Origin of the sequence: Psychrobacter sp. MF31, from assembly GCF_012847335.1 — a bacterium.
Taxonomy (GTDB): Bacteria; Pseudomonadota; Gammaproteobacteria; order Pseudomonadales; family Moraxellaceae; genus Psychrobacter.
On the sequence record NZ_JABBDX010000002.1, the window covers coordinates 1 to 115,343 of the forward strand.

A 115,343-nucleotide genomic window follows, 5' to 3' on the forward strand; every position below is an offset into this window, starting at 1 on the left:
CTGATGGCTTCTAATTTGAATTCTCGGGTATATTGATTGCGTTTGGTGGTCATACTATTTTCCTTCTTTGGGTTAGTATAAACCTCTTATGCGCTGTCCAAGTTTATTATGCCACTACAAACGATAACTTCATCACCGCATAGGTGACTTAGAAAAAGTCGCTGTTGGCGCGAGGCAAGTATTTTTCCTTCATCACCGCATAGGTGACTTAGAAATACTATATCTTTAACTTTCAGCGCATCAGTTACTTCATCACCGCATAGGTGACTTAGAAATTGATATTGGGTCGATGATTGAGCGCATTAACCTTCATCACCGCATAGGTGACTTAGAAAAATCGAAGCTGTGAAACAAGCTGGTTGGAATCCTTCATCACCGCATAGGTGACTTAGAAAGTCAAAGCTTGCTAAGGCTTGGACGTTGGTTACTTCATCACCGCATAGGTGACTTAGAAAACCTAATGGCTATGGTTGTCTGTGTTGGGTTACTTCATCACCGCATAGGTGACTTAGAAATCCAGCGGTCACTAGCGCAATATTTGTACCGACTTCATCACCGCATAGGTGACTTAGAAAGCTACAAAAGCGGATCAGAACGGTCAAAATCGCTTCATCACCGCATAGGTGACTTAGAAATACAACGTTTGAAGCTTGGAGCTGAATTGGTGCTTCATCACCGCATAGGTGACTTAGAAATTATCGCTTAATATGATACCCACTTCGTCTTTCTTCATCACCGCATAGGTGACTTAGAAATTCGATGTTTCGCAATCGCTGTGAAGTTAAGTCTTCATCACCGCATAGGTGACTTAGAAAATGATAGACTGTTTGCGTCAGTGCTATAGACTCTTCATCACCGCATAGGTGACTTAGAAAATAAATTTCAGCCATTTCTTTTGCCATCTTGCCTTCATCACCGCATAGGTGACTTAGAAAAACAAAGCCATGGTTGATAGCGACTTCCGCAACTTCATCACCGCATAGGTGACTTAGAAAAAGCAAATGGTTGATAGAACGCCTGAGCTTAACTTCATCACCGCATAGGTGACTTAGAAATTAATATTCATGTCTGGCAAACACGCAAACCACTTCATCACCGCATAGGTGACTTAGAAATGATTTTTTGGTAATGAACAGCGATGGCAGCTTCTTCATCACCGCATAGGTGACTTAGAAAAAGATTGCCACCCGCGAAATTGAGCGTATTTTCTTCATCACCGCATAGGTGACTTAGAAAGATTGCCGCCGGATTTTTTGCCTCATTCAGCAACTTCATCACCGCATAGGTGACTTAGAAATTACATTACTTAAACGTGATTTAGGTAATAGGCTTCATCACCGCATAGGTGACTTAGAAAAGAATCATTATTGCCATGCTTTAGTAGTCACACTTCATCACCGCATAGGTGACTTAGAAAGAAAGTGGATAGATCAGCGCTTTTGTTAACATCTTCATCACCGCATAGGTGACTTAGAAATCTACAGTTGGGTCAATATTAGAACCTAACGACTTCATCACCGCATAGGTGACTTAGAAATATAAGAGCGACACTTTTGGAGTGAAAGGCGCCTTCATCACCGCATAGGTGACTTAGAAATGATATGCCGCAGCCATTGATGTCTCCTGCATCTTCATCACCGCATAGGTGACTTAGAAATCTCTAAGCATCATAAATGCTGCTAAACCGTCCTTCATCATCGCATTTATTTAATTGCCATGCGACAACTGTTGACGTTTATCTCTGTCTACAACTAAAAACGACTTCCATAAAGCTGATTAAAATCGTAAGGTATAGCTTGAGTGGAGGTTAACTAATTCAAGGGGAATGCCGAATATGGAAAGTATCACTATTGCTCAATTACAAAAAAAGTCCGTGGGAATTTTTAATGATGTGATTGGTCTATTTAATATTTATATCCAGCTCATTCGTCCCCGTATCAGCCTTTCAGAAAATTTTCCAATTTATCAAAGGCTGGTTCTAGCTAAACCTACGGTAGTTATAAAAACTGATGAAAAAATACAGCTAATAAATAGTTTTGAAATCTTTTATTTGTTAGGAGAATTAAATTCAAACAACAAATTATCTAAAGAAAAAATATTATGGGGTCAAATTATAGAAGCCGATTTTTGCATCCGTTACGCATTTTATGAACTAATTGATATTATCGTAAGATACAGTAAAAGTTTAAATATTGAACTGATTTATAAGCATATTAATGCCTTTTTGACGCAAGAAATGAAGCAGCAATTATTTAATAAAAAGAGTCTTTCGATCGCTACTTTTTGTGAGGAGCTTAATATTCATGAGCAGACTTATTATAAACGTCGTGAAAAGGGCTTGACCGATGTCAACTGCTAGATTTGTCAGATCCCATTACCAATTACGCGAAGAAATTGATATTCAAAAAATTAAAAAAACGATTAATAAATTAAATGAAAATGAAGATTTTCATAGGCGTGAGAAATCAGTAATAGCTATCTGTGACATCGTAACCGCTGTTCATAAATGCTATCGTAATGTCGCTCTTCAAAATCAACTGATTGATAATTTGGTAGCAATTCTGAGTGATAAACCTGTTTCTATGCATGATAGGCAGATTGGCAAATCTGCGCTCAGTAAAAAACCGCTTATTATGCAAGTTCTAATTTTAATGCAATATGTTGCACTAAGACCTAAAAGTTTGCGCTTTCAGAAAAAACTATACTGGCTGGCTATTGCGCTACACACTGCGGTTTTGCTTATGCATTATAATAAGAAAATGCATACGTACAATATTCTAATGCAATTTAAACTGGCTCAATTCTCAAAATCGGCAACTCGAACATGGATTTGGCGTGAGCTGCTCGATAAGCCAAATATGAATCCAGCTGACATACTGTCATCATTGGAAAATATTTTAGAGCCTAAGGACGACGATTCCACTCAAAAAAAATCCTTATCTGACCCTGCAAGAAGACAAATTAGTAAAATTATTGCAGCCTATCAAGAAGCCCACTATCTTAAAAAAAACATAAAAATAATACCCATCACAGATGTAAGACCGATCAATATTGCAACTCAATCAGCAGATATAGTAATAAATCACGACCAAGAAGAATGGGAACCAAATAATGGCAGGTTTGAAGGTAATGACTTAGCAACTGCGTCTCAGTTTTATACTCCAATGACAGAAAGCTATGAAGATTTAACGACAAGCTTTGAAGAAACGATAGATCATTATGGTTCGCCCTTTATTAGTTATGAAGTTAATACGGACTTACCAAAAGGGTTCTCTGTTCCTCTTCAAACTATAGATTTATCACTACAGCAAAATCATATATCCCAACAAGATTTAGCTCTTAACTCAAACGTTCGCGTACTTCCAAAAAGCAGTTATCAGCTGCTATTTTCCGTGCTTTATCAAGATGCTCAAGCGACAGATAATTTTGATAATCGTACTTGTGCACAAGTTTTATTGTTGTCTATGATTACAGCTTTGCCTGTTAAATCCTTAATTATCCCAGGATATATCGGTCATTCAAGCATTTTTAAGATTGGTTTAAACCGCATTTATATTCAACACTCGCTTGGTATTACTAAACGGTCAGAAGAGTTCGATAGCAACAAATATGAAAATAAATTTGATGTTGTTAAAATTCCTTTACCACCGTGGCTGATTAATCAAATTTTAGATCAAGAACTACCATCACAAGAGCAAATCCAAAGCTACATCGCCGGTCTGCGCACCAAAATTTGCCTACCCTACTTATCGATAAATCGTATTGAAACAGCATTGCAAGTTATGTTGTCTCGCTATACAGAAAATAGCAACTCTCATATTGCCGACCTGATTTGTCGATCTCCGGCTTCTCAAGCTCCAGCGATGTATTATAGCAGCCATTTAAGTGAAGAGGTTTTTTCTCATTATAAATCTGCGTTAACTGTACTTGGTAAAGACAGTCATTTTGACACGTCATACATTACGTCTTGGCACAAATATACGTTAGGTTCAGGGTTTGCGCTCACAATGGATTATGTTCGTAGCATCATTGTGAAGCTTCAAACATGGACGACTGATAGCACTGACGATAATACTCATTTTAATCGTGTCAGTATCTTAGTATGGTTTGCATTTTGCTTATTGACAGGGGTTCGACCAAATAACGGTATTGGACGTATAAGTGATATTGATTTAGAAACAGGCTGGCTCATGATTGATGACAAACCAAATCGAAGAGTAAAAAGTCATCGGCTTATACCGCTTTGCACGACATTAATACGCTTACTCAAAGAGTATAAAAATTATTTAAATGACTATCAAATGAGTAACTTAACAAAGGAAAAAATAAGAGAATGCGTTCAAGCAATACAACGAGAAGACGACTCGGCACTGCTGCGATTATTATCAGAAAGTTTTGATACGCTTACTATCATCAAACGTGGTGACGCCTATCATATGGTCAAAGACATCATCGATGCCAACCCTTACTGGACACGTCACTTTGTGCGTACTCAGCTTGAAAAACGGGGCGTTGATATGGTGCTTATCAATGCAGTAATCGGTCATGAAAAAGCCAGACAAGAAGCGTTGGGTCGCTTTTCTTCCCTAAGTAAATCTCAGATTAAAAAAGTCAGCTTTGAATTTGAAGACATCGCAAATGAGTTAGGATTAAACGCTATAAATATTCAAAGTTATCGTTATGAGCAAAATTTATCATGATAATAAATGATATTAAGCCTTCTAAAATTATTGATGAGTTAGCAAAATTTGATGGCAGAAAAAAAGCATATATACCTGATCCTAAAGTTATGGAAAATGCCAATGAAACCAAGCGGCTTGAAATCACCCTACTGGCTCAGTTTCAAACCGAATGGGAGCGGTTGCGGCAGCTCTATCCTGATGATATTAATAAGTTAAAACCCACCAAAAAACATTTTCAAAAAGCCAGTATTATACCGGTATCTTTAGAAGGATTTGCGAAATTCCAAAGCTACGTTCATCGAACTGTCAAGCAGATATGTCAAACAGAGAGGCGAATCAAACAAGGCTATCGAGCTGTCAATCGCTTTATTGACTATCAAAATGAGCATTTTATGCTTTTTAATCATCATTACCTTAATATTAATATCATACTACCCAAAAAGCTTAATTCACTTGTAATAAACAACAATTGGGTTACTAAAGGCAAGCAGATTAATAAAATCGTACAAGCTGTACGCAGTCACTGGGAACAAACAAGCGATTATGACCTTAATGAGATACTAGGATGGCTACTTTACTCCGCAGTCATTTACGGCGGCATCAACGATAAATATATGCTACAAGGCTGGTTTGAAGCCATTCTAAATGGTCAATACCAGCCATTTATCAACAAACGCATAATCATATCCGCGCGATTTGCTCAAAAGAGTTATGGCAATGAGCGCGATGATCAGCAAAATCAGCTCTATAACACTCAGCAGATTATTGTTGATTTAGTTAGTCAATGCTGGTTGATACGATATCAAAAGCAAAAATGTGAGATTAATGTCAATGAAATGCTTGAAAAAGGTGCTGAACATTACGTAATGGGCGTTCTAAAATCAATTCTTGAAGCTGAAGACTTACAGGCTATCACATTTAAAAATCTTTTGTCTTGTGCAAGTTACCATTGGGAGATGCTAGATGGCGCTGACATTGATCAAGCTTCAGTAACAGTGCTTACTGGTAAACAAAATACATCAGGGCTAACTGAAACAAATTTTAAACATTTTTTGGAAGATAAATATAAAAAATCGACTATTACATATGACTTAGATGATATTTTAAAGCTGAATATTAAGACTTCAAAGAATAGCTTAAAAGAAATAGATAACCAAAGCTTGCATGGCAAAAAAATACGGCAATCAGATCTAATCTCTGACCTTGTTAATGACTTTAAAACAGCAGCAAGACTAAAAGACAAAAAAACGAACCACAAACCTCCTACTTTAGTTGAGAGGATAGAAAAGCGACGTAAGCAGTATAGCGCAGTTAGTGAAAAAATATTTATAAGCTGGATTTTAGCTTTTCTAGCAGATGATTCATCAAAGAGAATTAAAGATGCATCGTTGCTACAATACATTAAAAGTATTGGCTACGAATGGCTATATTTTACAGCAAATCAGTCTATTGAAAGTTGGGACGAAGACGACTTTGAAATACTTTATGAAGATATTTTAGAGTACAAAGCCACAGCTCGCGGTCATCTTGACATATCTTATTACGCCAAGCTGTTACAGCGCCTTCATAACTTTGCCCATGCAGAATATAATTTGCCGCGTGTTATTATTTCCTATGAAAAAGGCGGTCGTCGTGTTCGTGCTGAGCTGATTTCACCTCGTATGTACCATGCAATCATCGCGCAAATTTTGCATAGCGTGGACATTTTAGAAAAAGAGATGTTCGCATTGATGTTTATTCTTGTTTACCGAACAGGAATGCGAAAAAAAGAGCTGCTTGGACTTCGGTATATTGATATAGAGGGACTAGCTACAAAGGAGCCATCACTTGTTGTTCGCAGTAATTCGTACCGTGGATTAAAAACAGCGGGCAGTAATCGAAGACTTCCTATTTTTGCCCTGCTTCAGCCCAATGAATTGGCGTTATTTATAAGGTATGTACAAAGTAATGCCGGTCTTAATCCTAATAATTTTATATTTACATTATCAACCGAAAAAAACCCTATTGATGACCATGTGCCACTGCAATTGCTAAAGCGCATTTTAAAAGATGTCTCAAAGGGTCAAGATGATACTCTTAATCAAACTTTTCATGCATTTCGGCACACTGCTGTAAGCAACCTATCACTTGTACTATGCGGCGATATTGAGCTTGCTCAGGCATTGACCGACTATAACGAAGAAGATATTAACCGTATCAAATATGGTATTCTAGGTGAACATATTAACGCTCAAGATCGCTGGTATGCTTTATCTGGAATAATGGGACATTTATCGCCGCAGCGCAGTTTTGAATATTATAATCATGTTGCTGTTTTGATGGCAACTTATGCGCTGAGTGCGGCTAATATTGAGCTTCCTGTTAAAACCATTTCTAATATCACCGGTTTTGATAGGAAGCGACTTAAAGAGAATGGCGCCATCATTGAGCATAACAATATCAGCTTAGTTAGCGTCCGTAACTTATTATTCCGCCGTCTTAGTCAACATAAATCTAAATCGCTTCAGTTAAGCATTAACAATACGACAGATTTAGTCAGTCCGCAAAATAGCGTCGAAACGTTATTTATGCGATATGGCATCAATAGTCTTTGGCTACTCTTACAGCAAATTAAATTAGGTGCTTCTTTAGAACAAGCTGCTATAACTGCTAATATTCCTCTAAGGGATGCACAGACCATCATAAATCGAGCACAGCGCGTAGCCAATGTTTTCTCAAAACGCGGTAATCCCAGATTCGTTGGCGCAGATGGTCTTCCAAAACATATTGAACATAAAAGCGACTATCGGCTGCTGTCCTCATTGCAAAACCGCGCTCAAGAATTACGAGATCAATCATTAGGTGACTGGCAATGGTTTATAGCCATATGCCAAGAGCGCCTATCTTATAATAAAGCTTTTGTACCTTTTTCAATAAAAGAAAACAAAGAGTTCCAACGTTTTATTAAGATTGCTAAACGGCTCCTTCCTGAGAAAAACTGGCTAGTTGGTTATCTTACGGATTTTCAAAATAATCGTAACTTTGCTGACGTTAAAGGCTTACGAGCTATTAATAAAGATAATATTAATACACTCAATATTGGAATAGCCTTGATCGATAATAGATCCTCTACAAATAATAAATGGCAATTTTCTCCTCTGCTACGGTTTTTTGTCTATATGGTATTGATAACTGACGAAGAGGTAGCAATTTTGGATAATAAATCATAGGTTATTTAAGCTTGCTTCGATGTTCGATAGCGACACCTAAAACTTCAAAATCGGTAAATCTACTATCAATGGTGGGGTAGTCAGGGTTAAGCGCGATGAGCTGAAAGTAGTCCTTTCCTGTCGCTTCATCATAGCCACAAGGTCGCCACTTTCTGATTACAACATCTTTTGAGCTATTAAGTGCCAATACATAATCACCTGGCTCAGGTTTTTGACTAGGACTTATTAGTATTAAATCATTTGACTGAAATTTAGGTTTCATGCTGCTATTTGTCAAACTTATCCAAAAAACTTCGTCGTCATAATCAGTAATAACAATTGGTAAGTAGTTATTTATGGAAGTTTGTTTTAAGTCTTGACTAACGCTAATTTCAAAATCATCCAACACTGGAGCAAAAAAAATATCATGATCCAAAAGAAAGTTTTCTGTTTCATCGCCTTTTGTTAAATACTCAATACTGCATCCAAAAAAACTTGCCAAAAGCTGCAAGTATTCAAGTTTAGGCAAGTTTTCGTTGTCCTCCCAATTTTTTATAGCTGTTTTAGAGACGCCTATCTTCTCACCTAACGCATCTCGAGCAAGATTTTTTTTCTTTCTAAGCCTGTATAGTCGCTGACCAAGAGTTTGCATAATTTCTCCTATGTATAAGAGTAATCTTATCAGTTGAGAAGGTAAGTTTTATGTGATTTAATAGGTAATTAAACTTACCTTATATTTTGGAGGGTTCTATGCATTCATTATCCAAAAAACAGCTTGCATACTCACGCAATATTCAAGCTCAAATACTGCAAAGCGCCGCAAAGCAAAAGCATCGTTTTCTTGCAGAATGTGTAGGGGTCAACACTACGACAATTGGGCGGTGGCTGGATACGAGCAATAAAGACAGCCGCTTGACGCAATTTGCTTTGATACTAGCCATTTTTGATTTAAAAGTAGTTCCTAGCGACATGCAGTGCTATGACCGCCATAAGATTGACCTCTTATTTCAGTTAGCTAAAGACACTTTTGAGCGGCTTGATAGCGCTGATGACTTTTTCATAACACCGACTTATCAAGGAGAGGGTCATGAGTAAATCAGACGATGTTAGCATTTGGCTACCGATTTATATTGGTGAGATGCTCGCGATGACCACGCGCTTGAACACCGAGCAAATAGGAGCTTTATATCTTTTAATGATGGACTATTGGAAAAACGGCGCCATCCCTTACGATTATAAAATCATCTCAGCAATCATTGGCTTATCGCTCAATAAAACTAAAACTTTTATTGCCCTCATTTTAGATCTAGGCATTTTTGAGAAGTCAAACGATAGGCTAATCAGTAGCTATTTAGATGAGAAAAAACAAACGGCAACCACAAATAAAAAAGTGAAATCAGAACGCGCTCGTAAAGGTGCTTTGGCACGCTGGAATAAAAATGAGCAAGATGAGGATAGCTTAAGCAATGCTCAAGCATCTGATTATGAATGCTCAAGCAATGCTAACGACATGCTTGAGGAATGCCCGTCATCGTTATCGTCATCTAATAACTCTACTCTCTCTCAAGCGCCTTTAAAAATTGAGCCGATAAAATACTGGAAAGCGCCATCTCTCATCAAAATTAATGAGTTATTAAAAAAGTCTTCAGCTAGCTTTAGTTTAGATTTGAAGGCCTATGAGGCTCACCTATCCAAATTCAAAAATTATTATTCAGAACAAGAGCAGCTGAACCGGCCGATTGTGACAGAGGAGCGCCGTCAAGACGTTCTCACCAATTGGATTATTAACGATCGTCAGTATCAATCAAAATCAAATAAAAAAGGAGCAAGCGATGCAAAAGCTCACACAACCAAAGCCCGTCAGTCAAATGCCTTTGATCAAGCTTCAAGCTATGTCGAGCAAACGCAGCAAGATGTCGATCGCTTCTTCGACCACGTGCCATGCACCGCCTAATGCTGACGATCAGAAACTTAGGAATCTGACCAAAGATATTGTTAAACTGTTTGGCGAGTGGCAGTTAAATTTTGGCAGAAAGGCTTGCGCCAAAGACTATCCGGTTCAAAAGGCGATACTTTGGGCAAGGGTAGTGATGCATCTTAATCCTACCGCTGAAGAGTGGCAAGTCGCAAAAGCGCGGTCGATCTTTGAGGAGTGGCCGCCAAGCTCGGCGCGTGATTTGCTGGCATTAGCTTCAGTCAGGTCTGATTATCCGGATTTGCGCGACGCTTATAAAGCGGCAACTCAAGGCTTGTACGCGCATGATGTCGTTTTTGAGACGGCTCGGCGCCTAGGATTTTGGGATTTGAAAAGTAAAGCCGAAAGCATCACGTATCCTATTTGGCAATCGCTTTACCCAAAAGTCTGCCGCGAACATGCCAGTGGTGCTGAATTTAAAACACCAAAATCAAGGCAGCTGACTTATGAGCATATGCCCATGTCAGCTGACAGTCCAATGGCTGAAAAAGTTGATACGTTTTTAAATGAGTTTAAGAGAAAATGGTCGTGATTTGATTTTGGTTCGCGAGCTTTGGAATAACGAGTATCTTATAGTTTAGTGAGCAAATCAATACGATAATGGTTCTTTTAGACTGTTATAAGTAGTTTCATTATAGCAGTCTAATTTAGGTGGTTCTAATGATTAGTTTGGCGCCGGATTTAGCGGTTCTATTGGGGTATGCATTTTTCAGACCGATATATAGATAAGGAAATAGATAAGATCAAATGCAATTTATTTTATTTACCCTGTTCAAGATCTTCTAATATGGCGCACTCTGCGTTTTCATCACCTGAGCAATGATCAGCAGAAAACTGTAATAAGCTCACCATATCTTGCAACTGAGCTATTTTTTGGTTTAAGGTTTCTATATGTGTCAGTGTCAATTTTTTAACATCAGCACTCTGCCGATCTGTATTTTTCCGCAAATCAAGCAACTCTTTCATCTGTTTGGAGGAAAAACCTAAATCACGAGCCTGTCTCAAAAAGCATAAGTCTTTTATATCTTGTTCAGAATACATTCGATACCCTGAATTCGAACGTTTTGCGGCATCAAGCAACCCGATCTGCTCATAATAGCGGATCATTTTGGGGGAGATTCCTGATTGCTCTGACGCTTGACCGATATTCATAACTTTCCTCCTGATATAAAAAGGGTTAAAGCCAAATGACTACTTTGAATCGCGACTTTAACCCTATCCTAATACAATCTATGCTTTAATCGTTGGCACCTGAAAATACTTTAAGCGTAAGGCATTACCTAGCACAAAAACAGAGGATAGCGCCATTGCTCCTGCAGCAAAAATAGGTGACAACAAAATTCCAAACGCTGGATATAAAACCCCTGCGGCAATTGGAATTAAAGCAACATTATAGAAAAATGCCCAAAATAGATTTTGTCGAATATTTTTGATAGTCGCTTTACTTAAAGCAATCGCATTAGGAACCCCTTGTAAACTACCTGACATCAACACTACATCCGCAGCTTCAATTGCCACATCTGTTCCTGTGCCAATTGCCAGACCGACATCCGCTTGAGCAAGAGCAGGGGCATCATTAATCCCATCACCAACAAAAGCCATGCGACCATACTGTTGTTGTAATTGACGTAGTGCATCCACTTTTCCATCTGGTAACACTTCTGCGACCACTTGATCAATATGTAATTTTGCTGCAATTGCTTGAGCGGTATGGCGATTGTCGCCTGTGATCATGGCCACTTTTAAGCCCAATTGATGTAAACCTGCAATAGCGGCATAAGTGGTGTCTTTAATAGGATCCGCAACGGCAATAATGGCTGCTAGCTTTTGGTCAATCGCGACATAAAGTGGGGTTTTACCTTCTTGTCCTAAGCGTGCAGCCTCGTTTTCAAAAGGTGTAACATCAAGCTCTAATTGCTTCATATAACGATCAGCACCAATATGAATGGTTTGACCTGCCACTTCCGCTTTGATTCCAAATCCCGTCACAGACTCAAAGTTGGTAATCGGTAATAAGCTGATATTTTGTTGTTCTGCAGCCTGAACAATGGCTACGGCAATGGGATGTTCAGATTTTGCCTCAACCGATGCCACGATACGCAAGACTTGCTCATGTTGAAACCCTTTTTGGACATAAAAATCCGTTAAGGTTGGTTTACCTTCAGTTAATGTGCCGGTTTTATCGACCGCAATGACTTGAACGTCTTGTAACGCTTGTAATGCTTCACCTTTGCGGAATAACACGCCCATTTCTGCACCGCGACCTGTACCAACCATAATAGAGGTAGGGGTTGCCAATCCCATTGCACAGGGACAAGCAATGATTAGGACGGCAACGGCGTTGACAAGACTAAATGTCAAAGCAGGTTCAGGACCAAAAATAAACCAGACTATAAAAGTCAGAGCGGCTAAGAGCATGACCATGGGAACAAACCACATAGTGACTTTATCAACCAACGCCTGAATCGGTAATTTAGACCCTTGAGCCTGTTCAACCATACGAATGATTTGCGCCAATACCGAAGAGTCGCCAATGGCAGTCGCCCGAAAATTCAAGGTCCCATTCTGATTGACGGTGCCTCCTACCACTTGATCACCGACTTGTTTTTTGACAGGAACGGGTTCACCTGTGATCATAGATTCATCAATGTAGCTTTGGCCTTCAATAACTTCACCGTCAACAGGAACACGCTCACCGGGTCGAATCTCAACGATCGTTTCTGTGGTCACTTCTGCAATCGGCACTTCAGTCACTTGTCCGTTATGATGGATACGCGCTGTTTTTGCTTGCATTCCAACCAAATGCTGAATGGCTTGAGAGGTACGACCTTTGGCTTTTGCCTCGAAATAACGTCCTAATAAAATTAAGCTCACAATCACAGCGGCCGCTTCGTAATAAACATTCACGGTGCCTTCAGGTAGAACTTGTGGAATAAATGTTGCGACTAGCGAAAAACTATAAGCCGCCAGTGTTCCAACCGCGACCAATGAATTCATATCTGGGGCAAAACGCCATAATGCCGGAATACCTTTTTGATAAAAACGTCTTCCCGGAAAGATAAGAACCAGCGTCGTCAAAACAAATTGAATCAGCCAGCTTTGTTGGGTGCCGATATTGTCCACGACCCACATATGAAAAGCTGGAATCATATGTGACCCCATTTCTAGAATAAAAACCGGAACGGCCAAAATCAAAGAGATCATTAAATCTCGTTTCAGCTGTTGCTGTTCCGTGGCTTTTTTATCCTGTTGAACACTCACACTTTGCTCAATCTGCTTAGCTGTGTATCCCGCTTTTTTAACGGCTTGAATCAAATCGCTGCTCTGTACTTGAGCGTTGCCTTGTACCCATGCGCGTTCAGTAGCAAGGTTGACGTTTGCTTGTTGTACGCCCTCAACTTTTTTTAATGCTTTTTCTACCCGTCCAACACAGGAAGCACAAGTCATACCTTCTATCGACAGCTCAATCGGCTGAGATGCCAAGATCTTATAACCGGCTCGTTCTACGGCTTTGGTTACTGCGATAAGGTCTAAAGGTTGAGATGAGGAAATCATGGCTTTTTCAGTCGCAAGATTCACCTCAGCATTTTCAACACCTTCAACTTTTTTTAATGCTTTTTCTACTCGTCCCACACATGAAGCACAAGTCATACCCTCAATGGGCAATGTCTCACTATAAAGATAAGACTTACTATTTTCTGAATTCATAACAGCCTCTATCATGTTCAATCTATTATCAACAGCATATAGGTTGACATCATGGTAAGGTCAAGTATATTTTTTCAAAAATGTGTTTGACCTTACCATTATGACAAGGCTTAAGCTTAGTGATGAAATAAAACTTATTTGGAGAAAGGGTATGAAACTATTGATTGCAAATATGAACTGTGGCGGTTGTGCCCGTGGTGTGTCAGCAGCTATTCAGAATATCGACTCAAAGGCCAAGGTTAAGATTGATTTAGCAGCCAAAGTGGTCAGTATCGAAACCATCGCCAGTATTGAGCAGATGACAGCTGCTTTAGCAAAAGGCGGTTTCCCTGCACAAGCGCAATGAATCAGCCTTATAAACGCGCAGCCTATCTGTTTGACAGAAAGGACGATGGGCTGAATCACATCTGAAAATATTGACCAGTTGAAAAAAATCTGACATGGGCAACTGCATCTTAGTGATGCGTTTGCCCCGCGCCTTTGGTTATAGGTCTACTTTTAATGATAAAAAGTGGACAGTGTTATCAAAATGAATACTTTATCTATGACACGAGTTATCGGCAAGCGCATGCAATATTCCGCAGGATTCAGCTAGCGCTTCACTTGCGCATTTTTGCCGCAACGCTAGTAGATGTTGCTTTAATTGTATCAGCTCTTCCATACGTGTCTCTACCGCATCGATATGCTCATCCAATAGCACATTGACCTCACCGCAGTTTTCATCAGGTTTATCTCTATATTGAAGCAGGGTTCGTACTTCATCCAAAGTCATATCGAGTGTACGGCAGTGCAGGATAAATTGTAGACGCTCAAAATGCGCTTCATTATACAAACGATAGTTGCCTTGGCTACGCGCAGGTTTTGGTAATAACCTCTCTTTCTCATAATAGCGAATGGTTTCGACCGTCGCACCGGTGCGCGTGGCAAGCTCACCAATTTTGATTAGCATGTGTATCTCCTTAAATAGTATTTTCTATTATCTAAACAATAAAGTAACTATAAGGTTTGCTGATAAAAAATCAAACCTCTTTATCGTTAAAAGTCTTGACCCTAAAGTTACTATAGGGTTCATACTGCCTTTAACAAGAGGAGAAGTGATTATGCAATATCATATTGAAGGTATGGACTGTGCCAGTTGTGTTGGTAAAATCGAGCGGGCGTTAATGCGAATACCTGGTGTCTCTGAGGTTCAGTTAAACTTTGCGACTCAAAAGCTAGAGCTAACCTTGGCGCCTGATACGAATACTGGCGTTAAAGATATCGAGAAAACCATTAAAAGCCTAGGGTTTGGTGTGTCAGCGTTAACGGGTCAACAAAATGAGAGGGGCAATGATGGTAATCAATCAGCGGTGGACAATCAGCGCTGGTGGCAAACCATAAAAGGCAAACAGGTCATTGGTACGGGGCTTTTGATGGGTGCCGCATATGTATTGTCTTTAATTTTCCCTGAATATGGCGCATGGGCTTTTATTGCCGCTGTGGCTATCGGTGTCCTACCATTTGCTCGCAAAGCTTCTGCACTGGCGTTAGCAGGATCGCCTTTTTCAATTGAAATGCTCATGTCTGTTGCGGCTATTGGCGCGCTTATCATAGGTGAAGCTGAAGAAGCGGCTGCCGTGGTCTTTTTATTCTCGGTTGGGGAGCTATTAGAGAGTGTCGCAGCTAATCGTGCGCGCGCAGGAATCAGAGCATTATCGTCGCTTGTGCCAAAGACAGCTATTTTACTGGACGCGCAAGGACAACAACGTCAGGTGGCAGCGACTTCACTACAAGTGAATGATAAGGTGCTTGTGCGTCCTGGTGATAGAGTCTCTGCTGATGGCGTGATTGTTCAAGGTACGTCTAGCCTTGATGAGTCACCTGTGACGGGAGAATCTGTTCCTGTTGCCAAAACCATAGGCGATGAGGTCTTTGCTGGATCTATCAACGTTGATGGGGTACTACAAATACGCGTAGAAAAAACAGCGGCAGATAATACAATTGCTCGTATTATTGAGCTTGTGGAGCGGGCACAAGCGTCCAAAGCACCGACTGCACGCTTTATTGAAGCCTTTAGCCGCTACTATACGCCTATCGTTATGGCGATTGCGGCTTTAGTGATTATTATCCCACCTCTACTGATGGGAGCAGAATGGGGAGTATGGCTATACCGTGGTTTAGCGCTATTACTGATCGCCTGTCCTTGTGCTCTTGTGCTGTCAACACCTGCCGCTATTGCCTCAGGTTTGGCTGTCGGCACGCGCCATGGACTGCTTATCAAAGGAGGTAATGTCATGGAGTTGGTGGGTCAGGTCAACACTGTCGCTTTTGATAAAACGGGTACTTTGACCGAGGGCAAACCTCGAGTAACCGATATCATTGATTTTAAAACAGTACATGGCGATGCTGAGGGTCGCGATAAACTACTGTCACTGTTTGCAAGTGTCGATGCTACCTCCAGTCATCCGCTTGCTATCGCTATTGTGGATCATGCCAAAGCCGCTAAGGTAGTCATACCTGGATCCTCCAACGCCTTTGCGACCGCAGGTAAAGCGGTTCATGCAACGGTTGCTGGACGCTCTTTGGCCATCGGCTCACCAGTCTACGTCGCTGAGAAAGTGATGTTGCCAGCTGAGCAGCAGATTCAAATTGAGATGCTACAAAATGATGGTAAAACGGTTTCTATTTTGTTTGATGAGCAAACGAGGGAGGCGCTCGGATTGGTCGCTCTACGTGATGAGTTACGAGAGGATGCAAAGCAGGCCATTGCCCAGCTTAACAAGATGAACGTGCGCTCCGTCATGCTCACAGGTGACAACAGTCGTACGGCAAAAGCGCTTGCCAGTCAGTTAGATATAGAGTGGAAAGCTGAGCTGTTACCTGAAGACAAGCTACGTCTACTCAGTGAGATGCAAAGCAATAGTAAAATAGCGATGATTGGTGATGGTATCAATGATGCACCCGCTTTGGCAGCGGCAGACATTGGCATTGCGATGGGCAGTGGCACGGATGTGGCTATCGAAACGGCTGATATTGCCCTATTAAAAAGCCGCGTGATAGACGTTGCTAACCTTATTGCCTTATCCCGCGCCACCATGAGAAATATCCATCAAAATGTCATATTTGCACTTGGGTTAAAGGGCATATTTCTGATAACCACTGTGCTCGGCGTGACAGGGCTTTGGATTGCTGTGCTAGCGGATACTGGTGCTACAGTACTGGTGACGCTGAATGCATTGCGTTTACTGCGTTTTAAAACAAGATCTTCCGATTAATTATCATTAAAGGATAAGGCGGTCGCAACTACATTGGGACCGTTTTATTAAACCTATCTCCTGCCTACAAGCAGTCAATGCACCTACCTTTAATCCAGAAATCGCCTAAACCTATCACTCTTCATCCAGAGTAAATCTGCGCCGATATTCGCTAGGGGTCAAACCAACAATGCGCTTAAATATTTTACGAAATGCACTAACATCACTATAACCCACCTTCCACGCTATTTGCTCAACAGGCATTAAAGAGAACTGTAGAAAGTCTTTTGCACTACCAATGCGTAATCGCTGACAGTATTCTGTTGATGTCATGCCCGTCGCCTTATGGAAACGGCGCAGAAAAGTGCGCTCCTCTAACTGCGCACAACTGGCTAGGGTGGATAAATCAATAACCCGTGCTTCTGTTTTTTGTAGCCAATGCTGCACCTTTAGTATGGCGGCATCACCATGAGTGAGGTTGGGAGAAAACGCACTGTAATAGCATTGTTCACGCCTTGAGGGGTCAATTAACAATGCACGAGCGGCCTCATTCATGACCTGTGAGCCAAGAAAGCGGTCAACCATCCTAAGCCCCAAGTCCGTCCAAGCCATCGCGCCACCAGCGGTCACAATATCACCGTCTTCGATAATAATGCGATCGACATCCAGATCGACATCAGGGAAGCGCTGTTCAAACTCTTCTACATAACCCCAATGCGTCGTTGCTTTGCGTTTGGATAGGAGTCCCGTCTCGCCCAGTAAAAAAGCACCGGCGCAGACGGATGACAGTATCACACCTGTGGAATGCTGATCTCTTAGCCATTCCAGCCATGGTGCCGCTGCTTGCTTTGCAATTGGCGTCTCTAACGTGGGTGGAATGATGATAGCTGCTAACCTTCCTGAGCCATCAGGATTGCTCGAAAAATTGCAGGTAGGACGCAGATTAGAACCCTTAATCTCCCAGTGACTGACCTGTAAAGACATCTCAGTTGTATCTTGAAGTTTGGCAGCAATCTTACTGGCCACTATCAGTAGGTCGGTCAGCCCAAGAACAGCGGCCATTTGTGCTTCCTCATAAACAACCAACCCAATTTCAATAGCATGTTTTTGATTCATATATCGTTATTAACCTCTTATGTGTCGATGTAGCCACTCGTTAGTGTAGCACAGAGCTTGTAAAATATACGCCTATACAGTCACTTTGATAAAAAAAGGAATCATCATGAGCACAAAAGCACTTATCGTTGTCGATATTCAAAATGAGTATTTTCCGCAAGGTAAATTATCACTCGTTGGTATTAATGAAGCCGCTGATAATGCGGCTTTGGTGATTGAGTCTGCTAGAGAAAAAGGCCATACCGTCATTCATGTTCGTCATGAAATGCCATCAAATGACGCACCAATCTTTACGCCTGGTACTGATGGTGTAGAAATCAATGAGAAAGTAAAGCCTATAGAGGGCGAAGCCGTCATCACTAAGCATTACCCCAATTCGTTTCGTGAGACCGCTCTGAAAGAGCTATTGGATAAAGAAGGTATTAAAGACGTTACCGTGATTGGCGCCATGAGCCATATGTGTGTTGATGCAACGGTTCGTGCGGCAGTGGACTTTGGTTATACCACGACCACCATCCATGATGCGTGTGCCACGCTTGATCTTGAGTTTAATGGCACGACAGTACCCGCCGCTCAGGCTCATGCCACCATCATGGCAGCGATTGAGTTTCTATATGGCGAAGTGATTGATACGCAAACTTGGATTGCGCGTTAATCCAGAGTTGTTAATCAAACTCTTATTAGCAAGGTGTCAAATTATGAAGATAGCGAAATCGCTGACCAGTACCGCTCTGTTAAGTGGTGTCATGTTGTTAACCGCATGTACTACTTTTGCCAGTCCAACTATCAATTCTAATGCTGGAAAAGAGACGGCGACCAATACCGTTCAATTTCAGCAAATCCGTAATGCAACAATTAAGCTTGATTATGCAGGCACTACTTTTTTAGTGGATCCGATGCTAGCGGCTAAAAACGCATATCCAGGGTTTGATGGCACAGTAAATAGCCAAATACGCTATCCAATGGTCGATTTGCCTATATCCGTTGAAGAGGTGCTTAAGGCGGATGCCATTATTTTGACCCATTTACATGCTGATCATTGGGATGATGCTGCACGTAACTTAGTGCCTCGTGACATGCCAATTTTTACCCAAGATGAAGCCGATGCAGCAATCGTACGTAAAGATGGCTTTACCGATGTGAGAGTGTTAACAGAGCAAGGGGTGGTGTTTAAAGGCACTAGAATCAATAAAACCACCGGACAGCATGGCACTGATGCGATGTATAAAGTGGCGCCATTAGCTGAACTGCTGGGCAGAACAATGGGGATTGTATTCCAAAAACCAAACTATAAGACCGTATATATCGCAGGGGATACCATTTGGGATAAGGAAGTAGAGAATGCGCTCACTCGTTACAAGCCTGATGTGGTCATCCTTAATACAGGCTATGCGAAGCTGACTACCTTTGTGAATGACTCTATTATCATGGGTAAAGACGATGTATATCGTGCGTATAAATTCTCTCCTAATGCTCAGATCATTAGCGTGCATATGGATACGGTGAATCATGCCACACTCACAAAGGCAGAGCTGCGCCGCTTTATCGAAGAAAAACACTTAGACAAACAGCGTGCGCTTGTTCCTAATGATGGTCAAACCTATAAATTCTAGTTCTTTAGAAGTCAGTTTTTAGAAGCTTCCCTGTGTGGCAATGCTCAAAGTGTGTTGCCACATATAATAAACATTGCATAACTGAGACAGTTTATGAATATGCCAAATAATTCTGGCAACGCACCTTTCGTTCTCTCGGTGCTCGACAATGCCTTCACCGGCGTTGGCCACACAGTAGAGGACACCTTTCAAGAGATGATTGCGCTTGCGAAACTGGCGGATAAAAGGGGTTTTCAGCGGTTTTGGATGTCTGAACATCATGCCATGCCGGGCGCCGCGATTCCTTCGCCGCAGATGATGGTTGCACGTCTAACAGGGGAAACTGAGCGTATTAGGCTTGGTGCAGGCGGCATCATGCTACCGAATCATATGCCTCTGGTGGTCGCTGAGCAATTCGGTATGCTTGATGCGCTGGCGCCAGGACGGATTGATCTGGGTTTGGGAAGGGCACCAGGTACGGATGGCGCAACAGCTTCAGCTTTGCGTCGTCATCAGGCGGCAAACGATAAATTTCCTCAGCAAGTCGCAGAATTGTTGGGCTTTTTAGAAAACAATTTTCCAAAAGACCATCCTTATAGCGAGGTTCATGCGGTGCCAGGCCCATGGCAGGCCGAGCAAAATCGAGTGTCACCATCGAAGACCACAGCTGATGTCTGGATCTTGGGGTCATCAACTTACTCTGCGCATTTGGCAGCACAGCTTGGCAGACCTTATGCGTTCGCTTTGCAGTTTGGCAGTGCTGATGTTTTAAATGCCATGCGAATTTACCGAGAGAATTTCCGTCCATCAAAAATCCTAGCCAAGCCATACAGTTTGGTCAGCATTGGCGCTATTGCGGATAAAAATCCTGTAGAAGCACGTCGCCAGTCAACTTCGTCTGCTATGGCCATGTTGAGAATGTTCCAACGCAAGCCTTTTGCTTTACTGCCCCCTGATGAAGTAGCGGCTTTTCAAGGCAATACGCAAGAGCGCCAGATTATTGATCAGTATACTGATCAAACCCTCCATGGTACTGCTGCCGAGGTCGCAAAAAGTTTGGAGAGCCTTCAGGAGCAAACAGGGGTCGATGAGATAATGCTGGTTGTTCAAGGCTATTCGCGACGCGCCCAATTGCGCACTGTTGAGCTAATCGCAGATCATTATGGTATGCCAAGTCACTAGATCTTGTTAAGATTAACGATATTAAAAGGTTAGCAAAGAGCTTAATGCCTAACCATTAGGCTTGTTGTTAGGCATGGCAGTAGTAATCCTTATTTCTATAACAGCGCTTATGGTAAATAAAAATAATGATCTAAAAGCTCACTGCATGTACACAACGAAGTACACTGCAACCACCTAAATAACTCAATATGCCGATATCATTAGCCTACAGCCTAAGATTCTAGTCCTAACTAGGGAAGCGAAAAACAATCCTGCAAAAAATAAACGCTCCTACTACTTGACGTAATAGGAGCGTTTATTTTTTGCAGAGCCAAACCACTCCAACAATACTTGGGGTTTAAACCTATATAACTTAATCAAACTTCATTGGTATCAAATAAGTTTGACCATTTTTATTTTTTGCAAACTGTTCTAAATAAACGTAACATTCTTTGCGACTTGAACTACCAGTTATACGATAGTCCGTATTTGCTTTAGGTATAAACTTCCCTGTTACACGGCAATTCGTTTGGGTCGAACCATTATTGCTGCCCATAGTATATTTGGCAGCCTGACAAACTAATGACAGAAAGAATTGTTGCGCCTAACAAATGTGATGACTTCATAACTTAATCCTAATGTTTAATCCACTGATTTAAAAAATTTCATTAACATGGTTAATATCCAGATAGAGGCAAAAATTTTGTCTTTAGATGATTTAAAGTCAATGAACTCGCTATGCTCAGTTGCGCACAATATGGAATCAACTGCATGTTACTAGGTGAGGATTGTGGAGTATAGCTTTAATAGGTAGTATTTTGGTGTGTGAACTGCCCCGAAAATATTGGAGGAGTAATCCTTCCAAACCTAAACCACCCTATGCTTCTTAAAATTCTCCGCCTGCTCAAAGATTTCCTGATACACCTCATCGCGATCAATTGGCGGATAACCCCACTCATCAAGCAAGATGAGCAGATCAAAATGAAGCTCAGCTTTGATGTCCTCGCGTTTGTTCCAGTCGGTGTATTTGGCTTTATTATCAATAACTTCTTTAACGGCTTTGGATAGCTCAATCAGCTTATCTTCAGGGTAGCTAAAATCATATTTCTGCGCTAAAGACAGCAAAATGTCATAAAACGCCTTTTCCTCAAAATCAATGCCAAGGCTATTTGAAGACAGCATATCCTCTCGCAGCTCTTGATACAAATTGATGATTTCATCGGTAAAGTCTTTGATGACTTCAGATCGCAGGGTGTCTTGCTCGTCGCGCTCGTTGTATTTTTCAACCAAAGCATTCATTTTTTTTGTGAAGTTGATACCTTGAACTTTATTGGTCTTTTTCATCTCGCCAATGGCTTTAGCCAGCAGCTGTTTGAGCAGCTCAATTTTGGTATTTGGCTGTTTGATTTTTTCAATTTTGGCAAGATAGTCGTCATCAAATAGGTTGACGCTGCCATCTGTGTTATCACCAAGCTTAAAAATCTCTTCAACGCCATCGCTGATTAAGGCGTCTTTGACCAGCTCGCGAACCTTTTGGTTCATTTGCGCCGCATCTGGGGCATCTCCTGTAGTAATTTTGAACAGCAGCGTGCGCACGGCCATGTAGTAGTGGATTTTAGCTTTGTCGTCGGCGCTCAGCGCGCCACTGCCCACGCAAATGTCGTAAGCAGCTTTCATGCGCTGAACCAAGTCCATAAAGGTCTTGTGGCGCTTATTTGACGCTAGCGCGTAGTTTGCTGCGTTATTTAACGTATTAAGCTGATCTAAAGGGCTGCCGTTAAAATAAGGCGCTGAATCAAAGCCATGATACAGAGCATCTAACAGGCTTAAATGGTCTTTGACGACGACCACAGATTGCTGAATGTCCTCAATATTTTGCGTTTGCTCTCCGGTGTAGTGCGCTAACGCTTGGTTCATCTGTTTTTTGATACCGACATAATCAACCACCAGACCTTTATGTTTTCCGGCAAATTTACGATTTACCCGTGAGATGGTTTGGATTAAATTGTGCTTTTGAAGTGGTTTGTCGATGTAAATGGTATCCAAAAAAGGCACATCAAACCCTGTCAGCCACATATCAACGACGATGGCGATTTTAAAGTTGGAATTAGGGTCTTTAAATTGCTCATCTAAATCTTTGCGATAATTGTTGCTGCCAAGCTTGTCCCAAAGCGCTTTGTCATCATCAGCATGGCGCGTCATAATCATTTTAACGCGCTCTATGGGCGCTGATGGCGCTTTATCGCTTGACGTTACGTTATCCTCGCTGAGCTTTGCCTCATTCCAATCAGAGCGCAGGGCGATGATATTTTGGTAAAGCAAATAAGCAATCTCGCGGCTGCTACAGACAAACATCGCTTTGCCTTTTAAAGTTGTGCCCTCAGTCACCCGTTTTTCGTAATGCTCAATAAAATCGGCAGCAACGGCGCTGATGCGATCAGGATCACCTAAAATGGTGGTCATATTGGCAACGGCTTTTTTGCTGCTGCTAATCTGATGCTCATTTGCGCCTTGTTTCGCGCAGGCTTTGTAGTATTTTTCCACCTGATCAAGCTGCTTGCTATCGACCAATATTTTGGCAGCGCGACCTTCATAAACGATAGGAACGGTGATTTCATCATGAACCGATTCGGTCATGGTGTAGCTGTCCACAACCGCGCCAAAGACCTTTAACGTGGCATCAATCGGTGTTCCGGTGAACCCAACGTAGGTGGCATTAGGCAATGAATCATGCAAATATTTAGCAAAACCGTAAGTCTTTTTGACGCCATCGTCGGTGACGGTAATTTTTTGGTCTAAGTTGATTTGGCTTCGGTGGGCTTCATCTGAAATGCAAATTACATTGGTGCGATCGGTCAGTAGCGCCGTATCTTCGGTGAATTTGTGAATGGTGGTTAAAAACACGCCGCCACTTTTGCGACCTTGAAGCTCATCTCGCAAGTCCGCTCGGGTCTCAACGCTGATGATATGCTCATCACCCAAATAGGTTTTGGCATTGGTAAAGGTTTTAGATAACTGGTCGTCAAGGTCGGTTCTGTCGGTGATTAAAATAATGGTCGGGCTTTTAAGGGCTTTATCTTTCATCAAAAGGCGCGCTAAAAACAGCATGGTAAAGCTTTTGCCGCAGCCCGTTGCCCCAAAGTACGTGCCGCCTTTACCGTTTTTGATGTCCGATTCAATCACTTGTCCTGACGCGTCGGTTTGCTTCATGTGTTTTTTGATGTTGTCATGAAGTTTATTTGCCGCGTAGTACTGCGGATAACGGCAAACGATTTTTTCTTGTTTTTTTGAGGTGTCCGGCAAATAGATGAAGTTTTGAATGACATCAAGCAGCCTTGGCGGATAAAACAGCCCTGAAATCATGCTAAATAACGCATCTACGCCGCCGTTTACGCCTGTCTCATCGCCTGTAATCTTGCGCCAAGCATAATAAAACTCATACGGGGCAAAGCAGGAGCCCATTTTGGTATTCGCGCCGTCACTGATGACGCAAAGGGCGTTGTATTTAAACAGTTCGGGAATATCGCGGATATAGCGCGTGGTAATTTGGGTAAAGGCGTCAAACAGCGTCGCGTTTTCACGAATGGCGCTTTTAAATTCAAACAACACCAGCGGCAAGCCATTGATAAATAAAATGGCGTCAGGAATCCGCGTTTCTGAGCCCTCAATGGTAAATTGATTGACCACGCGAAAGCGGTTATTGCCCGCGTTTTGATAATCAATCAGCTGAATATAAATGTCTTTTTGGGTGAAATCGTCGCGTTTGAACAAAAAACCATCGCTCAGCCATTTCATGATAGTTTTGTTGCTCTCGTACAAGTCAGCGGCGGACAGGTATTTTAGCTGATGAATGATTTGCCGGATTTCTAGCTCGGTGATGCCGTCGCTTTGATAACGCTCGGCAAGATAATCAAACAAGTCATCTTGAATTAAGACCTCGTCCAACTCACGCTCGATGCTGTCGCCGTGATAGTGCGGGTAGCCTTGAGGTTCTAACAACGCAATGATGGCTTGCTCTAATTTATCTTCGGTAAATTTCATTGCGTCTGCCTTTTTCGCTGCGTTATTATTTATAAACTTTTTTGATTGGGTCAAACTTTACGATTTTGCTGTAGTTTACGGGGTCGATATGGTCGTAATTTTCATCAGGCATCTCGCCGCTATAGTTTAATCTGACTGGATAGTAAGTAGAGTTGTCGGGCAATATCTTAAACTCAACGTCATAGCTATAATATAAAGGCGAATCTTCTTCATAATTTCCGGCATTATTTGAACCAGCATCGCCAAATGTATATAAATTAATAAAGGCGTTTTCAGGTAAATGAAGCACATCCCACCAACTGTCCATTTGTCCAGTAGAAACGTAACCATTCACAAATACGCTGCCAGTCAGATTTTTTCCTAACGGCTGAATTCCCTTTTTAATAGATTCACTATCTAAACCTACTCTGCCCCAACTGCTAGAGAATCCAACATCTTTAGGTGTTCGGCTAATCAGTTGAAACTGACCATTATTTAGCTTTTTAAAACTATAAATATCAGCTGTGGCTTGGCAGACGTGGCAAGAGGCTAATGAATTACTCTCATATAACGCAACTTTTTCAATAATTACTAAATAGCGAGGTTCACCAGCGCTATTGTTATAGTTCACCACAGGGTGCATAGCTGCAACTATTCTATCTCCCTCGCTATTTACACTGTTTAAGCCAATGTGTGGCATGACTTCAATATCTTCATTATCCACAACGACATTCACCATCTGACCGCTATAAAACTTGCGCATAACTTCTTTAAAGCTTAAGTCTTTAAGCTTAACCTGAGACATTTGGCTGGCAGAAAATGCAGGAGTCGCCGCCATCAATGGGGCAGACGATAAAACACCTAAGCTAATCGCCAAACTTAGTAATAATCTTTTCATGCTTAATTCCATTGATGATTGCGTTTTTAAATAATGATAGATTGTTTTTACTCAATCGTCATCAGCCCTCTAACGACAGCATGTTTATAATAAGCTTAATTAAAATATCCTTTTGGCTGGGGTCAGATTCGGCAATCAGTAGGGTTAAGGCGGCAAGCCCAGTATCATTTATCACCGTCTCGCCTTGCCTATCCAGCAAGCGGTTATTACGATGCAAAAAATCGATAAACAAAAACGCGCCGCTGCGCTTATTGCCGTCAGTAAATACATGGTTTTTGACCACAAAATACAGCAGGTGCGCCGCTTTGCTCTCAATGGTAGGGTAAGCTTGCTCACCAAATACCGTTTGCTCTAACGTGCCCAAAATACTGTCCAAGCCATCGCCGCGAGGTTTGGCAAAAAGTTCTGTCGCCTCACCGCGCGCCATGAGCTGATCCTTAAGCTGATTTAAGTCAGCCATTGCCTGCGCTGAACTGGGCAATATCCCGCCTACTTGCCCTGTTGGGTCATCAAGCAGACCTTCATCATAACGCTGTAGCCATAAAAAAGTCTGGGTATAACGGCTGATAATCTCAATCAAACCGCGACCTTCATCAGTATTAAGCTTAGGGCTTTGGGCGGTTTTTTTAATCAAGGCTAAGGCTTGCCGTAACTCGGCGGCGTTTTTATCAAAGCGCTGCTCGTTGATGCTGTAGCCTTGGAGCAAATACTCCCGCAATCTCTGGGTTGCCCACATCCGAAACTGAGTGCCTTTTTTGGAGTTGACCCGATAACCTACAGAAATGATGGCGTCGAGATTGTAAAAACGAATCTTACGGCGAACTTGGCGTGACCCTTCTTGGCGAACTACCGAGGATTCCTCGGTAGTTGCGGCGGCGTCCAATTCGCCTTCGGTATAGATGTTTTTTAGGTGCAAACCAATGCTGTCAGAGTCTTTATCAAACAAGGTTGCCATCTGCGCTTGCGACAGCCAAAGCGTGTCTTGCTCAAGGCGAATCTCAATTTGCGTTTGTCCGTCGCCGCTAGTGTATATCTCAATCGTATGGTTATTATCGCTCATTAGGCGTCCTCAACCATGGCGGCAGCGTCAGAAACACGGATTTCGCCGGACATGAGCTTGGGTAGAAGGGTATCGCGGAGGTTGGTAAGCTGCCTACTCAACTCGTCATTAGCAAATATTTTGTTAAATAACTGTAAGGCTGTTTCATCAAATAGTTTATGTGTGCTCTTATTTGGCACAATAATATTAGTTGCCTTTATTTCTGCAGTAGATAAATTCACTTGTACGCCACTATTTGCTCTACTACGTAGCTCAGTTATTGTACTATCTAGATTTGAATATATATAAATATATGGATAATTCAAAGCAGCATTTTCTTTAACACTCAATCTTCCAACTCTTTGATTAACTAAGTATTTATCGTTTTCAGACATTAAGGCAGTATGTCCTAATAGAGCCATGCTCGACTTCATATCAGTCATAGCCATTAGTAGATCACCTTTTTTTAGAAGGTATTTCTCTAAGCCCTTGGCTCTATCAGTAGGCAAATATGACTTAGTACCATCGTAATTGAAACCTCCGCCCCGTTTAATATGTCCCATTTTGAACACATGAAAAGCGTTGGTGGAGTCCGTCGTTAATTCTTTACTCTTAAAAGCATAACCATTTGTAAAGTCGCTTTCTTTCCCTAACGTACTTACCCTCCACCCCTTCGGAATCCACCCCAATTCCTCGGTAAATTCAAACTCGTCAGGAAATAGGCTTTGAATTTCTGGATTTTCTTTTTTGATGATATTTTTGCGAAGCTTAGCGCGCGCGGCAAGCTCATCGGGAATGAGTTTGCCTGCTTTAATCGCATTGTCAATCACGGGGTCAAAGTCCACAAACCAACTTTTAAACAGCGCCTGCGCCATCGCCTCAAGCGTTTCGTTCATTTGGCGATTGAGCTCGATTTTGTCGTCTAAAGAGCCGAGGATTTGGGCAATGGCTTTTTGTTCTTCTGGATGTGGAACAACAACTTCAATATTCTTTAAGATTGTCTGATTTATTAATGGCTGTCCTGACCCTTCTCTCCAATTATTTAGATTTAAGTCTTTTAATAAAAAATATAGGAATAGAGCACTATTTTCACCTAATGCGAAAGCTTTGATAGCGTTATCTGTAACCCAAGCTCTATCTGGACTATAATAAACTGAGCCACAATAAGTTCCCACACGCCCAATAATAATGCTTTTTTCTTTAGAGTTAGCACTATCGCTATGACCAATTACTCCATTAGAGCCATAAACTGCAAACTCTGAGCATTCAATACGCTCAGGCGATTTCTTTCCATTAGAAAAATTTAAAAGCTTTCCAAGAGAAGTCTCATTCCAATCACTCACCATAGCCCAAGCCCTCCAAATTCTCACGAATGACCGCATCAAGCCTTGCGGACTCTTGCATTTGCGCGTAGAGCGTTTGGGTCAGCTCCGCCATTTTGGTTTCAAAGGCGATGCCGTCATCTTCGATTGCCGCTGCGCCCACGTAGCGCCCTGGCGTCAGCACATAGTCATTGGCGGCAATATCGGCAAGGGTTGCCGATTTGCAGTAGCCTGCCACGTCCTCATACGCCTCATAGCCGCCTGCTGCTGCCTCACCGCGCCACGAATGGTAGGTATCGGCGATGGTGGCGATGTCCTCATCACTAAATGCCTTGTGCGTTCGGCTAATCATGCTGCCCATATTGCGCGCATCGATAAACAAGGTCTCGCCGCGACGGTCACGCATTCCGCGAGTTTTACTGTCTTGTGATTGCGCCTTTTTATCGCGGCTGATAAACCACAAACACACTGGAATCTGAGTGGTATAAAACAGCTGCCCTGGTAGCGCTATCATGCAATCGACCAAGTCGTTTTTGATGATTTGCTCGCGGATGTCGCCCTCACCGCTTGTGGTCGTGGACATTGAGCCGTTTGCCATGACAAATCCGGCGCTGCCATGCTCGGATAATTTGAAGATGATGTGCAGTATCCAAGCGTAGTTGGCGTTACCTGTCGGCGGCGTTGGGTAGCCTGCCCAGCGCGGGTCTTGGGTCAGCTCATCTTCTGCGCGCCATGCCTTTTGGTTAAATGGTGGGTTTGCCATTACAAAGTCGGCTTTGAGCTGCGGATGTTGGTCTTTAAAAAACGTATCCGCTGCCACGCTGCCCAAATTGCTTGAGATGCCGCGAATGGCAAGGTTCATTTTGGCAAGTTTATAGGTCGTTGTGGTGTACTCTTGACCGTAGATTGAGATGTCTTTGGTGTTGCCGTGATGGCTTTTGACAAATTTAATCGACTGCACAAACATGCCGCCTGAACCGCAGCAGGGGTCGTAAATTTTGCCTTGGTACGGCTCAAGCATTTCGGTAATTAAGTTTACGACCGATTTTGGGGTGTAAAATTCGCCACCGCCTTTGCCTTCCGTTGCCGCAAACTTGCCTAAAAAATACTCGTAAACGCGACCTACGGTATCTTCTTCGGGATTGCCGATGGTGTCGATATTGTTGATAACGTCGATTAAGGCGGCAAGCTTACTTGCCGTTAAGCCAAGCCGCGAAAAATAATTGTCCGGCAATGCGCCTTTTAAGGATGGGTTGGTTTTTTCGATGGTGCTAAGCGCGGTATCGATTTTTAAGGCAATGTCTTCTTGTTTGGCGTTTTCTTGAATATAGCTCCAGCGCGCGGTTTCTGGCAGATAAAACACGTTGTCTTTGGTATAAGCTGCCACCATGTCGATATGCTTTTCATGACCTGCGGCAATTAGCTTTTGCCGCTGAGCCTCAAAGGTATCACTAATAAACTTTAAGAAAATCAGACTTAATGCGACGTGCTTGTATTCCGAGGACTCCACGCTGCCGCGAAGCTTATTTGCCGCATCCCAAAGCGATTCCTCAAAACCCTTGTCATTTTTGCTAACTGCCGTTACCGCCATAATTTATTTTTCCAAAACAAACAACATTATTCAAAACTTGTCTATGATAACAGTAATGAGTTTGTACGGATAATCTGTATTTTAAATCATGATAATCTTTCCAAACCTAAGACATTTTTTAAATAGAATTAATTTACCTGATTTAGTTTCTGTATCGGTATAAAACCGCTAACACTCTAATCAGCATTGTGGATCGCCCCAGTATTTTAGCTCCGACATGATTATCAACTAAAACCTACAAAACAATCTCATAACTTGTGCTGCGACCTGACGCGACTGATTTTTGCAGCATGCCTTTGTCTATCAAATCATTGATATCGCGAAGGGCGGTGTCAATGGAGCACTTAGTCATCGTCGCCCATTTTTTGGTGGTCAATTTGCCGTAAAAATCATTTATTAACCGATTAAGCATCTTAATTTGCCTATCATTTAACGCATGATGCCGATGCGTCTGCCAAAAACTGGCTTTTGCCATAATTCTATCGGTGGTCGCTTGAGCGGCAATCAGGGCATCTATCAGCGTTTCTAAAAACCAAACTAGCCATAACGTGATATCGCGGCCGCCTTTTTGCGTTCGCTCCAACACCTTATAATATTCATTACGCCGATTTAAAATTTGTGCGGATAAACTATAAAAGCGCTGAGCGCTGCCATCACTTTTGGCCAGCATCCGCTCCGTAATTGCCCGAGTTAGCCGTCCATTACCATCGTCAAAAGGATGCAGCGTCACAAACCATAAATGCGCGATACCCGCTTTGATGACCAAATCAAGATGAGCTTGCTTGCTTAGCGGCATATTAAACCACTGTAGAAAACGATCCAACTCATCAACAAGCCTATCTGCATGAGGCGCAACAAAATGCACGCGCTCTCGACCGTAGCCTCCTGAAACCACTTGCATAGCGCCTTGACGGTCATCTCGAAGCTTACCAACTTTAATTTGATAAAGCCCGCTATAACCATCTGGGAACAGCGCCCGATGCCAACTGAACAAGTCTTCTAGTAATAACGGCTTATCAAAGTGAAATGTCGCAGCCAGCATCATCTCAACTACCGCGTCAATCTCCCGAGAAGCGGCTGGCAAATCATGGTCATCAACCCCTAAATGACGAGCAACAGACGATCTTACTTGATCGGTTTTTAAAACCTCACCTTCAATTTCAGACGTTTTGACCACCTCAAGGGTAACAGCATCCAACTGAGCCTCAACATTTAATTCAAACCCAAGCGTCAGTAATTTGCCAAGAAGTTGACCTTGAAGCAATCGTACTTGACTGACGAGCGGCAGCAGTTTTTTATCTGACCACTGCCAATCGGTCCAGTTAGGATGCTCATGAATATAAGTGACATGTTTCATAATAAGACCAAAATCTGCGTAAATTAGAGGATTATTCTCCGTATATTATGCAGAGATTAAAGTTAAGAAACAAGAAAAGCCATCGCTGAAATGATGGGTCAAACTGTATTTTCTCAATAATAAAAACACAAATAATAGAAAAATAGGACTGACGAGCGCATAAAAATGAGAAGAGTAGAGGTAAAAACGCTATAATTTTATAGTGCCCAAATACGAAAAACGATTTAGTAAGGTCTTAATTGACATCAAAAATAACGTTTGCTAAAATCGCTGCAAGCTACGATTGGTAATTGATGTAAGATTAGGTATAAACAGAAGAGTTTGGTGCTCCTACTTTGACATGGTGGAGGTCGCTAGTTCGAATCTAGTTACGCCTACCAAATTTTAAAAACCCCGACTTCTTAGTTGGGGTTTTTTATTGCCCATTTTATAAGGGCTGTAGTGGTATTTAAGAATTTCCCACAGCCTTTATTTCATATCTATATTACGTTGCTCAGTAGGTTAAATAATATTTTATACGTTTGAAGAAATCTCAAGGACAAGACGGATCATCCAATAACAATACTTACCCTTAATGCGTTAAAGGTAGCTGGATACAAACCTTGAAAAGTATCTTATCTTTAACTTGAATAGTCATTTTACCATTATGAGCATTTACGATAGACTGAACGATCGACAGACCAAGCCCTGTTCCCGAATGAAATTGATTTTGCTTATGATGGCGATAAAATCGTTCAGACAGTTTAGCGACATCTTTTGGCTCTATAGGGTCATCTAAGCGGTTACAAAAGGTGATCTCTAAAAAAGCGGGCTTTGATAGTGCGGCGTTTTTTTTATTAAGGTTATCTGTACTTTTTTCTATTAAATTTGCTTGAATTGTAATCTCGCTATGCTCCGCCGCGTAGTAAATAGCATTAGAGATTAAGTTAGCAAATAATCGCTGCAAAAGACTATCATCGCCTAACACATGATGAAAATAACCAATTTTTTTAAAGGCAATATCTTTATCTTCAGCAATAAACTCATAGTAATCAATGACTTTATTCATAATACCATCGGTATCAACTGGAATAAAATGCGAATCATGAAGCCCTTTTTCTGTCTTAGCCAGCAATAGCATATTATTAACTAAAACTGATAACTGAGCTAAAGTATCATGCTGATGATGCAGCTGTTCGACATATTCATGTAACGCGCGCGGTTTATTTAGCATGACTTGAGTTTGAGTCGTTAATGTTGCCAAAGGGGTTCGCAGCTCGTGGGCTATGTCGTCTGAAAATCGTGATAAGGCATCAAAATTGCGCTCAAGATTAGTCATCATTGCATTATAAGCTTGCGCTAAAGGTTTTAGCTCACGAGGCATTTTGCTGACGATAATACGATCGTCTAATTGATCAGCATTGATATTGCGCATTTTTTGTCTGATGGTTGAAAGCGGTGCAAACCCTAAATTTACACTAAAGGCGGCGACAGAAACTAAGATAAACGTAGTTGCCAACAAAAGAAGAATAAGCTGGCGGTTAAAATGGTGGATATATTGATGATGAATATCTACCGGTAACGCGATAAGTGCCAAATGGGTAGAATTTTTAATAATAATAGCGCGATAAAAACGATGATCTATCGTCAAATCAAATTGTTCATTGTGATATTTTTCCCATAAGTTTTTTACCAACCCTTTATTATGCAGTTGGCTTAAAAATCCTGTAGGCGAGCTGCTGATAGGCTTGCCTTGGTGGTCAGTAATTACGGCTTTAACATCGTAATCAAGCCCTGCCTCATGAGAAAGTAGGATGCTTTTAGTATTTTGTTGCGGGGTTACAGCGGCGCTCGCGTTGGCATTGTTCATCATATATTGATGTAAATTGGTTGCCGCATGAGTCAAAATTTCAGCATCCATTTGTTCAAGATGCCCTGTAACGGAGCGCTGAATCCAAAGATAAAGACCGATTTGGGTAAAGGCGACAAACAGCGTTAATAAAAATAAGGTTCGCCAAAGCAGCGATAAGCGCCCTGTGATTATTGTCGTGGTCATGATGTCGGCGCTTTTGCAGCGGCAATAGCATCTGGGCTGTCTATCACCTCTAAGCGATAGCCCATACCGCGAACTGTATGGATCAGCTTAATCTCAAAATCATCGTCAATTTTAAGCCGTAATCTGCGAATAGCCACATCGATCACGTTCGTATCGCTATCAAAATTGATGTCCCAAACCTGCGAGGCGATCACAGATCTTGGTAATACCTCACCTTGGCGCTCAAGCAAAAACTGCAATAGGGCAAACTCTTTGGCGGTAAGCTTAATTAATGTTTCGTCCCTATAAACACTGCGTTTGGCAATGTCCATCGTAAGATCAGCAATTTTTAGCACATTGCTACTGTAGTCCACTTGCTTGGCGCGGCGTAGTAAACTTTTTATTCTCACCAACAGTTCAGCAAAAGCAAAAGGCTTTGTTAAATAGTCATCACCGCCAATCTCAATGCCTTTAATACGATCATTCAGCTCATCTTTAGCAGTCAAAAACAGTACTGGCGTCAGCTTTCCTGCGGCGCGGTAATTGCGAACCACTTCAAAGCCACTGATATCGGGTAGCATCACGTCCATGATCACGACATTAAAATCTTCACTCATCAAAGCATGGTAGCCATCAAGTCCTGTAGTTTGATGGCTCACGATAAATCCAGCTTCCATAAGCCCTTTTTTTATGTAATCGCCAAGGGTGATCTCATCTTCAACAAGCAAAATTTTCATGATAGCCGTATCCAATAGCTCTCGTTAAGAAATTTAGAATATAAAGGAGTCATAACGATATTGATATAAAAACAGCCCAATATGACAATATTGTCATCAAGTTGTCATCTTGCTGTCAGATTTAACCTTGTAAGCTTATCACTATGAGCAATTACAATCTGTTTTATCAATTAGTTTGAGAGTTTATGATTACTTTTATTAGAAAATCAAAACAGCACGTTCATAACTCTATGAAGATTTCAAAAATAGTTCTAACTATGTTCACCATAGTTACTTTAGTTACTTTAGTTACTTTAGTTGCTTGTGGTAAGCCAAGCTCGACTGCCGACCAAACCCGTCATTTAGAACCAATACCAAAAACTCATTCAGCGACTAAAAAGAATATTTCTAACATCGATTCAGCGCTTTTAAAAACAGCTTCAGCTACAGTTTATAAAGATGCCAATTGTGGCTGCTGTAAAGACTGGATTAGCCATGTCGAAGCTCATGGGTTAACTGCCACCTCAATTGATGTTACAGATATGAGGGAAGTTAAAGAGCGTTACGACGTACCAAATGACATGCAATCATGCCATACCGCGGTGACAAGCGAAGGCTATGTTTTTGAAGGTCATGTTCCTGCAAAATTTGTAGCGCAGTTCTTGGCACGCCCGCCTGAAAATGCCATCGGTCTGGCTGTACCTGATATGCCTTTAGGAAGCCCTGGTATGGAATATCAAAATCAGTTTGAGCCCTATCAAGTCATGCAGCTTAATAAAGATGGCAGCACCAAAGTATTTGCCAATATTGAGTCAACTCAGCAGCAGCTATAAGCTGCGATATTAAGACTGGATTTTCTTGAATCAACGCTTTTAAAGACGTCATCACAAATTTAAGGATTTATTATGATTACCAACCGTAAATCACGATTATCTGTCATTGCGGTAGGCACGATTACAGCGTTACTGCTTAGTGCTTGTCAGCCTGCCAAAAACGAAGCAGAAGTAACAACGACAAGTGATGCGCCAGTAAGTGAATTAGAAAATCAAACAGCCAGTGAGGCAAACCCACACGCAAATCATGACATGAGCGCGGATATGGCATCAGACGATGCTTCTATGAGCGCTATGCATCAAGAGTACAGCGCTTCTATGACCAAAATGCATGAAGAAATGATGGTCGGAATGAGCTATAACGACCCTGACATGGCTTTTGCTCAAGGCATGTTAGGTCACCATATCGGTGCAGTTGATATGGCAAAAATTCAGCTTAAATATGGCACTGATGCCGAAATGCGCAAGCTTGCTCAGGACATCATTGACGCTCAGCAGTCAGAAATTGCAACGATGAAATCTTGGCTTGCCAGCCATAGTGACGCCCAATCGCCTACACCCGATACTGAAGATATGCAAAAAGACTATGCGGACGGTATGGATGAGATGCACGAGGACATGATGGAAGGTATTGCCGACCCAAGACCTGACATGGCATTTGCTCGCGGAATGCTGCCTCATCATGTGGGCGCTGTTGACATGGCAAAAGTTCAACTCAAATACGGTAAAGATGAACAACTGCGTAAGCTTGCTCAAGATATTATTGATGCTCAAGAGCCTGAAATCAAACAAATGGAAAGTTGGATTGATAGGCAAGATACTTAAATTTAATCCGTAATTTTCGATAGGAAAACTTATGTTTTCTTATCTTTTATTCCTTAATATTTTTAATCAAAACTATTATCCAAAATGATTATTAATAAATAGTCTTTTGAAGATTTATTTATATCTAATATTAGCATTTTTAATAAATACCTTTTATCTTCGATATACGTTTTTAAATGATTCACGACTGAATCAACCCATTAGGATTTGTCATGAGACATTTTTATTTAGACTTCGTTCTTACCGCGATAGCTTTAATGATAGCAGCGTGGTGGGGTTATTCTCATGGCGGTATTGGCGGCATGATAACCACATTATCCATTACCGCCATTTTAGCGGTCATGGAGATATCATTGTCATTTGATAATGCCGTGGTTAATGCTTCTGTCCTTAAAGGCTGGGACGATTTTTGGAAGAAAATATTTTTAACCGTAGGAATTTTAATCGCCGTGTTTGGGATGCGATTGGTTTTTCCTATCGTTATTGTTGCTGTCACCGCCGATATCGGAATGATCCAAGTCGTCAATTTAGCATTGTATCAGCCGGCTGAATACTCAGCACGATTAATGGCGCACCATGCTGAAATTTCAGCGTTTGGAGGCATCTTCTTACTTCTTGTATTCTTAAACTTTATTTTTGACGATAAAGAAGTTCATTGGTTTAAATGGCTTGAAGGTCGTTTGGTAAAGCTAGGCAAGGTAGATGCTATTAGTGTATTTGTAGCTCTAATTGCCTTAATAGTTGCGTCATCATGGGCGCAAGCTGACCAATCCATAGCCGTACTAACCGCTGGCATTTGGGGCATATTAGTATACTTGAGCGTGCAAGTCATCTCCGGACTTCTTGAAGGCGATCTTGAGGAGGGTTTAGATGGCGTAAATAATGGTTCTGGTGAAGCAGCAACAAGCGCCATTATGAAAGGCGGCATTATTGGATTCTTATATCTAGAAGTTCTTGACGCTTCGTTTAGCTTCGATGGTGTTATTGGAGCATTTGCAATTACTAATGATGTCGTCGTGATCATGCTAGGTCTTGCTATTGGTGCTATGTTTGTGCGATCAATGACTATATTTTTAGTGAATAAAGGCACACTTGATGAGTTCATTTATCTGGAACATGGTGCGCATTATGCTATTGGAGCATTGGCTATTATCATGCTTTTATCGGTGAAGTTTCATGTTCCTGAGATTATCACTGGTTTAATCGGCATTGCCTTTATTGGCTGGTCTTTTATCGCTTCGCTTAAGTACCGAAATAAAGATAAGTTAGCTAATTAGTTTGTATTCTTTCAATCAAAACTAATTTTATAGCTATAATATCCAGATAAATACTAATTATTTTTGGCTCCAATATAAAAATAATGACTTCTAAGAAGATTGAGAACTTTATTGAAAATGCTATATTTAATAGCCGCTGGTTACTGGCATCTTTCTTTTATTTTAAAACATAAAATTAAGCTCAAAAGTATTGGTTTAGCCGTACCAGGTTATTTAGAATCAGCTTTTATAACGGCGAAGCAGCACTCAATCTATGAGCTTTGGCAAGACTGCCATTTATCAAAAGTAAAAGCGGGAAAAAGAGTTGTTGCATTAGGTGCTATACGTGCCGCTACAGAAGAGAATTTTTATTAAAATGACTTCATTAAAAAAAGCAATAATGGCGCATAGCCCTATGATGGCATTAAAAATTCCAAAAACTTTATGATTGTTCATATAAGCTGACTTGTACTACTAAATTGAAACCAACAATAATAACGTACTGATCAAGGAAATAATTTTCATCCATTTATCTTTGATATAAAGTCAGTAGTGAGACTACTTATCATCCAATAAATAATAAAATGTCATTTTCACTGCATGTCGCTCATTATTTCTTGCAAATAAATAATAATTTATATACGATTCATATATGTTTCGTATATTAAGGTTTCTTTATGGGTATTGTTAAAATTGACGATGAGTTGCATGAGGAAATTCGCAAAGCAAGCTCAGTTATGGTGCGCTCCATCAATGCTCAAGCAGAATATTGGATGAAGATCGGAATGCTTGCTGAAGCCAATCCAAATTTGTCTTATAACCAAATTATCAATGAGCAAATGAGACAAGCTGATATCAACGTAAGGAACCTTATCGATGGATAAGGTGGTGCTAAAAAATGCAGCGGAATTGGCAGTCATGCGAGAGTCTGGGCGACTTTTAGCTTCTGTTTTTGATTACCTCGATGAGCAAATTAAAGTCGGTATCTCGACAATGGAAATTAATGATCTTGCTGAACGCTACATTGTGGATGAGTTAAGGGCACGCCCAGCGAGTAAGGGTCAATATGGTTATCAATATGCATTAAATACTTCTGTGAATAATGTGGTTTGTCACGGCATTCCTTCAGATCAGCAAGTGCTTAAATCAGGTGATATTGTGAATGTGGATATTACCCTAGAACAAGGTGGCTTTATTGCTGATTCTAGCAAAATGTATTTGATAGATGAGGTGTCACCTCTTGCAAAACGCTTAGTTGATAAAACCTATGAAGCCATGTGGGAAGGTATACGAGTGGTAAAACCTGGAGCGACGCTAGGTGATGTGGGTTATGCCATTCAAAGTTATGCTAAGAAGCATGGCTATTCTATAGTGCGAGAGTATTGTGGTCATGGCATCGGGCGCGAAATGCATGAAGCACCGCAAGTTCTACATTACGGACATTTGGGAAAAGGCTTAGTTTTACAAGAAGGTATGACCTTTACCATTGAGCCTATGGTTAATCAAGGTAAAGCTAAAGTTAAAGTGAAAAAAGATGGCTGGACAGTAATTACCAACGATAAAAAGCTCTCTGCTCAGTGGGAGCATACCATTGCTGTCACCTCGGATGAGCCCATCCCGAATTCTGTGTAACTGCCATTTAGATTAAATGCTTACTAATACGGTCATCAAACATAATCATAAAGCGATTCAAAGCAGACGTCCAGTTACGGATTGGCATCGACCATTTTTTGGATGCCTGCTGGGTGGCTAAGTACACCACTTTAAATGCAGCCTGATCAGACGGGAACACCTTACGCTTATTCACCGCTGTCCGAATCACACTGTTTAGCGACTCAATAGCATTGGTGGTATATATGACTTTTCTGATGTCTTTAGGGTACTCGAAGAATACCGTTAAGCCCTCCCAGTTATTACGCCAAGACTTGACCACATGTGGGTACTCTTTGCCCCAAGTCTCATCAAAGTGCTCAAGGTTAGCCTCTGCTATCTCAAGCGTATCAGCGCCGTAGATGGCCTTTAAATCGGCGGCTACTGCTTTTTTATCCGTCCAGGGTACAAATTTCATCGAGTAGCGCACCATGTGTACGATACACAGCTGAACCTGAGCATTGGGATAAACCGTATTGATGGCATCAGGAAAGCCCTTTAAGCCATCAACACAGGCAATGAGGATGTCTTGTACCCCGCGGTTTTGTAGTTCAGTGAGAACGCCTAGCCAGAACTTAGCGCCTTCATTCTCTGATAACCACATACCCAGCAGCTCTTTTTTACCATCAAGTCCCACACCTAGCGCCAGATAGATAGCTTTGTTGATAATCTGCTTGTCTTGGCGTACTTTGACGACAATGCAGTCTAGATAGACAATAGGATAAACACTGCTTAACGGCCGGTTCTGCCAAGCGGTGATGTCGTCTAAGATATTGTCAGTGACTCTTGAGACAAGAGAGCTTGAGATATCTACGTCGTAGAGCTCTTTAATGCTCTCTACAATCTCGGTGGTGGTTTGACCTTTGGCATAAAAGAATATGATTTTATCATCAAGGCCACTAATACGGGTTTGATGCTTACTGACGAGTACAGGCTCAAAGCTGCTATCACGGTCTCTTGGGGTAGAGATCTCAAGATCGCCGCTATCACTGCGGACAGTCTTTTTAGTGTGTCCATTGCGCTTATTAGGCTTGTCTGCTTTCTCATGCTTAGGATAGCCAAGATGCTCTTCCATCTCAGCTTCTAGGGCAGTATCGATAAAGGATTGCATGAGCTGCTTCTGAAAGTCTTTGATGTCATCGAAGCTTTTCATACTACCAGCCATTTGCTCGGCTAGTTTCTTAATGTCAGTTTGCTTAGTCATTGCTTATTCTCCTGTTAGGGGATTATAAGCAGTTACACACTTTTTAGGAAAGGCTCAAAAACAAGATTATGCTTTAATTCGTAATTAGCTATAATCATTAAACTTTCTATAATACAAGGCAATAAATATGCAAGTACATTGGTTATTTTTGGCAGGGGCAGTTTTGAGCGAAGTTTTTGCATCATCAATGTTAAAATTGAGTGAGGGTTTTTCTAAGCCTTTGCCAACTGTTGGGGTTGCAGTTGGGTTTATCGTGTCATTTTATTGCTTATCATTGGCACTTAAAACCTTGCCGTTAGGTACGGCATATGCTATTTGGGCAGGGGTCGGATTGATTTTGACATCTTTGGTTAGCATCATGTTTTTTGGTCAAAAAGCCGATTTAATGGGAATTATTAGTATTGGATTAATTTTGCTAGGCGTGATTTTACTTAATACCATGTCACATATGTCAGGGCATTGAAATCAATAAAAAAACAACCGCCAAGTATGGCGGTTGTTAAATTAGCCCCATAACCTTTTTAAAATATGAGCGATACATGACATCTTTGTAAGAAGTAGCCATATTTTCAATAAAATTCTGGAGCCTTTCCTAAACTTTGTGTAACTGCTTATAATCCCTTAACCGGAGAATAAGCAATGACTAAGCAAACCGATAGTTTATTAGCTATTATTTTCTAATGCCTTCTTAATAACATCCTTCACTAAATCATCTTGAAACTGGGTATTAAAACTCACGCTAAGCCCTTCTGACTGCATCTGATTGAATAAGCGCTCGGCGTGCTTTATCTTGCGATTTTCCTCTGCTCTCAGGTTATCAGATGATTTAGTATCTTTAGTTTCAATGATTAAATTAAGTATCTGACCTTTATCAGTTTCAACAACATAAGCAAAATCAGGTGAGTAAGTGCCGCCCCCAGCTATTGGTATTCTAATTGAATTGCGAGGGATCTTACTAAACACTGTCACATGCTTTATCTGCTCTTTAATATTCTGTTTTTCTAACGGCGAATCATAGAAAATATCTTCAAAAAGAAAATCATCGCTAGGCTTACCTTCATCATAATTAACGCCTAGCTGACCTGATTTTAACTCAAGTAAAGGTAAGCCAGTTGAATCCGTATAGCTGGTTGGGTGTACCTGATTAGATATGATGTTATAGCCTATCTCAAACTTCTGCATAGCATTTTGGAACAGGTATAGCTTTATCCCGTCAGCAAACTTACGGATAGTTTGGATATTTAAGTAGTCATTAATATCTAGACCCTGTTCACCCTTATCTTTTAGATGTTTGAGACTAACGAACGCTTTATGTAAGGTTGGCAGTTTTATGTATGTTTTTTCAGATAGCTGACGTAAAAAACTACCGTAACTCATGGTGCTGAGTTTTGCGAAGTCTTCCTTATCATCATATACACTCTGATAACCAGCTTGATTGTTATGGATATGAAGCTTCGATACCTTTGTTATGAGTCCCGTCTTACTGAAGTTATCAGCAGCAATCTCTTGCTTCAGATAGTCCATAAGCAGATTTTCGTAGAAGTTGCTCTCATCTTCAAACTGGTATTCCAAAATAGCACGCTGGTTGATCAGCTCCCATAACTCCTTAAGTTCTTCATATTTGCCGATTCTAACTTTGGTTGTAGATTTTGAGTTCTGTTTAGACTTGTTCTCAATCTTGCCTTTTTTAAGTGCTGTACCAAAGGCAGCAGGGTAGAGGTCTTTAAGTGCTTGATAACCACCTTCTAAGAACTTCTCGTCATCATCAATTAAGTTTTGGTCATATAGTTGATTGCTGAGTTCTCTTTTGCTTACTTCATAGTGGTTTTTGATTTGCTCAACTAGCTCGTTGCTCAGCTCTTCTGGCACTATCTCTGATGTAGAGGTCTGATTAATTTCTTGTGTCAGCTCCTCTACGAAATCTTTTTCCGTGAAGTCTACATAATAGTTTAAACGAAAATCATCAGTCTTCTCTCTTGCCATGTGCTCATTGACAGGCAATCGCAAGCCGCGTCCTACCTCCTGTAGTTTAGAGGTCGTACTACCACTTGAGCGTAGCTTGCAGATTTGAAAGACGTTTGGATTATCCCACCCTTCGCGTAGTGTCCACTTAGAGAAAATAAAGCGTCTAGGATTATCTAGTGATAATAAGCTTTCTTTATCGTGCAAAATTTCGTTAATCTCAGCTTCAATCTTTTCATCATTACCCGTATTATCTTTTGAAAAATAACCGCCATGGGTCAGACTGATGTCTTTAATAGTACGCTGTAAATACTGTTTATAAAATGGATCTGTTTCTTTAGCAAGATAGGACTTAGCTGTTGCTAGTACCCAAGTCTCAAATCGTGTTTTTAAACTGCCAGCGAGCTCATTACCGTCTCTATAGCCCTCGATATCATCGATAAAGAACAATGTTAATGGTTTGATACGCGGACTACGAGTAAGCAGCTCTCGCTCTAGTTTAAAGTGCTCTTTGATAGCCTTTTGAATCATACTGTCTTGAAGTGTCTCATGATAAGAGTAAGGATTAATACTCTCGTCTTTTTTAAGCTCAATACCGTTACTAAGCACCAAAGTAGTTTTATTTAATTTTTCGATATTTAAACTATGTATCGCTGAATGGATACTTGAAAGTGAATCATTATTACCAAGTATATGGCGAGTCTTAGTACCATTTTCGCTAAGCTCAAATTCGGCTTCTTTACCATTTAACGATTTTAAAGTGAGCTTAGCGTTGTCATTACCTGATAAGGTTTCAACATATGCAGTAACGCCTTTAACCAAATCTTGGTTAAAGGCATCAACAGCTGTTAGATGGTAAATGAGGTTTTTATATTCATCGTTGAAAGTTGCACCATAGCGTAGCGTGAACTGTGCTTCTAAGTTTGATATGCTTTTCCAAGTTTTACCCGTTTGTGGAAACTTATGTGGCTCGTCTATGATAACGACAGGATTGACCCCTGCTAGCGCATCGATGGCCCGATCATATTTCTCACCAAGCAATGCGCGATCAAATCTTTCTTCTTGAATAGTAGGTGAGTTAATCATGCCTTGGTTAATCACTAAAATATGAATTTTACTCCTATCACCGTGACTGGCATTGACAAACTGAGTCACAGACTCTGGCATATACGATCTTTTACCTTTCTTACTTTTTTTGCTTTCAACCACATACGTGACAATTTGCTTATCGTGATATTCACCTTGAAAATCATGGCGAAAGTGCTCACGCAAAGCGTCACTTTTTAAGAAATTGACCGTACCAGCTTTAATAGAGAGAGTGGGCACGACAACGATAAACTTAAAAAGCCCATATATTTTGTTGAGCTCATATATCGTTTTCGTATAAGTGTAAGTCTTACCTGTTCCTGTCTCCATTGATATATCAAACACAAGTTCATCACTGTACTTGTCTGTGCCAAATATACCGTTCTCTTGTTGAGTTTGCTTGATATCATTAGCTAATACGCTAGCGTTAAAGCTGATTTTAGGATTGACATATGGGTTGATGCTCTGATCGCTTGAAGGATGAAACTCTACATTCAAAAATGACTTTACTAGCGCAGTAATCGCCTTTTCTTGATGAGGTAGATTGGGTTCGAAGTTAAAACCTGCCATAGTCGCTCTCATGTATAAAGTTAAAAAAGAAAACCGCTATCAAAAATTTAGTATCTAACAATAATATTGATTGTGATCTTCTTTTTGTTTTGATAGCTTCTGATGGCTTCATTTAACTCCATCTGTATAGCGGTATCGAAGTTGTAGCCATTGACTATGATTCTATCTGGTGCAAAAATTTTATCCTCATCTAACTTATCTAACAAGCGCTTCAAACTTTGAGTGCCAAAGTCAGAGGTGATAAGATATAGATTTTTATTCACCAGATGGGCGTTATATCCCTGCAAGTCTATACTTTCAATGTCCGCGGTTAGCTCGTTATTATCGTAAAGCATCCATGTCGTTAGCAGCGCTTGATACTGCTCGTCACTTAATACCATATCGTCGAACAGGCTTTCATTACTCACTTGCAATTCATCATCTACGCTAGGACGGAAGTCATCTATGGTCTCAAAGACTTTAAAGCCTAAGTCGCCTTGGTAATCAGGGTTTTCTTTAGCGATTTTTTGCGCAGCTTTGGTGATACGGGCTTTGGTGATGTCAAAGATAGAATGATAACCAATATCGAAAGCATCCTTAGAGCTTTTGCTGGCTATTTTATTGCCCGTTTTTTGGTCAATTTCATAAGTTAGCTCATCTAATTGCACGCAAATAAATTTACGACTTCCTTTATCTTCAATATTAAGCTGCATAACTGCATCCGCGGTAGTCCCACTACCCACAAAGAAATCTAAGATAAAATCCTCTTTGCCCGTTGCTATATGTACCATTGGTTTTATCAATGATGTAGGTTTAGGGGTATCAAAAGGCGTTTTAGCACCGAAAAGGGCTCTTAATTCTTTATTTGCAGCATCATTATGGCCAGCTTCTTGATAGTTCCACCATGTCGTAGGTACTCTACCTTGTTGCACTTCTTCAAGATAGCGTTTTAATTGCGGCGCTCCTTCACCATCTTTGCCAAAATATATACGATTTTCTGCAAGCCATTTAGTCATAGTTTCTTGGCTAGCACGCCAACTACTTCCTTTAGATGGGTAAAAATCCTCACCTGTATTAGGATTTTTTATTGGATATACGCCCGACTCAGAATAAGACTTAACCAATAAGTTATCAGACCTCCATAAGCCCTTACCGTCTTTATCATCATGTTTATAAGGCTTATTCTGCTCTTCTGTTCTAGGCAAAAGGTTTCTCTTAAATACACTGCTTTTTTGGTAGCAAAGGACATAATCATGTGTCGTAGAAAAGCCTTTAGCATCATTCGTGGCTGCATACTTTTTTTGCCAAATAATATCAGCCATAAAGTTTTCTTCTCCAAATACCTCATCACATAACAGCTTTAATTGTGCTTGCTCATTATCATCGATACTAATAAAGATCGCGCCATCTTCGCGCATGAGTTCACGAGCAATATATAGCCTTGGATACATAAAGGTGAGCCAAGCGCTATGACTATTCGAGCCTTTAGCGTTAAAACTAAGGATTCGTTCCGCTTCGGCTTTATCGATGCCTGCTAATCGGCTCAAATCATCTACTGTGAACTTGAAGTCATCTTGATAGACAAAACCATCTGACCCCGTATTGTAAGGAGGGTCAATATATATCATTTTAATTTTTTCACGGTAACCATTCACCAGATGCTTGAGCACTTCAAGATTATCGCCTTTAATCAGTACATTACCGCTATTACTGTTCTCTAAGCTCTTGTTATGCGTTGTATCAGGTTTTAGTAGCTTTTGAGGAGGTAAGTTGGTTAACAGCCTAGCATAGGCTTTACCAAGCCAATTCATACTATAAGACTCCTTAACGATCTCTACGTCATTGGCTTTTACGACTTCCATCATCTTTTCAGGCTGAAAGTGACCGTTCTTATCGAAACATTGAGGAAAGTGCTTCTTCAAAATAGCAATTTGTTTGCTATTTGCTGTTTCAGTTTCGTCAAATAGGGTTTCGGTAGGCAGGTGGGTCATGGTACTTCCTAAGGTGCAAGGTAAAAGGAGCGCTTATATAATTGCTTTGGCATTATGACAAAGCTAATCCATCCAAACAATAATAACGATATTTTAAGCGACATATACTGACGTTAGATCTGATCATTCTGGAAGAAATCAATTAGAAACGATCCGCCTGCTCATCATCTAAATACTCTTTCATAGATCGCTTATTAAAGGTTTCAGGGTCTTTTTTAAGCCAATCTGTCATATGAGCAATCCAAGCTTTTGAGGACTGGTTTGCTGGGTTTTGCGCTGTAACCCGATGTCCATAGTCCTGCATGAATTTTTTACTATGAACGATTCTTGCAAGCTGCTTATCTGTCAAAGGCTTCTTGGCTTCATTTGCCGTTTGCCCTGTAAACATATCGATGGTGTTCGGATCTCGGCTCGGCGCTTTTTTAATAGGTTTGCTGACAGTCTTCGCTTTTGGTTTAAATCTAATCTGTAAATGGGTGAGTTTGATCCCTCTGCCCGAACGTCCATTTTTATCGCTAAGCTCATAGTTGACGTTATAAGGCGATTTTTCATCAATTTCTTTAATGGCGGTATCTAGCACACGCTTTTTAAGATCCTTTACAGCGTCGTATTTGTCCGTTAATCCAAGAATCTCTCGAAATTCATCAAGCCTAATTGAAACGTAGCCTGTTTTAGCAAACTGCATCATCAAAATATAAATTCTAAAGCCATAAAAACTGTTGAATCCTGCCAAATCGTTTAAGTTGAGCTTGGTAAATTGCTGCTTTAACTGACTGATATACGGAATAATGTCAGGATGAAACACCACGCGAGCTATGACGTTCTCATCACTACTCGCAATCACGGGCAGACTATCAAGCAGATTATGCATTTTAAGCTGCTGAAGAAAGTCTTCATCATATTTTGAGTCAGGATATTGGCGTTTGAGCTCCTCAAACACCTCGCTTTTAAAGTGCAAAATGTTATGAACCCAATGCGTTCCAAGAACACCAATCGGCGTATTAATAAAAATCTTCCGATCGAGCAAATCACTACATGCTGCCCGAATTTCGCGAGCCACATTTTTAGGCTCAACGCCCAGCCTCACAAAATCATCTTTGGTGATGTAATACGGTTTCATAGGGTTAATGACTTCATCACTATCCCCTTTTGGCATTTGCGCCATCGCAACCAAGAGCAGTCGAATCTCATTGACGCCGAGCCTATAAGATGCCCGAGCCATACTATTTGACATCGTCACTAGGCTTTTACTTTCTTCCATCAGCAAGGCCTCAAAATATAATCTTAGAAGAGGACTTATGAATAAAAAGTCCTCTTCTAAGATTATATTCTTACTTACCTTATTTATCTATAGCGATAAAAGGACATTTGTAAAAAAACTCCTACTTAACTATGAGTGATTTAAATACGCTCATAGTTGTGCGTCATTACGTCCCTATCTAGTGCGTCAATTCGTCCCTTTCTCGCGCGTCATTCCGTCCCTTACTGTGCGTCATTCCGTCCCTTTCTAATCGCCGAAACCTTTAAATACAAAGGCTTGCGCGCTACCTAAAAACTATTTAAAAACTATATATAAAAATAATAAAAAAAGGGCAAATTTCAAAAATCTGTGGATAACTTCAGATTTTATTCACTTCTAGGACTTAAAAATTTGTTTTTTTAGATAAAAACTAAGAAATATCTCTCAAAGTAACATTAAAATTATGAAAAATTTTCCGCGCGATTTTAATTTCATTACAAGCTACAAGTCAGTTATGGCTCTAAAAGCCTCTAAAATGACCAGCAAGCGCCTTTAACTATAAATAACCATTCAATCCTACTAAAATGCCTCAAAAGGCTCTACAGAGACATTTAGATCCATTGCAGACATCTTAATAATAAAACTTTACTGCTAATCACTTTGAACTTTTCATTGCGCGGCTTAAGTTAAAAGGAGTTCTAAACTCTGGCTGACTTGGTGACTTATAAAGATCTATCGAGTGAGCTTTGTTTTCAGGCAACGCTTGAATCGCCTCAAAATCCTTGGCAATCACCTCAAAATCTCTTGGTGAAATAAACCCTGACTTAACCAGATACTTTGCCACAGCCACCGCTTCAGCATTATTAGCAAGTGCTGCTGATCTTAGCGCCGCACCCCAAATGATCTTTTTTCGGGTCACAAGCTTACGCTGATTGTCATTTTCTTTAGCCAACAAATTTTGAACTTTTAATTCAGCACGTTTGGTTCTAATAAATCGGTTTTCAGCTTTTATCAACTTCTCTAAAACTCGATTGTCTTTATCCGAGCGATTCGGCTTTTCACCTAAAATCACCAGCAGCTTTTGCGCATCACTTGGGTGTTCGTAGTTCTTAAAGCGCTTAACTAGCGTGATCAACTGCTTTTCATCGATAGCCATTACGACCCCTCCCCCGCCATTTTTTGGCTGATTGTATCATAGTATGCTACCCTGTTGATGGCGATTATAGAACGGATCCCAACCTTCCCAAAAGGGAAGGCACGCTTAGTAGTTTCTAATCCATTCCTCCGTCATGGATTAGAAACTAGCGTGGTAAGGGGCGTTGCCCCTTTACGAACCCCAGTCGAGGGAGACCCCCCGACACCCCCCGAAAAAAAATTGTGAGGCGCAAATGGCAATTGGCAGATTAAATGTTCGTGTTGGCAAAAAAGGCAAAGCTGCGCCGCATGCTAAATACATTTTTCGTGAAGGCAAATACCAAAAATGTGGTCTTGGTATGGAGGAGGTTGAGTGCATTGGCTCAGGGAATATGCCAAAGTGGGCGGCTCATGATCCCAACTTTTTTTGGCAAATGTCGGATATTTATGAGCGTAAAAATGGCACGACATATCGTGAGCATGTGATTGCACTGCCAAGGGAGCTGACGCCCGATCAGCGCCAAGCACTGGTTGAGGCTTGGATTAAGCAAGAGCTTGGTGATAATCATGCTTATCAATATGCCATTCATAATCCGCCAGCAAGCGATGGTAAGGATCAGCCGCATTGCCATTTGATGTTCAGTGAGCGCTTAATTGATGGGATAGCGCGTGATCCGGATCAGTATTTTAAGCGCTATAACGCTAAAAACCCTGAGCGCGGCGGTGCTAAAAAAGCGAATGTGCAGAAATTATTTAGTGAGCGCCAAGAGGATCTTTATGGGCTTAGAGGGCGCTGGGAGGATTTGTGCAATGGGCATTTAAAAATGGCAGGAAGCGACAGCCGGATTACGATGAAGTCTTATAAAAACTTAGGGATCGATCTCAAGGGCTGCAGCTTTCATATTGCAAGGATGAAACATGATCTGATTAAACTTGAATATACAGAGTATGGCAAAGAAAGAAAGGCGTGGCTGTCGGCAGAGCGTGAAGTAGATTCTTTAGAGGTTTCAAAAATGCTCAATGATGAGCAGGAGCACTTAGCTGCAAAAGCTGCCGAGCAGCAACGGCTTGCTGAGGAAAACGAGAAAAAACGCTTGGCAGAAGAAGCGGCAGCTCAGCGCAGGATTGAAGAGGAAGGCGAGAAAAAACGCTTGGTAGAGCAGGAGGCGGCTGAAAATGAGCGACAAGAACAAGAACGCTTGGCTCAAGAAGCTGCTAAGCAAAAAATAAAAGAGCAGCAAGCTCAAAGGGAGAGACAAGAAGAACAAGAAAAGCTTGCGGCCATTGCTGCTGAAAATGCCAAACAAGCTCAGCTGGAGGCTCAAAAGCGTGATCAAGAACGGCTTTTAGAAGAAAATCGCCGATCAAAAATTGAAGAGGCGGCGACCATTTACGTTAATCATTTTAATCACTCTGACCCTGATTTTCCACGATTTACATTACGGCAAACCTTTATATTGCAAGGCATTGAGGGGTTGCGGTATTTACCAAATTACGAAACAGTCTTTAAGACGCTATTAAATCCTAGGCATGAGGCAATCGTTCAGCTGCTGCTTGACCCTCAATCGCACCGTCTTTACCAAAAAGATGAGCCATTACCTTTGAAAAAAATGCTTATAAAGCTTCGCTCCCCCCATACCCAAGGTTGTGTTTCAAGGTTGTATGGTCAGTATGAGGTGGTTATAGGTCAGCTTGAGGCAACAAAAAATCTTGATGTGACCCAAGAAAGCTTGGATTTGAGCGTACGTTTTAGCAAGTGCTTAGACGAGTTGCAAGGTGTGATGGCTGAGAACTTAAATTTTGCACGCGCTGATGATATTGAGGTTTATCAAGACTTACAATCTCAAACGACAATCATGTACCACAACGTTTTTAGTGAACTTGAGGAGCGCGGCATTAGGGTGGAATTAATCGAAACTTATAAGCAAAGCTTTGCTAAAAATCAGGAAAAAGTCACGGCGGCGATCAAGGTCGCGCAAGATAAGATGAATCGACCTAACGCTCCCAAAGAGCCGTCATCAGAGTCTGTACCAAGGAAAATATTCACACCTTTTTCTTTTCGAAGACGCTGACTGTCAGCAAAAGCTGACGTTTTTTGAGGTAGCGATTGTCTAGTAAATTGCTAGCAAATTTGTTGTAAATACCTAGTACAGAGCTAGTAAATACCTAATTTGAAGCTAGTGAATAGCTAGCAAATTCCTAGTGATTTACTAGTGTTTTTGTTGTAAATAGCTAGCGATTTTGGGGTTCAAAGCTATTTTTCATAGATTTCTAGCATTTTTGTTGTTATTTACTAGCAAATTGCTAGTAAATCACTAGTTCCGATGTTGTAAATAGCTAGTTCGGAGCTAGTGAATAACTAGCGAATTCCTAGTGAATAGCTAGTGATTTATTGAAAACACATAACATTAACGCTTCTTCGACGGTTTATAGCCAACTTTGGCAAGCAGTGGAGTGTAATAAGACTGCATATTCTTATCATTTAAGTTGGCAGCAATGATATCGGCATACTCTGCGGTAGATGCGCCAACAGGGGCTTGGCTGCCAAGCTCTGGAAGCTGAGCTAGCTTATTGCTAAACATGGAGATTTGCTGGGGTGAGAGTTTGATGAAAGCGTCAGCGGTCACGGTTTTTTCTTTGTTCTCTTTAAATTTAAAACTGAAGGAAATAGCAGTAATTTTACGACCAGTTTTATGTTGATCGTAGCTTGCGATAATATCGGTATGTTTATTAATTTGTTCTAATGCAGGCAGTAAAACTTTAGCTTTAAATCGTTCCATGAGTGGATATTCATCATCCAAAACGCCAATTCTGTCTCTTAAATCCTGAATTTCTATCCTTGGTACTTTCTTAGTGGAGCGCCAAGCAATGAGTATTTCATAGAGCCGGACAGCATAACTGCTGGTTAACTCTGCGACTTGAGAAAGTTCATAGCTCGTAAATTGTCGCTCAAGCTCGGTAATCAATGGGATAACAGCTTGAGCAAAACGAATTTTGACAAATGCGTCATTAACGGCATAGCCAACCTCACTAACCCACCGCGTTGTCGATTTAACTATTTTGCCATCTATCGTTTCCCCATAAGTAAATCTACGTTCTAACAAGTCGCTAGAAGCCTTTTTAAGTGACTTATAAGCCGCATTTGCCTCCACTTCAAAGCTTTCAGCATAACTAGCGGCTGAAACAAATAAAGGTTCATTAAAGTTATTTTCATTGGAGTGATGTCGAGCCTCAAGAATCGCAAGAAGGATTAAACGCTGTTCTGCTAGGGTCAGGCTATAACTTGCGTTAATAAGAGCATTGTCCTTAACTACTAACTTTTTCATAGGAACCTCTAAGAATATTCATTTAACAACTATATATTAAAAGTTGTTAAATTCCTACCAAAGGTTGTTATATAACCTACCAAAGGTTGTTATATAACCTACCAAAGGTTGTTATATAACCTACCAAAGGTTGTTATATAACCTACCAAAGGTTGTTATATGGAAGCGCCAGCCCTTTATTTACGTGCGTTGCGCGGTACGGAAAAGTATTTAAAAGTATTTAAAAACAAAAAAGGGAAAATTCAAAAATCAAAGCCATTCAAACGCGATTGAAGAGACAGAATCTCAAAAGCGACACAAATCCAACAGGACACATCGGAAAAAACGAAGCAGCAAAAAACGCAACAAAAGTGAAGAAAAAAAGGATTAAGAACAACACTGTTTAATAAAAAAGAAAAAATATTCCGCGCGGCTCAAATTTGCCGTTTTAAGCTGTGGATAAGTCCTTTTAGCTATGTTGATACCAAAAGAGGTTTAAAACGCTGTAGAGGGGCTATTAGGGGCTAAATTAGGGCTAGAACAAAGTGTTATCTAAAAATATAAATAATTTTAAAAAATAATTATAAGTAGATATTATAATTTGATGAACTTTAGTAAACTATCAATTACAGGGCATTAGCATTGCTATAAAAAAGGATTTACCTATGGGTAACTCAAAAGATGGTGATGTTTTAGCTAAGCTTACTTCTATGGATAAGACTCAGTTAGCTGAGGTTGTTAAAGCGTCAATTCAAGCCAATGAGGGGTGGCTAAAGACTTTAGAAGGGCTAGATGATGAGGTGCTTAAGAATGATATCTGTGATGATCTTGATCAAAGCCGCAAGATTCTCAAGCAGCTTAGGTAATTTAACTCAAATGTGGTGCTAAGGCTTTGTAATATTAATACTTTGAGAAGGATTTTCGGTGAAATTTGTTAAATTGATTGGCGCTGTAGCTGGACTAATGATAGCTACTGTGGGTAATGCTTATGTGTATGATGACGAAGCTGGCGGATGTTACTTATTTCAAGCAGACAAAATGATTAAACGAGGAGTCTGCTTAATTTCTACTGAAGCTATTCATGGCAATATATATAGAGACTTATCGTTCGAGGGTAAAACTTATGAGCTTCACGAAAATGCAGAAAAGTCAAACGTAGTACATAAGCTAAATAAGATGCCTGCTAAGCTCTACTATCGTAACTCACGATTCCCTAAAATCATATTGAATATTGATGACTTAGATAGCTACCCTTTCCTAACTTGCTATAAGAATAAGAGTGTTGATATTTGCTACAGAGAGTTGGTTCAAAAACCAGATGAATTAGGATAGATTCGGTCTATCAAGTTCTTTAGAAACGGCAGCAATAAGATGCCGTGAGCAGTTGGCGGTTTTTTGGATGTCGCTGTAGCTGTGACCGGATTTGAGTAAGCTAGCGATGACTTTGCGCTTGTTAAGGTCTTTGCCACGACCTTTGTATTTGCCGTCAAGTTTGGCTTTGGCAATGCCTTGCATTTGGCGGTGACGGCGGTCTTCGTAGTCTTTTCGGGCAATGGCGGCAAGCATGTCAAGCAGCATGGCGTTGATGGCTTGAAGGATACTCGCCATAAATTCGGTGCTGTGGTCAGCTTGAAAGGCGAGGAATGAGGTGGGAAGCTCTTTTGAGACGATAGCGAGCTTCTTATCAGAAAGTTTTTGCTTTAAGGTGTTCCAATCGTCCTGATTTAATCGCGCTAGGCGGTCAATTTGTTCAACAAGGATAATATCACCGTCAGAAGCATCCTCAATCAGCTGCATGAGCTGAGGCCGTGCAAGCGTTGCGCCGGATTCGTTTTCGATGTAGTAGGCGGCGATCTTTTGACCATGATCTTTGGCAAATTGATCAAGTTCAGCTTTAGCGCGGCTGGCGTTCTGCTGTTTGGTGGAGGCGCGAAGGTAGGCTCGGATAAACATAAAAGGCTCTCAGACTGTTATAAGTGGTTTCATTATATCAGTCTGATTTAGATAGTTCTAATAGCTAATTTTGAGCCGGATTTAGTGGTTCTTTTGGGGTATAGGTTTGAGGACATGGTCTAATAAGGCTGATATTAACCTTTAATTTTTTTGACCGATTTCGTATTACAGCCTTTGTATAAAATTTTGCTTCCTGCATCTTGAATATTAACGCTTGATTTATGGTAGTTGTTTAGCCTTAAGGCACCGCTCATAATGCTGAAATTGTCTTCATCACCAAATACAGTATCAACTACATCGGAGCGACCTAAATTAATTGGTAAAAATCTTTTTTTACCATTTAGATAGGCTTCAGCGTACGTTGGTAAGTTTTGTTTATTAAAACCATAAGTAACACTTACTTTTTTGTTATTCTGGCACGAATAGTTTACTTGGCGAACTTTGACAGCTGAATCATAGCTTTCTGCAGGATCCATAACTTGTTCTGAATAAGCGAGTGCTGAGCCTGAGCTTAATAATGCGGCTGAGACCGCGAAAGCCGATATCGTAGTTGTTAAAGTTTTCATAATTTACTCCTTGGGTTTAAGGTAATTATCATTAGTTGCTTTAGAAAAGCATTATGTGCTTTGTACTCAACAAAAAACTTGGTAATCCGCCTCTTCAGTTTGATTTGCTTATTTCAAGTTGAGAGTGGGGTGTCAATACATTATTTATAGTCAATAACTATAGTTGGCAGTTTACTTGATACTGTTGACCATTATCTGAGGTGATGGTCATAATGCCAAAGTCTGCTTTGGTATGCCAGTCATAGGTGGTCTTTGGGTTTACATTGTTTACATAACGTACGCCAGAGCCTGATACTGCTTGCTCTAGCGTGATTTTTGCGTCTTGTAGACCTACTTTTGGCAAGGTGATGTTTAGGTTGGCCGCTTGACCCTCCGCTGCATAGGCGGCAGTAATCATGCCGTTGTCTTCACAGGTAAATGACTGAACGACTGGTTTGGCAGCAGTGGTTGGGGCGGTGGTGGTCGGAGCGTTGGTTGCACAAGCGGCTAACAAAACGGTAAAAGGAGCAACAGCAAGTAATTTTTTCATAAACGATATTCCTCAATTTGGTAAGTGAATGTGAGTTGTTATACTGAGCAATATGATACATGCTCAAATGTAATTTCGTGTTGTGGTTAGAGTTTACCAAGGTAATTATTTCAGTCTTTTTCGTGATTTGCTACATCCTTATAGCCTAAATGATTGAGTGATATTTGGTTTTTTGTTTACACTGTTTTTTTATTTAAGATAAATACCAGTACCGCCCCTAAGATGACTATACTGGCGATTATAAAGTTGAGCGTCAGCTAACTTTCTTACTTTTTAGAGTAACTCAGCTGCTTGTAATGCTATTTCTTTAACATCTAAGCTAAGGGCTAAATCTGCATTGATCAAATCTTCAGTATCGAAAAATCTAGCTTCTAGGGCGTCATCACCTGCTAGAGGATCACCAGAAACCCAAATACAAAGTACGGCTACAAGAACAAAATGGTGACGAAGCTTACCACTACTATCAAAGTCAAACGCGTCTACAGCGTTAAATGTCTTAAAGGCTTTTGATACAATGCTTGTCTCTTCATAAAGTTCACGAACGGCAGCATCTTTAACAGTTTCCCCACGTTCAATTTTACCACCGGGAAAACCCCATCGACCTGCATCGGGTGGGTTAGCACGGCGTACTAAAAGCACCTTTCCATCTTTAAAAAGTACTCCAATAGTAGCTACTATTGGACGTAGGCTCTGTGGTTCGTATTGTATTATAGGTTCATTACTTAGTATATTAGACATAAAAACTCAATTGAGAATAGGACATAGAGGATAGCTTAATATTCAAGTCCTCACTAGGGAAGCCAACCTACCTAAGCCATCTAAGCTATGCTGAAAAACCATCTTAATGAGCCACGCGCAACAACACTTTAGGCTCGACTTTCGCAATTTTCAGTAGAACGCTAGCCGCCTTTGACGGATTGCGTTTGCCTTGCTCCCAAGCTTGTAATGTGCGAACTGATACCCCAAGAATTTCAGCAAATTCTTGTTGTGACAGCCCTACATTTTGTCTGGCTTCAACAGCTTCATTCAAAGCAGTTTGCTCACGTACCACGCCTTGCCCCGCCTTAGCCTGTCTGATGCTTTCAAGCAACAAAGCCCCTAGCTCATCCCCTGTAAATTCGTGATCAGCCAAGTCAATATTGTCTAAGTCATTCATCGTCTTTATTGCCATGTCTCTAACTCCTTTATCAAATCTTTAAGCATATGAGCCGGAATGTTTTCGGTTTTGGCTTTGGCATAGATCAAGAGCATAAAGATTTCACCACTTTGTAGTCGATTGTAGTAAATCGCTCTGACGCCGCCACTTTTACCAGTACCCTGCCGAGCAAAACGAACCTTACGAACACCACCGCTTTTAGGAACGACATCACCAATCTCAGGATTATGGCTAATCAAGCTATGCAGTTCGCCCTGTTCTTTTTTGGTTAATAGGCTATCAACCATTTTGATATAGAGCGGTGTTTCAACAACGGTAAACATAAACGATTCCATATACTACATTGTAGTAGTATAGCAGATTATGGCTTAAAGATTAATATTTTAATTCTATAGATTTAAGAAAAGCGATAACCCTAGCGTAAATATTCCTTAGCCCAACGGGTCAATCTCAAAAAGGATAGGATTTTAAGATAGTTAATCGACTAAAAACGGATGCTTCAAAGCTTAAAAAGCGCCCGATTAAAAGCTGTTTAGATTATTTAAGATGATGAGAAACAGTAATTATCATTTGGGTCTCCAACTTCTCTCAGGTACTTAGCATATAGAGTTTTCAACCAAGTAAAAACAAGCAAATCCAAGTAAAAATAAGTAAAACCAAGCAAAGACAAGCTTAGCGAACCAAGTTAAAACAAGTTTCAGCCCGAATTATAGGTAGAAAGCCAAAGAAAAAGATCAAAATCAAGAGCCAAAGATAGGGGATTGAGGTGAAACTGATTGATGGCAGGATAGGCTATCGCCGTCAAATATAGGGTATTTTTATCTTGTTGTTAGTCGGCTAGTTAGTTGGTTATCAATGGCTGAGCCCATCCCGAATTCTGTGTAACTGCCATTTAGATTAAATGCTTACTAATACGGTCATCAAACATAATCATAAAGCGATTCAAAGCAGACGTCCAGTTACGGATTGGCATCGACCATTTTTTGGATGCCTGCTGGGTGGCTAAGTACACCACTTTAAATGCAGCCTGATCAGACGGGAACACCTTACGCTTATTCACCGCTGTCCGAATCACACTGTTTAGCGACTCAATAGCATTGGTGGTATATATGACTTTTCTGATGTCTTTAGGGTACTCGAAGAATACCGTTAAGCCCTCCCAGTTATTACGCCAAGACTTGACCACATGTGGGTACTCTTTGCCCCAAGTCTCATCAAAGTGCTCAAGGTTAGCCTCTGCTATCTCAAGCGTATCAGCGCCGTAGATGGCCTTTAAATCGGCGGCTACTGCTTTTTTATCCGTCCAGGGTACAAATTTCATCGAGTAGCGCACCATGTGTACGATACACAGCTGAACCTGAGCATTGGGATAAACCGTATTGATGGCATCAGGAAAGCCCTTTAAGCCATCAACACAGGCAATGAGGATGTCTTGTACCCCGCGGTTTTGTAGTTCAGTGAGAACGCCTAGCCAGAACTTAGCGCCTTCATTCTCTGATAACCACATACCCAGCAGCTCTTTTTTACCATCAAGTCCCACACCTAGCGCCAGATAGATAGCTTTGTTGATAATCTGCTTGTCTTGGCGTACTTTGACGACAATGCAGTCTAGATAGACAATAGGATAAACACTGCTTAACGGCCGGTTCTGCCAAGCGGTGATGTCGTCTAAGATATTGTCAGTGACTCTTGAGACAAGAGAGCTTGAGATATCTACGTCGTAGAGCTCTTTAATGCTCTCTACAATCTCGGTGGTGGTTTGACCTTTGGCATAAAAGAATATGATTTTATCATCAAGGCCACTAATACGGGTTTGATGCTTACTGACGAGTACAGGCTCAAAGCTGCTATCACGGTCTCTTGGGGTAGAGATCTCAAGATCGCCGCTATCACTGCGGACAGTCTTTTTAGTGTGTCCATTGCGCTTATTAGGCTTGTCTGCTTTCTCATGCTTAGGATAGCCAAGATGCTCTTCCATCTCAGCTTCTAGGGCAGTATCGATAAAGGATTGCATGAGCTGCTTCTGAAAGTCTTTGATGTCATCGAAGCTTTTCATACTACCAGCCATTTGCTCGGCTAGTTTCTTAATGTCAGTTTGCTTAGTCATTGCTTATTCTCCTGTTAGGGGATTATAAGCAGTTACACACTTTTTAGGAAAGGCTCCCTCGGATGGCTATGAGGTTCTTACGCTTAGAAATGATGAAATCATTTAAGTTATCTAGTATTTAAAAACGGTTTAATAAGGCGCTTCTTAATCATAAAAGCGCCTTTTTTCATATTTTAAGCAGTCATCATTTAAAATTGATCATCTCTTTATAATTGCATTCAAAGTACCAACATATCATAAACCCAGAATAGCATAAACCTAGATATTCTATGGGACGTGAACCTATCGAAGCCGTTTAAGCTATATTTCCCTCAATGCTAGAGCAGCCTAACCTAAACCGTCGCTAAAGCCTTAATAAGTTCAAGGTATGATATTTACTAAGTTTTTTAATTAGTTAAAGTAAATCTCAGCCGCTTGGTTATTAAAGGTTTGAATTCCATTTTTAAAGCCAGCTAATGCTTGGGCATTTGAGCGAATGGCTTCAACTGCATTTTCAGCTTCTAGGACGACTAAAGTCGCCGAGGCACCAACTTCAATCAAGCTATTTATTGCTAATAATTTAGCAGGGTTTACAGTGATCATATCAAAAGCGTCACTTATTTCGTCATCTGAAGATAACTGTGCCAGATTGGCATACATATTTGCCATTCTGATCAAGGAGGCATCACCGTAGGGCGTGAAAGCATTTAAGATGTTATTGCTCGATATGGTCGTATTAATGCCAAGCTCTGCAAATTGATTGGCATTGACAGTACCTCTTGGAATCAAGGCTTCATAATCACTGCCATTTATGTAGATGTCAGTAGCAGGCAGCACCGTCAAAGTAATATTGGCGCTTTTAAGCAATCCTGCCATCTCACCGCGCTTCATTTTATCCATTGCCGAAAGCTTGGTGACGTGACCAATAGAAACACGACCTTGATAATTGCGTTTAATCGTTTCTTCAACAAGTTTTGGTATGCTTGAGTTTTTCGGATCCAAGTCAAAATCAAGATGAAAATCGACGTCAACGTCAAACTTCTCAGCGATGTCAAATATCATTTCAATATGCTGATCTGGGTTTTCGTCTTTATAGGGACAGCCACCTATGAGATCTGCCCCTTGTTCTAGGGCTTGCTGTAACAGCTGTTGGGTTGTAGGTTTAGTCGTCAGTCCTGATTGCGCAAACGCACAAATTTCAATATCAATAGCAAAGGCATATTTGGCGCGGGCTTTTTTTATCGCGTTAAAGCCTTCCAGCTTTGTTTTTTCGTCCGTTTCTACAAAGGTACGTAAGCCAACTGTACCTTTCTTGATTGCCATTTCAATGACTTTTGAGGCACGATTAAACACATCTGCTTCCGTAAAATCCTCTTTTGCTTTATCTGTTTCTTCAGCAGCTTCCGTAAATGTACCCTCACTGACGTTACAACGATCCAAAATACAAGCTTTATCAAGATGAATATGGCTTTCAAAAAATCCTGAACATACAAAATGTCCTTTTGCATCATAACGGCTTATAGACGCATCAAGCTCATTATCAATATCTTGATCTTCAAGGACTTCAATACGTTCAATGTGCCCATTTTTGATGTAAATATTCACGGGATAATGATAGCCTATTAATCGGGCGTTATTTATAATTAAATCAGTCATTGGAATCCTTTGATAAGTTATTATTTTTAATAGTTTTTTATAATGTGAATAGGTCTAACATTGTCACTATATCTGCTTTAACGGTCGATAGCTCAAGCCCTTTTGAGTTCCTATCTGGCTAGGGTATAGACTCAAGATCTGTCTAGCTCAGCAAGTGCAGATAGAATATGCAAATAAAATCAAAAAAAATATAGTCATTCGGTAATTTGCCCAACCCTAAGCCGCCTATCCCATTAAACTAAACTAAGCTGCCCTACTCTTCTTAAAACGCTTCGCCTGCTCAAAGGTTTTTCTTTATTATTAATGATGCGCTTAACCGCTTTAGACCGCTCAATCAGCTTATCTTTAAGGTAGCTAAAATCCTATTTTTACACCACAATCTATTAAGGCTTTTGAGCTTTTATTAATTACTATATATTCAAAGACATCGTAGCTTTATCGCCATAAGCTTAAAAAACAAGTCAATGGGCAATCGCTATCTTGCTTAGACCATCGTGGTGAAATCAATGATTAGAGAACTTAAAACCTTTGTAGCCGTTTGCGAGTTAGACAGTTTTGCTGCCGCAGCCAGACAAATAAATCTTACCCAGTCTGCGGTTAGCGCTCAAATAAAGACCTTAGAAGATGCATTAGGATTACCCTTATTTACCCGCTCCGCTCGAGCCATCACGCTCAATCAGCAAGGCAGCCGAGTGCTGCCTATTGCCAAAGAAATTTTAGCGCTTTATGCGACGATGCAATTGCCTTCAAATACGGATATTGCAAGCTATTATGGTCAGCTCAAAATTGGCGCTATCAATTCAGTGCAAGTCGGTATTCTACCTGAAGCTTTAAAAGCAATTAAAACCTTAGCGCCGCTCATGCACACAGAAGTTATTCCCGGTCGGTCAACTGAGTTTTTCAAGCAGCTAGAAGAAGGCAGTATAGATGCTGCCATTACGGTGCAGCCGGCTTTTGCGTTACCTAAATCTATCGTCATCGAATCCATTATGATTGAGCCTTATGTGCTGATCAGCCCCAAAAAATGGGAATTTCACAACCTAAGACAAACTTTGGAACAGCATCCTTTTATTCATTACACCTTAAAGTCCTCCGCCAGTACAAAGTTAAGTACCTTCCTAAAACAGCAAAATATCAAAGTCAATACCATCATGGCGATCAATGACCTTGATGCTATTGTCAGGATGGTCGAGTCAGGATTAGGAGTCGCCCTAATTCCCTATGCTGGACTTTGGATTAGGACGGCAGCACCGGTACAAGTTCACCATTTAGGAAATCGTGATTTGGTTCGTGAAATTGTGCTTGCTTATCGTTATGTCGATCGCCAACATCCCAAAATTAATGCGTTAAAGCAGGTGTTATCGTTGTGAGATACCGCTATTGGCTTTACTTTAAGTCATAACTCTCGGCAGCGCTTTTAATGCCTAGCTGATCTTTCGTCTTATTTCTAAAATAGCCCACCTTCCCCCTCCTTTTTCGTTTTACACAGTTACGAGACAAAATTAACGACAAGCTTAGTCGATTAGCCCAAAATTTTTTTGGGCTGAGAACGGATTATTTACGTTTTTCTTGCTACTTATTCTCAGTTACGATGATGAAACTTTATTTAATAGCGCAAAGCAAATACTTTGGTCTTATGAGCTCACAGCCTTGCTGATTTGCCTATCTTTAAGCCTTTGCTTTATATGTTTTGATGCAAGCAGCCAACCATAAACGGATTATTTGTTGTCTGCGAGATCAAAAACGGCTATTTCATAGAAGCTCAATGATGAACTATCACCAACTTAACATTGTCACAACCAAGGACGGAATTTATGTGGAAAAACATGGGGCTGACGGGCAAGATTATTGTTGCCATGATACTGGGAATCATCGTAGGTTTATTGATAAATTATCTTAGCTTAAATGCTGAAGGCAGTTTTATTAATACCTATGTGACCAATGGTTTTTTTGCCATTGTGGGTAAGTTATTTGTTAATTCTTTAAAAATGCTCGTTGTCCCTTTGGTACTGATCTCCTTGATTTGCGGTGTCTGCGGTATTGGTGATATTCGATTGCTGGGTCGAATTGGCGGCAAAACCTTTTTTATCTACATGATCACCACAGCGCTTGCCATTACGACCGCTATTGGTATCGGTTCCATGTTTGGCATTGGTAAAGGCATGCAGATCGCAACCAAAGCGGTATTTGAAGCCGAGTCTGCCCCGCCCCTCATTGATGTGTTCTCCAATATTGTGCCTTCAAACCCCATCAGCGCTATGGCAAACGGCGATATGCTGTCCATTATCTTTTTTGCGATGTTAATTGGCATCAGTATTTTGATGGTTGGTAAACCTGCCAAAGGTTTGGTTCAAAGTTTAGAGCTAATTAATGAAGTCATCTTAAAAATGGTGACCATCATTATGAACCTTGCACCTTATGGCGTCTTTGCCCTGTTAGCCAAAGCCATGTCTGAGCTGGGTTTTGATTTGATTTGGTCGTTATTGGGTTATGTTGCCGTATTGGTGGGCGCGCTGATTTTCCACTTTTTTGTGACGATGATGGTGATCTTGAAGCTGACTTCCGGATTATCGGTAACGACGTTTTTAGCCAAAATGCGTGATGTTCAGATTTTTGCTTTTAGCACCTCAAGCTCAAACGCGACGATTCCCATTTCTTTACGTACCGTGACGGAGCGTATGGGCGTCAATAATTCAGTAGCATCATTTACCATTCCCTTTGGCGCGACCATCAACATGGATGGCACAGCCATCATGCAAGGTACAGCGACCATTTTTATCGCTAACTTATACGGGGTGGATTTAGGCATTGCCGGCTATTTGACGGTGATCTTGATGTCAGTGCTAGCCTCAATCGGTACGGCTGGCGTTCCGGGGGTGGGGCTGATTATGCTTTCTATGGTATTTGCTCAAGTGGGGCTGCCGATTGAAGGTATTGGTTTGATTTTGGGGGTTGATCGGATCCTCGATATGCTTCGAACTGCGGTGAACGTTGGTGGTGATGCCGCAGTGACAGTTATCGTGGCAAAAATGGAAAACGAAATGGACGTGGCGGTTTATAACGATCCGAACGCCGGCGCAGAAACGATGTTCGATGATCATATTGATGCCGATAGCGAACGTGAATTATCCGCGGTATTTAGCGATAACTTACTGGGAAGTGAATATAACGAGATAAAGCAAAGCTCATAGCTTAAACCTAAGAAAACTATACTTTTTTCAAATAACTTAACACTAAGAAGACCTAAGACTATGGAAACTACCATGCTACCAACCAACGATCAGCCGCTCATTCGAACTGAAACAGATTTACTTGGCGCTCAATCTGTCCCTGCAACTGCCCTTTACGGTATTCAAACGCAGCGCGCTCACCAAAACTTTAACATTACAGGCGTGCCCATCAGTCACTTTCCGGAGTTGATTAAAGCGCTAGCCATGGTCAAATTTGCGGCGGCTCGCGCCAATCATCAACATGGCTTACTGAGCAATGAAAAGGTCAATGCCATTACGGAGGCTTGTAAGGATCTTATTCGTGGCGAGCATCATGAGCAGTTTATTGTTGACTTGATTCAAGGCGGCGCTGGCACGTCAACCAACATGAATGCTAACGAAGTGATTGCAAACCTTGGCTTGGCAAAAATGGGCTTTAAGTACGGTCAATACAGTCACTTGCACCCGAATAATGACGTCAACCGCTCGCAGTCCACCAATGACGTTTATCCAACGGCGGCACGATTAGCCATTATATTTGCAGCTCAGCCGCTTAAAGACGCCGTAGCTAACTTGCAACAAAGCCTTGCGGCTAAAGGTCAAGAATTTAGCACCGTTCTTAAAATGGGTCGAACCCAAATGCAAGATGCGGTACCGATGACTTTAGGTCAAGAGTTTAATGCCTTTGCCAGTGACTTAGGTGGTGAAACCGCTCGTATTGATCACAGCTGCCGACAGTTATGTGAAGTAAATTTAGGCGGAACGGCTATTGGTACAGGGATTAATGCGCCTAAGGGTTATGCTCAATTAGCTATTAATGAACTGGCAGATATCAGTGGCTTGCGCGTGCGCCTTGCCCAAGACTTAGTAGCCGCAAGCTCTGATATGGGCGCTTTTTTGACCTTTTCAGGAACGCTTAAACGCTTAGCCATTAAATTGTCTAAGCTTAGCAATGATTTGCGACTGTTGTCGAGTGGTCCACGAACGGGCTTGGGTGAAATTAACCTTCCCGCCATGCAACCAGGATCATCGATTATGCCTGGTAAAGTGAACCCTGTCATTCCTGAAGCCATGAACCAAACGGCATTTCAAATCATGGGCACGGACATGACCGTGACCATGGCAGCAGAAGCAGGTCAGTTGCAGCTTAACGCTATGGAGCCGTTGATTGTCTATAACCTATTAAATAACGCTCGCATGTTAGAAAAGTCCATTCGAATGCTCGATGAGCTTTGCATTCAAGGCATTACAGCCAATGAAGCTCGCTGCGCTCAGCACGTCGACAACAGCATCGGCATTGTGACGGCTTTAGTGCCGCATATCGGTTATGACAATGCCAGTCGTATTGCAGGTCATGCTTTGCTCAACGGCTTAGGCGTTGCTGAATTGGTGAGACAAGAAAAGCTATTAAGCGATGAAGAGCTGGCGGCAATTTTATCTCCTGATACGATGATTAATAACGTTTAAGTTATTGTCCTCAGTATTGAAAAATCTGCCATTTTTATTTATTTTAGTGCTTAAAAGAACCGTCAGTATAATCTTACGGTCCTTTTAAATATTAAATTTAGAAGTATAACAATTTTTATTAATAAAATAAATTTATAACCGTTACTTTTGTTCTTAAGATACTATCAAAACAGTTATATCATTTCTTAGGTTTTTTAATCCTTTATCCGTTTCAACGCTTTCGTTAAAATCTTCTCTCCAAATGAATAAATTAGCCACAAGTTCTGAAATTTTTGATCATTAAAAATAGCTTAAGCTAGTAACTCTAGATATCACTGCTCTGGATATCACCGCGCTAGTTATTAATCAGATATTACTTTTGTCTATCAAATCGTTGATATCGCGATCGCCTTTTTGCGTTCACTCTAACGCCTTGTAATAGTCATTGCTCCGATTTAAAATTTGCGCGGACAGGCTATAAGTAAGTGATGCCAGCTTTGACGACCAATTTCATGGCAAGGTTAAAATCTGCGTAACTTAGAGGGTTATTCTCCTTAAATTATGCAGAGATTAAAGTTAAACAACAAGCAAAGCCACTGCTAAAGTAAAGCATCAAATTTCATCTTCTTGATAAAAAAATATCAAAAAGTGAAGACAATAAGAGTCATCTGAGCATAAAAAAGCGTGGCGGTGAAAACACCATAAGCCATAAGCAGCAATTAATATCAACAACTGCCCTACTAAAAGCGTATCATGTGGGCATTATTTTCATAACAGATGGTAAAATAATACCCGCTTTTTTTGAACATTTTTTATTAGGAAGGGTCATGCTTCTTCGTTTTATTGCGCGTCATAGCACCTTAATTATGCCAGTTTGCGCAATTGTAGGCTTTGTTTTTCCAGACTTATCCAATGCCGTATTGGTGTATTTACCGCAAGTACTGTTTTTTTTGATGTTTTTTACGCTGCTCGGCATCGACCAATATGCGCTATTAAAGCGGATAGCGACCCGCTATGTTTGGGTTTTTGCTTTATTTCAAAGCGCAGGAATGAGTCTAGTTTTAACATTAATCGCTTACATGCTTGGTTTACGTGGCGATTGGCTCTTGGCGATCGCAGGTCTGGGCGCTACTGCGCCATTGTTCGGGAGCGGCGCATTGGTCAATGCGGTGGGGTTTGATGCTCAACTGGCGACAGCAAAAACTATCGCGGCTACTCTTGTTATGCCATGCACTTTATTAGGCGTCTTATGGTTTTTAGGCGATAAAAATGCGCATTTAGACACCGGTCTTTATATCAAACGCTTGTTCGTTTATATTGTTTTGCCCATGGTGCTCGCAGTGGGGGTGCGCCGGTTCGTGTCGCCTGCTATTTTATTACGTTATTATCCCAAAATTGGTCAGTTTAATATTTTGCTCCTCATGTTATTTCCACTTGGACTGATGGCAGGATTTCGTTCTACGTTTGATCATGATCCGTGGCAAGCGTTGCTATTACTGGTGCTCAGCTCTGTATTGGCATTGGTGTTTTATTTTACTGCTTATTTCATATATCGGCGTTTTGGCGATGAAAATGCCATTGTCGCTGCGCTAGTTTGTGGCGGTCGCAATGTATTGCTAGCTTACACCATAACGGTACCTTTTATGGGCGCGGTGTTTTTACCGTTACTGGGGGCGTTTCAATTACCGGCATTTTGCTTACCTTTATTGGGTAAATATATGGCAAAACGGTATCTTTCATAACTCTCAAGCTATGGATTTTAATCAGCTTTCTAAGGCGTTTTTTTGACTGATTTTTGGAGGAATTAATGACTCTAAAATTTCTAAGCTGTTGCTATTTTTTATAAAAAATTTAGGCTAATTTGGCTATATCTTTATTTTACTTAAGTCTTATCTAAAACATTAGATTTAACAAATCAACTATAAAACTATTAAATTTGTAATTAGGTTTATAATTTTTAAATTCTCTAAAATATTAAGCTTATAATATGCTTAAATAAAAATTTTCTCTATCTGAGTATTAGTTGTATGTGCCAATATTTTTTTACCTTTAGTTAAATCGTTTAAGACACTCAACCGATTTGATAGTTCAGTTTGAATAAACAAAATACAAATCTTCAGCTTAGAAGACGTTTTTAATCGAGAAGGATAAACTGCCCAAATATCCGCATCTTGCCAATAACTGGTTAAAATATGTTCTAACTTATTCGTTCGTATTTCTTCTATAACATCCCAAACTGAGCAGAGCATAATGCCTCTGCCATCAATTGCCAATCTTTTTATGATATCGCTATTATTAGAAGTAAATTTTGGTTCTATAGAAATCGAAATATCTTCCATAGGGCTTCTTAATTTCCAAACATGATTTAATTGTTCTCTTTGTCTGGTTGCAAGCACCGTATGATGGTTTAAATCGTGTAAATCATCAGGCTCGCTATTTATCTCTAGATAACTCGGAGCAGCACAAATAATTCTATAATTGGGTAAAAGTTTTTTAGCAATCATATTAGGATCGACGTCATTGCCGACGCAAATTTCTAAATCCACGCTATTGGCAATTAAATCTAACGTGCGATCAACCGTGCTAAATTGAATTTCAAGCTCAGGATATAACGTCATTAATTTTGACAAAATCGGCGTGACATGGGCGCCGCCAAAGCTAAAATTACTCACTATGCTTATCTTACCGGTTGGTGAATTTTCCGGATTGTTTAAGACATCTTCTAGTTTTTCAAACTCATTGAGAATGTGAAAAACCCGCTCAAGTACCAATTTTCCATCTTCTGTCAGGCTAATATGCCGCGTACTGCGATGAAATAATTTGCAGTCAAGGGTATTTTCTAAGATACGAATGCGCTTACTGACATAAGCCGGAGATGCGCCAAGCTCATCGGCTGCCGCTGTAAAACTCTTCTTTTTTGCAACGGTATAAAACACATTTAAATCTGAAAGGCTAGGAAGATTATTCACGATCTGTGTTCCTTATATTAACGATTAGGTTGTTGCTCCTTTATTCTTACCTAAGCATCATAAATGTCAAGGAAGAAACCAAAAATCAGGAGCTTTACACTATGAAGTCTTTAAAAATAGCGGCATTAGCAGGTGATGGTATCGGGCTTGAAGTCTTGCCAGAGGGCATGAAAGTCGTCAATGCCGTTGCTGAAAAATATGACATTTCAATAGATTTTGACAGTTTTGACTGGGCGAGCTGCGACTATTATCTTGAGCATGGCAAGATGCTTCCTGATGATTGGTTTGATGCCTTAAAAGACTACGATGCCCTATTTTTTGGCGCGGTTGGTTGGCCTGAAAAAGTGCCGGATCACATCTCACTTTGGGGATCGTTGTTACAATTTCGACGTCAGTTTGATCAATACGTGAATTTACGTCCGGTGCGCTTAATGCCCGGTGTGACCTCCCCTTTAGCGAATAAAAAACCTGGCGATATAGATTTTTATGTCGTCCGTGAAAATAGTGAAGGCGAATATTCAGATATTGGCGGTAAAGCGTTTGAAGGTACAGATCGTGAGTTTGTCATTCAAGAGGCAATCTTTACCCGTCATGGCGTCGATCGCATTTTAAAGTACGCATTTGAGCTTGCAAATCATCGCGATGCTAAAAAGATCACGGCAGCTACAAAATCTAATGGTCTTGCGATAAGCATGCCCTATTGGGATGAGCGTGTGGCTAAGATGGCGGCAAACTATCCCGATATCAAGTTGGATATGCAACATGTGGATATTTTAGCTGCCCGCTTTGTGTTACAACCCGAACGCTTTGATGTGGTGGTCGCCTCCAATCTTTTTGGGGACATCTTATCTGATTTGGGACCTGCCTGCACAGGAACCATCGGTTTGGCAGCGTCAGCTAACCTAAATCCAGAACGCAAGTTCCCATCAATGTTTGAGCCGGTTCATGGTTCTGCACCTGACATTTTCGGTCAAAATATTGCAAACCCCATTGCGGCTATTTGGTCAGGCGCGATGATGCTTGATTTCTTAGGAGATGGAGATGAGGCTTTTGTTAATGCCAGTCAAGACATTATGAAAGGTATTGAACATGTCTTAGTCAATGGTCCCAAAACGCCTGATGTAGGCGGTACGGCAAGCACAAGTGACGTTGGCGATGCCATTGCCGAGTGGATAAAAAGCAATTAACCATCGTTTGATCTGATATAAGTGATTTGCTTTATTGGAGTGATAAAAGTACTAAGAAAGATGATAGATAAGTGATTTCAATGATTTTTGAAATTGGGATGTGATTTAAGTTATTGACTTAAGATCAATAATACAAAAGGACTTATTGATATGGATATCAAGCAAACAGAGTCACGAATAAAAGAGCCAAGCGCTGTAAAGCTGGATAAGTTTTTAGCAATCACAAGCTTATCTATCGTTTTTATTTCCGTATTTGCGCTTGCCGTTTATTCAAAAGCGTCCATCGACTTTACAGAAAAACTTTTGTATTGGAGTACCAAAGTTTTTGCGACCCCCGTTTTATTGTTTGGTTTTTTTGCCATTGTATTTGTGGTGGGTCTTGCTTTTAGTAAGTACGGCAACATTAAGCTTGGCGAAGGTAAGCCTGAATATAAAACGTCATCTTGGATTTTTATGTTTTTATTGGCAGGTTTAGGATCTTCAACTTTATATTGGGGATTCTTAGACTGGGCGTATTATTATCAAACGCCTGGGCTAAATATTGCGCCAAATACCGCTAAGGCTTTAAATTACAGTGTTCCCTATACCATGTTTCACTGGACGGTCAGTGCTTGGGCAATTTATGCTCTTGCATCAATTTCACTTTGTTATAGCTTCCATGTTCGTAAAAATAAAGGTCTAAGCCTTGCGTCCATCATAGAATCTATCACAGGATTTAAAGCAACGGGTGTTGTAGGACGCGTTGTTGATCTACTATTTTTATTATGTATGTTTGGCGCTTTAACCATCTCATTGGTGCTTACCGCGGTTACTTTTACGAATATTTTATCAGCGCTGACCGGCATCCCGAACAACTTCATGACCAATGCGATATTTGTGCTTTGCGTGTCCGTTTTATTTGCGCTGAGTTCCTATGTTGGTATGGATAAAGGCATGCAGCGGCTTAGTTCTATGGTTTGCTACGCTGTCATCGCTTTTGTGGCTTACGTCTTCTTTTTTGGTCCTACCGATTTCATTTTAAATAATACGGTTAATAGTGTCGGCACCATGTTTACCAACTTTGTCAGCATGAGTCTGTTCACCGACCCATTTGGCGATGGCAAATTTACGCGAGAGTGGACCGTATTTTATTGGCTTTGGTGGACATCTTATGCACCGGGAGTTGCACTATTTGTCGCTCGAGTGTCAAAAGGCAGAACGATCAGAGAAGTACTGTTAGCGATGTTGGTAGGCGGTAGCGTGGGAATGTGGATCTTCTTTGGTGTTCTTGAAAACTACAGCATCTATCAGTTTGTTAATGGATTAATTGACGTTCCTAGCGTATTGAGTGCTCAAGGTGGTGAAGTTGCCATATCGCAATTGTTGGCACTGTTACCCGGCGGCACCATAATGATGTGGATATTCTTAGCCATCACCGTTATCTTCTTAGCCGCTCATATGGATGCCGTAGGATATGCCGTTTCAGCAACGTGTTCTAAAGGCTTAAGAGAAGGTGAAGACCCCTCACCACGAACTCGGCTATTTTGGTGTGTGATGTTGACCCTATTGCCGCTTGCTATGATTTTTTCTAAAGCGCCTTTAGATACGATGAAAACGGCAACGGTCATCACCGCGCTACCATTTATCCTAATCATCTTAACCCAGACCTTTGGGCTGATAAAATGGTTACGAGAAGACTATGCTCACCTGCCCTCTTATCTGATTGAGCAAGGCGAAAAAGGTGAGTCTTTAAAACGGATTCAAGCTGACCAACTTGTCGCCGAGGATCAGCTTATAACAGAAGATCCGTCCCTATCAGAAAATCAAATTCATCGGAATACTCAGGAGGAAATTATAGTGTCGATACCTAAAACTTAGCGTTAACAACCATTGAGATTTTTACCAGTTATAAATGGCAATGGAAAATGAATATTAACTCATGTTTTACAGCGTTTAAATTCATTTTCTAACAGGGAGAAAGTTATGAATGCTCATGAAAAAAGCACCGTAAATACCAACAAGGAGTTCACTATGAAAGTACCTCATCAAGCAAACGAAGATGTGATAGAAGCGTTACCTGAAGATTTCTGCAAAGACGTTGATAATGCGTATACCTTACCTAAAGTTTTTTATACGTCCAAAACCGTCTTTGAAAAAGAAAAAGAAGAGATTTTTGCAAAGAGCTGGATTTGTGTTGGGCATGTGAGTGAAGTTGCAAAACCTAACGAGTACTTTACTAGAATGGTGGTTGGCGAAAATATCATTGTTATTCGCGGTAAAGATAGCGTATTGCGAGCGTTTTATAATGTTTGTCCCCATCGCGGTCATGAACTGCTTACCGGATCAGGAAAATCAAAAAACGTCATTACCTGCCCTTATCATGCTTGGACGTTTAAGCTTGATGGAACGCTAGCCTTGGCTCGCAACTGCGAAAATGTTGAAAACTTTGATAAAGAAGACTTCAGCTTAGTTTCTTTAAAAGTTGAAGAGTATGCTGGTTTTATTTATATCAATATGGACCCTGAGGCGACTTGTGTCGAAGATCAGCTACCAGGGTTTGGTCAAAAACTTACTGAAACCTGCCCTGTCATCAACGATCTCAAGCTTGCGGCGCGTTTTGTCACCAACACCGCATCAAACTGGAAAGTGATTGTCGATAACTATCAAGAATGTTACCACTGTGGTCCTGCCCATCCAGGATTTTCAGATTCTGTTCAAGTTGATAAATATTGGCATACTATCCATGAAAACTGGACGCTTCAGTTTGGTTATGCGCGATCTTCTGAAAAGTCGTTCAAACTTGACCCGTCGGTTACTGACGCCTCTTTTAGCGGTTTTTGGGTCTGGCCTTGCACCATGTTCAACGTGCCACCGGGTGGCGATTTTATGACGGTCATTTATGAGTTCCCAGTTGATGAAGAAACCACCCTTCAACATTATGATATTTACTTCTTAAATGAAGAGCTCACCCAAGATCAAAAAGATTTGATTGAGTGGTACAAGCATGTCTTTCGTCCTGAAGATTTGGACTTAGTTGAAAGTGTTCAGCGCGGTCTAAAATCACGCGGTTACCGTGGTCAAGGCAGAATCATGTCCGATCGACAACGCTCAGGGCTTAGCGAGCACGGCGTAGCTTATTTCCAAAGCCTTGTTGCTCAATATCATCAATAGCCAACAGATCATAAGATGAGGTAGAGCGCTTGATTTAAAAGCCTCTACCGAGTCAATCACCACCTTGGGAGCAGCAATGAAAAATTTAAAAAACAAAGACTTGTTTCAGCAATCGGCGTATATCAACGGTCAGTGGGTCGAGGCAGAAGGTAACGCCTGCGTAACCGTCACTAACCCCGCCACCAATGAAACCATAGGGTTCGTTCCTAATATGGGGCGCGATGAAACCGCAAAAGCCATCAATGGAGCTTACGATGCTTTTAAATCTTGGAAGGCGATGACCGCTCAAGAAAGAGCAGACATCCTTTTATCATGGCATAAGCTCACACTAGATAATGCCGAAGACTTAGCGCTGATTATGACGACGGAACAAGGCAAACCGTTTAGCGAAGCGCTTGGCGAGGTAAAATATGCCGCGTCGTTTATCCAGTGGTTTGCTGAAGAAGGCAAACGCATTTATGGCGATGTTATCCCAACCACCAATAAAAATCAGCGGTTTATCATCACAAAAGAGCCTTTAGGCGTGGTTGCGGCAATCACACCTTGGAACTTTCCGCTTGCGATGATTACTCGTAAAGCCGCTCCTGCTTTAGCGGCGGGCTGCCCGATCGTCATCAAACCTGCCAATGAGACGCCTTATTGTGCCCTTGCCATCGCTAAGCTTGCTGAACAAGCTGGCGTTCCTGCTGGTGTTATCAATGTTATTACGGGCGATTCTGCAACCATCGGCGATGTGTTAACCAGTAGCGAAAAGGTCAAAAAACTCACCTTTACCGGATCAACGCCTATCGGTCGCCTGCTCATGGGTAAATGTGCCGCTACCATTAAAAAAGTGGCGTTAGAGCTTGGTGGCAATGCGCCATTAATTGTTTTTGATGATGCCAATTTAGACAAAGCGGTCGAAGGGGCGCTGATGGCAAAATTCCGTAATGGCGGTCAAACTTGTGTTTGCGTTAATCGAATTTATGTCCATGAAGACGTCTATCAAGCCTTTACCGATAAGTTTATTGCGGCGGTAAAAACCTTAAAAGTAGGCAATGGCTTAGATGATAAAGTGAATATCGGACCGTTAATTAATGAAAAATCGATTACCAAAGTTCAAAGCCTGATCAAAGAAGCTTGCGATGATGGCGCAGTTTTAGCTTGTGGCGGCAATCGTCATGATCTTGGCGCAACTTTCTTTGAACCGACCGTTTTAACTCACGTTAATAAAGATATGAATATCGTCTCAGAAGAAATTTTTGGTCCTATTGCACCGATTATCAGCTTTAAAAATGATGACGAGGTCATTGAGCAAGCCAACGATACCATTTATGGACTGGCCGCTTACGTTTATACCGAAAATATCTCACGAGTGTTTACCATTTCAGAGCAGCTTGAATACGGCATGATCGGTATGAATTCAACCGCCATTTCAAACGAAGTTGTACCTTTTGGCGGGGTTAAGCAATCTGGAATTGGTCGTGAAGGCTCTAAATATGGCTTAGAAGAATTTCTCACCATAAAATATTTGTGCCTTGGTATCTAGGTATCTAGGTATCAATAAGTTAACTTTTACTGTTGTTAGAACTCTCTTAATAGGAGCTAAAAATGTCAGAAAATTATCAAATGTTTGCTTCTATAGTAACTAAAGTCGAACCACTCAATCCTAGAGTGAAGCGTTTTACTTTTCAGCGCGCGGATGGTCAGCCCTATCCGCCGTTCACCGCAGGCAGCCATATTTTTGTAAAAACGAATGAGGATTTTTCAAATGCTTATTCTTTAGTCAGTGCTACTGATGATTTGAGCCAATATCAGGTTTGTGTTCAAAGAGAAGATACGGGCAAAGGCGGTTCTGTATTTATGCACGATCATTGCGTTGAAGGGTTTAAGCTTGAAATCTCTTCACCAAATAACTTGTTTGAGCTGTGTCCATCAGACCAAAAGCATCTTTTGGTGGCAGGCGGTATTGGGGTCACCCCATTTATCACTTATATGGAAAAACTTGCTCAGCTTAATGCCAATTATGAGCTTCATTATGGTTATCGCACGCCTGATTATGCCCATTTATTAAGCCATTTAGATGACCGTGTTTTTGCCGATCATGTTAAAACCTACGACGGTCAAGATGGGGTTTGTTTGGACTTAGAGTCATTGATTTCAGAGCAGCCGATAGGAACGCATATTTATGTTTGTGGTCCTAAACCAATGATTGACGCCACAATTGAGGCTTGTCATAAATATCAGCACCATGAAGACAATATTCACTGGGAACAATTTGCGCCGATCACTACTGAAAATGGCAATGCTTTTACCGTCATTTTAGCCAAGTCAGACTTAACGATCGAAGTTCAACCCGAGCAAACCATATTACAGGCTATAGAGTCATTTAATATCGAGGTCGAATGCTTATGCCGTGAGGGTGTCTGCGGAACTTGTGAAACGGCGATTCTCAAAGGCGAAGCGGAGCATTTGGATCAATATTTAGATGAGGATGAAAAAGCAGCGCAAAACACCATGATGATTTGTGTTTCCCGCGCCCGTGGCAATGAGATCACCCTTGACCTTTAATTTAACTGCTTCATCCTTTTCACTTTATCCCCTCCTTACTCTGAGGGGATTTTTTTGGCTTGAACAAGTTTTAATATCTTAAGCGCTTTATTTTTTACTTCAAGCTACAAGTTAAAAACAATTTTGGAAAAGGCTCAAGAAATTTTAAATCGCTTACAGGTTCTAGGTCTCTAACGTCAAAACCACTTTTCCGATATGATCTCCTTTATCAAGCGCTTCATGAGCTTTTTTAACGTCATTGAAGTCAAATACTTGATAAATCATGGGCTTACACTCTCCTGATTCAATCAACGGCCAAACCTTTGCTACCAGCTCTTTAGCAATAATATGCTTTTCCTCAGCGCTGCGACCGCGCATGGTCGAGCCTGTAATCGTCGCTCTTTTAAGCATCAATTGCTGAAGATCAAACCGCTCGACAACTTGCCCGCCCATATAGCCAATGATGACTAATCGACCATCTTTTTTAAGCAAGGTCATGTTTTTATTAAAATAGGGCGCGCCGACGATATCAAGGATGACATCAACGCCTTTTCCTTTTGTAAGCGACAACACTTCTTTTTCAAAATCTGCTTTTTTATAGTTAATGATTTTACCATAGTGACTAAGAACGTTAACTTTATCATCCTGACCAACCGTGCTTATCGCTTTGATACCCAAAGCTTTGCAAAGAATGAGCGCCGTAGAGCCAATACCACTTGCTCCGCCATGGATCAAGACGACATCATCTTTTGACGCCCGCCCCAAATCAAAAAGATTTGCCCAAACGGTGAAAAAGGTTTCCGGAATTGCCGCCGCTTCCATAAAGCTTAAATTTTTTGGCATGGGCAAAACTTGGGTAAAGGGAACCGCGCAATACTCGGCATAGCCCCCGCCATTGGTCAGCGCGCAAACTTGATCGCCAACAGAAAACCCAACGACATCCTTGCCGATCGACTCGATGATGCCTGCAACTTCAAGCCCCGGAACGTTGGTCACGCCTGCTGGCATAGGGTATTTGCCTTGCCGCTGCAAAATATCAGGACGATTTACCCCCGCGGCTTTAACACCAATTAATACCTCATCATTGCCAATCGAAGGTATGTCTTGATGGCTAACTTTAAGCACTTCTGAACCACCAGGCTGAGAGATTTCGATAAATTTCATGTGATTTCCTAGGAGATATAGTTTTTATAGTTTGAGGATAAAATAGTTTCAGGATAAATTTGGAAAACTTGTAAATGACTCGCTTTATTTGCGATCATTTTTTAGAATTTTCAACCAATTCTCAAACCGATCCGTTGCTCCTATTAGTGATTATTGTAGCCAATCATTTCAATAATGAATTATATTCATCTTTTATTTAATTTAAACCATTTTTATTCATGTAAAATTTTAGTTATGATGGCTTCAATCACATATTTGGTTTTATCTTAACCGTTAAGGCAGATCACTATGAGCCACCAGTTTACTTGCGCCATCAACAAGATTCGTTTTGATGAAAACTATCGCCCTGCGAACAGCACTCGGCTGACCACCAACTTTGCTAATTTAGCACGCGGTGATCAGCGCGAAGACAACTTACGCAAAACGCTTACCATGATTAACAACCGATTCAACGCTCTAGCTCATTGGGACAACCCAACGGCGGATCGTTATTCTGTGGAAGTAGATATTATTTCTGCCACGATGGATATCGAAGGCAATGGCAACAGCTTTCCGGTCATTGAAATGCTGCAAACCACCGTGGTTGATCATAAAACGAACACAAAAATTGAAGGTATCGTTGGTAATAGCTTTTCCTCTTATGTTCGCGATTATGACTTTAGCGTGTTATTGCTTGAGCATTTTGATAAAAATCCATCCTGCCCGCCGCCCAAAGAGTTTGGTGAGCTTCATGGCAAATTATTTCAATATTTATTAAATTCAGAAGCTTATCAAGCCAATTTTAACAAGCAGCCGGTGATTTGCCTGAGCGTGTCAACCAGCAAAACCTATCAGCGAACGACCAATGAGCATCCAGTTTTGGGCGTGGAATACCAGCAAGATGAGTACTCATTGACCGATGATTATTTTCAAAAAATGGGCTTAAGCGTTCGCTACTTTATGCCTAAAGGCAGCGCGGCGCCCTTAGCGTTTTATTTTGCCGGCGACTTGCTCAGTGATTACACCGATTTGGAGCTGATCAGCACCATCAGCACGATGGAGACGTTCCAAAAAATTTATCGCCCTGAAATTTATAATGCCAACTCCACCGCCGCGCAAGTCTATCAGCCAAGCTTAAACTATCAAGACTACTCGCTCACTCAAGTTGAGTATGATCGCGAAGAGCGCAGCCAATTGGCAGTAAAACAAGGCAAGTTTACCGAAGAGCAGTTCATCAAGCCCTACCAAAATATTTTAGAAAATTGGGCAGCAAATTATGACGTGACGCAAATCGTCGCCTAATTTGAGCCTAAAAGGCAAACTGCTTAAACCCTAAAACCGAATAAAAAGACTGAAAAATTATGGCATTACTATTACCAACCTCAACCGCAGGAAGCCTTCCAAAACCGTCTTGGCTTGCTGAGCCTGAAAAGCTGTGGTCGCCTTGGAAATTAGAAGGCGAGCCATTGCTTGAAGCCAAGCAAGACGCGCTGCGATTGTCACTACAAGAACAAGTTCACGCCGGAATCGACATTGTCAGCGACGGCGAGCAGACGCGCCAGCATTTTGTGACCACCTTTATTGAGTATTTGGATGGCGTCGATTTTGAAAATCGCGAAACCGTTCGAATTCGCAATCGTTATGATGCCAGCGTTCCGACGGTTGTTGGCGCGGTGAGTCGTCAAAAGCCGGTGTTTGTTGACGATGCTAAATTTTTACGCGCTCAAACTGACAAACCAATCAAATGGGCGCTACCAGGGCCTATGACCATGATTGATACGCTTTATGACAATCATTACAAAAGCCGTGAAAAATTGGCTTGGGAATTTGCTAAAATCTTAAACCAAGAAGCGCGCGAACTTGAAGCAGCGGGCGTTGATATTATTCAATTTGATGAGCCTGCCTTTAACGTATTTTTTGATGACGTCAATGACTGGGGTGTTGCAACCCTTGAGCGCGCAATCGAAGGGCTTAAATGCGAAACCGCCGTTCATATTTGCTACGGTTATGGCATTAAAGCCAACACGGATTGGAAAAAAACGCTGGGTTCTGAATGGCGACAATATGAAGAAGCATTTCCAAAATTGCAGCAGTCAAAAATCGATATCATCTCGCTTGAATGTCAAAATTCACGCGTTCCTATGGAGTTAATTGAATTAATCCGTGGCAAAAAAGTAATGATTGGAGCGATTGATGTGGCAACCCATACTATTGAAACGCCAGAAGAAGTCGCCAATACCTTAAGAAAAGCTTTGCAATTTGTTGATGCGGATAAGCTTTACCCCTCAACCAACTGCGGCATGGCTCCGCTACCGCGTCAAGTAGCCCAAGATAAGCTTAAAGCGTTAAGCTTAGGGACAAAAATCGTTCGTCAAGAGCTGTCAAACGAGTTAAAATAAGTCATTGTTAACGTTAGGATTTTGTCATGATTGAAGCCACTGATTTTAAAAATGCCATGGCGCTGCTGACCTCCGCGGTCAATGTGGTCACCACCAATGGCGCATCAGGCAGTCATGGGTTTACCGCATCGGCGGTTTGTAGCGTGACTGACACGCCGCCAACCTTGCTCGTTTGCATGAATCATGCCTCAAGATCGCACTCGCATTTTGTGGACAATAAAACCTTGAGCGTCAATGTTTTAGGCGCTCATCATGAGCAAATTTCCAACGTTTTTGCTTCCAAGTTGCCCTCTAACGAGCGATTTGAGCATGGTTCTTGGTCGCAATTAACCACAGGAGCGCCGATTTTAGAAGACGCGCTTGTGAGCTTCGATTGCCAGATTGAACAAATCCAGCAAGTTGGCACGCATAGTATCTTTATGTGCCGCGTCCTTGCAATCAAACAAAGCCAACAAAGCGAAAGCTTGGTTTATTTTAACCGCGCTTATCATCAGGTGGGTCATCTAGAAGTCGTTTAAACTATCTTTTGGTATTTTTTAAAGCTTATTTATTTGTCCTTAAAATAGACTTGTGAAACTAGGCAAAAATATTTGATCCGTAAGAATCTAACCAAAAAAAGCCAACTTATATGGCATTTGCCCCTAGCATTAAGCTTGCTTATCAGCTCGCAAGCGGCTTGGTCTTGTATGCCATTGACCCCTAATGATGTGTTTATTGGTCGCATCAAGTCTATCAAAGCGCTGCCAATCCCAAGCAATCCCAATAGCTTTGATTGGCAATTTAGCAGCCATCGCTTTACTTTTCGGACGCTGCCGACCAAGTTGATTTACCGAACGCCTAAGACGTGGCAAAGTGACTTTGAACCAAAAAAGGTATCCGCCGGCGACTTAGTGGTTGGTCTTGGGTACAACTCTGATGGTAGTCAGCCAAACGACTATACCATTACGACCGTGGCTAAGCTTACCTGCGAAAATGACAAATTAAGCATTGCTAAACCTATTGTGCCTTATTTGGCTTGGAACCGTGAAAACGGCAGCTGCCATCATGATACATCTGATCCTAAAGACATCTTAGACGGCTTTATTCACAAAGACCACGCGTATTATTTACAAAAATTGCAGCAAAAATACCCCACTTGTCAACAGTTAATCGCGGCGTTTCCAACCCAAAGCGCCGATGCCAATCCCTCATTTTGGACAAAAATTAAGACATGGTTTCAGCGTTTAAGCCATAGCTGACAGCGCTCAACTTTTAAAAACTGTAATAATTCGCTATCATAAAGCCTTAATGATATATCTCATTTTTTGGCGATAGCTTAGTAAATCAAACTGCCTTTTATTAAATTATTTCAAATTTGGCTTGTAATTTAGCGTGATTTTCGGTATGTTAAGTAAAAATTTGTATTGCGGTTGCAGCTAGGCTTAGTCATAAATTCTGTTGCCACCGACTTTAGCAAAAAACCCTCATAGTTTCCGCAGGATAGCCTCTGCAAGACCTCTATCTCAGTATGATCACTGCTTGGATCTGCAAGATACGAAAAATAAATAGTAAAGGTCAGGAAGACTTTTACGACAATCTGGTTAAAAACCCTGAAATATAATTTTTATAACGGTTTTACGATGGCAAGGATGTTACTCAAAATGCTCAGCCCTCCTTTGTAATCCATAAACCAAATATCGCTAAGTAACAATCGTGCTTGATTCATCTTTGCGCCTAAATTTTAGGTTATCTTAATTTAAAAGCAAAGTATCGCTCGTGGCTGACAAATTGTTGCCAAGCAAAAAAGGCGCTAGGAAGTGGCTAATCTGTCTTCCTGATACCCCAAAAGTTATCCTCATATTTTTTTAAAACCACAACTGGTATAGAACGGGCAAAACTATTAAGCGCCTTAGTTCAAGGGGCTTGGCAAAAAATTTTGTGGGCTAGCTACTACAAGCAAAAATTTTAATAAAACCGCGTTATTTAAATGGCAGTGCTCAAAAGTAAATATGACATTGGTTGATTTTATTGAATCAGCCAAATCGCAAAAAAACTTTGAAATCATTGCAAGATCAACCAAACATCATTTGAAAGGAGATTTTTATGATTACAAACGAAGACGGCTTAACCATCCCAACTTTAGATGATATGCTTGAGGCTCATGAGCGCATTAAGCCATACATCCACCGCACGCCCGTCTTGACCTCACGTTTTTTAAACGAGATGGCAGGCTGCGAGATGTTCTTTAAATGTGAAAACTTCCAAAAAGCGGGCGCGTTTAAAGTTCGCGGCGCCTCAAACGCAGTATTTGGCTTGTCTGATGAAGAAGCGAAAAACGGCGTTTGTACGCACAGCTCAGGAAACCATGCGTTATCATTATCTTATGCCGCCGGTCAACGCGGTGTGCCTTGTAACGTGGTCATGCCTTACAGCGCCCCACAAGCAAAAAAAGATGCGGTTAAAGGTTACGGCGGGATCATCACTGAGTGCCAGCCATCAACCAGCTCGCGCGAAGAAGTGTTTGCTAAAGTCCAAGCCGAAACTGGCGGCGACTTTGTCCATCCTTACAATGACCCACGCGTGATTGCCGGTCAAGCAACCTGCTCACGCGAATTGCTTGAGCAAATGGAAGAGCGCGGCGAAAATCTTGACGCAGTTGTCGCCCCAATCGGCGGCGGCGGCATGATTTCAGGAACCTGCTTGACCCTATCAAACCTTGCGCCAAATGTAAAAATTTATGCCGCTGAGCCAGTAAATGCAGACGATGCCGCGCGCTCGTTCAAAGCCGGTCATATCATTGCTGATGATGCCCCAAGCACCGTTGCTGATGGCTTAAAAGTGCCTTTAAAAGATTTGACTTGGCATTTTGTTAGCAATTATGTCACTGATATCTTGACGGCAACCGAAGAAGAAATCATTGAAGCGATGAAGTTAACTTGGCGCCATATGAAAATCGTGATTGAGCCAAGCTGTGCAGTTCCTCTTGCAGTCATTTTGAAAAACAAAGACGTGTTTGCGGGCAAAAAAGTTGGCGTGATCATCACCGGCGGCAACGTTGATCTTGACAAATTGCCTTGGAACAACTGTTAATTATACGATTGATTAAAACCCTACCCTTTATAACCTGACGACCATGGAGAAATTACAATGTCAGATACTGAATTAGAAGTTGGCTTTAACGTTCCTGCTAAAGTTGGTATGGATGAAGCAGATATCCAAACCCCTTGCTTGATTTTGGATTTAGACGCCCTTGAGCGCAACATCAAAAAAATGGGCGACTACGCTAAAGAACACAACATGCGTCACCGTAGCCATGGCAAAATGCACAAATCAGTCGACGTTCAAAAATTGCAAGAAGAGCTTGGCGGCGCGATTGGTATTTGCAGCCAAAAAGTTTCTGAAGCTGAAGTGTTCGTTCGCGGCGGCATCAAAGACGTGTTGGTATCCAACCAAGTTCGTGATCCTGCTAAAATCGACCGTTTAGCTAAATTGCCAAAATTGGGCGCTAAAATCACCGTTTGTGTTGATGACGTTAACAACGTTGCTGAATTGTCAGAAGCGGCCGTTCGTAACGGTACTGAGCTTAACTGCTACATCGAAATCGATTGCGGCGCTGGTCGCTGTGGCGTTACCACTACTGAAGCCGTTGTTGAGATTGCCAAAGCCATCGATGCCGCTGAAAACTTGAAGTTCACCGGAATCCAAGCTTACCAAGGCGCGATGCAGCACATGGACAGCTACACGGATCGTAAAGCTAAGACTCAAGCGGCGATCGATCAAGTTAAAGACGCCGTTGATGCGCTAACTGAAATCGGTCTTAAGCCAGAATTCGTATCAGGTGGCGGTACTGGTAGCTACTACTTTGAAAGTAACTCAGGCGTTTATAACGAACTTCAGTGCGGCTCTTACGCGTTTATGGACGCTGACTACGGTCGTATCTTGGATGAAGATGGCAACCGTATTGACGCCGGCGAGTGGGAAAATGCGCTGTTCTTATTGACTTCAGTTATGAGCCACGCTAAAGCCGACAAAGCCATCGTTGATGCCGGTCTAAAAGCACAATCAGTGGATAGCGGCTTGCCATTCATCTACGGTCGTGACGATGTTGAATACGTGAAGTGTTCTGATGAGCACGGCGTAGTTAGCGATCCAAAAGGCGTATTAAAAATCAACGAAAAATTGAAATTGGTTCCAGGTCACTGTGATCCAACTTGTAACATTCATGATTACTACATCGGCGTTCGTAACGGTAAAGTTGAAGCCGTTTGGCCAGTTTCTGCGCGCGGTCGTGCCTACTAATCGCATCGATTTCGCGTAAGTAACTACAAGGAGTTTGTAATGAGTGTGGAAAACCAAGGCGGTCTTGTTATCGTCTCAGAAGCCGCTTGTAAAGCCGTGATTGATCGCGAATCTTCTTTTAAAGCCGTTGAAAGCGTTTTTGCAGCAATGGCGCGGGGCGATGCGTACAACTTCCCCGTCATCCGTGAAGCCATTGGCTATGCCGATGCGTTATATGGCTTTAAATCAGGATTTGATCGCGCGGGCAAAGCGCTTGGGCTAAAATCTGGCGGTTACTGGCCAGGAAACGAAGCCAAGGGCTTAACCAACCATCAATCGACCATCTTTTTGTTCGATCCTGATACCGGCAAATTGCGCGCACTGGTTGGCGGTAACTACCTAACTGCCGTTCGTACTGCCGCAGCTTCAGCGGTTTCTATTGCCCACTTGGCGCGAAAGGACAGCAAAGTGCTTGGCATGATCGGCGCAGGTCACCAATCAACGTTTCAGCTTCGCGCCGCCCTTGAGCAGCGCAAGTTTGAAAAAATCGTTGCTTGGAATGAAAACAAAGACCGCCTAGGCAACTTGCAAGCCATTGCTGAAGAAGCAGGAATCCCGTTTGAAGTGGTTGAGCGTGATCAGTTGGGCGCTGAGTCTGATGTGATTATCACCATCACTTCAGCGTTTGAGCCACTACTTATGAAAGCGTGGATCAAACCTGGAACGCACATTGCTTGCATGGGAACCGACACCAAAGGCAAACAAGAAGTTGATCCTGAACTGATTGCTGCTGCAACTGTCTTTACCGATGAGATTGCCCAATCAATCACCATTGGTGAAGCTCAGCATGCCGTGGCGCAAGGGCTGATTAAAGAAAGCGACATCACGCCTATTGGTGATGTGATCAATGGCAAGCACCCAGGTCGTAGCTCTGACGACGAAATTACCATTTTTGATGGTACGGGCGTTGGCTTACAAGACTTGGCAATTGCTTCAGTTGCCGCTGATCTTGCGATTGCAAAAGGCGAAGCTCAACAAATCGCGTTGTAATCTGATTTGATCGCCACTTGATATACTAAAGCAGCCAAATAACGCGATTATTTGGCTGCTTTTTTTGTGCCATAATCATAGCAAAGCAAATTTTAGTAATTAAAATCTGGCAAAACACTAAAGCAAAACTTTTTTATACGCCTGCTAACTTGATTGTAAATTTAAATGATAACAATGACAGTTGCTCTATTTAGCTCAATCATGAATAATCAAAGTGCGCTGGCGAACCTTTGAGAAAACCACTATACTGGTTTAAAACTTCTTTAAAAATTAAGGCATGAGCCTCAAAAATAAAAACGCCTGATTTTTGATAACTTCTTTAAGGCAAAATGATGACCCTTGCTGAAGCCCTATTAATCCGAAGCGACTTGCAAAAAAATTTAGCGCAGCTTAAGTCGCGAATTGCCAACAACGCCAAAGTCCAAGAAGGCGATGCGCCAAGCGAAAACCCAAATGAGCTGATTGTGAGCGCCCAAAAGCTGATCCGCGACTTATCAGCGTTGATTGCGCGGATTCACCGAACCAATGCCGCTGCCAAAATCGAGTCAGGCGAAACCATGCTTAGCCTGCTCATCGAACGCGACGAGCTTGAAATGCGCCATAAGCTGTTGATAGATGCTATTGACGCTAGTCGCAGCGAAACTGAGCGCTACAGCGCCCGCGAAATCCGCTGGACAGCCACTATTGCCACCGCGCCCCTACAACAACAAGCTGACGACATTGCCATGCAGCTTCGTAAGCTTAACATCCTCATTCAAGCGAATAATTGGCAAATTCAGCTGCTTGACTGATCGTTTTACAACGCCAGATTGGAGCCGATCGGGCGAGTGTCCGACCCCGAGATGCCGCCGCAGGGGGTTTTAAATATACTGTCGCGGCTTGCTACGCGCTTGGGGCAGGCGCAAAGTTACCCCTCATGCCCAGACTTTTGACTTATCATTGGTCATCTGTTAATCCTCACTACCAGACACTGACGGTCGGCTTCATTTTTATTTAAATAAACCAAACCCCTTTTAAAAAGGGGTTTTTTTATTGCCTTTTATCTTTAAAATTTTTAACGTTAACTTTCTTAACCTTTCTTAACCTTTCTTAAAATATTTCCTTACAAATTTTCTTAAAAATCATAGCATTAAAAATATGACCTTAAATATCGCTTGCAAAGGTAACGAAAATAAAGATAATGATAACAATTATCGTTAGTAATAAAATTTAACGTTACTTGACAAGGTATTTTAAGGAAAGAATTATGACAAAGGATTGCCCTACTTTTAACACCAATCCGAAGATAACAGCCAATCCCACGTTAATTCACAGCAAAACCCCATCAAAACCTATTATCTCTGAGCGCCATAAATCCTCGCTCACTCAAGCGCTGATGATGGCATCCACGGTTCCTTTGACCGCATTTTCAGGGCTTGCTGCTGCGGCTGAAGTTAAGAGCGAATTGCCCAGTACTTATTTACCTGCCATCCATGTTTATGCCAAGGCTAACACGGAGTTTAAAAAAGATAAGCTTGAAAATGTCAAATACACTCAGCCTTTGGTCGATACGCCGCAAACCATCACGGTCATTACCGAGCCACTGATTGAGGAGCAAAAAGCCTATAGCTTGGCAGAGGCGCTGCGCAATACGCCAGGGATTACCATGCAGCTTGGTGAAAATGGTCGCAGTAGTGAGGGCGATGCGATCAGCTTTCGCGGGTTTTCAGGGGACAGTTTGTTTTTGGTCGATGGCATTCGCAATATTGCTCCGGTCAGCCGCGACACCTTTAACGTCGAGTCAATTGAGGTGACCAAAGGCGTGACGGGCGCTGAAGTCGGTCGCGGCGCAACGGCAGGGGCGATCAACATCGTCACCAAAAAACCCAAACCCTTTGACGACTCTAGCGTAACCTTAGGCGTTGATACTGCCGCCAAATCGCGATTGACCGCAGATTTGAACCAAGTTTTTGAGGGTAATATCGCCGGTCGCCTCAATGTATTGTACGAAAAAGGCGATGTGGTCGGTCGCGATGTGGTCGAAAAAGAAAGTTTCGGGGTCGCGCCGTCCGTCACTTGGGGACTTGGAACGCCAACGCGCGTCACGGCAGGCGCAGAGCTGCTTTATCAGCGCAACATCCCTGACGGCGGCATCTCAACCGTCGGTCTTGATGGCTACTATCAAGGTCGCGCCGATTATAAAGCGTCCGAGCTTGACGTTTCTGCCCTTAATGGCAAATCCGCCGCCCAAGCCGCAAGCGAAATCAATACGGCAAACAAGGCGCTCAATAACGCCGCTGCAATCAATAGCCGCAACTATTATGGCAATAAAAACGACTTTGAAGATGTCGACAGCCAGCTTTATAACTTAATTATTGAGCATGATTTTAATGACCAATTGCAGCTGACCAACACCACGCGCTATGCGGACAATCAGCTCAAACGCGAAGTCTCCGCCCCCTATCAAGCTTATAATACGGCGCTTAGTGTGGACAGCTCAGGAAAAGTGACCGAAGATGCTGCGCTTAAAAACTTAGGATTAAATACAACTGACCCAAGCACGTGGCGAGTTCGCGCTATTCGCCAAGGCGTTGATCGCACCAACACCACTTTGGCAAACCAAACCAACATCAATTTATTTGATGTCAAAACGGGCAGCATTTCACACGATATCAGCACCGGAATTGAGCTTTTACATGAAAAACAGGTGAACCATACCCTTGCCCGCAGCCCCGATGTCAATGATTATCCATTGTTATATACGCCTAATGTCAATATGCCACAAAGCCAAATGATACCCAATGGCGCCAAAACCAAAGGTCAAACCAAAACTGTTGCTGGCTATATTTCAGATACCTTATCGTTTAATGACAAATTAAAACTCAATGCAGGGCTTCGCGCGGACAATTATCATACCAGCTTTGAAGAGGTTGCCACGGATGGCAAAAGCGCTGAGCTTCGCGATAGCGGAACTTTGATCAGCTATAAAGGCGCGCTGGTTTATAAACCAACGCCGCAATCGAGCCTTTATACCAATTATGGCGTCTCGCAAACGCCGCCCGGAAGCAGCAACTTTAGCCTTGCCAACACCGGTCGCAACGCTACGAGCCCTGCAAGCAATCCTATTTTTGACCCGCAAGATACTAAAAGCTTTGAGATTGGCGGTAAAATTGAAGTGTTAAATGACCGCTTAAGTTTGGGCGCGGCATATTACGACACCACCCATGAAAATGAGCTTGCGGTTTTGGATTCAGCGACCAACACTTACACCCAATTTGGCAAACGCACGATCAAAGGGATTGAGCTGACCGCTCAAGGCGAGCTGACCCCGCGCTGGCGTTTAAACGCAGGGCTACAAACGCTAAAAACCAAAATCAAAGACGGTACGACCGGAATTAATTCACAAAACGCCTCTGCTCGCTGGTCTCCTGAATTAACCGGAACGCTTTGGAGCAGCTACGACATCAATGACAAATTTACCATTGGCGGCGGCGCACGCTATGTCGGCGAGCAAAAACGTCAAACTGACCCCAACGCTGATTTGAGCGCCACCAACATGCCTGTCATTCCAGACTATTGGGTTGCTGATGCTTACGCCTCCTACCGCATCAATGACGCGCTATCCGCTGATTTAAACGTTTATAATATTTTTGATAAAGAGTTCATCGAAACGCTTAACAACGGCGGCGGTCGTGCCACATTGGGTGAGCCGTTAAATGCGCTGCTCACATTAAAATATAAGTTTAGATAAATTTTTGCTAACAAGTCATAACGCGGCTTTAGGTTATGACTTACTTTATTTTAATTTGTACTAATCATTAAAGCTTAACGTTAATTTTTAAAAAATCACAGGCGCTTTTTATGCTTCACGTCATTGAAAACGTAGTGCCCCTTGAGATCATCAAACAAATACGAACAATGCTTGAAAGCCATAACGCCGATTGGCAAGATGGCAAACAAACGGCAGGCGCCAGTGCCAAAAACCAAAAGGACAATTTGCAACTGGCTCGCAGCTCACCTAATTATGAAAAAATCGCAGAAGTTTGCCTAAAAGCGCTCAAGCAGCATCCCGTTTTTATGTCCGCCGCCCTCCCCAAAATGATATTGCCGCCCTTATTTAGCTGTTATGAAAACGGTCAGCATTATGGCAATCATGTGGACAATGCCATTTTGCCGCATCCGATCACCAATGAGCCGCTGCGCTCGGATTTGTCCTTAACCTTGTTTTTAAGCGACCCTGACAGCTATGAAGGCGGCGAGCTGATCGTTGAGGACAGCTTTGGCAGTCATCAAATCAAGCTTGCTGCGGGCGATGCGATTTTATACCCCGCCACAAGTTTGCACCGAGTCAACGCGGTCACCTCCGGCAAACGCTTAGCACTTGTTACTTGGATTCAAAGCTTGGTTCGCAGTCACGAGCAGCGGCAGATTTTACATGATTTGGATATCAGCCATATTTTATTGCGGCAAAAATTGCAATCGATGGGCGCAATGGAGTCAGTCGCCCGCGAGATTGAAGCGCTTAACAAAAGCTATCATAACCTGCTTCGGCTTTGGGCGGACTGCTGATATGGCAAGCGCTCAATGGCAACCTATTTGGTCACAAATTCCCGAGCAGATGGTCAGCTTGCCCGATTATGAAGCAGCAGCTCGGCAGTTTTTGCCGCAAGCTTTACAAGCGTTGTTATTTGAAAATAATTTGCAAGAACAAGACACCAATGCCACGGCTTTAGATGGTAAATATTGGCTGCCAAAGGTGTTATCCCCTGCAATCCCAAATTTAGCCTGCCATCTTTACAATCCCAACTCTGCGGTGCCTTTAGACCTTCATCTGCCGCAACCGCTTTGGCTCAGTCCGGTCGCCCATCATAAGCTTTATCACCCCATGGGTGAGCTGGCAACGCTTGAGGTCGCAAATTTATTGCAAACGCCTTGCATTTGGAGCAGCTTAGGAAATACGCCGTTTGCTAAACTTTTAATTCAAGATCATCTGCCAAACACCGTTCAATGGTATTGGCAACCGCTGCCAACAACTCAACCCTTAAGCCCAAAGCAGTTGTTGGACGCTTTTGCCGATCGCCGTGAGTATAATTTGCAGCTGATTCATGACTTGGTCAATCAAGGGATGACGCTTTTGGTTTTAACGGTTGATGCGCCGCATTCTGGCGTTCGGGCGGTCAGTCGCCGCTTTGGCGCAAGCATTCCGCCTAACTGTCAAGCGGTAAATTTACCAAAAGCTGCTGAAAAATCTGCGACCACTTTGGCTAAGCTAATGGCAGAAGCCCCAACTTGGGACGATATGGCTTGGCTTGTGGCGCACAGCCCAGTTCCGGTGCTGCTCAAAGGGATTTTGGATAACGATGATGCTAGGCGCGCTCAAGATATTGGCTGTGCGGGCATTATTGCTTCCAATCATGGCAGGCGCGTGTTGCCAGATATCCGACCTGTTGCTGATTGCTTGCCAAAATTACGCTTAGCAGTTGGCAATAACTTTGTCATTATTGCCGATGGCGGCGTTCGCAGTGGTAGCGATTTGGCAAAGCTTTTGGCACTTGGCGCGGATGGCGTTGGCATTGGTCGCGGTTACATTTATGGCTTGGCATTGGCAGGGGCGCTTGGTGCAGCCCACGTGATAAAACTGCTGATTGAGGAGCTTGAGGTCACCATGGCAATTTTGGGTGTAAAAAATATCAATGAATTAAAAGGCTTAGCGTTATTTGATCATTGATTGCAGCGCTTTAACTTGCCGATTTAATTGCTCAAGGGCTTGCTTATAATCGGGATCTTTTTGGTCAAGCTGACTTAATCTGCCATAGCGCAACTGCCGGTAAGTCGTGATGACCTCACTAATCGCAGCTTTTAATGGCGCATTGTCATCGGTCAGCGCGTCTTGAAGCCTTTTTAGCCAAGCCAACTGCCCCTCAACGTCATTTTTGAGTAATTCAGACTGAGTGTTGCCGATGTTTTTATTGAGCATGACCAACGCTTTGTCCGCCGGATGAACGTATTTGCGCCGCCGAAGCCAAATCATTATCGCAATTAACGTCATTATAATTGCGGCGGTGATGGCAAGCCAAAGGATTTGCTGAGTGATGGTTTTGATATGAAACCATTTTAAAAGCGCATTGGACTGCTTGTCTTGATCGTAGCCGACGATGTCTTTTTGCCAATAGTAGCTGGCTTGGTCGGACAAACGGCGCAGCGATTGCAACAGCTGATATTGCTGATAGCTGAGTTGCGCGCCTGCCCCGCTGCCAAACATTGAAGCGCCGCGCGATTGGGTCAACGAATCCATCCCTTGCTCAACGCGCTCAGGGGCTACAAAAGCGGTCGGGTCAACGCGAACCCAACCTTGATTCTCAAGCCAAACCTCCGACCACGCATGGGCGTCCATTTGCCGAACTTCCCAAACATTGCCACCGCGACCAAGCTCGCCGCCTTGATAGCCTGCGACCACCCGAGCCGGAATTCCTGCCGCGCGCATCATAAAGGTAAAACTTGACGAATAATGCTCACAAAATCCGGCGCGAGTACCAAATAAAAAGCTGTCAATGCGGTCGCGATCAAGCTTGGGTGGCGATAAGGTATAGCGAAAATTTTCGCGGTTAATCCAGCGCTCAAGCGCTTGGATATAGCGAAGAGGGTCATTTCCCGACTGGCTAAATAACTGCTTTGCCAGTTGTTTTGACTTGGCATTTCCCGTATTTGGTAGCGCCAAGTTGAGTCGTCTGTCAGCGTCAGTTAATATCGGATCAATGACCATCGGCGCAATTCTAAGCGCCTCATAACGAAGCTGCTGAGTGACTGGCTGCGGCGTGACCAAGGTAAAATTGGAAGTCATTGCCACATCAGGGCGCTGCGAGAGTGGATAATCAAGCCCAAACAACCAGCGCTGCTGCGTCGGCTCTAAAATAATCTCGTAGCGGCTTGGCTCAAGCTTGGCGCTATCAGGCGCGGTTGCCAGCGCGTTATTGAGCCAAGTCGGCGTTTGCCGATTGGGCGACCATTGCCAAAATGCTTGATTCTGATAGTCCGGTCGCCAAGCCACCCCATCAAAATCGCTAAACACCAAGCCGCGCCAATAAAGCTCGCTTTGGTCGGGTCGCGCGCCTTTAAAATCAACGCGAAACGCCAGCGTCGTTGACTGCCCCAAATTGGCAAAATCACCCGGTGACATGCTATCGGAAACGCCTGTAGTGGCTTGATTTCCAGAAAGCTGAACCGACCAAAGCGGTGGCAATCTTGGAAAAAATAAGAACAGCACAACCAACAGCGGCACTGCTGAAATGCTCAATATCCCAAGGGTTCTCAGCCGACCGCTTCCTGCTTGGTTGCCGTCATCGTTGAGCGCAATAAACGCTAACAATACGAGCAATGTGCCGATGATGACTTCTAAGGTTGTGATCAGCCCTTGATCCATCAAAAACAGCGCCGCCAAAACAAACAGCGATAAATTGAGCACCACATAAGCATCGCGTAAGCGGTACAGCTCCCAAAGCTTGCTGATCAAACAAAGCAATAAAAAAGCCACCCCCATATCAAGACCAAACGCTGTTTTATAAGTCAGCCAAAGCCCCAACAGCCCAAGCAAAAACCCAAACATTTGCACCCCTTGATAAAGGCGCTTTTGGGCATTGGCAGGCTTTAATTTTAATCGAGATGCGGTTGATGATTCAGAAGTTGCGGCAGATTTGGTAGGCGTAAACGATGCAAACTTGGCTTTAACTTGTGGCAATTGCGCGATGATGCTGATGGCAGCAAACCCCATTAACCAAAACGGCAAATTGGCAGCATGCGGAAAAATAACGGCAACTTGCGTTATCAGCACCCAATAATAAGCTGGCAGCGCGATCAATTTTTTAGCTATTGAGCTTGGCGGCTTGACGTGATTATTAACAAGATTTGGTTGACCTTGCGCCAACCGCTCAAAGCTTGATGCCATGCTATTTTTTACCAAAGCATCTGGCGATAAGGTTGGTTGAGAATTGGATGACGGTATTTTCATGGTGCTTTTGCCAACCGTAACAAGCAAGATTGGACAAACCCTGAGCCTTGACCAACGGTAGATTGGCTTGTCAAATCGCTCGGCAATATCAGTTGAAACGGTAAATTTAACCGCCCCATTTCATTGACAGCAAACGCTAGTTGCGACAGTTTTTGTTCGTGAGTGGTCGCGGGCATATCTGCATAATCCAAGCGGTAATCAAGACCTACCGGATCCGCAAAATGCTTGGTCAAAAGCCCTTGACCGCGCGCCAAATGCGCCCAAGACACGCGCGCCAGCGACTCACCTTCCACAAAGCTTGATAATTTATCAAAGTCATCTTGACCGCTGATGCTTTGATTGCCCGTGATCAGATCGGCATTTTTCAGGGTTGCTCTTTTTTCTGTCCAATCAAAGCGCAAAGGCTTTGGCGTGACCCAAGTGGTTTTGGCAAAATAAATCACCGACCACGCGCGCATAATTCCAAATGGATAAGTGGTTTTTATTTGTAGTTTTGGTAGGGTCAACTCACCGCGAAGGCTGGTGGCAACGGGCAATTGCAGCTCTAATTCGGATTTGAGCTGAGGCAATAACACAGTATTTTTGTGGCTAAACTTGGTATGACTAAGCTTGTTATTTTGATCGGCAAAACCGATGAGCAGTTGCCGCCTAGGCTGACGGCTGTCATTGATAAGCTTGAGCGTCACCCAAACCGGATCGCCGGCTTCAGCAGTAGTGATGTCAACCAATTCCACCTTAAGCCCTGAAATATGGGTAAAAGTGATATGAAAACTGATAAACCAAACGCTTGCCAAATAAAAGCACAAACCAAGCACCAAATTATTGGCGTAATTGATCCCTGCAATAAAGGTGATGATCAATAAAACGGCAAACAGCCCGCCCTCTTTACTAAAAAAGATATAAACGTTGCGCAAATTCAGCTGAGCGCTGTCACTGTTCGGCGCACGCTTGGCAATCTGGCGCGACACCCAAGTGGAAACCGTCGAAGCTGGCATGATCCCTCCTTAAACAGGAACGTCCGCCAAAATGCGCTTGGCAAAGCTGGCTTCTTTCACGCCGCCCACGTAATCAGGAATAAAGCGCTGACCTAGCCTATGATCGGCGACCGCAGCAAATACGGCTTGGATGTCCTCAGGCGTCACCTCCGACTGACCTGAAACGTAAGCAAACGCTTGCGCTGCTCGCTGAAGGGCGATCACCCCGCGCGGCGATAAGCCATGGTAATCAAGGCTTGAGCGGGTTTTGGCAACCAAGCGCTGCAAATAATCAAGCACCACATCCGCCACAAACACCTGCTGAATTTGCTGCTGAGCCTCACGGATCGCCTCATGGTTCATGACCGCCTCAAGCTTACTTAGCAGCTCGCGGCGATCTTGACCACGAAGCAAAGCGCGCTCCGCGTTTGGCGAGGGAAACCCAAGCGATAAGCACATCAAAAAGCGATCAAGCTGTGACTCAGGAAGCGGATAAACGCCAGCTTGCTGCAAAGGGTTTTGGGTGGCTATCACAAAAAATGGCGAGGGCAGCGCAAACGTTTGACCATCTTGGCTCACTTGCCGCTCCTCCATCGCCTCAAGCAGCGCGCTTTGGGTTTTGGGGCTTGAGCGGTTGATTTCATCGGCTAGCAGTAACTGAGTAAAAATAGGACCTTGGCGAAAGCTCATGGTCGCAGAGCTAGGATCAAAAATACTGATCCCCAAAATATCGGCAGGAAGCATGTCATTGGTAAATTGGATACGGTTAAAGCTCAATCCCAAAAGCTGCGCCAACCCTTGCGCCAGCGTCGTTTTTCCCATCCCTGGCAAATCTTGCAGCAATAAATGACCACCCGCCAAGATGCAGCTGAGGGCAAGTTTAATCACTTGCGGCTTATCAAGAATGACCTCGTTCATTTGCGCAAGCAGTCTGGCAATGTCTTGCTGGTTGCGGCTTTGACTGCCGTTTTGATCGTTTGCCGAAGTCTGCGGCGCTGATTGCAATTGCCTTGCCGATTTGTTGTTAAATAAAGCCATAGCAAAAACCAAATTTCTTATTATTTTAAATGAAAGCTTTTAACCGCTAATTTTTATAAAAATTTTTAAAACTGATCTTAAAATTTATTAATAGTTTAGATGCTTATAGTTGATAAGCCTTTATTTTTCATAAATTACTGTTGATAATTTGCCGCTGGCGTTTCGCCATCAACAATCTCTACCGCGTCATTTTGCATTTTTGAATGCGACGTTAAAGCTTTTTTTGTGGTTTCAGTTGCAGCTTGAGCATTTTCCAACGGTTTTGGCGGCACTTCCCGCAAAGTGGATAGATAAGCAATAACATCAGCGCGCTCATGAGCATTCGGCATGGGATCGGCAAGCATCTTTGAGTCTGGAAGGGCGTTGTCCACATCGGCAATATAGCGATCGAGCGTTTTAGCATCCCAAACCCAGCCTGATTGGCTCAAAGCTTTGCTGTATTTGTAGTCTTTTAACTGCGCCGCTTTTGCGCCATAAATGTTCATCAATTGTGGACCTTTTTTATTCAGCCCAGCTTTGAGCTGATGGCACTGAGCGCAAGCATCATCAAAGATAAGCGCGCCATTGTCAGCATCGCCTGTGGTCAATACCGGCAACGTGACCTCAGGGCGATAATCAGGCGGCACTTTTTTACAGCCGCTCAGCACCGTCAAGCCAACAACACAGAATAAACACAATCGAATTACAGGATGAATCGTCAACATAACCTTCTTATCAATTTGGCGCCATAGTTAGGATTTGGTCGCACTCATGGTCGGGCTTGGCTCTTCAAGATAGTAGCCTTGTAAATAGCGCGCGCCTACGCTCCAAGAGACCGACATGGTCGCCGCATCTTCAATATACGGCATTAAAACTTGAATACCAAGATCATCGGCGCGGCTGACCAATAATTTTACCGTATTTAAATTGTCCGCGTTATTAATGCCATCAATATAGCTTCGCGCCAGCCGAACCATATTGGGCTTAACCAAACTTGCAATGTCAATCGATTTGGTGGTGGTACCAAAATTGTTAATCCCCACTTGGCAGCCATTGCTATTGAGCGCAGCAAATTGGGATTTGGCAACCGTTAAATGATTGCTGACGTCTTGCTCATTAAATTGTAGCGTTAAAGCGCCCGCCGCACCGCCCACCGCATTAATCAGCTGACTTGCGATGCTTGGCAGCTTTTTGTCGGTTAAGGAGGCGCTGGTCAGTTGCACCAAAACGCGAGCTTCAGGGTGCGATTTTCGAAATTCATTTAAGCGCTTACAGGCGTTAATCAATACCCAGCGGTCAATTTTTTCACTGAGCTGATGCGTTTTAGCCACCGTTAAAAACTGATCGGGGGTGAGCACCGTATGATCCGCGTCCGCAAGCGGTAGGCGCAAATAAGTCTCAAAAAAGTCGCTACGATCGGCATCAATATCATAAATCGGCTGAAATAACAGCTCAAAGCGGTTATGAGTGATGGCATCGATCAGCGCTTCAGCAAGCGCGTCATCATCGCTATTGGCGTGCTCGCTTGGGTCATATAAATGATAAGCATCACCGTGATTTTTGGTGGCAATATTGACATCATTAATAGCATCAAGAGCGCGCTCAAGCAAGACGGTAGGCTCAGCAGAATTGGGCTTAATTTTAACCATACCAATGCTCACCGTGGTGCTTGTGGTATGGTCATTAACCTCAATGAGCATCTCTTTAATTCGCAAGCAAATCGCGGCTGCCAACTCATTAAGCGCTTGGGTCGTTAAATTTTCAATCAAGACGGTGAATGCCGTATCGCTAAAGCGGCTGACAAAACCATCTGCAATCATTTCTTCAAGGGTGAATCCTACCTGTTTAATGGTCGCATCCACCCCTTGAATACCAAGGCTTGAGCTGATTTTACCGATGTTGTCTAAATGAATATATAATAAAGCTGCTCGCGTTTTATTGGCGATCACCGCTTGGTAAAGCTCAGCAAAGCGATCTTCAAAGCCGCGGCGGTTACTAAGCCCAGTTAAGCTGTCTTGGCGCTCAGCGGCGGCTAAGCGCTTAGCAAGCTCAGCGCTGTCGCTGTTATTTTGCTGGATGATAATTTGGGTGACTGGTTCACCATCAAGCGTTGCGGCTGCCAACTGAAGCTTTGCGGCAAAGGTGCTGCCATCCATTCGGCGACTTTCAAATTTAAACTCAACCTGATCGCGGCTGCCTTTTTCAAACTGACGTAAAAAGTGCTTAAAGCCTTTGACATTATCCACGCCTGCGATCATATCAACAACCGGAACGCCAACAATATCTTCAACGTTATTAAAGCCAAACAGCTTTAAATAAGGGTCATTGGCAAAAATGTGAATGCCTTGGTCTAAATACGCCACCGCGCTTTTGGAGTTTTTAATTAAAATATTGGCGCGCAGCTCCGCTTCCATCAACACATTTCGCAAAATCCGCAATTGGCGGCGACCGCTCACATTGGCATGTTGCAAGCAAATTGCCATAATCACTTGGGTTTCTTTTTCAGGCAATAAGGCTTTGACCATGGTGCCATCCATCACGGCGGGCAAACCATCCTCATTGCGACCCGTTTGCGCCATCTCATCGCTCATCAAGCCGACAACGGGCAAGTCAAGACCTTGCTCTTGAATGATGCCAACGACATCGGTAAAGCTTAAATCATAAGCATTGCCAAACACCAACACATCCCAAGAGTGCCGAAGCGCTTTTAGCAGCTCTTCTTCATCATCCAAAAACCCTAAATTCACCTCGTCATAATACGCTTGCAATAACCTCACCAAGCGCTCTGCATAAAGTTGGTCTTCATCAATGACCAATAAGTCCAATTTAGCGTTGTTTCGCATATCACGCCTTTTGTCATTTAAAGTCTTGGAATAACGCTATTATTAGCAATTCCATAATCGCATTAAGAATATAAACCTTATAGTATAGTCGCTATCAGCGCTGCCGCAAGCAATAATAGTGATTATTTGTCGTTTATTACCTTAGCATAATTGCTGAGGTCATGGGTTACCATATCAATTGAGTAATCATTGGCACTAACAGTTTTGCGCGCGCCAAAAAAAACGGCAGAATTCACTGCCGTCTTATCTTAGCTATTGCAGCTTTATAAGCGAATGACTTCAAATTGGGTAAATTCTTCCGTACTTAAAATACTGTCTTGTAGCCGAAGCGTTTTTTGTTTGTCGTTTAAGCGGATCACTACTTTATCGCCAGCTTTAAAATGATAAGCGGGCACAAGCAGGCTACAGTTGCTACCAAGGCTTTCTTCGGCAGCAAGCAAAAGCGCGGGCACAAAACTTTGGCTGCGACTGTCGCGCTCATCAATTCTAAGGGCGCAAGCCGTTGGCGCGTGACCTAAAATTTGCGCTTCAGCTTCAATAAACTCATCTTCAAGCGATAGCCAGCGGATCAGTCCAAGTGCGCAGGTATCTGGCTTTGCGCCATGCTCTTTTAATAAAAACAAATTCATAATTTGTAAATGCGGCGGCGCGGTGGCTAAAAACTTATCTAAAACCGCCTCGTCAGTTTCTTTTGCCTGCTCAATATTGATGGGCTCAAAAATTTGATTTAAAGGCGGCAAAATTGGCGCTGCGGACGTATTTTGGCTATTTTTTATCACTCTTTGTTCAAAGGCGGCAATATCTTGAACGGTTAATGACCGCAGCGTTCTAAAATGTGACAGCTCACCTTGATGGTCAAGCACCTCCACCTCAAAGCTTGATGATGTAGCGTCTTTTTTGGGGGCGGTGTCATATTGCGGTAAATAATCAAGTGACAAGTCGTGAAGCGCAATCATATCCATCAAAGCGATATTATGAGCCGCAAAATAATGGATCGCGTTAAAATGAGTGATGAGCGTAGCTCGCGCTTTGGGGCTGTATTTTGAAATTGATTTGAGCGATCGGTTTAAATAGCGATGCGTGATCGCCATCAAAATGGTCGTCACCAATCGGTATTCGGTTAAATTGTTATTCGTCGCAATCAGCGTGTTTTGGCGCTGCCGCAAGTATTGCGCTAATGGCTCAAGCTCAATAAATAAGCACCAATGACCATCTGAATACGGATTGATTTTTGACGTTGCTGACACATACTCGGGGGGATTGGCGCGGTTTAAATCCACAAAAATGCGCGTGGCAGATTGCGGCTCAAAAGAGGCAATAATATGCGCTGACCACTCAGGGAGCAAGCGCTGAATCAGCAGCATGCTTGGTCGGCGCATGGCGAGCACATTGAGCAAGCTATGCAAGCAAATTTGGCAATACAATTGGTGAATGTTGATGGCGTTTTTGGTCACCATCGTCACGCTTAAATTGACATGGGCAATGTCAAACTGACAAGCTTCAGCATAATGCTTATGGATGGCTTGCCAAAACTCTGCAGGCAGTTTTTGGTAGCAAAGGGCTAACTCTTGATCAAGTTTTTGATAAACTGACAATGTATGGTAAATGGCACAAGCCAGCACCATCGGCGGCTGAGTTACTGGGGCGGGCTTGAGCCAACCCCAAACAGAAGCATTGGTATTTTTGGCAGCACTTGCCACTTGGTGGTCGGCTTTAACCAATAAGTGACGCTCGCGCTCAACGACGCCGTCAAACACCAACAGCATTTGCTCATATAAGCCTTTGACTTTATCCATTACAGTCAGCTGCTGGGCGCTCAGTGACCCTGATTCATGAATATAGTGGCTGCGAAGGTTAGCTATCAGCGGATTGGCGGCGCTGATCACGATGTCCATGAGCTTTAAACGCAGCGCATCCTCAATTGGTCGGGCGCAAAGCTCAGTTAAAATAGTCTCAATTTGAGTAAACTGCTCATCCTCTGGCAACATTGGCAACCCTGCGGCCCAAGTCATCAAATCATTGAGGTTATGTTGCAAGCCCTCATTTCTTGCTAAAACTGGCGGCGACTTTGCTGTTAAATAGGATTGAAAATTTGATAATTTCATTTTCTATTCTCCTCATCGACCGCGGATTTCCACAAATTTTTTGAAGCACCCGTATTTTTAATTTGAACCTTTGAGCTTTTGTTATCCTCATTGCTTTTCGCATAATAAGCTAGATCGTGATTATCAATGATTTTTAATAAATAAACAATTGTTATTAATATTTAATCATAATACTTACTAAGCTTTTATATTATATTGAACCCTCTATTGATCCTTGTAAAGGTCAATCGGAACCTTAAACGGTCTGTTCGGCAACTCCTTGACCAACTTTGGTACCAAGTAGCCGGGCAGTTTTGCCAATAACTGCCAATATAAGTCAACCGCCCGCCGCTCGTCGATGTCAAAGTGCGCCGCCCCTGCCACCTTATCGAGCAAATGCAGGTAATAAGGCATCACTCCCGATTTAAACAATTGTTTGCTTAAATTACTTTGGATGTTTATATTGTCATTGATACCTTTTAATAATACGGCTTGATTTAGCAGGGTGATTCCGGCAGCTTGAGCGCGCCTGAGCGCAAGTGTTGTAGCATCATCGATTTCATTGGGATGATTGCAGTGGACAACCATCACAATTTGGCAGCGGCTTTGATTTAAGCGCTCAAGCAACGGCGCATCAAGCCGATCTGGGATGACGATGGGCAGCCGCGTATGTAGCCGGATGGTGGTTAATTGCGGTAGCGCTTCAAGCGCATCTAACCAAGCAAATAAGCGCCGATTGCTCAGACTTAACGGATCACCACCACTTAATATCGTCTCGTTAATATCCGGATGATCGCGGATATAATCAACAATCAAGGCTTGATTTTGTGAGGTCGGCAAATTGCTTTGATAGTCAAAATGCTGGCGAAAGCAGTATCGGCAATGAATGGCGCAGGCGCCAGTGAGCGTTAATAACACGCGCGACTCATATTTATGCAGCAGACCATCAATCGGATTTTGACCGGCTTCCCCAAGCGGGTCACTGACAAATCCGGTCACCGTCAGGCTTTCTTTGATATCTGGAAGCACTTGTTTTAATAAAGGGTCATTGATATCGCCAATTTTCATCTTATTAACAAAGGCGCGCGGCACGCGAAGGCGGAACTGATCGGGGATATAAATCGCGTGATCTGCCAAATCAAGACCTAACAGCGCAAAAAGCTCATCAATGGAATTTACCGTTTCTGATAATTGCGATTGCCAGTTTTTTTGTGTGATTAAATGGTTTATCATGACAGCCTGATTGCAATGAAAACCGACATTATACGCCGTTCGCGGTTCGACTATCAAAAAATGGCGCATCCCGCTGAAATAACCTTAATTACCCGAGGAGGGTTTTGTGGCAAGTTTTTCTACCAATGAATTTAAAGCTGGGCTCAAAGTGATGCTCGATGGCAACCCATGCGCCATTATTGATAATGAGTTTGTCAAACCTGGAAAAGGTCAAGCATTTAATCGCGTCAAGCTTCGCAACTTGCGCTCAGGAAAAGTACTTGAGCAAACCTTTAAATCAGGCGACAGCTTAGAAGCGGCTGACGTGATGGACACCGAAATGAACTATCTATATAACGATGGCGAATTTTGGCACTTTATGCACCCTGAAAGCTTTGAGCAGCTCCAAGCTGACAAAGCCGCTATTGGCGATGCCGCTCAGTGGCTCAAAGACAACAGCAACGCGCTTTGCACCATCACCTTATTTAATGGCGTGCCGTTATCAGTTTCCGCGCCAAACTTCGTTGAATTGCAAATCACCGAAACCGATCCTGGCGTTCGCGGTGACACCTCAGGCGGCGGCGGCAAACCGGCAACTTTAGAGACCGGCGCCGTGGTTCGCGTGCCATTATTCGTTCAGCAAGGTGAAGTCGTTCGCGTGGATACTCGAACTGGCGATTATCAAACTCGCGTTAATTAATTTGTAGTTTTATTTATAGATTTAACGGCTTAAAAAAACGCAAGCTTAAATTCAAGCTTGCGTTTTTTTATGGGCTAAAGCTCTGGCAAATTTGACGACATGCCTTGGGTTGCTTGCTTATAAATCAGCCAGTATTGCACCAACGCATTGAGCTGCTCTTTTTTAAAGGGCTTGGTGCAATAATCTTGCATTCCGGCTTGCAAATATTTTTCGCGCTCGCCGTCCATCGCATTGGCAGTAAGCGCAATAATCGGCGGCAATTCACTGTCATCAAACATCTCATGCAATTTCATGGTCGCCTCAATGCCATCCATAATTGGCATATGATGGTCCATCAAAATCACATCAAAATCTTGCGGCTGAGCGGCAAACGCTTCAATCGCTTGTTGACCATCAGTGACGTGAGTGACTTTATGACCGCAGCTTTGAAGCGCTTTTTGAGCAATGAGTGCATTGACTGCATCATCTTCAACCAATAACACGTGACCGGCTTGCTCATTGCTGGTTGGCGGCTCAATTAGATCATCGTAGCGCCAGTTTTCAAATTCTGCTTTTTCAAGGGTGGCAAGCGGAAGCAAAACATTAAACGTCGTGCCCTGCTCAACCACACTGTCCGCCCAAATATGACCACCCATCAGCCCAACCAGCGATTTACAAACGGACAACCCAAGCCCTGTGCCGCCATAAAGCCGATGCGTTGACTTATCAGCTTGGTTATAAGCATCAAAAATGGCATCCAAAGATTCAGGCTTGATACCAATACCACTATCGCTGACCGAAATACAAACAGTCATTCCAGAGCAGCTAAAATTTTGAACACTTTGACTATCGCTACAAATCTTGCAAGCCTCGTGCGGGGCGTGTTTTACGTTAATGCTCACCCGACCACCTTCACGGGTAAATTTGATGGCATTATTCACCAAATTGGCAATCACTTGCTTTAGACGTACCGGATCGCCCTCCACATAAGGCGACATCGCTTCGGTATAATGGTAATCAAGCGTCAAGCCGCGTTGACGGGCTTTAACGGCAAAGAGCGCCACCACTTCATTACAAAGCTCAGCCAAATTCATCGGCACTTTGTCTACGGTCATCTTTCCCGATTCAACTTTAGACAAGTCCAAAATACCGTTGATAATGGTTAGCAAGTGCTCAGCCGATACTTTAATGTTGTCAATACAGTCGCGCTGATCGCCTGTCAGCTCAGTATCATCGAGCATTTCCACCATTCCCATAATGCCATTCATGGGCGTGCGGATTTCGTGACTCATATTGGCTAAAAACTCTGACTTCATTTCATTGGCGTGTTTGGCGCTGCGCTGCTTGCGCTGCAATTGAAGCGCATCCCCAGCCATCGTTGCAAATTGCTCAAGAAGCTTGGTTTTTTTATCATCAAAATCAAAATGCGGTTTGATGTCAATCAGGCACAATGAGCCAAGCCGATAAGTTTGCTGATCCTCCACCAAAATAATTGGCGCGCCTGCATAAAAGCGTAAAAACGGCTCTCCACAAACAAAGGGATTGGGAATAAAGCGCTCATCTGCCGCTAAATCTGGAACGATAAAAACGTCATTTCCGGTCAAAGTATAATTGCAAATGGCAATATCGCGCGACGTGGTACAAACCTCACCAAGTCCCAGCGGCGATTTTAAGTACTGCGTGTCCTCATCAATAAATGTGATGGTCACCATTGGCACGTCAAAAAACATTTTGACCAGTTGGGTCAGCCGCGAAAATGCCGGTTCCTCTTTTTCATTGAGAACCTCAAATTCTTTAAGCTTTTTAATGCGATCTTTGTCATCGATCGCAATGGGATAAGAATACGTGCTCAATCGTGACTCCATCAATCAAAATATCAAAGTGACGTTGCGTGTTGTGACAACATCTTTAGCGCTTCACTGACCATCACCATCGCCACCACCGAGGTGACCGTCACGGCTGAGCCGTAGCCGCCGCAGTGAAGACCACCGAGCTGACAGCTTTTGTCAACGCGCGGTGGCTCTGTAGAATATACACATTTTATGCCAAATTTTTCTTTTAGCTGCCGATTGATGTTGTGATCCAAACGCAGCTTTGATCGCAGCCTTGCCAAAAGTGGGTCTTGATAGCTGTCTTTTAAATCGCTGACGGTAATTTGGGTGGGATCGATCTTCCCGCCTGCCCCGCCGGCACAAATGAGCTTTAACTTATTAAATCGGCAATGCAGCGCAATCGCAATTTTTGCTGACATGTCATCGACACAATCAAGAATGATGATAGGGCGATTGTCAATCATGGCTTGCTTGGCAGCCTCCCGACTTGGCAGTAAATCAATCACATTATCTTGAGTTAAAAAATCATCGATCAAATTGAGCGTTAAGTTTGGATTGATTTGTCTTAAGCGCTCGCCCATCGCCGCAACTTTACTTTGACCAAAGCTGCTTTGTAACGCCGGAAGCTGCCGATTAACGTTTGATTCCACCAAAACGTCTAAATCAATTAAGGTGATACTGCCAATGCTGGTTCGTGCAAGCGCTTCTGCTGCCCAAGAGCCAACGCCGCCCACGCCAATAACGATCACATGAGCTTGGGAAAAACACGTGACCGCTTTGTCACCAAACAGCGTTTTGGTGCCCTGAAATCGCCTTGAAATATCCAGTACCCCATCGTTTGGCTGACTCGATACTACCTTGGATGACATCGCAGAACTCATAATCCAAACGCCTTTTTTCTAAAAAATAACCCATTGCAATTCATAACCGTCATAGTTAGTATTAAAAATGACGCTGTATTATCGTCAACTTAACGTCCAATCGCCAGCTTAGTTTGGGTACTGCTATTTAGTTACTATTATTCAATTACAGTTATTCAGTTACAGTGAAAAATCTTAAAAATGAGTCACGATGGTTTGCAGATTTAACCGTTCTAAAATTTAACTGCTCCAAAAGCCAATTTACCAATTGGTATGAAGCGCGCGGTTACTATTTTGCCATAATTGCTTGGCAAGATCAGCAGGAGCAACATTTAGTAACTCACTGAGACTCAATAACACCCAAGGTAAGTTTGCCGGAACATTAGGCAGTATGCGATCGTGATCGTCCTTTTTTTGGCACATGATCGGCGTCATATCGGGGCAATCGGTTTCGATCACAAGGCACTCAAGACCAAAGTCAGCAACAGCAGCTTGAATGGCGCGGCGCAGCTTTTTAGCATTCGGGTTGGTCACTTGACCGGTTACCCCAAGCTTAAATCCCAAATTTACAAAAGCTTTTGCCTCTTGCTCGCCGCCACTAAAACTGTGCGCGATACCGCCCAAAGCTTTGGCATCGTAATCATGAGCCTTGAGCAGCGCCAAAGCCTCAGCATGCGCTTTTCGGATATGCAGCATCACTGGAAGTTGGTATTGAACTGCCAAATCCAGCTGAGCGCTAAAAAACTGTTGTTGTTTGGCAAAAATTTTTGGCTGTTTCAACTCAGCGGTAAAGGTATCCAGACCAATCTCGCCGATCGCCAGTGGTCGTGAGTGCTCAAGCCGAGTTGCTAAATCTTCAAGATGAGACAGCTGATGCTGATGACTATAAAATGGATGCAGCCCCAAAGCAATATGGGCGCGCGGCGATTGATGTTGATCTGCCAAATCATTTAACACCGCTGCTACCTGATTCATACGATCAAAGTGCGATTGTAAATAGCCGACCAAAACCAAATGATGAACGCCTGCCGAAAGTGCGGTTGCCGCCTCAAGCGTTCGACGCTTATGAAATAACGGCTCATCAAAATGCGTATGAGTGTCGATCAGTGCAAAGCTTGGCTGCTGACTCATAATCTGCCCTTAGTACTTATTACTCTTTATTTTTAAATGGTTTTTAAATGATTTTTAAAATTAGACTTCTAGGGTTATAAGGGCAAAAGATGATGGCTTCAACGGCGCGGTGGTAAAACTGGGCTTACATCATTATTTAATGATGTAAAACTGTCAGATTTAAATAAAAATGATGAAAATAATTTTTAGCCATGATTGTCGTTAAAAAGCAGGTTTTTATTCTATTTTGAGGGTAAAGTTTGAGGGTAAAGTTTGAGGGTAAAGGCTTTGAATTAAAGATAAAAGACGTTAAGGCTTGATGACAAACTCTGGTTTGAGGAACCCGTCAAGCTTTGAAAAAGGTACGATCAATTCCGCAGTGTGAGGAACAAAAGCCAGCAGCTCCCCTGAATGATAAATCAAATGCAGTCCTTTTTCGTCCAAATACCACTGATCGGTCTTGGGCGGCGGTGAGTCTTCTAGATATTTAGCTTCAACGCCTTGATTGCTAAGCCATTTAATCTTGACGGGAATAAACGCTTCTAAGAGCTGATCGGTGCTGCTATTTGGCAATAACATATCGTCAATAGTCAGTTGAACTTGTTTTTTTAAATCAAGCATTATGCAGTTTAATTGCTGATGCTGGCTACCTTTTCGGTGTTTGTTTAACCGAACCATAAGATAACCCGTTGCAGCGCCTTTACCATTTTGCGCGACCGGATTGATAACTAAGTCGGTATCAACGCGCTGATATAAAGGCTGAGTGGTCACCACTTGCTCGCCATAAGCAATTTGGTTGAGAAGCATAGATAGGTTTTGTTTGGCGGTTTCATCTTCGGCAACCAAAGGCGTACTTGGGTCAAGCGTTCGCGCGATACTTTGCCATATCACATGCGACAGCCACGGCAAATCAGGATCAAAGCTTAGCGTGTTCAGCTCAAAATACTGGCACTGAGCGCCCTCGCAATTGGGCTGACGGGCAATGGCTTGCTGGCGGTGGATGACCACAGCAGCTAAGGGCGACTCTGGTTTGTTTGGAAGATGACTGACGCGTTCGCCTGCAACAGTGGGAACTTCGGATTTATCCTCCGCTTGCTGCTCAAACATGGATTTTGGATTTGGGGAGCATCCTAAAAGGCTTATCCCCAAAATCAAAGGAACTATCGTGGCAGGGATTGTATTACGCTTAGCTGTCATAACGCCGCAACCCAGTTGTCGTCAAGATGAAGCTTTATAGTAGCTTAAATTTTGCCAATTATTGCGTTGAATTGCGTAAAATTTTGCCGATTTTTTCTTACTTTATTGCCGCTTTGATCCTTTTTTAGGAGGCTTTTGCGACTCGTTGAATGACAAACTTAAGTTGCTGCTGCGTCTTGGAATAAATAACAGCGCCGCTCCAACCAGCGCAAGTTTAAGCCATTTTTTTGAAGGCGGCTTGGATTGAGCTTGTTTTGACTGCGACTGAGATGAGTTATTAAGGTTTTTGGTCATCACGTTCTGCCTTGATCGCTACTATTATAACGGCATTATCAAGGCAGAATGGTAATTTTTCAATCAGTGATAACCCATCATTTTCATAAAAACTAGCGCCCAAGTGGATAGGTGGTCATGGTCGCGCCCCCATCATCGACACGGGTCATACTTTTTCGAGTTGCCGCAGGCTTTGGCGTTTGGTCGCGTTTGGGAATAAGCGGATTTAAAGGCATCAGCTCATAATCGGCGTCAACTTGACCATCCCAGCCTTCAGTCCCGCTCAAGGGCAACTGCTTAATCGTACCATTTTTGTCGATGACCAATTGCAAAACGCGCATTTGGTTATATTTGCGCTCGGTCACGCTTGCCACCGCGCCGCCGTCACGCAAAATGGTCGGCTGCAAAAAGATAATGAGGTTACTTTTTTGGGTGCTGTCATTGTCTGAGCGAAATAAGCGCCCAAGCACAGGAACGTTACCCAGACCGGGGACTTTTTGTTGGCGCGTAGTGGTATTGTCGCGCATCAGACCGCCCAAGGCAATAGTTTGTTGGTCGTCAGCTAAGATGGTGGTGTTAATCAAGCTTTTATTGGTGATTAGCCCGCTGGCATTGCTGGTGCTTCCAGGAACCACGGAGGACACTTCTTGCGACACTTCTAGGCGAACGGTGCCATTTTCACCAATGTGCGGGATGACGTTTAAATTAATACCAATGTCTTTTCGGTCAATGGTTTGAAATGGGTTGTTTGAAGAGTCGCCGCTGGTAGTGTAAGAGCCGGTAACAAAGGGCACGTTTTGACCAACCAAAATGCTGGCTTTTTCGTTATCAAGGGTCAAAATCGACGGCATGGACAATAAATTGGCACTGGTTGTTGAATCAAGCGCTTGCAAAATCGCCCCGTAAAATTCGGTGTTGCCTTTACTGTCTTTACGGCTGCTACCAATACCAAGAAGCGCCCCTGCGATCGATCCTGCCGCGGCGCTGACGTTTGCCCCGCCAGCTAAAGCTGCGGCAGCAAGGGAGGTGGCACTAGCGCCAACATTAGTAAAGTTCACCACGCCATAGCCGCTATTGGCATTGCCAAGCGCCCATTGGACGCCAAGCTGAGTGGCATCATCGCCAGAAACTTCCACGATCGCCGCTTGGATCAGCACTTGAGCGCGGCGGCTATCAAGCTGATTGACCGCTTCTTCGATTTCAAACATCAGCTCGGGCGCAGCGTTGACAATGACGGCGTTTTGGGTTTCGTCAGCAATGATGCTAAATGGCTTAGATCCCCCTGAAACGGACGTTTTGCCACTTGACGCGGTAATTTGATCACCAGCATTGCTGGTTACGTTACTCGCAGTGCTAGCATCGGTTTTGATTCCGGTATCGCTTGTGGTGCTATTGGTCAAAGAGGCGGACTCAAGCGTTGAGGCTGCCCCTGCGCTATTAATCGACTGATTGGCAAGAAGTCCACGAAGCATTTGCGCGATGTGACCGGCGCTGGCGTACTTTAATCGAAACACGCGCAGACCGCTTAAACGTCGGCTTGGCGTAGTATCCAGCTCGTTGACCATCTCTTGGACTTTGGCAATCATTTCAGGACTGCCTTTAACTAATAAGCGATCGCTTGAATTGTCTGCAATGACTTTAAGCTGATTGCTTTGACCTTGAGCGCTGCTGCTACTGCCGACTAAAGCGCTGATTAAGTCCATCATGCGCTCGGCATCCACGTGACGCAGCGGAATGACGCGCAAGCTGTCATTGCTATTGCTGTCCAAATCGCGAATCAAAGCGCTCAATTGGTTCAAGCTGTCGGCACGATCAGACAACACCAAAGCATTCAGCCCCGGAACAGCCGCCGCATGCGCAGATTGCGGCATGAGTGGTCGGATAACGCCCAAGACTTCTTCTGCTTTGGTATTGGTTAAATAAATCACCCGCGTGGTCAGCGCCTCGCCTTTGCTCTCGCCGCGTAAATCAACCGCGATGCCTGACTGCTTTGCCACACTGTCCGGTACCAACTTAATGGTCGTCCCCGATTCAATTGCCGCAATCCCATTGACTTGCATCACGGTTAAAAATAGCTTAAAAATCTCATCACGCGACAACGCCCGATTGGAAATCACCGTCACATTGCCATTAATCCTAGGATCAAGGACAAAGTTTTGATTGGTGATGGTCGCCACCTCATTAATAAAAGCTTTGATGTCCGCGTCTTGAAGGTTGACTTTCCAGCTTTCAGCTGCTGCCAAATGACTGGCAGCTAAAAGCGGCAAGCCAATACAAAAAGGTCTTATCGCAAAAAGCATTCGGCGGATCACTAACGCCAATGGCGCTTTGAGATATTGCTGCAAACTTACCATGGAAATCACACCCACTTGATGTCACAATCGACGACGGTCATTAAAAATACGAGCATTAAAATTGTTGGCGAATGGTGATGGTTTGATCGCCGCGCTGAACTTCGATTTGAGCTTCTTTAGCTTGCTGAACTTGCTGCAAGACGGCGGCATCAGCGGCAGGACTGTTGCCAACTGTTTTACCATTGACGGACAAGACTTTGTCTCCAGGCTCAAGCCCCAATCGGTTACGAAGTCCTGAAGGCATGGCAGCGGTCACTTGATAGCCATCCCCTGACGCCATCACGCCCATTCGGCTTAAATAATTGGCTGGATTGTCTTGCAGCTCATTGACTGCCTCATCAATCGCTGAAGCTGGACTTGACCCTGCGCTGGTATTTGGGCTTGCCCCTGAACTACTATCAAGCGCTGGCGCCTCAGGAAGCGTTGGCATCGCGCCTGCCATTGGGTTTTGAATGGTATTTGCTAAAGGCTGATTGCTGATCGCCCCTGCCGCCATACCGCGCTGATCAAGCGGCAGCGCTTGACGCATAGTAATCACAATCGGTTTGTCATTACGATCGGCGATCACAACTGAGTTCCAATCGACCGCAACCAAAGTAAAACCACTATTTTGCAATTCATCATTGATGCGGTAGTTTTTCACCTCACCATTCACCTCTAACAGCGCCGAGGAAAAGCGCTCAGGAACCGCCACCATAACCCCTTTTAAAACCACATTTGGCGGCGGCGCAGCGGCAACTTCTGCAGGCTTGGGCTCAGCGAAAATCGTAAACAAACTGCTGTTATCACTTACCGCCACAGAATTGTTTTGCATTGCCAGCAAAGGCAGCTCAGGCGCTATCGGTGGCGCAATAAGCAGCCAAATCAGCCGAGCACTCACCCAAGCAAGCCAAACGACTGCCAAAAACAGCAGCCAACCTGAAAAGCGGTTAAGCGTTTGTAAAACAGGGGCGACAACAGATCGCTTCACTGAGCGCCCCCAAGATTGGCAAATAGGGGTTGGCGGACACTGACCACCGGCGTATCTTTTGGCGCTTGACCTTTATAATCGGGCATGGTCTCCAAAAGGCGCTGAGTTAAATTGACATCCAGCATCATGTTGTCATCCAAATACAAATCACCTAAGCGCTTATCTTGCTGATTGTTAAGACTTAAATGCAAAAGATTGGCATTGTTTTTTTGCTCAGCGCTTAAACTGGCGTAAACTTTTGGCATCATTAAATGAAACACCCGACCACCGCTTGGATAACCCATCTCACCGCCCGCCCAAAGTAGCTGACCGTCTGCTTTGGTAAATCCGCCTGCTTTTTCACCTTTTTTTGCTTGATGATCAATCCGCACATCTTTGACGTCAATAGCCGCATTTGGCAATTGCCAATTCACCAAACTTGCCAAAGTTTCGGGTGTGATTTTGCCATTAAAATCATCGATTTGCCATGAATTTTGACCAAGATTTACTTTTCCTACCAGAGTTGATTGTCCTGTGTTGACCTCTACATTGGCGCCCATTTTCCCAAACAACAAGGATAACGGTCGCCAAGACCAAGCTCCCGATCCAGATAAAGACGACGCTCCCATAGGAAGTTGCCAGATCAAAGCGCCCTGCCATAAGTTGCCCGAAACATGCTGAATATAGCTATTGTTTGGTGCCACTTTTTTAATGACCCAAGTTGCCGGCATTTGCAGCAGCAAAAACAGCATAAATAGCACCATGCCAACCAGCCACCAGCTTTTTTTGGGACGGCGGTTATCCGCTTGGATCAATTTTGGCACAACATAAGCCCCGCGATACGCCAATAAGTCGTAAGACCCATCAATAAAAAATGCGTCTCAATCAAAAAATAGTGATTATCATAACAAACTCCTGCCTAATAGTAATAGCAAAAAAGCCAATATATTTTTGCCATTACCAAACTCGTAACGGCAAAAACATACTGGCTTAACTCACATCATTTGAAACTTAGCTTAACGGTGACAAAGTTATAATCCGTCACCGCGCCGCTTTATTATCAAATTAAACCTCAAAGTCCTCAAGGCTTTGACCGGCTTCTAATGCATCAACCAACCACGTTGGTTTGCGACCGCGACCTGTCCACGTTTCTTCATGATTTTGGGTGTTGCGATATTTGATATTGCGTTTTTTTTCAAGAACTTCGCCTGCCGCCAAAATATCATCGATGCTGCAACCGCTTTCTTCAGCGATTTGCTCAAATTGAACATAAGCATCATACAATCGTTGGTGCTTTTTTTGCTCGATCAATTGCTGAGCGTTTTGGCTTAACGCTAAAAGCTCTTCAACATTTAAACTTTCTAAATCGATTGGATTGGTCATCATTATCTCTTTGAGTTTTTAAATTAAGGAAAAAGAAATTTTTTAATGGCTTTAGTGCCCTAATGATCCTCTAGCAAGCCTTTTAACGCTTACAGAATTCTGCTTTTTAATTGGCATGATCATCTTAAAAACAGCACCCTAGCATAATTTAAAACAATAATAAATAGAAAATTAAATTGAGGTATTATTATCATTATTAATATTCTTTTAAAAATCAACAATAATTTATTTTAATATTAACAACTCATCTATGATTTAATTAATACCGTTATTAAAAGCTTACTTATTTTTATTAAATTTTATTTGGTATAAAAAAGCCCTGAATAGTCAGGGCTTAAAATAATGAGTAACGATTTATTAGCAATATTTAAAATGGGATATCATCATCCGCTGGGCTGTCATTCATTGGCTTTGAATCAAAGCTGCTATTGTTATTGCTAAACTGGTTTTGAGACTGCTGACCAAATTGATTTGCTGAGCCTTGATTATTGGCAGCTGGACTTTGGGGTTGCGAATTATAATCTTGGTTGTAGCTTGGTTGGTTAAAGCTTGATTGCGGCGAATTAAAGCCGCCAGATTGACCACCGCCAAACCCTTGATTGCCTTGCTGGTTATTTTGATAATTGTTTTGATAACCGCCTTGATTGTTGCCTGAGTTAGAATAGCCGCTTTGACCACCAAAGCCGCCGCCTTGACCGCCCGCGCTGTCTAGCATTTGCATTTGGTCAGCGCGAATCTCAGTGATGTAGCGGTCTTGACCGTTTTGGTCTTGGTATTTTCGCGTCCGAAGGCTGCCTTCAATATAAACTTTACTGCCTTTACGAAGATACTGCGCGGCAACCTCGCCTAAGCGGTTAAATAGCGAAATGCGGTGCCATTCGGTCGCCTCTTTTTTCTCACCTGAAACCTTATCCGTCCACTGCTCTGAGGTCGCCACCGAAATACTGGTGACACCGCCGCCGTTATTAAACTCGCGACGTTCAGGATCAGCGCCAAGATTACCAATGATAATAACTTTATTTACACCACGCATAGGAGTGTCCTTTTAATAATCAATCGTCGTGCTGCCACATTGATTGTTTTATAAATTTATTGATGATTAACGCTACTTTATACAACTTTTGGTCAAATATCTAGCGGGCTTTGACTCAGCTGCGACAGTGATTGACGCGAAGAATCGGTAAGTTTGGACTTATCAAGTTTTAAATAAGCAATCTGCTCTTTTGCCATGACCATCAATTCATCAACGCCTTCAACTGCCATCACTTGCCGTGACCAGTCTTGAAGGTCGATATTTTTAGGAATAGTTACCGTGGTGCTGGTCAAATAAGGCGGCTGAGCAATGGGCAAAATCAAGACCAACGCCATCGCCATCACGGCTGCCAACAGTGCCCAAGCTAATAGGTTGGATTGAGTGAGCAAAATGCCGCCAAGTGCGCCGCCAACAAACGCTCCTAAAAACTGGGCGGACGAGCTAATTCCCATCGCTGTGGCTTTTCCGGCAACCGGAGCGCGCTTGGAAATCCAAGATGGAATGGTCGCCTCAAGTAAGTTAAAGCCCATAAAATAAAGCAACAGCCCTAAAATAATCACAAATCCAAGCTGATTACCAATGGCTAATAGGGCTAAAGCGACCGTCATTAGGGCAATCGCCGCTAAAAACACTTGGCGCATTTTGCGTTTTTTTTCAGCGATAATAATAAAAGGAATGGCAATGGCAAAACCGATAAATAGTAGCGGCAAATACACCATGCCTTGCTGACGAACGGTCAATCCCATCACGTCATTAAGCTGATGCGGCAAAATGACAAAAATCGCCGTCATGGTCAAATGTAGCGCAAAAATGCCAACATGAAGGCGGTTTAAATCGCCAATTTTAAGCACATCCACCAGCTGATCCTTGACCGATTTGTTGGCTAAATTGTGCTTTAAAACCCGAAGTGGCGATGGCACCAGTAGCAGTAAAATCATGGCAAGCACCGCAAATCCAGCAGTCAACCAAAACAGCCCTGACATGCCAAGCATTCCGACCATTAACGGACCTATCGCAAACGATACCATGATCGAGCTTGCAATCGTCAGCCCCATGGCTGCCATGGCTTTGGTTCGCATCTCCTCCCGAGTGACGTCAGCTAGCAGCGCCATTAAAACGGCAGAAACTGCGCCACTTCCGGCAAGCGCTCGACCAATGATCACTTGATAAATATCGGTCGCCGTTGCCGCCAAAATTCCGCCAAGCGCAAAGAGTACCAAGCCCCAAAATACAATGGGCTTTCGCGGGAATTTATCAGCAGCAAGGCTGACTGGAATCTGAAAAATCGCCTGACCTAAACCATAAATCCCCACCGCAAGACCAATCAAAAATGGCGTGGCATGCGTATAATTGCCGCCATAAACCGAAAATACGGGGACAATCATAAACAAGCCGATCATCCGCAGGGCAAAAATCCCGCCAACGCCCAATATCGCCCGTTTTTCTATGCTATTCATAATGGCCTCACTGATGATGAGCCGCTTCATTTCTAGCCGCTCGGTGTTGCAATGCTTGATCGATGACCGCTGAAACTTGCCATCGCGGTAGGCAGTATAAAACATTCAGCCTATTATGGCGATAATTTTGCAGCGCTATTGATATTGATTCTTATTTGAAAGATTCAAGCTTGATTTGAATTTTTCGCAATTAAAAGCCATTTTTCTGCTCAGAAGATTTGTTACCAAAGCTATGAATTCAAGCCAATTCCCTTGAATAATCGGTAAGTTACAACCATAAAGAAGCTCGAACGCAACGACTATTTTTACGTTATGCGGTGATTTTTACTTCAAGATTTATTTACTTTATTAACGATTGCTTGACCATTTTACAATGATTTAATACCCATAATGACTTTTATAAAGGATAAGCTTTGCCTTATTAACGTAGCTTATCAAAGAAGATTATATGATCAAAACTGATTTTATTAAAATTGCTTTAGCTATAAATTTTGATTGCGCCAATTTATAAATTAAATGATAGCGAATCTATTTAACTTAAATTGGCAAAGGTTTAGCAAAAACGAGCAATGTTAAAGAAAACCATTTAAAGCGGTTCTTTATTTATCAATGAGCCAAATTTTATAGATAAAAGTTTATAACCAATAGCGCAATATATTGGCGCTATTGATGATGATTTTACGACAAATTAGCAATAGGATACCCAAAACCGATGGCAAATGACCATATTGCAATTCGCGGTGCTCGAACTCACAATTTAAAAAACATTAATTTGGACATTCCTCGGGATAAGTTTGTGGTGATTACCGGCTTATCGGGGTCGGGAAAGTCATCCTTAGCGTTTGATACGCTTTATGCTGAAGGTCAGCGCCGTTATGTGGAAAGCTTGTCGGCGTATGCGCGGCAGTTCTTATCACAAATGGAAAAGCCGGAAGTCGATAGCATCGAGGGGTTGTCGCCTGCCATTGCCATTGAGCAAAAGTCAACCAACCATAATCCGCGATCAACGGTTGGCACAATTACCGAGATTTACGATTATTTGCGGTTATTGTTTGCGCGGATTGGAACGCCATTTTGCCCTGAACACGGCGAGCCGATGGTGGCGCAAACCATCACTGAGATGGTCGACCACATCATGGCGCTACCTGTTGACAGCAAGTTGATGATTTTAGCGCCGGTGGTTCGCGACCGCAAAGGCGAGCACCAAGTATTGCTTGAGCAGCTGATTGGTCAAGGGTTTGTTCGCGTTCGTATCGATGGTCAAGTTTATGATATGGACGAGCTGCCCGAACTTGAAAAAAATAAAAAGCATACCATCGAGGTGGTGGTTGACCGCTTTAAAGTCCGCGATGACTTAGGCAATCGCGTAGCGGAAAGCTTAGAAACGGCGCTGCGGTTGGGTCAAAATATCGCCATTTTGCATCACATGGACGGCAACCCAAATCCAGATGGCGACGACAATCAAATCTTATCAGCTAAGCACAGCTGCCCCGTTTGTGACCGCGCGGTGTCTGAGCTTGAGCCGCGCCTCTTTAGCTTTAACAATCCTTATGGCGCGTGTCCGTCGTGCGATGGTCTTGGCAAACGGCAATATTTTGCTGCTGAAAAACTCATTACCCATCACGAAAAAACGCTCAACCAAGGTGCAATTAATGGTTGGGATAAACGCCATGCCTATTATTTTGGGCTGCTGAGCACCGTTTGTCATCATTTTGGCATTGATATGGACACGCCTTGGCATGACTTGCCGCATGACCAGCAAAGCCTGATTATGAATGGCTCGGGAAAAGAGGTTCTGAACTTTAACTTTACTGATGAGCGCGGTCGCAAAACTAATAAAACCATGCCGTTTGAAGGGGTTCTACCCTACCTTGAGCGCCGCTACGCACAAACGCAAAGCAACTTGGTTCGTGATGAGTTGGCAAAATATTTAGCCGACACCACTTGTAACGTCTGTCACGGCGCAAGGCTTAATGAAATCGCTCGCAATGTCCGCGTGGATAATCAAACCATCGCTGATATTGTTAAATTATCGATTGGCGATGCCGCCGATTATTATCAATCGCTCAAAATCAGCGGTCATAAAGGCGAAGTTGCCGATAAGATTTTTAAAGAGATTAATGAGCGGCTCAACTTTTTGGTGAGCGTTGGTCTTGATTATCTCACCCTTGCGCGCTCAGCCGAAACGCTTTCAGGCGGTGAAGCTCAGCGGATTCGCTTAGCCAGTCAAATTGGCGCGGGACTGATGGGGGTCATGTATGTCCTTGATGAGCCATCCATTGGGCTGCATCAGCGCGACAATGACCGACTTTTAAAAACCTTAACTCGACTTCGTGACTTGGGAAATACGGTATTGGTCGTTGAGCATGATGAAGATGCGATCCGCCAAGCGGACTATATCATTGATATTGGCGTTGGCGCAGGCGTTCACGGCGGTCACGTCATTGCTCAAGGCAACAGTAACGATATCATGGCAAGTTCTGAATCGCTTACGGGCAAATATCTGTCCGGTGAGCTGAAAATAGAAGTACCTAGTATCCGCCATACTGCCAAAACGATTGATGTTGATGGTAAACAAGTGCCATTATCTATTGAACTTAAAGGCGCAACGGGAAACAACCTAAAAGACGTTGATTTAAGCTTGCCGATTGGGGTAATGACTTGTGTAACGGGCGTTTCGGGATCAGGAAAATCAACGCTAATTAACCGAACGTTGATGCCACTTGCCGCAACTGAGCTAAATAACGCCTCGACCCTCATTGCCGACAGCTTTGAGAGTATCAGCGGTCTTGAGCACTTGGATAAGATGGTGGATATTGACCAAAGCCCAATCGGACGGACGCCGCGCTCGAATCCAGCGACTTATACCGGCGTGTTTACGCCAATCCGTGAAATGTTTGCGCAAACTCAAGAAGCCCGCGCTCGCGGCTACAAACCAGGGCGATTTAGCTTTAACGTCAAAGGCGGTCGCTGCGAAACCTGTCAAGGCGACGGTCTTATCAAGGTTGAAATGCACTTTTTGCCCGACATGTACGTGCCTTGTGACAGCTGTCATGGCAAGCGCTACAACCGCGAAACGCTTGAGATTCACTATAAAGGCAAAACCATTGCCGATGTTTTGGACATGACGGTTGAGGATGCGACGGAGTTTTTCGCAGCGATTCCCGCCATTCATCGCCGACTTGAAGCGCTGATGGAAGTTGGTCTGAGCTACATTCGCTTGGGGCAATCGGCGCCAACGTTGTCCGGTGGTGAGGCTCAGCGGGTGAAACTGGCTCGCGAACTTGCCAAACGCGATACCGGTCAGACGCTGTATATCTTGGATGAGCCGACCACGGGACTGCATTTTCATGACATTGCTAAGCTGCTCAATATCCTGCATGCCCTTCGCGATAAAGGCAACACCATCGTAGTGATTGAGCACAATTTGGACGTGATAAAAACGGCGGACTGGATTGTGGATTTGGGACCTGAAGGCGGTAAAGGCGGCGGTATGATTATCGCTGAGGGCACGCCTGAGCAAGTCGCGGAAACGGAAGGCTCGTTTACGGGAGAGTTTTTGAAGCCGATGCTTGAGCAAGTGGCTCAGTAGGTTAGGTTGTTGGGATTGGGAAAGGCTGTTCTTTCGGGAATGGTCTTTTTTATTGGCTAGAATTTATTTTCAACGTTATAATTTTTAGAATATTCTCGGGACAAGTTAGCAATGGCAAGTGTAGAAAATATAGAAAAACGACTTATAGAGATTATGGGAACTAAAGAACCTTTTGCCATTGCATTAACTGGCAAATGGGGTGTTGGCAAAACTCATCTATGGAAAAGCTTTCGTGATAAAAACAGAGAAATATTTTCTGGTAATAAGTACGCTTATATATCTTTGTTTGGATTAGACTCGCTAGAGAGTCTAAAGTTAGCAATTGCTACCGAAGTCCAAACGGACGCAGCTAACGATTCACCCTTAAACGTTGATGTATCAAAGCACATTAAAAAATTATTCGGCTTCGTTGGTGGTGGGAACATTACTGCATCAGGAGACATGCGCTTTGGTATTAATATTGGTAATAATCTCATTACTAATATCATTATGGCTCATCTCAAGGACACTCTAGTTTGTTTGGATGATATAGAAAGGAAATCAGATAGCTTACCCATGTCAGAAATAATGGGATTGGT

At 42.7% G+C, this 115,343-nt stretch carries 91 protein-coding genes and 1 CRISPR repeat array (1 of these 92 running past the window's edge); of the genes, 44 read left to right on the forward strand and 47 right to left on the reverse strand.

Annotation, left to right across the window (positions count from 1 at the left end):
- Window positions 1-127 precede the first annotated feature (127 nt).
- Window positions 128-1,657: direct repeats of the CRISPR family, unit length 28 nt; unit sequence CTTCATCACCGCATAGGTGACTTAGAAA.
- Window positions 1,658-1,834: 177 nt separating this feature from the next.
- Genes HF322_RS03250 through HF322_RS03260 form a run of 3 tightly spaced genes read left to right on the forward strand, consistent with a single transcriptional unit; the run spans window position 1,835 to window position 7,891 of the window.
- The gene (locus HF322_RS03250) at window positions 1,835-2,359 is read left to right on the forward strand and encodes a hypothetical protein (protein ID WP_169391987.1); all 525 of its coding nucleotides are present in this window, start codon (window positions 1,835-1,837) and stop codon (window positions 2,357-2,359) included.
- The gene (locus tag HF322_RS03255) at window positions 2,346-4,700 is read left to right on the forward strand and encodes a hypothetical protein (RefSeq protein WP_169391988.1); all 2,355 of its coding nucleotides are present in this window, start codon (window positions 2,346-2,348) and stop codon (window positions 4,698-4,700) included. Before HF322_RS03250 ends, HF322_RS03255 begins: the two co-directional genes overlap by 14 nt.
- Window positions 4,697-7,891 carry a site-specific integrase gene (locus HF322_RS03260; RefSeq protein ID WP_169391989.1) on the forward strand — a complete coding sequence of 1,065 codons (3,195 nt, stop codon included), beginning with the start codon at window positions 4,697-4,699 and terminating at the stop codon, window positions 7,889-7,891. The genes HF322_RS03255 and HF322_RS03260 overlap by 4 nt, the downstream gene beginning before the upstream one ends.
- Before the next feature lies 1 nt (window position 7,892).
- Here HF322_RS03260 and HF322_RS03265 read toward each other — a convergent pair whose 3' ends face one another.
- Window positions 7,893-8,522, reverse strand: coding sequence for an XRE family transcriptional regulator (locus HF322_RS03265; RefSeq protein WP_169391990.1), 630 nt, complete (start codon window positions 8,520-8,522; stop codon window positions 7,893-7,895).
- 98 nt (window positions 8,523-8,620) lie between these two features.
- Between HF322_RS03265 and HF322_RS03270 the strand changes: the two genes are divergently transcribed.
- From HF322_RS03270 to HF322_RS03280, 3 genes are all read left to right on the forward strand, one after another.
- The gene (locus HF322_RS03270) at window positions 8,621-8,965 is read left to right on the forward strand and encodes a hypothetical protein (protein WP_169391991.1); all 345 of its coding nucleotides are present in this window, start codon (window positions 8,621-8,623) and stop codon (window positions 8,963-8,965) included.
- A 64-nt stretch (window positions 8,966-9,029) separates the two neighbouring features.
- A complete protein-coding gene (locus tag HF322_RS03275) occupies window positions 9,030-9,824 on the forward strand; it encodes a hypothetical protein (RefSeq protein ID WP_375138520.1) in 795 nt (264 codons plus the stop codon).
- Window positions 9,784-10,377: a hypothetical protein gene (locus HF322_RS03280; protein ID WP_169391993.1), complete on the forward strand. Its 594-nt coding sequence runs from the start codon at window positions 9,784-9,786 to the stop codon at window positions 10,375-10,377. The genes HF322_RS03275 and HF322_RS03280 overlap by 41 nt, the downstream gene beginning before the upstream one ends.
- A 227-nt stretch (window positions 10,378-10,604) precedes the next feature.
- On the opposite strand, the gene cueR is transcribed toward HF322_RS03280, so the two are convergent.
- Both cueR and HF322_RS03290 read right to left on the reverse strand, forming a co-directional pair.
- Complete coding sequence (cueR, locus tag HF322_RS03285) at window positions 10,605-10,997, reverse strand: Cu(I)-responsive transcriptional regulator (protein WP_169391994.1); 393 nt, start codon at window positions 10,995-10,997, stop codon at window positions 10,605-10,607.
- Window positions 10,998-11,075: 78 nt separating this feature from the next.
- Window positions 11,076-13,553, reverse strand: a complete 2,478-nt coding sequence (locus HF322_RS03290) for a heavy metal translocating P-type ATPase (protein ID WP_169391995.1) — start codon at window positions 13,551-13,553, stop codon at window positions 11,076-11,078.
- A 151-nt stretch (window positions 13,554-13,704) separates the two neighbouring features.
- Here HF322_RS03290 and HF322_RS03295 point away from each other — a divergent pair, with 151 nt between their 5' ends.
- On the forward strand, window positions 13,705-13,899 hold the full coding sequence (locus HF322_RS03295) for a heavy-metal-associated domain-containing protein (protein WP_169391996.1): 195 nt from the start codon (window positions 13,705-13,707) through the stop codon (window positions 13,897-13,899).
- Between the two features lie 192 nt (window positions 13,900-14,091).
- On the opposite strand, the gene cadR is transcribed toward HF322_RS03295, so the two are convergent.
- Window positions 14,092-14,502 carry a Cd(II)/Pb(II)-responsive transcriptional regulator gene (cadR, locus tag HF322_RS03300; RefSeq protein WP_068406859.1) on the reverse strand — a complete coding sequence of 137 codons (411 nt, stop codon included), beginning with the start codon at window positions 14,500-14,502 and terminating at the stop codon, window positions 14,092-14,094.
- On the opposite strand from cadR, the gene HF322_RS03305 reads away from it, so the two are divergent.
- On the forward strand, window positions 14,501-16,807 hold the full coding sequence (locus tag HF322_RS03305) for a heavy metal translocating P-type ATPase (RefSeq protein WP_223193152.1): 2,307 nt from the start codon (window positions 14,501-14,503) through the stop codon (window positions 16,805-16,807). The genes cadR and HF322_RS03305 overlap by 2 nt on opposite strands.
- A gap of 114 nt (window positions 16,808-16,921) precedes the next feature.
- Here the strand turns inward: HF322_RS03305 and HF322_RS03310 are convergent, their stop codons facing one another.
- Entirely contained in the window at window positions 16,922-17,902 is a 981-nt protein-coding gene (locus tag HF322_RS03310) for a GlxA family transcriptional regulator (RefSeq protein WP_169391997.1), read from the reverse strand.
- A 106-nt stretch (window positions 17,903-18,008) separates the two neighbouring features.
- On the opposite strand from HF322_RS03310, the gene HF322_RS03315 reads away from it, so the two are divergent.
- From HF322_RS03315 to HF322_RS03325, 3 genes are all read left to right on the forward strand, one after another.
- Complete coding sequence (locus tag HF322_RS03315; protein ID WP_169391998.1) at window positions 18,009-18,557, forward strand: cysteine hydrolase family protein; 549 nt, start codon at window positions 18,009-18,011, stop codon at window positions 18,555-18,557.
- Window positions 18,558-18,600: 43 nt separating this feature from the next.
- A complete protein-coding gene (locus HF322_RS03320) occupies window positions 18,601-19,515 on the forward strand; it encodes an MBL fold metallo-hydrolase (protein ID WP_169391999.1) in 915 nt (304 codons plus the stop codon).
- 93 nt (window positions 19,516-19,608) lie between these two features.
- Entirely contained in the window at window positions 19,609-20,676 is a 1,068-nt protein-coding gene (locus tag HF322_RS03325; protein ID WP_188211216.1) for an LLM class flavin-dependent oxidoreductase, read from the forward strand.
- Between the two features lie 846 nt (window positions 20,677-21,522).
- On the opposite strand, the gene HF322_RS03330 is transcribed toward HF322_RS03325, so the two are convergent.
- The 8 genes from HF322_RS03330 to HF322_RS03365 all read right to left on the reverse strand — a co-directional run bounded on the left by HF322_RS03330 (window position 21,523) and on the right by HF322_RS03365 (window position 33,633).
- A complete protein-coding gene (locus HF322_RS03330) occupies window positions 21,523-24,696 on the reverse strand; it encodes a type I restriction endonuclease subunit R (RefSeq protein WP_169392000.1) in 3,174 nt (1,057 codons plus the stop codon).
- A gap of 25 nt (window positions 24,697-24,721) precedes the next feature.
- Window positions 24,722-25,573, reverse strand: coding sequence for a hypothetical protein (locus tag HF322_RS03335; RefSeq protein WP_169392001.1), 852 nt, complete (start codon window positions 25,571-25,573; stop codon window positions 24,722-24,724).
- A gap of 61 nt (window positions 25,574-25,634) precedes the next feature.
- Window positions 25,635-26,633: a virulence protein RhuM/Fic/DOC family protein gene (rhuM, locus tag HF322_RS03340; RefSeq protein ID WP_169392002.1), complete on the reverse strand. Its 999-nt coding sequence runs from the start codon at window positions 26,631-26,633 to the stop codon at window positions 25,635-25,637.
- Window positions 26,633-27,958: a restriction endonuclease subunit S gene (locus HF322_RS03345; protein ID WP_169392003.1), complete on the reverse strand. Its 1,326-nt coding sequence runs from the start codon at window positions 27,956-27,958 to the stop codon at window positions 26,633-26,635. Before HF322_RS03345 ends, rhuM begins: the two co-directional genes overlap by 1 nt.
- Window positions 27,948-29,525, reverse strand: coding sequence for a class I SAM-dependent DNA methyltransferase (locus tag HF322_RS03350; RefSeq protein WP_169392004.1), 1,578 nt, complete (start codon window positions 29,523-29,525; stop codon window positions 27,948-27,950). The genes HF322_RS03345 and HF322_RS03350 overlap by 11 nt, the downstream gene beginning before the upstream one ends.
- 235 nt (window positions 29,526-29,760) lie before the next feature.
- Window positions 29,761-30,882: a Fic family protein gene (locus HF322_RS03355; RefSeq protein WP_169392005.1), complete on the reverse strand. Its 1,122-nt coding sequence runs from the start codon at window positions 30,880-30,882 to the stop codon at window positions 29,761-29,763.
- A gap of 571 nt (window positions 30,883-31,453) precedes the next feature.
- A complete protein-coding gene (locus HF322_RS03360; protein ID WP_169392006.1) occupies window positions 31,454-32,917 on the reverse strand; it encodes an ATP-binding protein in 1,464 nt (487 codons plus the stop codon).
- Window positions 32,914-33,633 carry a heavy metal response regulator transcription factor gene (locus HF322_RS03365; protein ID WP_169392007.1) on the reverse strand — a complete coding sequence of 240 codons (720 nt, stop codon included), beginning with the start codon at window positions 33,631-33,633 and terminating at the stop codon, window positions 32,914-32,916. Before HF322_RS03365 ends, HF322_RS03360 begins: the two co-directional genes overlap by 4 nt.
- 257 nt (window positions 33,634-33,890) lie before the next feature.
- Here HF322_RS03365 and HF322_RS03370 point away from each other — a divergent pair, with 257 nt between their 5' ends.
- From HF322_RS03370 to map, 6 genes are all read left to right on the forward strand, one after another.
- Window positions 33,891-34,445, forward strand: a complete 555-nt coding sequence (locus HF322_RS03370) for a DUF411 domain-containing protein (RefSeq protein ID WP_223193153.1) — start codon at window positions 33,891-33,893, stop codon at window positions 34,443-34,445.
- Between the two features lie 72 nt (window positions 34,446-34,517).
- On the forward strand, window positions 34,518-35,270 hold the full coding sequence (locus HF322_RS03375) for a DUF305 domain-containing protein (protein WP_169392009.1): 753 nt from the start codon (window positions 34,518-34,520) through the stop codon (window positions 35,268-35,270).
- A 212-nt stretch (window positions 35,271-35,482) separates the two neighbouring features.
- Window positions 35,483-36,547 carry a DUF475 domain-containing protein gene (locus HF322_RS03380; RefSeq protein WP_169392010.1) on the forward strand — a complete coding sequence of 355 codons (1,065 nt, stop codon included), beginning with the start codon at window positions 35,483-35,485 and terminating at the stop codon, window positions 36,545-36,547.
- Window positions 36,548-36,646: 99 nt separating this feature from the next.
- The gene (locus HF322_RS03385) at window positions 36,647-36,901 is read left to right on the forward strand and encodes a hypothetical protein (protein ID WP_169392011.1); all 255 of its coding nucleotides are present in this window, start codon (window positions 36,647-36,649) and stop codon (window positions 36,899-36,901) included.
- A 302-nt stretch (window positions 36,902-37,203) separates the two neighbouring features.
- Window positions 37,204-37,410: a ParD-like family protein gene (locus HF322_RS03390; RefSeq protein WP_169392012.1), complete on the forward strand. Its 207-nt coding sequence runs from the start codon at window positions 37,204-37,206 to the stop codon at window positions 37,408-37,410.
- Entirely contained in the window at window positions 37,403-38,158 is a 756-nt protein-coding gene (map, locus tag HF322_RS03395) for a type I methionyl aminopeptidase (protein WP_169392013.1), read from the forward strand. Before HF322_RS03390 ends, map begins: the two co-directional genes overlap by 8 nt.
- A 7-nt stretch (window positions 38,159-38,165) precedes the next feature.
- Here the strand turns inward: map and HF322_RS03400 are convergent, their stop codons facing one another.
- Window positions 38,166-39,380, reverse strand: coding sequence for an IS256 family transposase (locus HF322_RS03400; RefSeq protein WP_169392014.1), 1,215 nt, complete (start codon window positions 39,378-39,380; stop codon window positions 38,166-38,168).
- Window positions 39,381-39,507: 127 nt separating this feature from the next.
- Between HF322_RS03400 and HF322_RS03405 the strand changes: the two genes are divergently transcribed.
- Entirely contained in the window at window positions 39,508-39,843 is a 336-nt protein-coding gene (locus tag HF322_RS03405; protein ID WP_060994924.1) for a multidrug efflux SMR transporter, read from the forward strand.
- Window positions 39,844-40,043: 200 nt separating this feature from the next.
- On the opposite strand, the gene HF322_RS03410 is transcribed toward HF322_RS03405, so the two are convergent.
- From HF322_RS03410 to HF322_RS03425, 4 genes are all read right to left on the reverse strand, one after another.
- A complete protein-coding gene (locus HF322_RS03410) occupies window positions 40,044-42,998 on the reverse strand; it encodes a type III restriction-modification system endonuclease (protein ID WP_169392015.1) in 2,955 nt (984 codons plus the stop codon).
- A 47-nt stretch (window positions 42,999-43,045) separates the two neighbouring features.
- Window positions 43,046-44,968: a site-specific DNA-methyltransferase gene (locus HF322_RS03415; protein WP_188211217.1), complete on the reverse strand. Its 1,923-nt coding sequence runs from the start codon at window positions 44,966-44,968 to the stop codon at window positions 43,046-43,048.
- A 142-nt stretch (window positions 44,969-45,110) separates the two neighbouring features.
- The gene (locus HF322_RS03420) at window positions 45,111-46,229 is read right to left on the reverse strand and encodes a replication initiation protein (protein ID WP_223193154.1); all 1,119 of its coding nucleotides are present in this window, start codon (window positions 46,227-46,229) and stop codon (window positions 45,111-45,113) included.
- A 634-nt stretch (window positions 46,230-46,863) separates the two neighbouring features.
- Complete coding sequence (locus HF322_RS03425; RefSeq protein ID WP_169392016.1) at window positions 46,864-47,364, reverse strand: hypothetical protein; 501 nt, start codon at window positions 47,362-47,364, stop codon at window positions 46,864-46,866.
- 232 nt (window positions 47,365-47,596) lie between these two features.
- On the opposite strand from HF322_RS03425, the gene HF322_RS03430 reads away from it, so the two are divergent.
- On the forward strand, window positions 47,597-49,414 hold the full coding sequence (locus HF322_RS03430; RefSeq protein ID WP_169392017.1) for a MobA/MobL family protein: 1,818 nt from the start codon (window positions 47,597-47,599) through the stop codon (window positions 49,412-49,414).
- A gap of 336 nt (window positions 49,415-49,750) precedes the next feature.
- On the opposite strand, the gene repM is transcribed toward HF322_RS03430, so the two are convergent.
- Window positions 49,751-50,668: a replication initiation protein RepM gene (gene repM, locus HF322_RS03435; protein ID WP_169392018.1), complete on the reverse strand. Its 918-nt coding sequence runs from the start codon at window positions 50,666-50,668 to the stop codon at window positions 49,751-49,753.
- Window positions 50,669-51,312: 644 nt separating this feature from the next.
- Between repM and HF322_RS03440 the strand changes: the two genes are divergently transcribed.
- Both HF322_RS03440 and HF322_RS03445 read left to right on the forward strand, forming a co-directional pair.
- Window positions 51,313-51,513: a hypothetical protein gene (locus tag HF322_RS03440; RefSeq protein ID WP_169392019.1), complete on the forward strand. Its 201-nt coding sequence runs from the start codon at window positions 51,313-51,315 to the stop codon at window positions 51,511-51,513.
- A 58-nt stretch (window positions 51,514-51,571) separates the two neighbouring features.
- The gene (locus tag HF322_RS03445; protein ID WP_169392020.1) at window positions 51,572-51,979 is read left to right on the forward strand and encodes a hypothetical protein; all 408 of its coding nucleotides are present in this window, start codon (window positions 51,572-51,574) and stop codon (window positions 51,977-51,979) included.
- Here the strand turns inward: HF322_RS03445 and HF322_RS03450 are convergent.
- The 8 genes from HF322_RS03450 to HF322_RS03485 all read right to left on the reverse strand — a co-directional run bounded on the left by HF322_RS03450 (window position 51,971) and on the right by HF322_RS03485 (window position 58,593).
- Complete coding sequence (locus tag HF322_RS03450; protein WP_169392021.1) at window positions 51,971-52,600, reverse strand: recombinase family protein; 630 nt, start codon at window positions 52,598-52,600, stop codon at window positions 51,971-51,973. The genes HF322_RS03445 and HF322_RS03450 overlap by 9 nt on opposite strands.
- 134 nt (window positions 52,601-52,734) lie before the next feature.
- The gene (locus HF322_RS03455; RefSeq protein ID WP_005180630.1) at window positions 52,735-53,166 is read right to left on the reverse strand and encodes a hypothetical protein; all 432 of its coding nucleotides are present in this window, start codon (window positions 53,164-53,166) and stop codon (window positions 52,735-52,737) included.
- 157 nt (window positions 53,167-53,323) lie between these two features.
- Window positions 53,324-53,695 carry an MliC family protein gene (locus tag HF322_RS03460; RefSeq protein WP_169392022.1) on the reverse strand — a complete coding sequence of 124 codons (372 nt, stop codon included), beginning with the start codon at window positions 53,693-53,695 and terminating at the stop codon, window positions 53,324-53,326.
- Between the two features lie 273 nt (window positions 53,696-53,968).
- Window positions 53,969-54,433 (reverse strand): NUDIX hydrolase, encoded by a 465-nt coding sequence (locus HF322_RS03465; RefSeq protein ID WP_169392023.1) that lies wholly within the window; start codon window positions 54,431-54,433, stop codon window positions 53,969-53,971.
- A 103-nt stretch (window positions 54,434-54,536) separates the two neighbouring features.
- The gene (locus HF322_RS03470; protein ID WP_169392024.1) at window positions 54,537-54,866 is read right to left on the reverse strand and encodes a DNA-binding transcriptional regulator; all 330 of its coding nucleotides are present in this window, start codon (window positions 54,864-54,866) and stop codon (window positions 54,537-54,539) included.
- Window positions 54,857-55,174, reverse strand: coding sequence for a type II toxin-antitoxin system RelE/ParE family toxin (locus HF322_RS03475; RefSeq protein WP_169392025.1), 318 nt, complete (start codon window positions 55,172-55,174; stop codon window positions 54,857-54,859). The genes HF322_RS03470 and HF322_RS03475 overlap by 10 nt, the downstream gene beginning before the upstream one ends.
- Window positions 55,175-55,743: 569 nt before the next feature.
- Window positions 55,744-56,958, reverse strand: coding sequence for an IS256 family transposase (locus tag HF322_RS03480; protein WP_169392014.1), 1,215 nt, complete (start codon window positions 56,956-56,958; stop codon window positions 55,744-55,746).
- A gap of 390 nt (window positions 56,959-57,348) precedes the next feature.
- Window positions 57,349-58,593, reverse strand: coding sequence for an amidohydrolase family protein (locus tag HF322_RS03485; protein WP_169392026.1), 1,245 nt, complete (start codon window positions 58,591-58,593; stop codon window positions 57,349-57,351).
- A gap of 506 nt (window positions 58,594-59,099) precedes the next feature.
- Here HF322_RS03485 and HF322_RS03490 point away from each other — a divergent pair.
- The 4 genes from HF322_RS03490 (at window position 59,100) to HF322_RS03505 (ending at window position 64,990) form a co-directional block, all read left to right on the forward strand.
- Complete coding sequence (locus tag HF322_RS03490) at window positions 59,100-59,963, forward strand: LysR substrate-binding domain-containing protein (protein ID WP_169392027.1); 864 nt, start codon at window positions 59,100-59,102, stop codon at window positions 59,961-59,963.
- Between the two features lie 444 nt (window positions 59,964-60,407).
- Window positions 60,408-61,784, forward strand: a complete 1,377-nt coding sequence (locus HF322_RS03495; protein ID WP_169392028.1) for a dicarboxylate/amino acid:cation symporter — start codon at window positions 60,408-60,410, stop codon at window positions 61,782-61,784.
- A 60-nt stretch (window positions 61,785-61,844) separates the two neighbouring features.
- Complete coding sequence (locus HF322_RS03500) at window positions 61,845-63,269, forward strand: aspartate ammonia-lyase (RefSeq protein WP_258192780.1); 1,425 nt, start codon at window positions 61,845-61,847, stop codon at window positions 63,267-63,269.
- Between the two features lie 806 nt (window positions 63,270-64,075).
- On the forward strand, window positions 64,076-64,990 hold the full coding sequence (locus HF322_RS03505) for a lantibiotic ABC transporter permease (RefSeq protein ID WP_169392029.1): 915 nt from the start codon (window positions 64,076-64,078) through the stop codon (window positions 64,988-64,990).
- A 249-nt stretch (window positions 64,991-65,239) separates the two neighbouring features.
- On the opposite strand, the gene HF322_RS03510 is transcribed toward HF322_RS03505, so the two are convergent.
- Entirely contained in the window at window positions 65,240-66,217 is a 978-nt protein-coding gene (locus HF322_RS03510) for a LysR substrate-binding domain-containing protein (protein WP_169392030.1), read from the reverse strand.
- Window positions 66,218-66,318: 101 nt separating this feature from the next.
- On the opposite strand from HF322_RS03510, the gene HF322_RS03515 reads away from it, so the two are divergent.
- From HF322_RS03515 to HF322_RS03535, 5 genes are all read left to right on the forward strand, one after another.
- Complete coding sequence (locus HF322_RS03515) at window positions 66,319-67,404, forward strand: tartrate dehydrogenase (protein ID WP_169392031.1); 1,086 nt, start codon at window positions 66,319-66,321, stop codon at window positions 67,402-67,404.
- Between the two features lie 150 nt (window positions 67,405-67,554).
- Window positions 67,555-69,261 carry a BCCT family transporter gene (locus HF322_RS03520; RefSeq protein WP_169392032.1) on the forward strand — a complete coding sequence of 569 codons (1,707 nt, stop codon included), beginning with the start codon at window positions 67,555-67,557 and terminating at the stop codon, window positions 69,259-69,261.
- 153 nt (window positions 69,262-69,414) lie between these two features.
- On the forward strand, window positions 69,415-70,554 hold the full coding sequence (cntA, locus tag HF322_RS03525) for a carnitine monooxygenase subunit alpha (protein ID WP_169392033.1): 1,140 nt from the start codon (window positions 69,415-69,417) through the stop codon (window positions 70,552-70,554).
- Between the two features lie 76 nt (window positions 70,555-70,630).
- The gene (locus HF322_RS03530; protein WP_169392034.1) at window positions 70,631-72,082 is read left to right on the forward strand and encodes an NAD-dependent succinate-semialdehyde dehydrogenase; all 1,452 of its coding nucleotides are present in this window, start codon (window positions 70,631-70,633) and stop codon (window positions 72,080-72,082) included.
- Between the two features lie 62 nt (window positions 72,083-72,144).
- Window positions 72,145-73,104, forward strand: a complete 960-nt coding sequence (locus HF322_RS03535; RefSeq protein ID WP_169392035.1) for a PDR/VanB family oxidoreductase — start codon at window positions 72,145-72,147, stop codon at window positions 73,102-73,104.
- Window positions 73,105-73,266: 162 nt separating this feature from the next.
- On the opposite strand, the gene HF322_RS03540 is transcribed toward HF322_RS03535, so the two are convergent.
- Window positions 73,267-74,247 (reverse strand): NAD(P)H-quinone oxidoreductase, encoded by a 981-nt coding sequence (locus HF322_RS03540; protein ID WP_169392036.1) that lies wholly within the window; start codon window positions 74,245-74,247, stop codon window positions 73,267-73,269.
- Between the two features lie 288 nt (window positions 74,248-74,535).
- On the opposite strand from HF322_RS03540, the gene HF322_RS03545 reads away from it, so the two are divergent.
- From HF322_RS03545 to HF322_RS03595, 11 genes are all read left to right on the forward strand, one after another.
- Window positions 74,536-75,528 carry a DUF1852 domain-containing protein gene (locus tag HF322_RS03545; RefSeq protein ID WP_169392037.1) on the forward strand — a complete coding sequence of 331 codons (993 nt, stop codon included), beginning with the start codon at window positions 74,536-74,538 and terminating at the stop codon, window positions 75,526-75,528.
- A gap of 59 nt (window positions 75,529-75,587) precedes the next feature.
- Complete coding sequence (locus HF322_RS03550; RefSeq protein ID WP_169392038.1) at window positions 75,588-76,625, forward strand: methionine synthase; 1,038 nt, start codon at window positions 75,588-75,590, stop codon at window positions 76,623-76,625.
- Between the two features lie 26 nt (window positions 76,626-76,651).
- The gene (locus HF322_RS03555) at window positions 76,652-77,143 is read left to right on the forward strand and encodes a flavin reductase (protein WP_169392039.1); all 492 of its coding nucleotides are present in this window, start codon (window positions 76,652-76,654) and stop codon (window positions 77,141-77,143) included.
- 168 nt (window positions 77,144-77,311) lie between these two features.
- Window positions 77,312-77,863, forward strand: a complete 552-nt coding sequence (locus HF322_RS03560) for a hypothetical protein (protein ID WP_169392040.1) — start codon at window positions 77,312-77,314, stop codon at window positions 77,861-77,863.
- Window positions 77,864-78,707: 844 nt separating this feature from the next.
- Complete coding sequence (bhcB, locus tag HF322_RS03565; protein ID WP_169392041.1) at window positions 78,708-79,694, forward strand: beta-hydroxyaspartate dehydratase BhcB; 987 nt, start codon at window positions 78,708-78,710, stop codon at window positions 79,692-79,694.
- Between the two features lie 57 nt (window positions 79,695-79,751).
- Window positions 79,752-80,903, forward strand: a complete 1,152-nt coding sequence (bhcC, locus tag HF322_RS03570; RefSeq protein ID WP_169392042.1) for a 3-hydroxy-D-aspartate aldolase BhcC — start codon at window positions 79,752-79,754, stop codon at window positions 80,901-80,903.
- A 39-nt stretch (window positions 80,904-80,942) separates the two neighbouring features.
- Window positions 80,943-81,932 (forward strand): iminosuccinate reductase BhcD, encoded by a 990-nt coding sequence (bhcD, locus tag HF322_RS03575; RefSeq protein ID WP_169392043.1) that lies wholly within the window; start codon window positions 80,943-80,945, stop codon window positions 81,930-81,932.
- Between the two features lie 332 nt (window positions 81,933-82,264).
- A complete protein-coding gene (locus HF322_RS03580) occupies window positions 82,265-82,723 on the forward strand; it encodes a DIP1984 family protein (protein ID WP_169392044.1) in 459 nt (152 codons plus the stop codon).
- 455 nt (window positions 82,724-83,178) lie between these two features.
- A complete protein-coding gene (locus HF322_RS03585) occupies window positions 83,179-85,662 on the forward strand; it encodes a TonB-dependent siderophore receptor (protein ID WP_169392045.1) in 2,484 nt (827 codons plus the stop codon).
- A 110-nt stretch (window positions 85,663-85,772) separates the two neighbouring features.
- Window positions 85,773-86,480 (forward strand): Fe2+-dependent dioxygenase, encoded by a 708-nt coding sequence (locus tag HF322_RS03590; protein ID WP_169392046.1) that lies wholly within the window; start codon window positions 85,773-85,775, stop codon window positions 86,478-86,480.
- 1 nt (window position 86,481) lies between these two features.
- Window positions 86,482-87,639, forward strand: a complete 1,158-nt coding sequence (locus HF322_RS03595; RefSeq protein ID WP_169392047.1) for an alpha-hydroxy acid oxidase — start codon at window positions 86,482-86,484, stop codon at window positions 87,637-87,639.
- On the opposite strand, the gene HF322_RS03600 is transcribed toward HF322_RS03595, so the two are convergent.
- The 7 genes from HF322_RS03600 to epmB all read right to left on the reverse strand — a co-directional run bounded on the left by HF322_RS03600 (window position 87,625) and on the right by epmB (window position 98,067).
- Window positions 87,625-89,916 (reverse strand): DUF3488 and transglutaminase-like domain-containing protein, encoded by a 2,292-nt coding sequence (locus HF322_RS03600; protein WP_169392048.1) that lies wholly within the window; start codon window positions 89,914-89,916, stop codon window positions 87,625-87,627. The genes HF322_RS03595 and HF322_RS03600 overlap by 15 nt on opposite strands.
- The gene (locus HF322_RS03605) at window positions 89,913-90,911 is read right to left on the reverse strand and encodes a hypothetical protein (RefSeq protein ID WP_169392049.1); all 999 of its coding nucleotides are present in this window, start codon (window positions 90,909-90,911) and stop codon (window positions 89,913-89,915) included. The genes HF322_RS03600 and HF322_RS03605 overlap by 4 nt, the downstream gene beginning before the upstream one ends.
- Window positions 90,912-90,920: 9 nt before the next feature.
- Window positions 90,921-91,928, reverse strand: a complete 1,008-nt coding sequence (locus HF322_RS03610) for a MoxR family ATPase (RefSeq protein ID WP_169392050.1) — start codon at window positions 91,926-91,928, stop codon at window positions 90,921-90,923.
- A gap of 134 nt (window positions 91,929-92,062) precedes the next feature.
- Entirely contained in the window at window positions 92,063-92,632 is a 570-nt protein-coding gene (locus HF322_RS03615; RefSeq protein ID WP_169392051.1) for a cytochrome c family protein, read from the reverse strand.
- Window positions 92,633-92,659: 27 nt separating this feature from the next.
- Window positions 92,660-94,750 carry an EAL domain-containing protein gene (locus HF322_RS03620; RefSeq protein ID WP_169392052.1) on the reverse strand — a complete coding sequence of 697 codons (2,091 nt, stop codon included), beginning with the start codon at window positions 94,748-94,750 and terminating at the stop codon, window positions 92,660-92,662.
- Between the two features lie 263 nt (window positions 94,751-95,013).
- Window positions 95,014-96,855 (reverse strand): hypothetical protein, encoded by a 1,842-nt coding sequence (locus HF322_RS03625; RefSeq protein WP_169392053.1) that lies wholly within the window; start codon window positions 96,853-96,855, stop codon window positions 95,014-95,016.
- A 204-nt stretch (window positions 96,856-97,059) separates the two neighbouring features.
- Complete coding sequence (gene epmB / locus HF322_RS03630; RefSeq protein ID WP_169392054.1) at window positions 97,060-98,067, reverse strand: EF-P beta-lysylation protein EpmB; 1,008 nt, start codon at window positions 98,065-98,067, stop codon at window positions 97,060-97,062.
- Between the two features lie 106 nt (window positions 98,068-98,173).
- On the opposite strand from epmB, the gene efp reads away from it, so the two are divergent.
- A complete protein-coding gene (gene efp / locus HF322_RS03635; protein WP_169392055.1) occupies window positions 98,174-98,746 on the forward strand; it encodes an elongation factor P in 573 nt (190 codons plus the stop codon).
- Window positions 98,747-98,820: 74 nt separating this feature from the next.
- Here the strand turns inward: efp and HF322_RS03640 are convergent, their stop codons facing one another.
- The 11 genes from HF322_RS03640 to HF322_RS03690 form a co-directional block, all read right to left on the reverse strand.
- Window positions 98,821-100,578 (reverse strand): GAF domain-containing hybrid sensor histidine kinase/response regulator, encoded by a 1,758-nt coding sequence (locus HF322_RS03640; protein WP_223193155.1) that lies wholly within the window; start codon window positions 100,576-100,578, stop codon window positions 98,821-98,823.
- Between the two features lie 23 nt (window positions 100,579-100,601).
- Complete coding sequence (locus HF322_RS03645) at window positions 100,602-101,426, reverse strand: ThiF family adenylyltransferase (RefSeq protein ID WP_188211220.1); 825 nt, start codon at window positions 101,424-101,426, stop codon at window positions 100,602-100,604.
- A 252-nt stretch (window positions 101,427-101,678) separates the two neighbouring features.
- Window positions 101,679-102,548, reverse strand: coding sequence for a TatD family hydrolase (locus tag HF322_RS03650; RefSeq protein ID WP_169392058.1), 870 nt, complete (start codon window positions 102,546-102,548; stop codon window positions 101,679-101,681).
- Between the two features lie 288 nt (window positions 102,549-102,836).
- The gene (locus HF322_RS03655; protein WP_169392059.1) at window positions 102,837-103,724 is read right to left on the reverse strand and encodes a hypothetical protein; all 888 of its coding nucleotides are present in this window, start codon (window positions 103,722-103,724) and stop codon (window positions 102,837-102,839) included.
- 102 nt (window positions 103,725-103,826) lie between these two features.
- The gene (locus tag HF322_RS03660) at window positions 103,827-104,018 is read right to left on the reverse strand and encodes a hypothetical protein (protein WP_169392060.1); all 192 of its coding nucleotides are present in this window, start codon (window positions 104,016-104,018) and stop codon (window positions 103,827-103,829) included.
- A gap of 92 nt (window positions 104,019-104,110) precedes the next feature.
- Window positions 104,111-106,297: a type II secretion system secretin GspD gene (gene gspD / locus HF322_RS03665; RefSeq protein WP_375138524.1), complete on the reverse strand. Its 2,187-nt coding sequence runs from the start codon at window positions 106,295-106,297 to the stop codon at window positions 104,111-104,113.
- A 109-nt stretch (window positions 106,298-106,406) separates the two neighbouring features.
- Complete coding sequence (locus tag HF322_RS03670; protein ID WP_169392061.1) at window positions 106,407-107,321, reverse strand: type II secretion system protein N; 915 nt, start codon at window positions 107,319-107,321, stop codon at window positions 106,407-106,409.
- Window positions 107,318-108,124: a type II secretion system protein N gene (gene gspN, locus HF322_RS03675; protein WP_169392062.1), complete on the reverse strand. Its 807-nt coding sequence runs from the start codon at window positions 108,122-108,124 to the stop codon at window positions 107,318-107,320. Before gspN ends, HF322_RS03670 begins: the two co-directional genes overlap by 4 nt.
- A gap of 241 nt (window positions 108,125-108,365) precedes the next feature.
- Window positions 108,366-108,683 (reverse strand): H-NS family nucleoid-associated regulatory protein, encoded by a 318-nt coding sequence (locus HF322_RS03680; RefSeq protein ID WP_169392063.1) that lies wholly within the window; start codon window positions 108,681-108,683, stop codon window positions 108,366-108,368.
- A gap of 367 nt (window positions 108,684-109,050) precedes the next feature.
- Complete coding sequence (gene ssb / locus HF322_RS03685) at window positions 109,051-109,716, reverse strand: single-stranded DNA-binding protein (RefSeq protein WP_169392064.1); 666 nt, start codon at window positions 109,714-109,716, stop codon at window positions 109,051-109,053.
- A 92-nt stretch (window positions 109,717-109,808) separates the two neighbouring features.
- Window positions 109,809-111,173, reverse strand: a complete 1,365-nt coding sequence (locus HF322_RS03690; protein WP_169392295.1) for an MFS transporter — start codon at window positions 111,171-111,173, stop codon at window positions 109,809-109,811.
- 712 nt (window positions 111,174-111,885) lie between these two features.
- Here HF322_RS03690 and uvrA point away from each other — a divergent pair.
- Complete coding sequence (gene uvrA / locus HF322_RS03695) at window positions 111,886-114,765, forward strand: excinuclease ABC subunit UvrA (protein WP_169392065.1); 2,880 nt, start codon at window positions 111,886-111,888, stop codon at window positions 114,763-114,765.
- Window positions 114,766-114,876: 111 nt separating this feature from the next.
- Window positions 114,877-115,343, forward strand: the beginning of a protein-coding gene (locus HF322_RS03700; RefSeq protein ID WP_169392066.1) for a P-loop NTPase fold protein. Its footprint extends 1,303 nt past the window's final position; 467 of the gene's 1,770 nt are visible here — the first part of the coding sequence; its start codon is at window positions 114,877-114,879; the stop codon falls past the right edge of the window.

What these genes read in the sequence shown, in the direction of transcription:
- HF322_RS03250 (WP_169391987.1), top strand. Translation starts at nt 1,835, where the DNA reads ATGGAAAGTATCACTATTGCTCAATTACAAAAAAAGTCCGTGGGAATT.
- HF322_RS03615 (WP_169392051.1), bottom strand. Translation starts at nt 92,632, where the DNA reads ATGTTGACGATTCATCCTGTAATTCGATTGTGTTTATTCTGTGTTGTT.
- HF322_RS03605 (WP_169392049.1), bottom strand. Translation starts at nt 90,911, where the DNA reads ATGCCAGCTTCGACGGTTTCCACTTGGGTGTCGCGCCAGATTGCCAAG.
- HF322_RS03260 (WP_169391989.1), top strand. Translation starts at nt 4,697, where the DNA reads ATGATAATAAATGATATTAAGCCTTCTAAAATTATTGATGAGTTAGCA.
- HF322_RS03595 (WP_169392047.1), top strand. Translation starts at nt 86,482, where the DNA reads ATGGCAAGCGCTCAATGGCAACCTATTTGGTCACAAATTCCCGAGCAG.
- repM (WP_169392018.1), bottom strand. Translation starts at nt 50,668, where the DNA reads ATGAAAAAGTTAGTAGTTAAGGACAATGCTCTTATTAACGCAAGTTAT.
- HF322_RS03515 (WP_169392031.1), top strand. Translation starts at nt 66,319, where the DNA reads ATGAAGTCTTTAAAAATAGCGGCATTAGCAGGTGATGGTATCGGGCTT.
- HF322_RS03530 (WP_169392034.1), top strand. Translation starts at nt 70,631, where the DNA reads ATGAAAAATTTAAAAAACAAAGACTTGTTTCAGCAATCGGCGTATATC.
- HF322_RS03590 (WP_169392046.1), top strand. Translation starts at nt 85,773, where the DNA reads ATGCTTCACGTCATTGAAAACGTAGTGCCCCTTGAGATCATCAAACAA.
- HF322_RS03265 (WP_169391990.1), bottom strand. Translation starts at nt 8,522, where the DNA reads ATGCAAACTCTTGGTCAGCGACTATACAGGCTTAGAAAGAAAAAAAAT.
- bhcB (WP_169392041.1), top strand. Translation starts at nt 78,708, where the DNA reads ATGATTACAAACGAAGACGGCTTAACCATCCCAACTTTAGATGATATG.
- HF322_RS03400 (WP_169392014.1), bottom strand. Translation starts at nt 39,380, where the DNA reads ATGACTAAGCAAACTGACATTAAGAAACTAGCCGAGCAAATGGCTGGT.
- HF322_RS03470 (WP_169392024.1), bottom strand. Translation starts at nt 54,866, where the DNA reads ATGGCAATAAAGACGATGAATGACTTAGACAATATTGACTTGGCTGAT.
- cntA (WP_169392033.1), top strand. Translation starts at nt 69,415, where the DNA reads ATGAAAGTACCTCATCAAGCAAACGAAGATGTGATAGAAGCGTTACCT.
- cueR (WP_169391994.1), bottom strand. Translation starts at nt 10,997, where the DNA reads ATGAATATCGGTCAAGCGTCAGAGCAATCAGGAATCTCCCCCAAAATG.
- HF322_RS03585 (WP_169392045.1), top strand. Translation starts at nt 83,179, where the DNA reads ATGACAAAGGATTGCCCTACTTTTAACACCAATCCGAAGATAACAGCC.
- HF322_RS03290 (WP_169391995.1), bottom strand. Translation starts at nt 13,553, where the DNA reads ATGAATTCAGAAAATAGTAAGTCTTATCTTTATAGTGAGACATTGCCC.
- HF322_RS03455 (WP_005180630.1), bottom strand. Translation starts at nt 53,166, where the DNA reads ATGAAAACTTTAACAACTACGATATCGGCTTTCGCGGTCTCAGCCGCA.
- HF322_RS03545 (WP_169392037.1), top strand. Translation starts at nt 74,536, where the DNA reads ATGAGCCACCAGTTTACTTGCGCCATCAACAAGATTCGTTTTGATGAA.
- HF322_RS03650 (WP_169392058.1), bottom strand. Translation starts at nt 102,548, where the DNA reads ATGAGTCAGCAGCCAAGCTTTGCACTGATCGACACTCATACGCATTTT.
- HF322_RS03380 (WP_169392010.1), top strand. Translation starts at nt 35,483, where the DNA reads ATGAGACATTTTTATTTAGACTTCGTTCTTACCGCGATAGCTTTAATG.
- bhcC (WP_169392042.1), top strand. Translation starts at nt 79,752, where the DNA reads ATGTCAGATACTGAATTAGAAGTTGGCTTTAACGTTCCTGCTAAAGTT.
- HF322_RS03365 (WP_169392007.1), bottom strand. Translation starts at nt 33,633, where the DNA reads ATGAAAATTTTGCTTGTTGAAGATGAGATCACCCTTGGCGATTACATA.
- HF322_RS03500 (WP_258192780.1), top strand. Translation starts at nt 61,845, where the DNA reads ATGGAAACTACCATGCTACCAACCAACGATCAGCCGCTCATTCGAACT.
- HF322_RS03405 (WP_060994924.1), top strand. Translation starts at nt 39,508, where the DNA reads ATGCAAGTACATTGGTTATTTTTGGCAGGGGCAGTTTTGAGCGAAGTT.
- HF322_RS03540 (WP_169392036.1), bottom strand. Translation starts at nt 74,247, where the DNA reads ATGAAATTTATCGAAATCTCTCAGCCTGGTGGTTCAGAAGTGCTTAAA.
- HF322_RS03465 (WP_169392023.1), bottom strand. Translation starts at nt 54,433, where the DNA reads ATGTCTAATATACTAAGTAATGAACCTATAATACAATACGAACCACAG.
- HF322_RS03600 (WP_169392048.1), bottom strand. Translation starts at nt 89,916, where the DNA reads ATGAAAATACCGTCATCCAATTCTCAACCAACCTTATCGCCAGATGCT.
- ssb (WP_169392064.1), bottom strand. Translation starts at nt 109,716, where the DNA reads ATGCGTGGTGTAAATAAAGTTATTATCATTGGTAATCTTGGCGCTGAT.
- HF322_RS03415 (WP_188211217.1), bottom strand. Translation starts at nt 44,968, where the DNA reads ATGACCCACCTGCCTACCGAAACCCTATTTGACGAAACTGAAACAGCA.
- HF322_RS03305 (WP_223193152.1), top strand. Translation starts at nt 14,501, where the DNA reads ATGTGTATCTCCTTAAATAGTATTTTCTATTATCTAAACAATAAAGTA.
- HF322_RS03485 (WP_169392026.1), bottom strand. Translation starts at nt 58,593, where the DNA reads ATGACTGATTTAATTATAAATAACGCCCGATTAATAGGCTATCATTAT.
- HF322_RS03360 (WP_169392006.1), bottom strand. Translation starts at nt 32,917, where the DNA reads ATGACCACGACAATAATCACAGGGCGCTTATCGCTGCTTTGGCGAACC.
- HF322_RS03655 (WP_169392059.1), bottom strand. Translation starts at nt 103,724, where the DNA reads ATGACAGCTAAGCGTAATACAATCCCTGCCACGATAGTTCCTTTGATT.
- HF322_RS03475 (WP_169392025.1), bottom strand. Translation starts at nt 55,174, where the DNA reads ATGTTTACCGTTGTTGAAACACCGCTCTATATCAAAATGGTTGATAGC.
- HF322_RS03410 (WP_169392015.1), bottom strand. Translation starts at nt 42,998, where the DNA reads ATGGCAGGTTTTAACTTCGAACCCAATCTACCTCATCAAGAAAAGGCG.
- HF322_RS03295 (WP_169391996.1), top strand. Translation starts at nt 13,705, where the DNA reads ATGAAACTATTGATTGCAAATATGAACTGTGGCGGTTGTGCCCGTGGT.
- HF322_RS03625 (WP_169392053.1), bottom strand. Translation starts at nt 96,855, where the DNA reads ATGAAATTATCAAATTTTCAATCCTATTTAACAGCAAAGTCGCCGCCA.
- HF322_RS03345 (WP_169392003.1), bottom strand. Translation starts at nt 27,958, where the DNA reads ATGGTGAGTGATTGGAATGAGACTTCTCTTGGAAAGCTTTTAAATTTT.
- HF322_RS03560 (WP_169392040.1), top strand. Translation starts at nt 77,312, where the DNA reads ATGCCATTGACCCCTAATGATGTGTTTATTGGTCGCATCAAGTCTATC.
- uvrA (WP_169392065.1), top strand. Translation starts at nt 111,886, where the DNA reads ATGGCAAATGACCATATTGCAATTCGCGGTGCTCGAACTCACAATTTA.
- HF322_RS03620 (WP_169392052.1), bottom strand. Translation starts at nt 94,750, where the DNA reads ATGCGAAACAACGCTAAATTGGACTTATTGGTCATTGATGAAGACCAA.
- HF322_RS03520 (WP_169392032.1), top strand. Translation starts at nt 67,555, where the DNA reads ATGGATATCAAGCAAACAGAGTCACGAATAAAAGAGCCAAGCGCTGTA.
- HF322_RS03555 (WP_169392039.1), top strand. Translation starts at nt 76,652, where the DNA reads ATGATTGAAGCCACTGATTTTAAAAATGCCATGGCGCTGCTGACCTCC.
- HF322_RS03505 (WP_169392029.1), top strand. Translation starts at nt 64,076, where the DNA reads ATGCTTCTTCGTTTTATTGCGCGTCATAGCACCTTAATTATGCCAGTT.
- HF322_RS03375 (WP_169392009.1), top strand. Translation starts at nt 34,518, where the DNA reads ATGATTACCAACCGTAAATCACGATTATCTGTCATTGCGGTAGGCACG.
- HF322_RS03335 (WP_169392001.1), bottom strand. Translation starts at nt 25,573, where the DNA reads ATGAAAAGATTATTACTAAGTTTGGCGATTAGCTTAGGTGTTTTATCG.
- HF322_RS03310 (WP_169391997.1), bottom strand. Translation starts at nt 17,902, where the DNA reads ATGAATCAAAAACATGCTATTGAAATTGGGTTGGTTGTTTATGAGGAA.
- HF322_RS03460 (WP_169392022.1), bottom strand. Translation starts at nt 53,695, where the DNA reads ATGAAAAAATTACTTGCTGTTGCTCCTTTTACCGTTTTGTTAGCCGCT.
- HF322_RS03440 (WP_169392019.1), top strand. Translation starts at nt 51,313, where the DNA reads ATGGGTAACTCAAAAGATGGTGATGTTTTAGCTAAGCTTACTTCTATG.
- cadR (WP_068406859.1), bottom strand. Translation starts at nt 14,502, where the DNA reads ATGCTAATCAAAATTGGTGAGCTTGCCACGCGCACCGGTGCGACGGTC.
- HF322_RS03680 (WP_169392063.1), bottom strand. Translation starts at nt 108,683, where the DNA reads ATGACCAATCCAATCGATTTAGAAAGTTTAAATGTTGAAGAGCTTTTA.
- HF322_RS03690 (WP_169392295.1), bottom strand. Translation starts at nt 111,173, where the DNA reads ATGAATAGCATAGAAAAACGGGCGATATTGGGCGTTGGCGGGATTTTT.
- HF322_RS03325 (WP_188211216.1), top strand. Translation starts at nt 19,609, where the DNA reads ATGAATATGCCAAATAATTCTGGCAACGCACCTTTCGTTCTCTCGGTG.
- HF322_RS03370 (WP_223193153.1), top strand. Translation starts at nt 33,891, where the DNA reads ATGTTCACCATAGTTACTTTAGTTACTTTAGTTACTTTAGTTGCTTGT.
- HF322_RS03580 (WP_169392044.1), top strand. Translation starts at nt 82,265, where the DNA reads ATGACCCTTGCTGAAGCCCTATTAATCCGAAGCGACTTGCAAAAAAAT.
- HF322_RS03610 (WP_169392050.1), bottom strand. Translation starts at nt 91,928, where the DNA reads ATGGCTTTATTTAACAACAAATCGGCAAGGCAATTGCAATCAGCGCCG.
- bhcD (WP_169392043.1), top strand. Translation starts at nt 80,943, where the DNA reads ATGAGTGTGGAAAACCAAGGCGGTCTTGTTATCGTCTCAGAAGCCGCT.
- HF322_RS03550 (WP_169392038.1), top strand. Translation starts at nt 75,588, where the DNA reads ATGGCATTACTATTACCAACCTCAACCGCAGGAAGCCTTCCAAAACCG.
- HF322_RS03490 (WP_169392027.1), top strand. Translation starts at nt 59,100, where the DNA reads ATGATTAGAGAACTTAAAACCTTTGTAGCCGTTTGCGAGTTAGACAGT.
- HF322_RS03350 (WP_169392004.1), bottom strand. Translation starts at nt 29,525, where the DNA reads ATGGCGGTAACGGCAGTTAGCAAAAATGACAAGGGTTTTGAGGAATCG.
- HF322_RS03270 (WP_169391991.1), top strand. Translation starts at nt 8,621, where the DNA reads ATGCATTCATTATCCAAAAAACAGCTTGCATACTCACGCAATATTCAA.
- HF322_RS03390 (WP_169392012.1), top strand. Translation starts at nt 37,204, where the DNA reads ATGGGTATTGTTAAAATTGACGATGAGTTGCATGAGGAAATTCGCAAA.
- HF322_RS03315 (WP_169391998.1), top strand. Translation starts at nt 18,009, where the DNA reads ATGAGCACAAAAGCACTTATCGTTGTCGATATTCAAAATGAGTATTTT.
- map (WP_169392013.1), top strand. Translation starts at nt 37,403, where the DNA reads ATGGATAAGGTGGTGCTAAAAAATGCAGCGGAATTGGCAGTCATGCGA.
- rhuM (WP_169392002.1), bottom strand. Translation starts at nt 26,633, where the DNA reads ATGAGCGATAATAACCATACGATTGAGATATACACTAGCGGCGACGGA.
- HF322_RS03495 (WP_169392028.1), top strand. Translation starts at nt 60,408, where the DNA reads ATGTGGAAAAACATGGGGCTGACGGGCAAGATTATTGTTGCCATGATA.
- HF322_RS03420 (WP_223193154.1), bottom strand. Translation starts at nt 46,229, where the DNA reads ATGGAAGAAAGTAAAAGCCTAGTGACGATGTCAAATAGTATGGCTCGG.
- HF322_RS03645 (WP_188211220.1), bottom strand. Translation starts at nt 101,426, where the DNA reads ATGTCATCCAAGGTAGTATCGAGTCAGCCAAACGATGGGGTACTGGAT.
- HF322_RS03480 (WP_169392014.1), bottom strand. Translation starts at nt 56,958, where the DNA reads ATGACTAAGCAAACTGACATTAAGAAACTAGCCGAGCAAATGGCTGGT.
- HF322_RS03255 (WP_169391988.1), top strand. Translation starts at nt 2,346, where the DNA reads ATGTCAACTGCTAGATTTGTCAGATCCCATTACCAATTACGCGAAGAA.
- HF322_RS03280 (WP_169391993.1), top strand. Translation starts at nt 9,784, where the DNA reads ATGTCGATCGCTTCTTCGACCACGTGCCATGCACCGCCTAATGCTGAC.
- HF322_RS03425 (WP_169392016.1), bottom strand. Translation starts at nt 47,364, where the DNA reads ATGGCTATCGATGAAAAGCAGTTGATCACGCTAGTTAAGCGCTTTAAG.
- HF322_RS03320 (WP_169391999.1), top strand. Translation starts at nt 18,601, where the DNA reads ATGAAGATAGCGAAATCGCTGACCAGTACCGCTCTGTTAAGTGGTGTC.
- HF322_RS03330 (WP_169392000.1), bottom strand. Translation starts at nt 24,696, where the DNA reads ATGAAATTTACCGAAGATAAATTAGAGCAAGCCATCATTGCGTTGTTA.
- epmB (WP_169392054.1), bottom strand. Translation starts at nt 98,067, where the DNA reads ATGATAAACCATTTAATCACACAAAAAAACTGGCAATCGCAATTATCA.
- HF322_RS03430 (WP_169392017.1), top strand. Translation starts at nt 47,597, where the DNA reads ATGGCAATTGGCAGATTAAATGTTCGTGTTGGCAAAAAAGGCAAAGCT.
- HF322_RS03450 (WP_169392021.1), bottom strand. Translation starts at nt 52,600, where the DNA reads ATGTTTATCCGAGCCTACCTTCGCGCCTCCACCAAACAGCAGAACGCC.
- HF322_RS03660 (WP_169392060.1), bottom strand. Translation starts at nt 104,018, where the DNA reads ATGACCAAAAACCTTAATAACTCATCTCAGTCGCAGTCAAAACAAGCT.
- gspD (WP_375138524.1), bottom strand. Translation starts at nt 106,297, where the DNA reads ATGCTTTTTGCGATAAGACCTTTTTGTATTGGCTTGCCGCTTTTAGCT.
- HF322_RS03355 (WP_169392005.1), bottom strand. Translation starts at nt 30,882, where the DNA reads ATGAAACATGTCACTTATATTCATGAGCATCCTAACTGGACCGATTGG.
- HF322_RS03535 (WP_169392035.1), top strand. Translation starts at nt 72,145, where the DNA reads ATGTCAGAAAATTATCAAATGTTTGCTTCTATAGTAACTAAAGTCGAA.